84 protein-coding genes and 1 pseudogene are annotated in these 83,253 nt (G+C 31.2%); 61 read left to right on the top strand and 24 right to left on the bottom strand.

The window, feature by feature from the left end:
• A partial coding sequence (locus HMPREF3154_RS01815) for an LPXTG cell wall anchor domain-containing protein (RefSeq protein WP_141741639.1) occupies positions 1 to 1,781 on the top strand: 1,781 nt, incomplete at its 5' end.
• A gap of 47 nt (positions 1,782 to 1,828) precedes the next feature.
• Here the strand turns inward: HMPREF3154_RS01815 and HMPREF3154_RS01810 are convergent.
• Positions 1,829 to 3,118, bottom strand: a complete 1,290-nt coding sequence (locus HMPREF3154_RS01810; RefSeq protein WP_070474250.1) for an aminotransferase class I/II-fold pyridoxal phosphate-dependent enzyme — start codon at positions 3,116 to 3,118, stop codon at positions 1,829 to 1,831.
• Positions 3,119 to 3,311: 193 nt separating this feature from the next.
• Between HMPREF3154_RS01810 and HMPREF3154_RS11590 the strand changes: the two genes are divergently transcribed.
• From HMPREF3154_RS11590 to pmtD, 7 genes are all read left to right on the top strand, one after another.
• Positions 3,312 to 3,407 carry a Trp-rich small protein gene (locus HMPREF3154_RS11590; RefSeq protein ID WP_016898690.1) on the top strand — a complete coding sequence of 32 codons (96 nt, stop codon included), beginning with the start codon at positions 3,312 to 3,314 and terminating at the stop codon, positions 3,405 to 3,407.
• A 233-nt stretch (positions 3,408 to 3,640) separates the two neighbouring features.
• Positions 3,641 to 3,811, top strand: a complete 171-nt coding sequence (locus HMPREF3154_RS11325) for an SE1626 family protein (RefSeq protein WP_023350009.1) — start codon at positions 3,641 to 3,643, stop codon at positions 3,809 to 3,811.
• 177 nt (positions 3,812 to 3,988) lie between these two features.
• On the top strand, positions 3,989 to 4,366 hold the full coding sequence (locus HMPREF3154_RS01805) for a PSM export ABC transporter transcriptional regulator PmtR (protein WP_002453644.1): 378 nt from the start codon (positions 3,989 to 3,991) through the stop codon (positions 4,364 to 4,366).
• Positions 4,366 to 5,265 carry a phenol-soluble modulin export ABC transporter ATP-binding protein PmtA gene (locus tag HMPREF3154_RS01800; RefSeq protein ID WP_002435942.1) on the top strand — a complete coding sequence of 300 codons (900 nt, stop codon included), beginning with the start codon at positions 4,366 to 4,368 and terminating at the stop codon, positions 5,263 to 5,265. The genes HMPREF3154_RS01805 and HMPREF3154_RS01800 overlap by 1 nt, the downstream gene beginning before the upstream one ends.
• Positions 5,262 to 5,921, top strand: coding sequence for a phenol-soluble modulin export ABC transporter permease subunit PmtB (locus tag HMPREF3154_RS01795; protein ID WP_002435912.1), 660 nt, complete (start codon positions 5,262 to 5,264; stop codon positions 5,919 to 5,921). Before HMPREF3154_RS01800 ends, HMPREF3154_RS01795 begins: the two co-directional genes overlap by 4 nt.
• A gap of 19 nt (positions 5,922 to 5,940) precedes the next feature.
• A complete protein-coding gene (pmtC, locus tag HMPREF3154_RS01790) occupies positions 5,941 to 6,813 on the top strand; it encodes a phenol-soluble modulin export ABC transporter ATP-binding protein PmtC (protein WP_070474248.1) in 873 nt (290 codons plus the stop codon).
• A complete protein-coding gene (gene pmtD, locus HMPREF3154_RS01785) occupies positions 6,813 to 7,544 on the top strand; it encodes a phenol-soluble modulin export ABC transporter permease subunit PmtD (RefSeq protein WP_002435946.1) in 732 nt (243 codons plus the stop codon). Before pmtC ends, pmtD begins: the two co-directional genes overlap by 1 nt.
• A 32-nt stretch (positions 7,545 to 7,576) precedes the next feature.
• Here pmtD and HMPREF3154_RS01780 read toward each other — a convergent pair whose 3' ends face one another.
• Entirely contained in the window at positions 7,577 to 8,140 is a 564-nt protein-coding gene (locus HMPREF3154_RS01780; protein ID WP_023350010.1) for a thioredoxin family protein, read from the bottom strand.
• A 166-nt stretch (positions 8,141 to 8,306) separates the two neighbouring features.
• Between HMPREF3154_RS01780 and HMPREF3154_RS01775 the strand changes: the two genes are divergently transcribed.
• Genes HMPREF3154_RS01775 through HMPREF3154_RS01765 form a run of 3 tightly spaced genes read left to right on the top strand, consistent with a single transcriptional unit; the run spans position 8,307 to position 10,233 of the window.
• Complete coding sequence (locus tag HMPREF3154_RS01775; RefSeq protein ID WP_030063588.1) at positions 8,307 to 8,792, top strand: hypothetical protein; 486 nt, start codon at positions 8,307 to 8,309, stop codon at positions 8,790 to 8,792.
• A gap of 50 nt (positions 8,793 to 8,842) precedes the next feature.
• Positions 8,843 to 9,400, top strand: coding sequence for an HAAS signaling domain-containing protein (locus HMPREF3154_RS01770; protein WP_023350012.1), 558 nt, complete (start codon positions 8,843 to 8,845; stop codon positions 9,398 to 9,400).
• Complete coding sequence (locus HMPREF3154_RS01765; RefSeq protein ID WP_002435918.1) at positions 9,397 to 10,233, top strand: DUF4097 family beta strand repeat-containing protein; 837 nt, start codon at positions 9,397 to 9,399, stop codon at positions 10,231 to 10,233. Before HMPREF3154_RS01770 ends, HMPREF3154_RS01765 begins: the two co-directional genes overlap by 4 nt.
• A gap of 98 nt (positions 10,234 to 10,331) precedes the next feature.
• Here HMPREF3154_RS01765 and HMPREF3154_RS01760 read toward each other — a convergent pair whose 3' ends face one another.
• Positions 10,332 to 11,372, bottom strand: a complete 1,041-nt coding sequence (locus HMPREF3154_RS01760) for a C45 family autoproteolytic acyltransferase/hydrolase (RefSeq protein WP_070474246.1) — start codon at positions 11,370 to 11,372, stop codon at positions 10,332 to 10,334.
• A gap of 410 nt (positions 11,373 to 11,782) precedes the next feature.
• On the opposite strand from HMPREF3154_RS01760, the gene HMPREF3154_RS11320 reads away from it, so the two are divergent.
• Positions 11,783 to 11,953, top strand: a complete 171-nt coding sequence (locus tag HMPREF3154_RS11320) for a hypothetical protein (RefSeq protein WP_002435939.1) — start codon at positions 11,783 to 11,785, stop codon at positions 11,951 to 11,953.
• Positions 11,954 to 12,026: 73 nt separating this feature from the next.
• Here the strand turns inward: HMPREF3154_RS11320 and HMPREF3154_RS01755 are convergent.
• Positions 12,027 to 12,329, bottom strand: a pseudogene (locus HMPREF3154_RS01755) (YolD-like family protein); the annotation flags it as partial.
• A 183-nt stretch (positions 12,330 to 12,512) separates the two neighbouring features.
• Between HMPREF3154_RS01755 and HMPREF3154_RS01750 the strand changes: the two are divergent.
• From HMPREF3154_RS01750 to HMPREF3154_RS01735, 4 genes are read left to right on the top strand one after another with little or no spacing between them, the layout of a single operon-like run.
• Complete coding sequence (locus HMPREF3154_RS01750) at positions 12,513 to 13,625, top strand: tyrosine-type recombinase/integrase (protein ID WP_000706213.1); 1,113 nt, start codon at positions 12,513 to 12,515, stop codon at positions 13,623 to 13,625.
• Between the two features lie 2 nt (positions 13,626 to 13,627).
• Entirely contained in the window at positions 13,628 to 15,691 is a 2,064-nt protein-coding gene (locus HMPREF3154_RS01745; RefSeq protein ID WP_000026850.1) for a tyrosine-type recombinase/integrase, read from the top strand.
• An 8-nt stretch (positions 15,692 to 15,699) separates the two neighbouring features.
• Positions 15,700 to 16,065 (top strand): DUF6262 family protein, encoded by a 366-nt coding sequence (locus tag HMPREF3154_RS01740; protein WP_000410574.1) that lies wholly within the window; start codon positions 15,700 to 15,702, stop codon positions 16,063 to 16,065.
• A gap of 4 nt (positions 16,066 to 16,069) precedes the next feature.
• Positions 16,070 to 17,440: a hypothetical protein gene (locus HMPREF3154_RS01735; protein ID WP_000368919.1), complete on the top strand. Its 1,371-nt coding sequence runs from the start codon at positions 16,070 to 16,072 to the stop codon at positions 17,438 to 17,440.
• Positions 17,441 to 17,482: 42 nt separating this feature from the next.
• Here the strand turns inward: HMPREF3154_RS01735 and HMPREF3154_RS01730 are convergent, their stop codons facing one another.
• Both HMPREF3154_RS01730 and blaZ read right to left on the bottom strand, forming a co-directional pair.
• Positions 17,483 to 17,893, bottom strand: a complete 411-nt coding sequence (locus tag HMPREF3154_RS01730; RefSeq protein ID WP_000612779.1) for a YolD-like family protein — start codon at positions 17,891 to 17,893, stop codon at positions 17,483 to 17,485.
• A gap of 314 nt (positions 17,894 to 18,207) precedes the next feature.
• Entirely contained in the window at positions 18,208 to 19,053 is an 846-nt protein-coding gene (gene blaZ / locus HMPREF3154_RS01725; RefSeq protein ID WP_000733622.1) for a penicillin-hydrolyzing class A beta-lactamase BlaZ, read from the bottom strand.
• Between the two features lie 106 nt (positions 19,054 to 19,159).
• Between blaZ and blaR1 the strand changes: the two genes are divergently transcribed.
• Positions 19,160 to 20,917: a beta-lactam sensor/signal transducer BlaR1 gene (gene blaR1 / locus HMPREF3154_RS01720; protein WP_001096367.1), complete on the top strand. Its 1,758-nt coding sequence runs from the start codon at positions 19,160 to 19,162 to the stop codon at positions 20,915 to 20,917.
• Entirely contained in the window at positions 20,907 to 21,287 is a 381-nt protein-coding gene (gene blaI / locus HMPREF3154_RS01715) for a penicillinase repressor BlaI (protein WP_001284658.1), read from the top strand. The genes blaR1 and blaI overlap by 11 nt, the downstream gene beginning before the upstream one ends.
• Before the next feature lie 51 nt (positions 21,288 to 21,338).
• Here the strand turns inward: blaI and HMPREF3154_RS11315 are convergent, their stop codons facing one another.
• Positions 21,339 to 21,476 carry a hypothetical protein gene (locus HMPREF3154_RS11315; RefSeq protein WP_107362308.1) on the bottom strand — a complete coding sequence of 46 codons (138 nt, stop codon included), beginning with the start codon at positions 21,474 to 21,476 and terminating at the stop codon, positions 21,339 to 21,341.
• Positions 21,477 to 21,593: 117 nt separating this feature from the next.
• Positions 21,594 to 22,883: an arsenite efflux transporter membrane subunit ArsB gene (arsB, locus tag HMPREF3154_RS01710; RefSeq protein WP_023350014.1), complete on the bottom strand. Its 1,290-nt coding sequence runs from the start codon at positions 22,881 to 22,883 to the stop codon at positions 21,594 to 21,596.
• A gap of 183 nt (positions 22,884 to 23,066) precedes the next feature.
• Between arsB and HMPREF3154_RS01705 the strand changes: the two genes are divergently transcribed.
• The gene (locus HMPREF3154_RS01705; RefSeq protein ID WP_023350015.1) at positions 23,067 to 24,095 is read left to right on the top strand and encodes a 6-phosphogluconolactonase; all 1,029 of its coding nucleotides are present in this window, start codon (positions 23,067 to 23,069) and stop codon (positions 24,093 to 24,095) included.
• 128 nt (positions 24,096 to 24,223) lie between these two features.
• On the opposite strand, the gene HMPREF3154_RS01700 is transcribed toward HMPREF3154_RS01705, so the two are convergent.
• From HMPREF3154_RS01700 to HMPREF3154_RS01690, 3 genes are all read right to left on the bottom strand, one after another.
• On the bottom strand, positions 24,224 to 25,603 hold the full coding sequence (locus HMPREF3154_RS01700; RefSeq protein ID WP_002435896.1) for an aldehyde dehydrogenase: 1,380 nt from the start codon (positions 25,601 to 25,603) through the stop codon (positions 24,224 to 24,226).
• Positions 25,604 to 25,797: 194 nt separating this feature from the next.
• Positions 25,798 to 26,724 (bottom strand): manganese-dependent inorganic pyrophosphatase, encoded by a 927-nt coding sequence (locus HMPREF3154_RS01695; RefSeq protein WP_002435938.1) that lies wholly within the window; start codon positions 26,722 to 26,724, stop codon positions 25,798 to 25,800.
• A gap of 54 nt (positions 26,725 to 26,778) precedes the next feature.
• Positions 26,779 to 27,333 (bottom strand): cysteine hydrolase family protein, encoded by a 555-nt coding sequence (locus tag HMPREF3154_RS01690; protein ID WP_002435937.1) that lies wholly within the window; start codon positions 27,331 to 27,333, stop codon positions 26,779 to 26,781.
• A 198-nt stretch (positions 27,334 to 27,531) separates the two neighbouring features.
• On the opposite strand from HMPREF3154_RS01690, the gene HMPREF3154_RS01685 reads away from it, so the two are divergent.
• The gene (locus tag HMPREF3154_RS01685) at positions 27,532 to 28,617 is read left to right on the top strand and encodes a glycosyl hydrolase family 28-related protein (protein WP_002469717.1); all 1,086 of its coding nucleotides are present in this window, start codon (positions 27,532 to 27,534) and stop codon (positions 28,615 to 28,617) included.
• A 108-nt stretch (positions 28,618 to 28,725) separates the two neighbouring features.
• On the opposite strand, the gene HMPREF3154_RS01680 is transcribed toward HMPREF3154_RS01685, so the two are convergent.
• On the bottom strand, positions 28,726 to 29,529 hold the full coding sequence (locus HMPREF3154_RS01680; protein WP_070474243.1) for a prephenate dehydratase: 804 nt from the start codon (positions 29,527 to 29,529) through the stop codon (positions 28,726 to 28,728).
• 17 nt (positions 29,530 to 29,546) lie between these two features.
• Positions 29,547 to 30,614, bottom strand: a complete 1,068-nt coding sequence (locus HMPREF3154_RS01675; RefSeq protein ID WP_023350017.1) for a nitric oxide synthase oxygenase — start codon at positions 30,612 to 30,614, stop codon at positions 29,547 to 29,549.
• A 207-nt stretch (positions 30,615 to 30,821) separates the two neighbouring features.
• Between HMPREF3154_RS01675 and HMPREF3154_RS01670 the strand changes: the two genes are divergently transcribed.
• The 10 genes from HMPREF3154_RS01670 (at position 30,822) to HMPREF3154_RS01625 (ending at position 42,405) form a co-directional block, all read left to right on the top strand.
• A complete protein-coding gene (locus HMPREF3154_RS01670) occupies positions 30,822 to 32,291 on the top strand; it encodes a nicotinate phosphoribosyltransferase (protein ID WP_002435958.1) in 1,470 nt (489 codons plus the stop codon).
• Positions 32,284 to 33,105: an ammonia-dependent NAD(+) synthetase gene (gene nadE, locus HMPREF3154_RS01665; protein WP_023350018.1), complete on the top strand. Its 822-nt coding sequence runs from the start codon at positions 32,284 to 32,286 to the stop codon at positions 33,103 to 33,105. The genes HMPREF3154_RS01670 and nadE overlap by 8 nt, the downstream gene beginning before the upstream one ends.
• Before the next feature lie 85 nt (positions 33,106 to 33,190).
• Positions 33,191 to 33,817: a DUF2179 domain-containing protein gene (locus tag HMPREF3154_RS01660; RefSeq protein ID WP_002453623.1), complete on the top strand. Its 627-nt coding sequence runs from the start codon at positions 33,191 to 33,193 to the stop codon at positions 33,815 to 33,817.
• Positions 33,801 to 33,980 (top strand): NETI motif-containing protein, encoded by a 180-nt coding sequence (locus HMPREF3154_RS01655; protein ID WP_002469715.1) that lies wholly within the window; start codon positions 33,801 to 33,803, stop codon positions 33,978 to 33,980. The genes HMPREF3154_RS01660 and HMPREF3154_RS01655 overlap by 17 nt, the downstream gene beginning before the upstream one ends.
• A 281-nt stretch (positions 33,981 to 34,261) precedes the next feature.
• Complete coding sequence (purB, locus tag HMPREF3154_RS01650; RefSeq protein WP_002435899.1) at positions 34,262 to 35,557, top strand: adenylosuccinate lyase; 1,296 nt, start codon at positions 34,262 to 34,264, stop codon at positions 35,555 to 35,557.
• 123 nt (positions 35,558 to 35,680) lie between these two features.
• The gene (locus tag HMPREF3154_RS01645; RefSeq protein WP_002435940.1) at positions 35,681 to 35,983 is read left to right on the top strand and encodes a YerC/YecD family TrpR-related protein; all 303 of its coding nucleotides are present in this window, start codon (positions 35,681 to 35,683) and stop codon (positions 35,981 to 35,983) included.
• A 305-nt stretch (positions 35,984 to 36,288) separates the two neighbouring features.
• On the top strand, positions 36,289 to 36,978 hold the full coding sequence (locus HMPREF3154_RS01640) for a heptaprenylglyceryl phosphate synthase (RefSeq protein ID WP_002435967.1): 690 nt from the start codon (positions 36,289 to 36,291) through the stop codon (positions 36,976 to 36,978).
• Positions 36,978 to 39,173: a DNA helicase PcrA gene (gene pcrA / locus HMPREF3154_RS01635; RefSeq protein WP_023350019.1), complete on the top strand. Its 2,196-nt coding sequence runs from the start codon at positions 36,978 to 36,980 to the stop codon at positions 39,171 to 39,173. The genes HMPREF3154_RS01640 and pcrA overlap by 1 nt, the downstream gene beginning before the upstream one ends.
• Before the next feature lie 7 nt (positions 39,174 to 39,180).
• The gene (gene ligA, locus HMPREF3154_RS01630) at positions 39,181 to 41,184 is read left to right on the top strand and encodes an NAD-dependent DNA ligase LigA (protein ID WP_023350020.1); all 2,004 of its coding nucleotides are present in this window, start codon (positions 39,181 to 39,183) and stop codon (positions 41,182 to 41,184) included.
• A 12-nt stretch (positions 41,185 to 41,196) separates the two neighbouring features.
• On the top strand, positions 41,197 to 42,405 hold the full coding sequence (locus HMPREF3154_RS01625; protein WP_023350021.1) for a CamS family sex pheromone protein: 1,209 nt from the start codon (positions 41,197 to 41,199) through the stop codon (positions 42,403 to 42,405).
• A 73-nt stretch (positions 42,406 to 42,478) separates the two neighbouring features.
• On the opposite strand, the gene putP is transcribed toward HMPREF3154_RS01625, so the two are convergent.
• On the bottom strand, positions 42,479 to 44,014 hold the full coding sequence (putP, locus tag HMPREF3154_RS01620) for a sodium/proline symporter PutP (RefSeq protein WP_023350022.1): 1,536 nt from the start codon (positions 44,012 to 44,014) through the stop codon (positions 42,479 to 42,481).
• A 379-nt stretch (positions 44,015 to 44,393) separates the two neighbouring features.
• Here putP and gatC point away from each other — a divergent pair, with 379 nt between their 5' ends.
• The 7 genes from gatC to dinB all read left to right on the top strand — a co-directional run bounded on the left by gatC (position 44,394) and on the right by dinB (position 52,164).
• Entirely contained in the window at positions 44,394 to 44,696 is a 303-nt protein-coding gene (gatC, locus tag HMPREF3154_RS01615; protein WP_002435888.1) for an Asp-tRNA(Asn)/Glu-tRNA(Gln) amidotransferase subunit GatC, read from the top strand.
• Position 44,697: 1 nt separating this feature from the next.
• The gene (gatA, locus tag HMPREF3154_RS01610) at positions 44,698 to 46,155 is read left to right on the top strand and encodes an Asp-tRNA(Asn)/Glu-tRNA(Gln) amidotransferase subunit GatA (RefSeq protein WP_002435909.1); all 1,458 of its coding nucleotides are present in this window, start codon (positions 44,698 to 44,700) and stop codon (positions 46,153 to 46,155) included.
• Between the two features lie 12 nt (positions 46,156 to 46,167).
• The gene (gene gatB / locus HMPREF3154_RS01605; protein WP_002435944.1) at positions 46,168 to 47,595 is read left to right on the top strand and encodes an Asp-tRNA(Asn)/Glu-tRNA(Gln) amidotransferase subunit GatB; all 1,428 of its coding nucleotides are present in this window, start codon (positions 46,168 to 46,170) and stop codon (positions 47,593 to 47,595) included.
• A gap of 240 nt (positions 47,596 to 47,835) precedes the next feature.
• Positions 47,836 to 48,786 carry a diacylglycerol kinase gene (locus HMPREF3154_RS01600; protein WP_002435922.1) on the top strand — a complete coding sequence of 317 codons (951 nt, stop codon included), beginning with the start codon at positions 47,836 to 47,838 and terminating at the stop codon, positions 48,784 to 48,786.
• Positions 48,787 to 48,873: 87 nt separating this feature from the next.
• Complete coding sequence (rlmD, locus tag HMPREF3154_RS01595) at positions 48,874 to 50,241, top strand: 23S rRNA (uracil(1939)-C(5))-methyltransferase RlmD (protein WP_023350025.1); 1,368 nt, start codon at positions 48,874 to 48,876, stop codon at positions 50,239 to 50,241.
• Between the two features lie 151 nt (positions 50,242 to 50,392).
• On the top strand, positions 50,393 to 50,935 hold the full coding sequence (locus HMPREF3154_RS01590) for a DUF3267 domain-containing protein (protein ID WP_023350026.1): 543 nt from the start codon (positions 50,393 to 50,395) through the stop codon (positions 50,933 to 50,935).
• A 158-nt stretch (positions 50,936 to 51,093) separates the two neighbouring features.
• Positions 51,094 to 52,164 (top strand): DNA polymerase IV, encoded by a 1,071-nt coding sequence (gene dinB, locus HMPREF3154_RS01585; RefSeq protein ID WP_002435885.1) that lies wholly within the window; start codon positions 51,094 to 51,096, stop codon positions 52,162 to 52,164.
• A 35-nt stretch (positions 52,165 to 52,199) separates the two neighbouring features.
• On the opposite strand, the gene HMPREF3154_RS01580 is transcribed toward dinB, so the two are convergent.
• Both HMPREF3154_RS01580 and ftnA read right to left on the bottom strand, forming a co-directional pair.
• The gene (locus HMPREF3154_RS01580) at positions 52,200 to 52,754 is read right to left on the bottom strand and encodes a 3'-5' exonuclease (RefSeq protein WP_023350028.1); all 555 of its coding nucleotides are present in this window, start codon (positions 52,752 to 52,754) and stop codon (positions 52,200 to 52,202) included.
• Positions 52,755 to 53,063: 309 nt separating this feature from the next.
• Positions 53,064 to 53,564, bottom strand: a complete 501-nt coding sequence (gene ftnA / locus HMPREF3154_RS01575) for an H-type ferritin FtnA (protein ID WP_023350029.1) — start codon at positions 53,562 to 53,564, stop codon at positions 53,064 to 53,066.
• A gap of 227 nt (positions 53,565 to 53,791) precedes the next feature.
• Here ftnA and HMPREF3154_RS01570 point away from each other — a divergent pair, with 227 nt between their 5' ends.
• The 3 genes from HMPREF3154_RS01570 to HMPREF3154_RS01560 all read left to right on the top strand — a co-directional run bounded on the left by HMPREF3154_RS01570 (position 53,792) and on the right by HMPREF3154_RS01560 (position 56,602).
• Positions 53,792 to 55,105, top strand: a complete 1,314-nt coding sequence (locus HMPREF3154_RS01570; protein WP_002435902.1) for a lipid II isoglutaminyl synthase subunit MurT — start codon at positions 53,792 to 53,794, stop codon at positions 55,103 to 55,105.
• Positions 55,106 to 55,831 (top strand): lipid II isoglutaminyl synthase subunit GatD, encoded by a 726-nt coding sequence (locus tag HMPREF3154_RS01565; RefSeq protein ID WP_002469718.1) that lies wholly within the window; start codon positions 55,106 to 55,108, stop codon positions 55,829 to 55,831.
• 228 nt (positions 55,832 to 56,059) lie between these two features.
• Positions 56,060 to 56,602 carry an immunodominant staphylococcal antigen IsaB family protein gene (locus tag HMPREF3154_RS01560; protein WP_023350030.1) on the top strand — a complete coding sequence of 181 codons (543 nt, stop codon included), beginning with the start codon at positions 56,060 to 56,062 and terminating at the stop codon, positions 56,600 to 56,602.
• 77 nt (positions 56,603 to 56,679) lie between these two features.
• On the opposite strand, the gene HMPREF3154_RS01555 is transcribed toward HMPREF3154_RS01560, so the two are convergent.
• Positions 56,680 to 57,669 (bottom strand): FUSC family protein, encoded by a 990-nt coding sequence (locus HMPREF3154_RS01555; protein WP_002435886.1) that lies wholly within the window; start codon positions 57,667 to 57,669, stop codon positions 56,680 to 56,682.
• Positions 57,670 to 57,842: 173 nt separating this feature from the next.
• On the opposite strand from HMPREF3154_RS01555, the gene map reads away from it, so the two are divergent.
• From map to vraR, 5 genes are all read left to right on the top strand, one after another.
• Complete coding sequence (gene map / locus HMPREF3154_RS01550; RefSeq protein ID WP_002435911.1) at positions 57,843 to 58,598, top strand: type I methionyl aminopeptidase; 756 nt, start codon at positions 57,843 to 57,845, stop codon at positions 58,596 to 58,598.
• 144 nt (positions 58,599 to 58,742) lie between these two features.
• Positions 58,743 to 59,129 carry a hypothetical protein gene (locus HMPREF3154_RS01545; protein ID WP_002453601.1) on the top strand — a complete coding sequence of 129 codons (387 nt, stop codon included), beginning with the start codon at positions 58,743 to 58,745 and terminating at the stop codon, positions 59,127 to 59,129.
• A gap of 14 nt (positions 59,130 to 59,143) precedes the next feature.
• The gene (gene liaF, locus HMPREF3154_RS01540; RefSeq protein WP_002435891.1) at positions 59,144 to 59,845 is read left to right on the top strand and encodes a cell wall-active antibiotics response protein VraT; all 702 of its coding nucleotides are present in this window, start codon (positions 59,144 to 59,146) and stop codon (positions 59,843 to 59,845) included.
• Positions 59,842 to 60,888, top strand: coding sequence for a sensor histidine kinase VraS (locus HMPREF3154_RS01535; protein ID WP_002435929.1), 1,047 nt, complete (start codon positions 59,842 to 59,844; stop codon positions 60,886 to 60,888). The genes liaF and HMPREF3154_RS01535 overlap by 4 nt, the downstream gene beginning before the upstream one ends.
• The gene (vraR, locus tag HMPREF3154_RS01530) at positions 60,878 to 61,507 is read left to right on the top strand and encodes a response regulator transcription factor VraR (RefSeq protein WP_002469716.1); all 630 of its coding nucleotides are present in this window, start codon (positions 60,878 to 60,880) and stop codon (positions 61,505 to 61,507) included. The genes HMPREF3154_RS01535 and vraR overlap by 11 nt, the downstream gene beginning before the upstream one ends.
• 64 nt (positions 61,508 to 61,571) lie before the next feature.
• Here the strand turns inward: vraR and HMPREF3154_RS01525 are convergent, their stop codons facing one another.
• The 3 genes from HMPREF3154_RS01525 to HMPREF3154_RS01515 form a co-directional block, all read right to left on the bottom strand.
• Positions 61,572 to 62,825, bottom strand: a complete 1,254-nt coding sequence (locus HMPREF3154_RS01525) for a YihY/virulence factor BrkB family protein (RefSeq protein ID WP_002435884.1) — start codon at positions 62,823 to 62,825, stop codon at positions 61,572 to 61,574.
• A 336-nt stretch (positions 62,826 to 63,161) separates the two neighbouring features.
• On the bottom strand, positions 63,162 to 63,446 hold the full coding sequence (locus HMPREF3154_RS01520; protein ID WP_002435890.1) for a hypothetical protein: 285 nt from the start codon (positions 63,444 to 63,446) through the stop codon (positions 63,162 to 63,164).
• Between the two features lie 6 nt (positions 63,447 to 63,452).
• Positions 63,453 to 63,917 (bottom strand): low molecular weight protein-tyrosine-phosphatase, encoded by a 465-nt coding sequence (locus HMPREF3154_RS01515; RefSeq protein WP_002435947.1) that lies wholly within the window; start codon positions 63,915 to 63,917, stop codon positions 63,453 to 63,455.
• 140 nt (positions 63,918 to 64,057) lie between these two features.
• Between HMPREF3154_RS01515 and HMPREF3154_RS01510 the strand changes: the two genes are divergently transcribed.
• The 3 genes from HMPREF3154_RS01510 to HMPREF3154_RS01500 all read left to right on the top strand — a co-directional run bounded on the left by HMPREF3154_RS01510 (position 64,058) and on the right by HMPREF3154_RS01500 (position 66,151).
• Positions 64,058 to 64,264: a DUF1128 domain-containing protein gene (locus tag HMPREF3154_RS01510; protein ID WP_002435959.1), complete on the top strand. Its 207-nt coding sequence runs from the start codon at positions 64,058 to 64,060 to the stop codon at positions 64,262 to 64,264.
• 13 nt (positions 64,265 to 64,277) lie between these two features.
• On the top strand, positions 64,278 to 65,519 hold the full coding sequence (locus HMPREF3154_RS01505) for an aminopeptidase (protein ID WP_023350031.1): 1,242 nt from the start codon (positions 64,278 to 64,280) through the stop codon (positions 65,517 to 65,519).
• A 101-nt stretch (positions 65,520 to 65,620) separates the two neighbouring features.
• Positions 65,621 to 66,151 (top strand): acyl-CoA thioesterase, encoded by a 531-nt coding sequence (locus HMPREF3154_RS01500; RefSeq protein WP_023350032.1) that lies wholly within the window; start codon positions 65,621 to 65,623, stop codon positions 66,149 to 66,151.
• 67 nt (positions 66,152 to 66,218) lie between these two features.
• On the opposite strand, the gene yfkAB is transcribed toward HMPREF3154_RS01500, so the two are convergent.
• Positions 66,219 to 67,355, bottom strand: a complete 1,137-nt coding sequence (gene yfkAB, locus HMPREF3154_RS01495; RefSeq protein ID WP_162837221.1) for a radical SAM/CxCxxxxC motif protein YfkAB — start codon at positions 67,353 to 67,355, stop codon at positions 66,219 to 66,221.
• Positions 67,356 to 67,513: 158 nt separating this feature from the next.
• Between yfkAB and HMPREF3154_RS11310 the strand changes: the two genes are divergently transcribed.
• The 7 genes from HMPREF3154_RS11310 to HMPREF3154_RS01465 all read left to right on the top strand — a co-directional run bounded on the left by HMPREF3154_RS11310 (position 67,514) and on the right by HMPREF3154_RS01465 (position 73,136).
• Positions 67,514 to 67,675: an SE1561 family protein gene (locus HMPREF3154_RS11310; protein ID WP_001830395.1), complete on the top strand. Its 162-nt coding sequence runs from the start codon at positions 67,514 to 67,516 to the stop codon at positions 67,673 to 67,675.
• A gap of 193 nt (positions 67,676 to 67,868) precedes the next feature.
• Complete coding sequence (locus HMPREF3154_RS01490) at positions 67,869 to 68,387, top strand: type 1 glutamine amidotransferase domain-containing protein (protein ID WP_023350033.1); 519 nt, start codon at positions 67,869 to 67,871, stop codon at positions 68,385 to 68,387.
• Positions 68,388 to 68,610: 223 nt separating this feature from the next.
• Positions 68,611 to 69,420, top strand: a complete 810-nt coding sequence (gene sgtB / locus HMPREF3154_RS01485; RefSeq protein ID WP_002435910.1) for a monofunctional peptidoglycan glycosyltransferase SgtB — start codon at positions 68,611 to 68,613, stop codon at positions 69,418 to 69,420.
• Between the two features lie 170 nt (positions 69,421 to 69,590).
• Positions 69,591 to 70,409, top strand: coding sequence for a recombination regulator RecX (gene recX / locus HMPREF3154_RS01480; RefSeq protein WP_070474240.1), 819 nt, complete (start codon positions 69,591 to 69,593; stop codon positions 70,407 to 70,409).
• Positions 70,387 to 70,701, top strand: coding sequence for a YfhH family protein (locus HMPREF3154_RS01475; protein ID WP_002445497.1), 315 nt, complete (start codon positions 70,387 to 70,389; stop codon positions 70,699 to 70,701). The genes recX and HMPREF3154_RS01475 overlap by 23 nt, the downstream gene beginning before the upstream one ends.
• 15 nt (positions 70,702 to 70,716) lie before the next feature.
• Positions 70,717 to 72,234, top strand: a complete 1,518-nt coding sequence (locus HMPREF3154_RS01470; RefSeq protein WP_002435950.1) for an ATP-binding cassette domain-containing protein — start codon at positions 70,717 to 70,719, stop codon at positions 72,232 to 72,234.
• 8 nt (positions 72,235 to 72,242) lie between these two features.
• Positions 72,243 to 73,136 carry a Teichoic acid transporter TagG gene (locus tag HMPREF3154_RS01465; protein WP_023350035.1) on the top strand — a complete coding sequence of 298 codons (894 nt, stop codon included), beginning with the start codon at positions 72,243 to 72,245 and terminating at the stop codon, positions 73,134 to 73,136.
• A gap of 92 nt (positions 73,137 to 73,228) precedes the next feature.
• On the opposite strand, the gene HMPREF3154_RS01460 is transcribed toward HMPREF3154_RS01465, so the two are convergent.
• Positions 73,229 to 74,206, bottom strand: a complete 978-nt coding sequence (locus HMPREF3154_RS01460; protein ID WP_002435893.1) for a metal-dependent hydrolase — start codon at positions 74,204 to 74,206, stop codon at positions 73,229 to 73,231.
• A 149-nt stretch (positions 74,207 to 74,355) separates the two neighbouring features.
• Between HMPREF3154_RS01460 and mutY the strand changes: the two genes are divergently transcribed.
• The 3 genes from mutY to HMPREF3154_RS01445 all read left to right on the top strand — a co-directional run bounded on the left by mutY (position 74,356) and on the right by HMPREF3154_RS01445 (position 78,061).
• Positions 74,356 to 75,399, top strand: a complete 1,044-nt coding sequence (gene mutY / locus HMPREF3154_RS01455; RefSeq protein WP_030063572.1) for an A/G-specific adenine glycosylase — start codon at positions 74,356 to 74,358, stop codon at positions 75,397 to 75,399.
• A 102-nt stretch (positions 75,400 to 75,501) separates the two neighbouring features.
• On the top strand, positions 75,502 to 76,044 hold the full coding sequence (locus HMPREF3154_RS01450) for a nucleoside tri-diphosphate phosphatase (protein WP_002435932.1): 543 nt from the start codon (positions 75,502 to 75,504) through the stop codon (positions 76,042 to 76,044).
• A 280-nt stretch (positions 76,045 to 76,324) separates the two neighbouring features.
• Positions 76,325 to 78,061 (top strand): ABC transporter ATP-binding protein, encoded by a 1,737-nt coding sequence (locus HMPREF3154_RS01445; protein ID WP_002435897.1) that lies wholly within the window; start codon positions 76,325 to 76,327, stop codon positions 78,059 to 78,061.
• Between the two features lie 91 nt (positions 78,062 to 78,152).
• On the opposite strand, the gene HMPREF3154_RS01440 is transcribed toward HMPREF3154_RS01445, so the two are convergent.
• On the bottom strand, positions 78,153 to 79,247 hold the full coding sequence (locus HMPREF3154_RS01440; RefSeq protein ID WP_002435931.1) for an FUSC family protein: 1,095 nt from the start codon (positions 79,245 to 79,247) through the stop codon (positions 78,153 to 78,155).
• A 174-nt stretch (positions 79,248 to 79,421) separates the two neighbouring features.
• The gene (locus HMPREF3154_RS01435) at positions 79,422 to 80,717 is read right to left on the bottom strand and encodes a glutamate-1-semialdehyde 2,1-aminomutase (protein ID WP_002435901.1); all 1,296 of its coding nucleotides are present in this window, start codon (positions 80,715 to 80,717) and stop codon (positions 79,422 to 79,424) included.
• 80 nt (positions 80,718 to 80,797) lie between these two features.
• Between HMPREF3154_RS01435 and bcp the strand changes: the two genes are divergently transcribed.
• The 3 genes from bcp to perR all read left to right on the top strand — a co-directional run bounded on the left by bcp (position 80,798) and on the right by perR (position 82,760).
• Positions 80,798 to 81,253 carry a thioredoxin-dependent thiol peroxidase gene (bcp, locus tag HMPREF3154_RS01430; RefSeq protein ID WP_002453587.1) on the top strand — a complete coding sequence of 152 codons (456 nt, stop codon included), beginning with the start codon at positions 80,798 to 80,800 and terminating at the stop codon, positions 81,251 to 81,253.
• 5 nt (positions 81,254 to 81,258) lie between these two features.
• Positions 81,259 to 82,209, top strand: coding sequence for a phosphoglycerate dehydrogenase (locus HMPREF3154_RS01425; RefSeq protein WP_030063569.1), 951 nt, complete (start codon positions 81,259 to 81,261; stop codon positions 82,207 to 82,209).
• A gap of 95 nt (positions 82,210 to 82,304) precedes the next feature.
• The gene (gene perR, locus HMPREF3154_RS01420; RefSeq protein ID WP_002435887.1) at positions 82,305 to 82,760 is read left to right on the top strand and encodes a peroxide-responsive transcriptional repressor PerR; all 456 of its coding nucleotides are present in this window, start codon (positions 82,305 to 82,307) and stop codon (positions 82,758 to 82,760) included.
• Positions 82,761 to 83,253 lie beyond the last annotated feature (493 nt).

Raw genomic sequence — 83,253 nt, 5'->3', positions numbered from 1 at the left:
AAGAGTCAACACCGGATTCTCCAACAATTGAAGCAAGTGAAGAGCGTGCGAGTGTCGAAGTAACACCAAAAGGTGAATCAACAAAATTAGAAGTAAAATATACAGATACAAATGGCCAACTAAGTTCATTCATTGCAAATAAAAATGGAGGAGTTTGGTCACTAAACAAAGAGGTTCCACATATTGAATTAGACGAAACTACCGGAAAAGTCACACTAGGGCACCAAGCGGTGTTAGCAGAAAGTGAAATAGTAGCAACCGAAACAAAAGGTAACAGTGATGAAAGTGCAAAAAGTAAAATAAATATGCCTCGCAAAGAAGTAACGCCTGATTCTCCAGTAATTGAAGCGAATGAAGAACGCGTCAATGTTGAAGTTACACCAAAAGGTGAATCAACAAAATTAGTAATCAATTATACAAATTCAGAAGGTCAACCTGATTCAATTATCGCAATCAAAAAAGAGGAAATATGGTCACTCAATAAAGAAGTGCCACATATTCAATTAGATGAATATACTGGAAAAGTCACACTAGGCCACCCAGCTGTACAAGCAGAAAGCGAAGTTGTAGCTACTGAAACAAAAGGTAATAGTAACACAAGTCCAGAAAGTAAAGTGACTATGCCACGAAAAGAGTCAACACCGGATTCTCCAACAATTGAAGCGAATGAAGAACGCGTCAATGTTGAAGTTACACCAAAAGGTGAATCAACAAAATTAGTGATCAATTATACAAATTCAGACGGCCAACCTGATTCAATCATCGCAAGCAAAAAAGAGGGAACATGGTCACTCAACAAAGAAACACCACATATTGAGATCGATGACCATACTGGAAAAGTCACTATAGGCTATCAGGATGTACAAACAGAAAGCGAAATAGTAGCAACCGAAACAAAAGGTAATAGTGATACAAGTACAGAAAGTAAAATTAATATGCCACGAAAAGAAGCAACACCAGATGCACCAATAGTTGAGAAAGATGAAAGTAAAGTAAATGTGAGTATAATACCAAGCGGTTTATCTACAAAAATTGAAATCGAATATATAAATCCAGAAGGGCAATCTGATACAATCATCGCAAGTAAAGATGAAGGTACTTGGAGCTTGAGTAAAGAAATAACGGGCATCAATATAGAACCGGCTACTGGTAAGGTAACTATAGACTATTACGTTGTTTATCCTGAAAGTGAAATTACTGCAAGTGAAGTACATGGTAATAGCGACCATAGTAAATTAAATAGTGTGATTATGCCACGTAAAGAAAATGCACCTGAACCTCCAATTGTGACTGTAAATGAAAAAGAAGCTATAGTTATTATAAAGCCTAGAATTGAAGCAACTAAAGTTGAAATTACTTTTAAAAATAAAAAAGGTAAGGCGACATATATAAATGTTTATAAAAACGGTTCAGAGTGGTCTGTAGACCAAGTTATAGAAGGTATTATTTTAAACGCTCACACAGGAGAAATAAAAATAACTCATCTAGCTGTTAAAGATGGTAGTGAAATAATCGCTAGAGAGTATAAAGGCAATAGTGACGCAAGTATAGCTATTTGTATAAAAGCACCTACTAAAGTTACAAGTAAAGAAAGCTATAAAATTAAATCTTTAAAAGTGAAATTGAATGATAGAAGTAATGAAATGATGTATACCAAAAAGGATAAACTCTTAGAATTGCCACATACTGGTGAAAGTGAAAAAGCGAATAATACATTACTATCCAGTATTCTAATTCTTGGTTTAATGTTATTACGTAAATCACGTAAAAAAGAGATTTAAAAAAAGAAGAGTTGCTCTAAATATTTAAGAGAGCAACTCTTCTTTTTCTATTTTAGATCATCAATAGCTTTAGCGATAGACTCAAACACGTGAGGAATATCGTCTTTTTCAACACAACTAAAGGCAATTCGTATATCCGTATCATTTAAGGCAATAATACCTATTGAATATTTATCAATTAAATGTTTGCGTAATATTTCTGGATCAACATGCTTAACTTTTAATGCCATGAAGTAACCTGAATTAAAATCATATGCTTTCCAATAGTATGCATATTTCTCATCATAAACAACTTCCTTAGTAACTTCGTATCGATCTTTTAATGTTTGAATATTCTCCTCAATTTCTTTATCAAATTGTTTATTATTTTTTAGAACATGCTTGATAGCACTTTGGGATGGTAATGGCCCGCTTGAAATATTACTTCTAATTAAACCTTTAACTTTTGCTTCAAGTACATTTTGAGTTATATCATTTTTAGTACCAAAAGTCATGAAGCCTACACGGAATCCCCAAGCAAAAAATTCTTTAGTAGCACCATCTAAGCGTACAGGTAAAATATTATGAGAATTCAACTGTGATAAAGCCGTAAAAATAGATTGTGTGTATACATCTTCATAGAATAAACCATAGTAAGCATCATCAACTACTGCAATCACTTTTGTTCCTTTATTAGCAAGTGTTTCAATAGCATTTACGATAGTTTTAACTTCTTCAGCTTTTGGCGTATAACCTGTTGGGTTATTTGGATAATTTAGAATCATGATTACTTTATCTTTATTAAAGTTTTCTAAAGTTTCCACTAGTGAATCAGTTGTATAATGTCCTTCTTCATTGAAAATAGGATATGTTTCGATATTGGCTTTATGGCGAGTGTTAAACACTAGTTTATAGTTGCCCCAATTGTGCGTTGGTAATAAAATAGTATCATTTTCATCTACAAATAAGTCTGCAACTAAAGATAATCCATGAGTTAAAGCATTAGTCACGATGGGTCTACTTATCGCTTCTTTTGATAAATCAGGATTTTCATTTAGCATTTTAATTTGCCATAAGTCACGTAAGTCTTCAATACCTTGTGGAGGTGCATATGGAAAAACTTCATCTGGAGTTAATTCATTAAATATATTATTCAATGAATCAGCATACATTTTACCTTCATCATTTGTTGCCATACCAATCGTAGCGTTATATTTAGTACTTTTGGCATCAGCAGATTGAGATAGAATACCTTTAGGATAGAACATTTCTTTACCTAAATCAGATAACATGTCATATACTTCTGGATTGGATTGTTGTAATTCGTTATTTAAATTTTCGGCTAAAGGGCTTGTCATTTTCTAACCTCTCTTTAATAAAGTGTTTATATATATATTATCTTTAATTTGAATAAAGATAAAGCATTGATGATAGGGAATTAGGAAAATAAATTTTATTACTAATAGCGAACATATGTTCTATAATTTGTGTTAGAATATGCTTAGGTCATCAAATTATATGACACTAATCAATTCTGGGAGGTGTAGTATAATGACGTGGTGGCAAGATGGTTTAATAACATTGATTACAGGTGGCGTACTTGTCGTCTTTCGTATTTGGTTAGAAATTAAGTGGAAAGACAAGTAGATGACCGAACACAAAAAACCCCAAGTCTGCTGGTACCAGACCTGGGGTTGTGTAGTATAATTCGTGGATACAAGTTTATTGTAACATTGTACTAAATTGACCGCAATCAATATTTAATTGTGGTAACTCCTAAATTTGATATCGTCTTCTAAATTATTGGGAAAGTTAAACTCATATACCGTTTTTATACCTGGTATTATTTGATATACTTTTTATGTGTTGAGGTGAATAAAATGAAGCACTTAACAAAAATATTCGTTGGATTAGCAATTGTGCTATTTGTAGTAGGCTATTATCTTCAAGCTACAGGTCATGAAGAGCAAGGAATTAAATTGCTACTTGCTGCAATTATGTTTATGATTTGTGCTTTTATCGATAGAAGTAATAAACGGAGAAAAAAATAGTGTACATTATTTAAGACTTAAGGGAAGTGTATCGTTCTCTTAAGTCTTTTTGTATATATTGTTTATACTCAATATTCTCTTGATATATAGGATTTTTCACAGAATTTAGTATATACACTTTACAAATCTGTATATATTGTATATATTATGTATATACAGAAGAAAAGGGGGACATCAATGAAATTAATTTTGAAAAACAACAGTGAATATCCCATTTATGAACAAATCAAGCAACAAATTAAAGAAAATATTTTGAAAGGTTATGTTGCTCCTGGAGAACACCTTCCATCAATGCGTGAGTTAGCTAAAGATTTACAAGTGAGTTTAATTACTACAAAACGAGCTTATGAAGATTTAGAAAAGGATGGATTTGTGACAACTATAAGAGGTAAAGGTACCTTTGTGAAGGAACAAGATAACTCAATTCTTAAAGAAAAGCAGTTCTTTGTAATTGAAAATTTGGCTAAAACAATGTCAAAAGAAGCAAAAACAATTGGGATGCCTTTAGAAGAATTGACTGAAATATTGTCTTTAATTTATGAGGAGGAAGACTGATGAATGCGATTGAGCTTAAGAATGTAAGTTATCAAACAAAAGATTTTCAGTTGAAAGATATCTCCTTTGAAGTTCCTAAAGGCTTTGTTACTGGTTTTATAGGTGGGAATGGTGCTGGTAAAACTACAGTTATTCGTTTAATTATGGATTTAATTCAATCTAAAAATGGTCAAATTTCTGTATTTAATGAACAAATGAAGGATAGTGCAGTAGAAATAAAAAATAAAATAGGCTTCGTTTATTCCGAAACGTATTTTAATGACAAATGGACCATTAAAAAGTTAGAGAATATCGTCGCCCCGTTTTATAACAATTGGGATCATAAAATTTTTATGAGTTATCTGCAATTTTTTCAATTACCTTATAAGAAGAAAATCAAAACTTTTTCAACAGGTATGAAAATGAAATTGTCATTAGCTATTGCATTTAGTCACCATGCTGAATTATTCATCTTAGATGAGCCCACATCTGGACTAGATCCTTTAGTTAGAAATGAACTACTAGAGATTATTCAACAAGAATTAATTGATGAAGATAAAACAGTCTTCATATCGACACATATCATATCTGATTTAGAAAAAATTGCGGACTATATAGTTTATTTACGTGATGGTCAAATTATTTTTAATGAATCACGAGACACTTTATTTGAAAAATATAAAATAATTAGTGGTTCCAATGAAGACTTAGATGTGGAGTTGGAGGAATTGTTAATTTATAAAGAAGTTAGAAAAACTGGCTACATAGGCCTCACTGAACACTACCAAACATTTAAAGAATTATTTGGAAATAGAGTAGAAATTAAAAATCCATCAATTGAAGAACTAATGATATATTTAGAAAAAAATAAAAATCAACTAGATTTTAAATATCACCAACGAAATGAGAAACTAATATGAAACAATTATTAATTAGAAATCTTAAACTTCGAAGATGGACACTTTTGATTTATGGTTTATTACTCATATTCTTTCCGTTTTATCACTTAATCGATAGGCAACATTTACCGTATCTTGTTATTTCAGGACCTATAGGTATTATATTAACTATTATATGCTTAGTTGATGCTGGACATTTATTTAGAATCAATCGTAGATTAGGTGGATCTCAGTCTTACTTATTTTTTGGTAGTCTGCCAGTTTCAAGGAAAGATTTATTAAATGCAAATTACATCAGTTGCATAGTTTTAACAATTATTGGTGCAATAATCATAAGTTTATATGGCTATGAAACAAGTTCAATAAAGACAGATTCGATAACTTTTTCTACAACCTATTCTTTTATAATAGCGAATTTCTTTTCAATCCCTATCGCTTTTAATAAAAGTACAGAACAGAAACATAAAGACGTGCCTTATTTAGCATATGTATTTGGAGTTATCATTGTATTACCATTTGTCTTATCTGCTTTATTTATCTTAATAAACGTTTTAGTTCACAAAGATAGTCATATTCCAGTTGTATATTCGTACTTCTTAAATTATGGCCTATTGATTATTAGCATCATATGTTTAGTAGTGAATTATTTAATTCAAATTAGAAAAATAAAACATTAACCACTTAAGGGGGTCTACTATGAAATTAGAACAAATCACTAAAAAATATGGTCAAAATACAGTTATTGACGATATAAACTTTGATTTTGGTAATAGCCAAATAGTTGGTCTTATTGGTAAAAACGGTGTTGGTAAAACAACATTAATGAAAGTCATGAATGGTAATATTATTAATTACCAAGGGAAAGTTGATTTATCGAAAGATGAAAACGTAGGTTACTTAATCGAACATCCTAAACTTTATGACAACAAGTCAGGTTTATATAATTTAAAATTGTTCGCTCAAGTTTTAGGAAAAAGCTTTGATAAAGAGTATTCTGATCACATTATTGATGCTTTTGGTATGAGACCTTATATTAAGAAAAAAGTGAAAAAATATTCAATGGGTATGAAACAGAAATTAGCCATTGCGGTCTCTCTTATGAATAAACCAAAATATTTAATTTTAGATGAGCCTACAAATGGTATGGATCCAGATGGATCAATTGATGTTTTAAAAACTATCCAATCATTAGTCAAACAATTAGATATGAAAATATTAATTTCAAGTCATAAATTAGAAGATATTGAACTTATTTGTGATAGAGCTGTCTTCCTTAGAGATGGTAACTTTGTTCAAGATGTGAACATGAAAGATGGGGGACCAGAAGATAGTACAATCATTACTATTGAACATGATGATTTTAATAAAACTTTAGAATATCTAACTGAACATTATAAAGTGCAACAATCACAAAAAGATGCTGGTGAGATTATCATTAAAGCTCAAAGAGACTATAAACCACTATTAAAATCATTGTCTGAACAAGGTGTTTATCCTAAGTATATTGAAACGCGTAAAAGTTCTCTACGTGATACTTACTTTAATATTAATCAAAGAGGTGATAAATAATGAGAAGTTTACAGCTAGTCAAGTTCGATTTAATTAGTATTTTAAAAAGTCCTTTAACATATCTTGCATTAATACTAGTTATAGGAATGACAGTCTTCCAAGCAAGTATGCAAGCAGCATATAGCAAGTCTCATGAAGTAAATAACGAAATGGTCTTCGTACTGGCCAACTGGTTATTCTTATTCGCGGGATTATTATTTATCATTAAAACTATCACTAGAGATTATTCTCAAGGTACAATTCAATTATATATGAGTAAGGTAAGTAGTCGTATTGGTTATATTATTGCTAAAACAATTTCAATGATATTAATTTCGTTCTTATTTACTTTACTTCAATATCTTGTAATTATTGTTATTCAAGCATCTACAAAAGGATCAAATGTTGACGGAGATAAATTCTTAAATAATATATGGTTTTACCTTATATTTTTCTTATTCTTTGGCTTATTCTTATTATTACTTACGTTAATTATTGAAAAGCCGGCAGTAATCTTTACTTTAGGTATTTTCTTATTACTTATCGTTCCATTTGTGCAACCTTTAATAGGTTTAATTCCAAATATTGGTGACGATATTCAAAAATCATTTAAATATATTCCATTTACTTATCTCACTGAGAAAATGACTGAGGAGATTAAATTCTCGCATTGGCAATGGTTTATTTCAATTGCTTCAATAGTAGTATTATTTGTAGCTAACATCTTATATGCTGCTAAACGAGATATTTAAGTTCAAAAATACTGAGGCTTTAGCCTCAGTATTTATTTATATAAAAGCTGATTAATTATGGAGTTATATACATTTTTCCAAAATGATGAATCTGTTTTAAATCTATTTGAAATAAGTAAGTGAGTTTCTTTAACTTTATCATCATATTGAGGATGATCTTTATCTGGTAATTTATCATTTCTCAAATCAACAACAAATTTTTCGACTTCCTTAGCTCTAGGTCCCCATACGGTTATTTGTTCATATGCACTGTTCATAAAAACAAAAATAGGAATCGATCTAGACTTACCATTTGTAAGATATTGATCAATTAAACGTGTGTCGTCATCTCTATGAAATACTCTAACTTCTAAATTTAATTCTTCACTTACACGTTTAAGTATTGGAAGGTTCATCATTGCATCACCACACCAATCTTCAGTGATGACTAATACCTTTGAGTAATTTGCATCTTTAAGCTTTGTAATACGGTCATCTTCTTCTGGTAATTTAAAGGATTTGTATATTGATAATAAATTATTTCTATTATCTTTCATTCGGTCAATGTACTCTTCTAGTGGCTGACTTTTTTTAAAATAAGTTTCTAAATTAGTCATAGAAATAACCTCCTTAATTATTTAGAATATTATAACAATTTTTTAACTTTAAAGATATTAAATTAACTCAATCATAATTTAATTATGAATGTGACTAAGTTGTTAGATGAAACTCCAAATTTCATATGCTATATTTAATAGAACAAGAGTGAAAGTGGTGACTCAAGTGCGTATACAAAACAGATGGGTGATTTCAACCCTTTTTTTAATTGGAGCAATTATTCTACTTTTCGGAATTATGTACTATAGAAGTATTAAAACAGTAGATTTATCCAATTATACTGTGAATGATATAGGTTTAAATGATCGTTTTAATCAGAAAGGGTATGTCATTAATAAAAAAATTAAATTAGATCGATTTAAATTTTATAATGACGAAAAGCATAAGGATTTAACGGTTAAAGTGAAAAATAAAAAGCACATTGTTAAAGGAATTGTTTTAATCAAGGATAAAAGTGTTAAAACGAATTTCGGAGTTAGAATAGGTGACTCAATTGATGAAGTTATTAACGAGTTAGGAGATAGTTATAAAAGACATATGGTTGGTAAGCATTATAAATCTATTACATATACTGACCGCCAAAATAAAATGAAACTGAATATATTATATAAAGATGATATCGTAAAAAGAATAGAGTTTTTCAGTAAATGATAAATCTTGATAACTATTCTTTAATTCAAATTCAGGAAGAGTGACGATACATGGATAAAATTACTTTTTTAAATGAATTAGAATTAGCTTTAGATGATCTTCCTAGACGAGAAAAAGATAATAAAATGTACGAATATGAAAATTTATTCTATGAAGAAGAGTTAAAAGGTAGAAGTGAAGAACAAATAGTGAATAAATTGAAAGATCCGTATGATATAGCAAAAGAGATAAAAGCTAAAAGTGCTATCAGTTATGCTAAATCAAAACCAACAATCCAAAACATAACTAGAGCTATTATAGCCTCCTTAAGTCTAGGTATACTTTCATTATTTATTATATTAGTTCCAGTAGCGATTATTGCATTTCTGATTTTACTTTTGGTGTTTACAGCAGTCTGTTTACTATTCTCCCCATTGATCCTTATTAGTTATTCGATAATTAATGGGTTTTATAATTCACTGAGTAATATATTATTCTCTATCTCTTTAACAGGTTTAGGAATTATTTTTATTGTTTTAACATTAAAAATTATTGGATTAGTACATAATTTAATATTGAAATATTTATCATGGTACATTAAAACAGTTAAAGGAAGCGTTAGGAAATGAGGAAGCTTTTCATTAGCGGTTTAATTATATTTGCAATTTTCTTTATCAGTGGAACAGTTACTTGGTTTGCTTTTGATAAAGCTAAATATGAAAAGCAAAACTATAATAAGACTTTTAATAATCATTTCAGTCAGTTGTCAGTAAGTACAATTGGTTCTGAAATAAACATTGTTAAAGGTAATAAATTCAAAGTGGATTATCAAGGTGATAACGATGTATATGTATCTAAAAAAGGTAAAATGCTCAAAGTTACCGAGAAACGTGCTACTAATAGAGGATACGGATTAAACTTTAATCCTTTTCATTATAATAAGAAAAAACTCACCATTACAGTACCAGATAAACAATTGAAAGATCTTAGCGCTAAATCCGTAATAGGTGATGTACATTTGAGGAATTTTAATGCATCAAGTGCCACAATTATAAATAGTCGTCACTTTTCTATGGAACATTCAAATTTAAAATATTTAAATGTGGATGGTTCAAATAGCTTAGCTTATATTTGTGATTCATCAGTTAAAAAAGGAAACTTAAAAATCGATACTGGTAAGTTGACTCTTAGCCGTAGCGAATTCCAAGATTCAATCTTCCTATTGAATGAGGGAGATATTAATATGAATAAAATGAAATCTTCGAATGATATTAAAGCTTCAACAAAAAAAGGAGATATAAATTATAACTTTGAAGCTAAGCCTAAAAACACACTACTTAAGTTACATCCTGGACGTGGTGAAAAAGTAGTCAATAATAATAATTTTAAAGATGGTAAAGTAGGTAAGAGTAAAAACATTTTGGAATTTTATACGGTTGATGGTGATATTGTCATCAATTAAGTAACGCATTTTTTATTTAAATATTTGATTATTAACCCATAAATGAGTGTTGTACAATCACTCATTTATGGGTTTTATTCTATTTTTGAAAAATTATTTTAATATGTGGCAAATGTTAAATCGGTATCAATTTTTCCGTTTAGTTGATTTATTGTTAGAGTATTATTTTTAAGCCATTGATAAAAGGCTATTTTAGTCGGAGAACTATTTTCTCCAAGTCCTATCCACGTTGTTAAAGTTTGAGGTTCGTATAACGATGTGTGAATTGTTCCAGACCAACTCTTAAATAATTTACTATAAATATTATATTGAGGGTCATTAAATAATTTAAAAGCATTTTCTTTTCTTAAATCACTTCTTGTGGTGTTAATCACTCTCTCCAACCGTTCTTTAGATTCTTTAGTGTAGTTACGATTTTCATGTGTTAATAATTCAAAGTGATTTGTACATATAGGTTCATATCTAATATCTATAGAACGAGGTGTTACTTCGACAATGGCATAATTAGATTCTTTATCCATTAAAATATAACTAAAAGAGCTTCTATGAGGTAATTCTTTTAAAAGTTGTATAGCTTCATTAACGTTTTTACAATATTCAAGTATAAGTCTACCTATCATGTAGCATACAAAGCCATTTGCTGGTTTCTTGCGATGCATAAAATTATAAGCCATTGATAAACCATACTCATTCATTCCATCCATCCTGCCAGTTACTCTAGAAGTAGGTCCTATTTGAGCTAAACCACTATCATTTGGTTTGTATAGTAAATATCGACCATCATAAGTAGAGGGATGATAATCATAATTACGTAGTAAATAGTCTTTCCCTTTAAAAACTGTACAACCACTATCTTTTAAATCAGTAAAACGATAGTGTCCAAAATTTAATATAATTTGTTTAGTAGGTAGATTCAAAACGTCTTGCATACCTATTAGCTCGTCCCAAATTTTAGGAGCATAAATTTGAAAAATATTATATGTTTCTCTGACATCGATATCAAATCTTGGATTTCTTTTTTTCCATTCTTTTTCACGATTTTTTAATAAAGGAGTTCTTTGTAACCATTTCGCTGTTTCGACTCCTAAGTCATAATGAGAACCACGAAAAGTCATGATATCGGATTGAACATTTTGCATGTTAGTCATCCTTTCATTTCAAATATTTACTTTAATGTAATCGTAAATTAACTTAATGTTAATTGAATTACTATGGATGAAATATTACAATCGAATTGTATTTTAGTGAGGGAATTTTTTAATCTATGGGAGTGATATCTATGATTTCAGATAGTTGTAGAGCGATTGCTGATTCTGTTAAGTCATGGTGGTTAAGTTAATATTTATTTATAAGAGTAACAATTGGTTTGGAATCTCGTTATTAATTTCAGTTTGATTATTTAAATTAATCTTTAATTGACATATTACCATAAATATATATTTAGTTGAGAATGATTAATTTTTGAAACGGGTATTTATTTATTGATAGAGATAAGTATGCTATCATAGTGAATTGTAGATATGCATATTAATTTTAGAGGTGAAAAGTAATGTGGAACTTTATTAAAGGTTTATTTAAATTTGTATTTAGCTTATTAGCTATCACTACAGTTGTAGTAGGCGTAGGTGTAGTTGCCTTTGCTTATATCTTCAAAAAAGATTTCGAAGATATTGAAAGAAAAACTAAAGAAATTGTTTCAGATATTGAAAATAATAATTAATTAGTTCTAATAGTTTAGTACTAATTTGAGATAATTGTTGGCAATGCTTTAATAAGCTATTGCCAACTTTTTTTTATGAGAAAGTAATATCAACAATATCTAAAATAGGGACTTTCTGATGATAGGTAGTACCTGGCTTTATCCCTTCAATTTCAAGATTTAATGAATCAATGCGATGTATATTAAGATTAACAAAATTAATATAACCTTCTTCATAATATTTTATATTAACAGGTTGAGATTTTTGTAATGCTTCGTGCAAGCGGATATTTAATTGAGCTAATTGATCGTCTGAAAGTACTGGTCTATCTATTTTATTTTGATCAATCATGTATTGATGGATAGTTTCGAATTGTTCGGGTAGCGTAGCGAACGGTTATATATATGTTGAAGAATATAGACTATTTTGTTTAAAATGAATCATATTTTAAGAAAAAATGAACAAAGTAAAAATATTAAATAGTCTTTTTTTATTACGTGTAATAAGTTTAATATGTATGATGTAAAAAGAATTTGAATAGTGTATACTTATACTATTAAAATTAGAAATGAGATTATTATGAAAATAGTAGAAGTAAAATCTAAGAATGGTACCAATTTTATGATTTTAGATGGTAATAATGAACCTATAGTAGATGCAGTAAGATATTTGAAGTATCTGGATAGTGTTAAGAAAAGTTTAAATACCAAGAAAACCTATGCCTATGCACTAAAAAATTTTTTTGTTTACTTAGAAAGTAAAAAGATATGCTATAAAGAAGTTAGTTTTGATAACTTTGTTGATTTTATAAGATGGATGAAAACACCTTTTGAATATGAGAATGTCCTCTCTTATCACCGAAAAGAAAAAAGCATTAGTCCTAAGACAATTAATCTGACTATGACTGTAGTATCTAATTTTTATGATTATCTCTATAGGAGTAAAAAATTAGATGTTAATTTCTATGATTTTATGCATATGGAAAGTAAATACTCTAAAAAATATAAAAGTTTCATGCATCACATAAATAAGGACTATAGAACGTTGAAAAATATTTTGAAAGTTAAAGAACCAAAGAAAAAAATAGAAGTGTTAACTAATGCGGAGGTTAAGAAATTATTAGAGGAAGCTAATAATATTAGAGATAAATTCTTAATACAATTACTATATGAAACCGGATTACGTATAGGTGAGGTATTATCATTACGTATTGATGATATTAAATTTGACTTTAGAAAAGGCCATCAAATAGTTTTGAAAAATAGATTTAATGATAATGGTACTTATTTGAAAACTGGGGAAAGAAAAATATTTATTTCCCAATCGTTAATTGATTTATACGATGATTATGTCTACGAAATAATTGACGAACTTTCAATATGTTCTGATTATCTTTTTGTAAAAATAAAGGGGAGAAATGTAGGAGAAGCTATGAATTATAGTGATATATATTCATTATTTAAAAGGCTAAAACATAAAACATCTATAAATGTTCATCCTCATTTATTTCGCCATACACATGCAACTGTTTTTTATAATGAAACTAAGGATATAAAACAAGTTCAAGAAAGACTTGGTCATAGTAATATACAAACGACTATTAATTTATATGTTCATCCCACTGAAGAAGATATACGTGAAGATTGGAATAAAGTAAAGCATCAATTTCAAGTTTTTAATAAAGGGGAATGACTATGTCAATACCAATTAATTTACCTACAAACAGTACTATGATTAATGAATTATGTACATTACAAAGTAGAACCATCAATATAAAAGGAGAGGTTTTAATAACTGAAATATATGATGATTACTTTTTTAAAAATGATGAGTGGCACATTACAGCTTTTAACAAATTCAAGCAATTTCAAGATAGTATCAAGAACTATAGAGACAAAAGAAAAAATGTTTTCTTTAGGATTAAAAGTAAAAATTTGAATTTAGAATTTAAATACCTTTTTTTGAAACTGATAGTTAAAGAGGATTGGTCCTTATCTAATTTATTTAATACTGGAGCAGTAAAGCTTAATAAGATTGCTAAGTTCTTTAATGAAGTTTATCCAAATTTAAATTCTTTACTTGATTGTGATATAAATACATTAGAAAAGCACTGGTTTAATTGGCTGACTGAAAATAATATACCAATAAAAAGAAGATCATCAACAATAGTTTTTGGTGATTATGAATACAAAAGCGGACTGGCTTCTTTTTTAAAGAATATGTACATTAATCTAATTAAGTTCATTGATAAGCGAGAAGAATGGGAAAAAGATAAATGGGATATTAGAAATTTAGAAAAATATGGATTGAGTTATAATAAAACACTAACTGGCAATTATTTAAACTTTGAAAAAATTGAGTCAATTAAAATGCGAGAATTAGCAAAAAAATATTTAAAAAATCGTTTGATAACTGGTGATATAGCATTTGCTACAGCAAGGTTTTATATAAGAGTTTTAACTAGGTTTTTTCAAAATATATCTAAAAATAAAGAAACAAGGAATAGTTTAAATGAACTAGATAGATGTCATATCGAAGCATATATAGAATTTTTGTTTGAATATGCAGCTAATAAACATTTGCAAAGTACTAAGAATTTTGTGAGAGAAGAATTAAAAACAATTAGAAGGTTCTTAAACGATATTATAACTCAAAACTATGCTATAGCACCGTACCAAGATATACGATTTTTAATTTATCCTCAAGACTTACCTAAACACGAAAAGAAAAATAGTAGCCAAATTGATTATATCCCAGATTTTGTATTGGAACAGCTTTTTGAGCATATAAATGATTTGCATAAAGATTTAATACCTGTAGTTTGGATAGCTTTTAAAACAGGATTAAGAATTTCTGATGTATTGACATTACAAAATAATTGCCTTGCAAAAGTTAATGGAAAGTATTCAATAATCACAGATATTGCTAAAACTTTTGTTAAAGGACATAGAATACCAATTGATAATAAATTAGCTGATATAATAGCAGTTTTAATAGCCGATTCTAAAAGTAAAAGTACAAAAGATAATAATCCTAATAATTATATTTTTGCTATTTATAAAGGAAAAAGAAAGGGAATGCCCTTTACACAACATATGGTCAGAGCACACTTAAATCATTTATCAAAGACTAAAAATATTATTGATGAACAAGGAGAAATCTTCCATTTCAAAACTCATCAATTTAGACATACCTATGCAGTAAAATTGTTAAATGGTGGAGCAGATATATTAACGATACAAGAATTATTAGCACACTCCTCACCAGAAATGACTCTAAGATATGCTAAGTTACTTGATGATACAAAGAGAAAGGCTTTTGAATCAGTTATTGATCAAGGAGCTTTTAGTTTTGATGTTGACGGTAAAATTAAAAATATACAGCATAGTAGTGAACTATCTGAAAAAGCATTGAATTCTTTATGGCAAGAACATAAATTAAACGCAATGGACAATCCTTATGGCACTTGTCATGCTAGATTGAGTGGTGATTGTCCATACATGGAAGCTCCGCCATGCCTGACTTGTAATTCTGGGAAACCATGTAAGGATTTAGCTATTGGATTTTCTGATTTAGATGTTGAAAAATATGAATTACATATCAAATCAACGGTCAAATCTATAGAATTAGCTAAAAATAATAATAGACAAGATATGGTTGAAAAGCATATAAATATATTAAATAAATATGAAGAAATACTAGGTAATATAAAAGATGGAAACATTATATTCGGGAGAAGTAATAGAATAAAAGTATAGAGGTTAAGATGGAAAAATTTAATAGACAAGAACAATTAAAACAGTTGCATGCAGAACGAAAAGTTAAAACCGAGAAAAAAGTTGATAAAGCAATAAATGATTTAGTTCAAAAAAATAAAGAAATTAACTTTAACATCGTTTCTAAACATTCAAAAGTTTCGAAAGCTACATTATATAAAAATAATAAAATTCGAAAGAAAATAGAGAAGTTACGTGAACAAAACAGAGAAATATTTGTTCATAAAAATAAAAATGACGGTAAAGATGCGTTAATCTCCTCTTTAAAAAGAAAAGTAAATTCTTTAGAAAAAGAGAAAAAAATGTTGAAAGAAGAAATTAGCGTTTTATATTCTAGGCTGTATGAGGATATTTAAAATAATGGACAATAAAATTGAAAAGATTCTAGAAGATATTAATAAATTACAAGGCTATAAAGTAACATATCAATATGCTACTGCTATAAATATAAAAGATAATAACATGAACCCTTGGTTTGAAAAAATTGAGGAAATTCTATTGAATGTAAAAGGAGTTATACGCATTTTATCTCCTGACAACCCCCCGGTAAATTATGATTATTGGATTTTACCTGGAAGATATAAAAGACATACAAAAGAATATCACGAAAAACTAGAAAAATTTTTAGAAAAATTTGCTACTAATGCAAATATTAATGATGGATTGTTTGATCAAAATAATATACATGGATACAAATATAAAAAATATATATTCACTCCACATATTGAAATTACTCATGAGAACACTTTGAATTTATTTTTTTTAACCTTAACTATATTTAACAATGGTACATTTGTTATAGAAATCATTGAAGACTTAGAGAGTATAAACTTTGGAAGCGACTTGTATAGTACTTTCTCATGTGTAAAAGATAAGATATATCCTCTAATTAATCAAGAAAAAAATAATAGACAAAGACAGTATCAATTGTATGGTAATAGACATTGTAAAAATATTAGAGATGTTTCTAGACAAATTAATAGAATTATAAAAATTAATAGTAAGGATATTTTTGAATATAAAGTATCTAAAAATATGGGTTTTGAAGTTTATTATTTAGCTAATGAAAATGAATTTACTGATGATCCTTTCTATGAGGACGTGAAGATTCAAGAGTGGTTAGTAAATGCGCCTATTTTTTCATTTGAAGGAAAAAGTAAACATTTTAGGCAAGATGGTTATAGCGATAATTATATAAACTTCTTGAATAAAGCATCTGTTTTTGTAGTTTGGATGGATGAGCAAGAAGAAGATGTTTTAGAAAAATGTTCTCAAATGGCACTTTATTTCAATAGTTCTGCTAATTTCTTTTTCTTAGAAACTATGTTAAATGAATTACAATTGTATGGGTATCAACAATATAATTTAAATGGAAAAAAAGAAGCCCTATATTTTAGACAATGGATACTAAATTTCAAGAGATCTATTGCAATTATTTATAGAACAGAGCTTTTACCTAGTTTATATTTATATTTGTATCTAAAGAATAATAATGATTTTAAATCTCCACAATATATTGAAGAATTAAACAAAGAAGAATTATCACTAATTGAATTGGAGCAGTCATATAAGGAAGAAGAAAGAAGCGAAAAATTAAATAAACTTTTGTTAATAATAAGTCTTTTATCAATTTTCCAAGTAGTAGAAATTTTTTTCAGTGATAAAAATAATATATTTAATATCAGTATGATACTTATAATGATTTTGCTAGAAGTATTTCGAAAAAGGTAATTATAAGAACACTATTTAAACTTTTTAAAAGTTTAAATAGTGTTAAGTGATACTACAAACGTTAGCATTATTTAAATTATATATATTATTGTTAGTATCAGAAAAGGAAAATGTATTACTAATTTCATCCTTTTTTAAAATTTTTCCTGTATATTTTGAAATGTTACCGTCTTCCCAATATGAGATTGTACATAACTCATCATTTTGAATTTTTATTTGAAAAATCTGATCTAAATTATCTAATGAATCATGTGTTAGCAATGGTTTTTCTATTTTATTTTGATCCTTTATAATTTGTTCTAAAATTTCAAACTGTTGCGGGAGAGTCGCAAAAGCTTGCCATTTGATTTTTCCACGCCCTTGAGGGATTTTAGGGTTTAAATATTTTCTTGGTATTTTTCTATAATCAGTTTCATATTTATATTCATCTGGCGCATTAGGATTTGGAATCATGTTTACCACCTCATCATCATTGTAGAACGTATGTTCTTTTTTTGGCAAGGATTATATAATTTTTTAATGTGATTAATTAATTAATTTAAAATAAGTTATTTTCTATATGGAAAAGTTGAGTAAGATTATCGAGCATTTATAATTATAGTAACTGGAATTATGATGTTTGGTATGTTAATAGTATTTTCTCTTTTAAAAAATGTGAACATAAAAAAATAGAACATATATAATTATAAATAATATATATGTTCTTCGATATTATGAAGTTTTATGAAAGATAGAATTATATCAGTTTTTGTAGTACATTTAGACTATTAAAATTTGTTTATTACATTCTTGGCGGTTTCACTTATCAATTTATCATTAGGTTTATCACTTTTATTGTCTTTATTCGTAAAAATGACTAAAATAATAGGTTCAGATTGGTTCTTAGGATAAACAAAAGCTACATCATTTCTAGAAGCATATGTTATTGCTTGACCACTTTTATCAGCAACCTTATAGTCTTTTGGAACACCATCTTTAATTAAAGTGTCTCCGTTTTTATTATTTAACATTAAATCAAGTAAGAAATTTTTATTTTTTTTGCTTAATTTTCCATTTGCGATAAGTTTATTTAAAGTCTTGCCGAAAGCAGCAGGCGTTGAAGTATCTTTTTTGCTCTTTGGTGAATAGTAATTTAATTCTATTTCATATCTAACTGGATTTGTTACTTTATCTCCCAATTTTTTTAAACGTTTTTTAATTTTTTTGATTCCACCGATTTCGTTTATAATTTTATTGTTTGCTGTATTATCACTATACTTCATTGAAGCCTCAATAAGTTCTTTTAAAGTGATATCTTTTCCTACATATTTTTCTAAAATAGGAGAATAAGCAACTATATCATCTTTGTTAATATGTACTTTTTTATTTAACTTATTATAAGGTACTTGTTCTAACAAAATAGCACTATTTATCGCTTTTGAAGTTGAAGCATAGGCAAATCTCTTATCGGCATTAAATTTTACTTCCTTACCACTTTTAGTATCTAATGCATAGACACCAATATTAGCATTATATTTCTTTTCTAAATTATTTAACTCTTTAGCATGTGAACTGGTTGAATTACATGCACTTAAAACTAAAGCAATTGCAATTAAAAGTATTAACTTTTTCAAAATATACCCTCCAATATTACAGTTGTAATTTCTATAAATCAATAATATTACAATTGTAATATTCGCGTCAATAGTTTATTATAAATATTTGAAAGAAGGTGTTGAAATGGCTAAGTTATTAATAATGAGCATAGTAAGCTTTTGTTTTATATTTCTATTGTTATTATTTTTTAGGTACATATTAAAACGCTATTTTAATTATATGTTAAATTATAAAGTTTGGTATCTAACTCTTCTTGCAGGATTAATTCCTTTCATCCCTATTAAATTCTCTTTTTTTAAATTTAATAATTTGAATAATCAAGAGCCCACAGTTGAAAGTAATTCACACAATTTGAATCCTAACATAAATACCACTAAACCTGTTCATGAGTTTACAACAGACATCCATAAGTTTAATTGGGATTCAATAGATAATATCTGCACAGTTATTTGGATAGTTTTAGTTATTATTTTAAGTTTTAAATTTTTAAATTCTTTATTATATCTTAAGTATTTAAAGAAACAGTCACTTTATCTAAATGAAAAAGAAAAAGATAAAATAAACAAGATACTTTTCAATCATCAATATAAAAGAAATATTGTGATTCGAAAAGCAGAATCTATTCATTCTCCAATAACTTTTTGGTATGGAAAATATATTATTTTGATTCCCAGTTTATATTTTAAAAGTATAAATGACAAAAAACTAAAATATATAATATTGCACGAGTATGCTCATGCTAAAAACAGAGATACTTTGCATTTAATTATCTTTCATATTTTTTCTATTGCTATGAGTTATAATCCACTAATACAAATTGTAAAAAGAAAGATGATTCATGACAATGAAGTAGAAGCCGATAGATTTGTCCTTAATAATATTAACAAAAATGAATTTAAGTCTTATGCGGAAGCTATTATGGATTCCGTATTAAAAACCTCATTTTTCAACAAAAATATATTAAGCCATTCATTTAATGGTAAAAAATCATTACTCAAAAGAAGATTAATTAATATAAAAGAAGGCAATCTGAAGAAGCAGTCAAAATTAATTCTAATTTTTATTTGTATTTTTACTTTTTTTATCATGATAATTCAAAGCCAGTTTTTAATGGGGCAATCCTTAACTGATTATAATTATAAAAAGCCCTTACAAAGCGATTACCAAATTTTAGATGAAAGTAAAAATTTTGGTTCAAATAGTGGATCTTTCGTTATGTACAGCATGAAGAAAGACAAATACTATATTTATAATGAAAAAGAAAGTAGAAAAAGATATTCTCCTGATTCAACTTACAAAATTTATTTAGCACTGTTTGGACTTGACCGTCATATTATAAGTGATAAAAATTCACGTATGTCATGGAATCATAATCATTATCCTTTCGATTCTTGGAATAAGGATCAAGATTTAAATACGGCAATACAAAACTCAGTTAATTGGTACTTCGAACGTATTAGTAATCAATTATCAAAGAACTATACTTCTGATCAACTCAAGCAATTAAATTATGGTAATAAAAATTTGGGAAGTTATAAAGCCTATTGGTTGGAAGATAGTTTGAAAATATCTAATCTTGAACAAGTAATAGTTTTAAAAAATATGATGGAACAAAATAACCATTTTAGTAAAAATGAAAAGAAACAATTATCTTCTTCGTTATTGATTAGAAAAAATGAAAATTATGAATTGTATGGGAAAACAGGTACAGGTATAGTAAACGGGAAATATAATAATGGGTGGTTTGTAGGTTACGTAATTACAAATCATGATAAGTATTATTTTTCTACACATTTATCAGATGAAAAAGCCTCTGGTGAAAATGCTAAATTCATAAATGAAAAAATATTAAAAGAAATGGGTGTTTTAAATGGCCAATAAGCAAGTTGAAATATCTATGGCTGAATGGGATGTTATGAATATAATATGGAATAAAAAATCAGTATCAGCTAATGAAATTGTAGTTGAGATTCAAAAAAATAAAGAAGTTAGCGATAAGACGATTAGAACATTAATTACAAGACTATATAAAAAAGAGATTATAAAACGCTATAAATATAATAATATTTATTTTTACTCATCAATTATTAAAGAAGATGATATTAAAATGAAAACTGCTAAAACCTTTCTTAATAAATTGTATGGAGGGGATATGAAAAGTTTAGTGCTTAATTTTGCGAAAAATGAAGAATTAAATAACAAAGAAATTGAAGAATTGCGAGACATTTTAAATGATATTAGTAAAAAATAAATAGATATAGGGTTCAAACATAATACATATATAAATTATGTTTGAACCCTATTAAATTAGATTTTTTATGAGATTAGTACATATAATAAATGGCGCCCATTTAACCATGCCACGACCAGCCGGAATATTCCTATCTAACATTTCACGTGGAATATTTCGATAATCCGTTTCATTCTTTATATCCGTCATCTTTAGATCACCTCGTTCGATATAATTCTATTATACGAACATTTGTTCTATTTTGCAATACAAAATTGCTGGCTATATTTTTGTGATTTTAAGCCAGCTTGAGAGTGTATTCAATTTTTAAAAAATAATTAGAGTAAAATAGAGTCCTAGTAACGTTATAAATAGTACAGGAATAGTAATCACTATACCCGTTTTAAAATATGTTCCCCATGATATTTTAACACCTTTTTGAGTTAATACATGAAGCCACAATAAAGTTGCTAAAGAGCCAATTGGAGTGATTTTTGGACCTAAATCAGAGCCAATAACGTTTGCATAGACCATACCATCTTGAATTAATCCTTCAGAATTAGATTGAGCAATAGCAATTGCATCTAATAAAACAGTGGGCAAGTTATTCATAATAGAAGAGAGGAAGGCTGCAATGAATCCCATACCCATAATACTACTGAATAGCCCATGGTTTGAAATAGAATTCAAAATATTCCCTAGTACTAATGTTATACCTACATTTTTCAATCCATACACTACAAGATACATACCAATTGAAAATATAACTATATTCCAAGGAGCTTCTATTAAAACTTCTTTAGTATTAACTGCTTTAGAACGACTCGCTAAGAGTAGGAATACAAAAGCAATAATTAATGCTATGAAAGCCACGGGAACATGAATAAACTCACTTGTTAAATAACCTATTAATAAAATAATAAGAATAATCCAAGACGTTTTAAAAAGTTTCTTATCTCTTATAACTGATTGAGGTGTGGCTAAATCTTCAATATTTGTACTTTTAGGAAGAGATTTTTTAAAATAAAGCCAAAGCACAAATATGCTTGCTAAAAATGAAAATAAATTTGGAATTATCATTCTTAAAGCATATTGAATAAATGTGATGTTAAAGTAGTCAGCTGAAACGATATTGACTAAATTACTGACAGTGAGTGGTAGGGAAGTGGTATCGGCTATAAATCCACTTGCTATAATAAATGGGAATATTGTTTTTTTATCAAAACCTAAGCTCCTTACCATAGCTAACACTATTGGTGTAAGAATAAGCGCGGCACCATCATTGGCAAATAGAGCAGCTACTACAGCACCTAAAGTCATTATAAAAATAAACATTCTAAGGCCATAGCCTTTTGAAGCAATAATCATATGCAAAGCAGCCCATTCAAAGAAGCCAATACGGTCTAAAATGAGTGATATTAAAATTATAGCAACGAAAGTTAACGTTGCATTCCATACTATATTTGTAACTGTAACAATATCAGTTAGAGATACAACGCCTGTAATAATAGCTAAAAGTGCACCAGCTACAGCAGTAATTCCTATATTTAATCCTTTTGGTTGCCAAATAACAAAAATTAAAGTTATAACGAAAATAACAATAGCTATAAAGGTCATAAATGATTCACTCGACTTTCTCTATGCAAGAGTAAATAGATTATAAATTTAATGAACATACTATAGAATATCAATTTTCATATATTTTTTCTATAGAGGAAAGTGCAAAAGTTTTAATTGTAAATCGCTGACACTTATAGTTAAAATTAAACCAATAATGATTAATTTTACGGAGGGATAAATATGACTATTGGATATATTGGTTCTTATACTAAGCAAAATGGTAAGGGAATTTACCGTTTCGAATTAGAAGATTTAAAAGGGACAATAAAAGAAGTTCAAACAGGTTATGAAATAGAGGCGTCTACATATTTAACTAGAAATGAAAACTATTTATACGCCATTACTAAAGAAAATGAAAATTGTGGTGTAGCAAGCTTCAAAATAATGCAAAATGGTGATTTAGAACTAATTAATAAATGTTTAGCATCTAAAAATGGAACAGGATGTTATATACAAATTTCAAGTGATAACAATTATTTATTTGAAGCTGTTTATGGTGCTGGAATTGCACGAATTTATAAGTTAAATAATGATACTGGAGAAATTGAAAAACTTATTGAAGAAATTGAACATGAATATCCAACAGGTCCACATGAAAGGCAGGAATCCCCGCATGTCCATTTTTTAAATGAAACGCCAGATAATAAATATGTAGTAGCAACCGATTTAGGCTCAGATAGAATTGTTGCTTATACATATGGTGACCAAGGTTTAAAAGAATATGCTGTTTCACAATTTAAAGAAGCGGATGGCACAAGGCACATTACTTTTAGTAAAGATGGTAAATACGCATATGTAGTTCACGAATTATCTAATTATGTAAGTGTAACTGAATATAATGATGGTGAATTTAAAGAAATTGAGAGACATCTTACAATACCTCAAGATTTTAAAGAAGAATCGAAATTAGCTGCGGTAAGATTATCTCATGATCAGAAACATTTATATGTAAGTAATAGAGGTCATGATAGCATAGCTATTTACGAAGTTGTTAATAACGGAAAATCATTAAAAATGGTGGATATTCAACCGACTAAAGATGAATTTCCTAGAGATTTTAATATTACGCCGGATGATAACTTTGTAGTATGTGCTCATCAAGAAGGTGAGTCTAAAGTAACTGTGTTTAAAAGAGATAGTGTCACAGGAAAACTTGAATTTATTGATGACCACGAAAGTGCACCTGAAGGTGTTTGCGTCTTATTCTAAATGATCAAGCTCCATATGTAATTAATAAGCTTAATAAGCGATGCCATTCTAAAAGGTACACTAAAATTTTACCTTTCAGAAATGCATTCACACCAAATTACATATGGAGCGTTATTATAGTTAATTATTTAATTTTTAAAGAAGGCTTTAATATATTTAAATTTGCCTTTATAAGGCGGGAAATAGATACTTGATTCTAAACGTGTAGATTTAAATGTATATGATTTCATATGACTAAAGGTATCAAAAGAATATTTGCCATGATATTGACCGATACCTGAAGCCCCAATGCCACCAAATGGTAAATTAGGATTTGCTAAATGCATAAGTGTATCATTTATAGCTCCGCCACCGAATGATAATTCCTCTAATACGCGGTGTGTAGAATTTTCATCCTCACTAAAAAGATATAAACTTAAAGGTTTAGATTTACTCTGAATAATTTGAATTGCCTCATCGAAATCATCATAAGTAATAATTGGTAGAATAGGACCAAAAATCTCTTCCTGCATAACTTTATCTTGTAGATTAACATTGTCTATTAATGTAGGTTCAATATATAAATCTTCTTCAAAGCTTTTACCACCGAAAATAGTTTTACTCTCATGAGTTTCTAATAATTCATTTAAGCGGTTGAAATGTTTTTGATTAACAATTCTTCCAAAATCAGGACTTTCTTTGATGTTTTCCCCATAAAATTCTGTAATTGTTTGTTTTAGTGCTTTAATAAAATCATTTTTAACTTTTCGATCAATTAGTATATAATCAGGTGCTACGCATGTTTGTCCTGCATTCGTAAATTTTCCGAAACTAATTCTTTCACTAGCGACTTTTAAATTTGCAGTTTGGTCAATAATGACTGGAGATTTACCACCTAACTCTAAAGTAACAGGTACCAGATTTTTAGCAGCCGATTCATAGATGATTTGACCAACTTTTTCGCTACCAGTGAAAAACATATAGTCGAACGGTAAATGAATTAATGTTTGAGTTTCCTCAATGCCACCTTTCACAACTGAAATATAATTCTCTTCAAAAGTTTCTTGAATTATATCTTGAATTACTTCTGCTACGTTAGGGGTAAGTTCAGAGGGTTTAACAATGGCAGTATTACCTGCAGCGATGGCTCCAATTAAAGGTTCGAATACTAGCTGTACAGGATAATTAAAGGGACCAATAATTAAAACAGTACCGTAGGGTTCGTTTTTGATATAACTTTTAGTTGGAAATAAATAAAGCGGTGTTTCAACTTGTTTAGTTTTAGCCCAATTTTTTAGTTCTTTTCTGGCAAGTTTAATGCTTTTTAGTAATATACCAATTTCTGTAGCATAAGCTTCTACTTTGCTTTTTCCTAAATCTTTATTAAGTGCTTCTAGTAAAGCTTGTTCATGATTTTTGATACTTTTACTTAAAGCTTTTAATTGGTGCTTCCTAAATTTTAAATCTTTAGTTTTATTTGTTTTGAAAAATTGCTTGCTAATATTAAATTGTTGTTCAATATCGTTCATTTTAAAGTTTTACCTCCCTGAAATTTTTATGGTAGTAAAAGAGGTCTATGTACTCACTTGAATTTTTAATTAGGAAAACAATAAGACACTTAACAAATTTATACCCCAAAAAAGCTCTATTAATGTTATTTTTTATAATAAAAAAAGGAGCATTTTAAAATGCTCCCAAATTCATTTAAAATTAATTCAAATAATTATGATAATACTTCAGTAATTTGAGGTACCACTTGTTTCTTACGAGAAACTACGCCAGATAAGAAGGCCATACCATCATCTAATTGAACATTAAATGCTTCGCCTACTTTATCTTTTTCAGCACCGACAACTAAAATTTTAGAATCACTGTTAATAATATCAGTTACTACAAGTACGAATAAGTCATATTTTTCGTTTGCGCTTATCTCTAACATTACTTTTTCTAATTCATCTTTACGGTTAAGTACTTCGTCGATATCTACAGTGTTAACTTGTGCGATACGAGTGACATAGTCGCCCATAGTAAATGATTTAGCATCCATACCTAATAGGGTTTCTGCAGATTTATCAGTAGTAGAAGCACCAGCTTTTAGCATATCTAAACCATAGCTATCTAAATCAACATTGGCAATTTCTTTTAATGCTTGAGCTGCGTTAACATCTTCTTCAGTACATGTAGGTGATTTAAATAATAAGCTATCTGAAATTATAGCTGAAATCATTAAACCAGCAATTTCAGGTTTAATTTCAAATCCACGTTCTTTATACATTTTGTATAAAATAGTAGCAGTACATCCCACTGGTTCAGCTCTGTAATAAAGTGGGGAAGCTGTTTCGAAATTTGCGATACGGTGGTGATCAATCACGTGTCTTACAGATGCGTCAGCGATTGAATCAGCACTTTGTTGAAATTCGTTATGGTCAACTAAAATAACATCTTCATTATTTAAGTCTTCAGATAATAATTCTGGGGCTTCTACTTTAAAGTAATCTAAAGCGTATTGTGTCTCAGCACTAACTTCACCTAATCGGTAAGCTTTTGCTTCAGAGTTACCAGTTTGTTGTTCAAAATCAGCCATGATAATAGCTGAAGAAATTGCATCTGTATCTGGATTTTTGTGCCCAAAAATAAAAGTTTTTGTCATTTTCAATATCTCCTTATTCATTTATATTTAATCACATTTTAGCATGATTTTAGTTTAATCTTCTACCTTAGCACCTAGTGAGTTTTGGAAATGCGCTAGTGCCCAAATATGCCCTTCTTGGTTAAAGGATGCTACACCTCGGCTTGGAATTGTGACGTTATAACCTAAGTTATAGGCTGAAATCGCTGTATGTAACACACATATATCCGTGCAAACACCTACAATTTCTACATTTTTAATATCACGTTCTCTCAACAAACTATCTAATGGTGTACCATAAAATGAATCATATCTTGTTTTATCCAAGTAATGGACTTGTGAATTATGCTTGTTTTTCTCGTATATTTCACCAACTTTTCCATATAAACTACGGCCATTTGTTCCATAAATGTTATGAGGTGGAAAAAGTTGTGTCTCAGGGTGGTACAGGTCATTCTCATAATGGACATCCATTGTAAAAAAGATATCTTCTTGATGGTCAAGATACGTTTCAATTCTACTTAAAATATAATCCTCTATTTCTTGACCAGGCTTCCCACAAGTAAGTTTTCCATCATTCGCAATAAAATCAATAGAATAATCCACTATAATTAGTGCGTTTTTATTCATTAAAACATCCTCCCTCTAATGTGTTTAAAAAGCACTATATTGGTATATTTATATATAAATAAGACTTTTTGATGTGTATTTATACTAAAATTAATTTTTAAAATAAATACAATATCATTAATGAAATATAACTTTAGTATATAGAGTTCACATCAAGCATACAATCATTATTTTTTAATAAAACGGGGGGATTACCGAATGTTCATTAATGCCAGGGAATTTGGTTTAACTGGAGAAAATAAATATAAAGACACAAGAGCAATTCAAAAAGCATTAAATTATGCCAAAAAAGGTAAACACACTGTTTTTATCCCAAAAGGTACATATCATATTAGAAAAGCTTTGGTCATTTATGATTCTACAACGTTGCTACTCGATGATGAGGCAGTTCTTTTGCGAGTAGGGAAAGATGCATTGCTAAAAAATGGTAAACCTTATATTTTTTACCATAAATATTCTGGAAATAGTCATATTTATATTAAAGGTGGCACGTTTGATATGAATGGGGGCGACTTTCCATACAACAATACTGCTATGAGTATAGGTCATGCTGAAGATATTCAACTTATAGGCGTAACCTTTAAAAATATAGTGGGTGGACATGCATTAGATGCATGTGGTTTAAATGGCTTACATATTACAGATTGTTCATTCGAGGGTTTTCTCGACATAGATGGAGATCGTTCATTTTCAGAAGCAGTTCAATTAGACATTCAAGTGCCAGGTGCATTTCCTAAATTCGGCACAACTGATGGTACGATTACTAAGAATGTTGTTATAGAGAATTGTTATTTTGGTAATTCTGATCATCCGAAAATGAAAGCATGGAATCGTGCAATAGGTTCACACGCAAGTCGCTATAATAAATTTTATGACAATATTCATATTAGAAATAATGTGTTTGATAAACTGAAAGAATTTGCTTTAACACCGCTAAAGTCTAAGAATACATTTATTTCAAAAAATGAATTCAAATCATGTAATGGTGGTATACGATTTCTTGGCGTGAAAGATGGTAAAAATGCAGCAGACCCTCAAACAGGTCAAGTTATGGGTACACAAGCAGGGGAAAATTTCAATGTGATTGGTAATACCTTTACAGGAAAGATGGAGAGAGATGCAGTTCATATAAGGAGTTATAATGATGTGAAACATCAACATGTATTTATAGCAGGTAATCATTTCGATGATTCAACGCAAACTCTACATCTAGAGGATATAAAAGATCTAACTCTTAATCAGGAAGAGGAATTTTTAAAAGTCGAAAAAATTAATGTCGAATAGCTATGCAAATATATTAATAAATCTTAAGCATCATTAAAAAATAAATAAATTAAACAATAAACCCGCTAAATAACTTTTGTTTAGCGGGTTATTTAAATATTTGAATTTCTAAAATCTTTTATTAAACGAACCTATTAAATTTACTGTAAAATCTAACGTTTTTAAAATAGTAATTACTTTATTAACATCGTTGGTTACAGGTGTGTCTGCTTGTACGAAGAAGCGGTACATTCCCAATTGAGTTTTTAAAGGTCGTGATTCAATCCATGAGAGGTTGATATTAAATAATGCAAAAGTATTTAATACGCTCGCTAACAAACCAGGTTTATCATACTGAGGGGTAATTAAGAACATGGTTGTATTAGTATCATCTTCAAAGTGTGTGTGATTTTTAACAATTAAAAAGCGTGTGACATTATGCGGATAATCTTGAATATGCAAATCAATAGGTTGATATCCATAAGTTTCTCCACTACCTAAAGGCGCAATAGCACCTATACCTTTGGCTATTTTATCTAAACTTTGAATTGTACTGTCTGTATAATCGTACAGAAATTGATGTTGGTGTATATAATTGGTTGTTTGACTGATAGCAGGCGCGATTGAGTAGACTTTTTTAATGTCATGTAAACTATCAGAAGGATAGCCATACAATGCAAAATCAATATCTAAGTGAATTTCACCATGAGCATAAATTTTTTGTTCAGCTAATGCGTCAGCTACGATGTTAATCGTACCTTCGATAGAATTTTCTATGGGCACGATACCGATTGAGTTATCGTCACTTGAGACTGCTTTAATCACTTCGTGAAGGTTTGACTTAGCTAAATATTCGATATCATTTTCTAAAATAAGTTTTTGTGAAGTGAGATAAGAGAAAGTTCCCTTAGGTCCTAAATAATATAATCGCATGTTTCACCCCTATAATTTTAATGAAAAGGGCACTTCATAGGTTCATTCTTTTTATAGTAGAAATTAGTTGATCGCATCGTATTATCATAACCATGATGATAGTTAGATGTTAACGTTGGCGATAAAGGTGGTGCTAACCATGACCATTTACCAGTCACGTGTCTATCATGCTTTAGTTCATCTCGTTCAAACATTTCAAACTGCTTTGAGGCAGTTAAATGGTCGACAATAGAAACGCCCTCAGCTTTAAAGGAATGATATACGGCATAGTTTAATTCTAAAAGTGCTCGATCCTTATTAAATGAATTATTTTTAAGTGTATCAAATTCGAAGGCTTCTGCAACTTTTTCTAAAAGATTATAACGATAAGTATCTATGAAATTACGTACACCTATCTCAGTTACCATATACCATCCATTAAACGGTGCAGTAGGATAAATGATTCCGCCAATTTTTAAATCCATATTGGAAATGATTGGCACTGCATACCATTTTAAATTTAAATGTGCTAATTTTGGATACTGGTCATGAAATATAGGTACCTCTTTAATAAGATGTTTTGGATACTCATGAAATTTTAGTGCTTCATTAGGCATTTGATATATCAAAGGTAATATATCGAAATCTGTACCCTCACTGCTCCATCCTAAATGTTGAGCCAATCGTGTCACTTTTTTCTCAGATGGATCTCCTGCTTTGTCATAACCTGCATAACGAATAAGCTGATTATTATATATTTTTGGGCCATTTTTGGGTGAATAAATTGTAATAAGTGGCTTGATTTTACCATTATTAGTCGCTTTATTTATATGTTGGTGAATTGTATCAATGAATTCTTCTTCATTTTCAACATGACGCGCATCTTCCACATTTAGAGATTCCCAAAATAGTCTCCCAATACAACGATTAGAATTTCTCCATGCCATTTTCGATCCATATACTAATTCTTCATAAGTATGGGTGTAGCTTCCTGTCTCTTTAATTTCTTCTTCAATTTCATTAAGTCTTTGTTGAGTTTCACTTGAGCTATAATTTAATTCATTAAACATGGTTTGAATAAATGATTTAGCTTCATCTAATAACATTTAAAACACCTCATCCGTATTATAATCGAGGTTTTAAAAATACTCAGTTAAAATATTCAATTGTCATGAATTTGTCGTTTAGAGTTTTGTGACAACCAAATTTAAAAACTATTATAACATTCTGACTTCTTAGGTAAGTCGTTTACTTTCACAATGTGAATTATGATAAACTAGTCGTAAATGACTCGGTTGATTGGAGAGATTTGAGTGTACCAATTTAAAGATGACAGCTTAATGCTACAAAATGACTTATATCAAATTAATATGGCGGAAAGCTACTGGAATGACGGCATTCACGAAAGAACTGCTATTTTTGATTTATATTTTAGAAACATGCCTTTCAACAGTGGTTATGCGGTTTTTAATGGTTTAAAACGTGTAATTGACTTTATAGAGAATTTTGGTTTCTCTGATGCTGATATAGACTATTTAAAAACAATAGGCTATAAAGATGATTTTCTAAGTTATCTAAAGAATTTAAAATTTACAGGTAATATTCGCTCTATGCAAGAGGGGGAATTATGTTTCGGTAATGAGCCATTAATAAGAGTTGAGGCTCCTTTAATTCAAGCTCAACTTATTGAAACAATTTTATTAAATATAATTAATTTCCACACACTTATAGCGACTAAGGCGAGTAGAATCAGACAAATCGCTATGAATGATACATTGATGGAATTTGGAACTAGAAGAGGTCAAGAAATTGATGCTGGCTTGTGGGGGGCTCGCGCAGCCTTTATTGGTGGATTTGACTCAACTAGTAATGTAAGAGCGGGTAAGCTATTCGATATACCAGTTTCAGGTACGCATGCGCATGCATTAGTTCAAACATATGGTGAGGAGTATACAGCATTTAAAAAATATGCTGAACGACATAAAAATTGCGTCTTTTTGGTAGATACTTTCCATACATTAAAATCGGGCGTGCCTACAGCAATAAAAGTAGCTAAAGAGTTGGGTGACACTATCAACTTTATTGGAATTAGATTAGATTCTGGAGATATTGCTTATTTATCTAAAGAGGCAAGACGTATGTTAGACGAAGCTGGCTTCACAGAAGCTAAAATTATTGCTTCAAATGATTTGGATGAGCAAACAATAACAAGTTTGAAAGCACAAGGAGCTAAAGTGGACGCATGGGGTGTGGGAACTAAATTAATTACTGGTTATGATCAACCTGCACTCGGTGCAGTATACAAACTAGTAGCCATTGAAACGGAGGATGGTACTTTTAGTGATAGAATCAAGCTTTCTAATAATGCTGAAAAAGTAACAACTCCTGGTAAGAAGAATGTCTATCGCATTATTAATAAAAAGACTGGAAAAGCAGAAGGTGACTATATTACGCTTGAAGGAGAAGATCCATCAACTGAAAAACCTCTCAAACTATTCCATCCAGTACATACGTATAAAATGAAATTTATTAAATCATTTGAAGCGAAAGATTTACATCATACCATCTTTGAAGCTGGTAAGTTAGTATATCAACTTCCTAGCGAACGTGAAGCTCAGGCATATTTAACTAAAAGTTTAGATACACTTTGGGAGGAAAATAAGCGTTACTTAAACCCTCAAGAATATCCTGTAGATTTAAGTGCTAAATGTTGGGAAAACAAACATAAACGTATCTTTGAAGTAGCAGAACGTGTTAAAGAGATGGAGGAAGATCATGAGTAAATTACAAGATATTGTTGTTAAAGAAATGAAAGTTAAACAACAGATTGATAGTGAAAAAGAAGTAAATGAAATCAAACATTTCATTAAGTCTTATGTTCAATCTCATTCTTTTATTAAATCGCTAGTACTTGGAATTTCTGGAGGACAAGATTCTACATTAACAGGAAAAATTGTACAGTTAGCTGTAAATGAATTACGCTCTGAGGGACGTGAATGTAAGTTTATAGCAGTTAAATTACCGTATGGTGTACAAAAGGATGCTGATGAAGTAGAAGATGCACTGCAATTTATAGAACCTGATGAAACAGTTATAGTTAATATCAAACCTGCAGTAGACCAAAGCGTCCAATCTCTTAAGGAAGCGGGTATCGAATTGACAGATTTTCAAAGAGGAAATGAAAAAGCTCGAGAACGTATGAAAGTTCAATTTTCGATTGCTTCAAACCAAAGTGGAATCGTTGTTGGAACTGATCATTCTGCTGAGAACATTACTGGTTTCTATACTAAATATGGTGATGGTGCGGCTGATATTGCTCCAATTTTTGGATTGGACAAAAGACAAGGTAAGCAGTTATTAAAGTATTTAAATGCACCAAAACATTTATATGAGAAAGTACCAACTGCAGACTTAGAAGATGATAAGCCACAATTACCTGATGAGGAAGCTCTAGGTGTGACTTATGATCAAATAGATGATTATCTCGAAGGTAAAGATATACCCTCTGAAGCGCGAGAAACTATTGAGAAACATTATGTTAGAAATGCGCACAAACGTGAACTTGCATATACTAGATATACTTGGCCTAAAAACTAAAATTTGAAATAAAATTATTCTTAGTGACAAAATAATGTGTGACTGGTAAAATGATTTGGATTTATAGTTAGAAAAGAGGAATAATATGTCGGCAATCGCTCATAATCCATGGCTAATGGTATTGGCCATATTTGTAATCAATGTCTGTTATGTCACATTCTTGACGATGAGAACCATTTTAACATTGAAAGGCTATCGTTACATTGCTGCAGTGGTAAGTTTCCTTGAGGTACTTGTATATGTTGTTGGTTTAGGATTAGTTATGTCTAGTTTAGATCAAATCCAAAACATTTTTGCATATGCATTAGGCTTCTCAGTTGGAATCATCGTTGGTATGAAGATAGAAGAAAAACTAGCGTTAGGTTATACCGTAGTCAATGTGACTTCGTCAGAGTATGAATTAGATTTACCTAATGAATTAAGAAATTTAGGTTATGGTGTAACTCACTATGAAGCGTTTGGACGTGATGGTAGTCGAATGGTTATGCAAATTTTAACGCCACGTAAATATGAATTTAAGCTTATGGATACCATAAAAAACCTTGACCCTAAAGCGTTTATCATTGCTTATGAACCTAGAAATATTCATGGTGGATTCTGGGTTAAAGGGGTACGCAGACGTAAACTTAAAGCTTACGAGCCAGAACATCTAGATGTTGTAGTAGAACATGAAGAATTAGAAAGTGCGAAGACAAATGAGCAAAAAGTTTAAAGTTGAAGATAATGAGACCATTGCTGATTGCTTAGCTCGTATGCGCGAAGAAGGTTTTATGCCAACTCGTAGAATGGAAAAACCAGTCTATAAAGAAAATAAAGATGGAAGTATAGAAGTGCTCAAACAGGATATAATTTTTGTGGGTAAACCTATTAATTAAATCCATAATGCAAATTTCAATTGTGGTGCTTTTTAAAATTTTGAGTAGAACGGATATTTGTTTTGAAAGTCAGATATCTATTCTACTCTTTTTTTATAGTTAATTGAGTTTCTAAAGTAATTACAATAAAATATGAATATAAGGAAAAAACATTTATACATTTAGCTATAGTTTTGTTAAACTATAACCAACGAGTTAAATACGAACTTTTTTGAAAAAATCAAGTTTAATGTACAGTTTTTAAAATCTGCAATAATACATACGATTGGAGTTATTAAAGAATGATTGAACGCTATTCAAGAGAAGAAATGTCTAAAATTTGGACAGATCAAAATCGCTATGAGGCATGGTTAGAAGTAGAAATATTAGCATGCGAGGCATGGAGTGAATTAGGATATATCCCTAAAGAAGATGTCAAAAAAATTCGTGAAAATGCTAAAGTTGACGTTGATCGTGCAAAAGAAATTGAACTGGAAACACGTCATGATGTTGTAGCTTTTACAAGACAAGTGTCTGAAACGCTTGGTGAAGAAAGAAAATGGGTTCACTATGGTCTTACTTCAACAGATGTTGTAGATACCGCATTAAGCTTTGTTGTTAAACAAGCGAATGAAATTATTGAGAAAGACTTAGAAAGATTTATTGAAGTATTAGCTAATAAGGCTAAGAATTATAAATATACATTAATGATGGGGCGCACACATGGTGTCCATGCTGAACCGACTACTTTCGGTGTTAAAATGGCACTTTGGTATACAGAAATGAAACGTAACCTTAAACGCTTTAAAGAAGTGCGTAAAGAGATTGAAGTGGGTAAAATGAGTGGTGCAGTAGGTACATTTGCTAATATTCCTCCCGAAATTGAAGCATATGTTTGTAAGCACTTAGGCATTGATACTGCACCAGTTTCTACTCAAACATTACAAAGAGATCGACATGCATACTATATTGCTACTCTAGCGTTAATTGCTACTTCCTTAGAGAAATTTGCAGTGGAAATCCGTAACCTACAAAAAACAGAAACACGTGAAGTAGAAGAAGCTTTCGCTAAAGGACAAAAGGGTTCATCGGCTATGCCGCATAAACGTAACCCTATTGGTTCTGAAAATATTACAGGTATTTCACGAGTAATTCGTGGATATATTACTACAGCATATGAAAATGTACCTCTTTGGCATGAGCGAGATATTTCTCATTCATCTGCAGAAAGAATCATGTTACCAGATGTAACAATTGCTTTAGATTATGCATTAAACCGATTCACAAATATTGTAGATCGCCTTACTGTATTTGAAGATAATATGAGAACTAACATTGATAAAACATTTGGTTTGATTTTCTCACAACGTGTATTATTAGCTTTAATTAATAAGGGAATGGTTAGGGAAGAAGCCTATGATAAAGTTCAACCAAAAGCAATGGAATCTTGGGAAACTAAAACACCATTTAGAGAATTAATTGAACAAGACGATACCATCACAAATGTTCTATCTAAAGAAGAATTGGACGAGTGTTTCAATCCTAAACACCATCTTAATCAAGTTGATACAATTTTCGAGCGTGCTGGATTAGAATAAAAATGATAAACTAAATGTGATAAATGCGACTTAAATCCTATACTTTTTTCATTGAATCTACTACACTTTAACTAATTAGTACGTTAAAATGATAAAATAATAAGTGTATAGGGGTTGTTCGAGATGCAAATTGAAAAATTACGTGGGCAAGCATTGGATGAATTATTTGATGCGATCCTAGCGCTAGAAAATAGAGAAGAATGCTATCAGTTTTTCGATGATTTATGCACTGTGAATGAAATACAGTCGCTATCTCAGAGACTTCAAGTTGCTAAAATGATTAAACAAGGTTATACGTATGCAACGATTGAAGACGAATCTGGTGCATCAACTGCAACGATATCTAGAGTTAAGCGTTCGTTACAATGGGGTAATGATGCATATACTATGATTTTAGATAGACTTAATATAGAAACAAAGTCATAAAAGCATTTGAATGATTTAGTAAATGTTCTAAGAATTAATTTTTATGTTTTATATATTTAGGCTTCAAGAAGTGTTAATCCACTTTTTGAAGTCTTTTTAATATTTGTGGTAATAAGTGGTTAATCAAATATATTATCAAGATGTGCAAGATATAAAGATTTAACTTTGAAAAATCTAAGATTCAGTTATCTTTAAAATCATTAAGTTTTATCTGAAATGATGTATTATTATCTTTTTTACTCTTTAGAACTTAACACTTAAAAATGCTATAATTTAGGGTATGTTAAATAAAGGAGTTTCAGAAAATGTATGACATAACAAAGTGGAAACATATATTTAAACTAGATCCGGCTAAGTCAATATCTGACGATGATTTAGAAGCAATATGCATGTCAAATACAGATGCAATTATGATTGGTGGTACGGATAATGTAACCGAGGATAATGTCATTCATTTAATGAGTAGAGTGAGACGTTATCCATTACCACTTGCATTAGAGGTTTCAAATGTTGAAAGTGTAATGCCTGGATTTGATTTTTATTTTATTCCTACAGTGATGAATAGTAATGATACAACATATCATAATGGTATTTTATTAGAAGCTCTCAAACAATTTGGTCATGTAATAAACTTTGAGGAAGTAATATTTGAAGGGTATTTAATACTGAATTCAGATAGTAAAGTTGCACGCAAAACTGGAGCTCAAACGGAATTAAATATTGAAGATGTTGAAGCATATGCGCAGATGGCTAATGAACTCTATCATTTCCCTGTTATGTATTTAGAATATAGTGGGGCATATGGTGACATAGAAAAAGTAAAGGCCGTATCTCAAATGCTTACTGAAACACAACTCTTCTATGGTGGGGGTATCTCAAATTTAGGTCAAGCTCAAGAAATGGCTGACTTTGCAGATACGATTATCGTAGGAAATATTATATATACTGATATTAAAAAAGCGCTAAAAACTGTAAAAATAAAGGAGTCTAATTAATGAATTCGCTAGTAAAGAATATGAATACAGAACAAAGTGAAGCTGTAAGAACGACTGAAGGGCCATTGCTTATTATGGCTGGCGCGGGGTCAGGGAAAACACGCGTATTAACACATCGTATTGCTTATTTATTAGATGAAAAAGATGTGTCTCCTTACAATATTTTAGCGATTACTTTTACGAATAAAGCAGCTAAAGAAATGAAAGAACGTGTTGAACAATTGGTCGGAGAAGAGGCTCAAGTTATTTGGATGTCCACATTCCATTCTATGTGCGTGAGAATCTTAAGAAGGGATGCAGATAGAATTGGAATAGAACGCAATTTCACTATCATTGATCCTACTGACCAAAAATCTGTTATTAAAGATGTTTTGAAAAATGAAAACATAGATAGCAAGCGTTTTGAACCAAGAATGTTCATTGGAGCAATAAGTAATCTTAAAAATGAATTGAAAACACCAGATGATGCTCAAAAAGAAGCAAATGACTTTCACTCACAAATGGTTGCTACTGTATACAAAGGTTATCAAAGACAATTATCACGAAATGAAGCATTAGACTTTGATGATTTAATAATGACTACAATAAACCTCTTTGAACGTGTTCCTGATGCGCTAGAATATTATCAAAATAAGTTTCAATATATTCATGTCGATGAATATCAAGATACAAACAAAGCGCAGTACACTTTAGTGAAATTACTTGCTAATAAATTTAAAAATCTTTGCGTTGTAGGTGACTCAGATCAATCTATCTATGGTTGGCGTGGCGCTGATATACAAAACATTTTATCTTTCGAAGAGGATTATCCTGAAGCGAAGACCATTTTCCTAGAGCAAAATTATCGTTCTACTAAAAATATATTAAATGCAGCTAATGAAGTGATTAAAAACAATTCAGAACGTAAACCTAAGGGATTATGGACTGCAAATACAGGTGGAGACAAAATCCAATATTATGAAGCGATGACAGAACGTGATGAAGCTGAGTATGTTGTGAAAGAAATTATGAAACATCAAAGAAATGGTAAGAAGTATAGCGATATGGCAATACTTTATAGAACTAATGCACAATCACGTGTACTAGAGGAAACATTCATGAAATCTAACATTCCATACACTATGGTTGGAGGTCAAAAGTTCTATGACCGTAAAGAAATCAAAGACTTACTAAGCTATTTACGCGTAATTGCGAATAGTAACGATGATATTAGTTTACAGCGTATTATTAATGTTCCTAAAAGAGGGATAGGGCCTTCTTCAGTTGAGAAGATTCAAACCTATGCAGTTCAAAGCAATATAAGTATGTTCGATGCATTAGGAGAAGTGGACTTTATTGGTCTCTCTAAGAAAGTTACACAGGAATGCATTAACTTTTATGAGACAATAACTCATTTAATAAAGGAACAAGAATTTCTTGAAATAAGTGAAATTGTAGAGGAAGTCTTAAAAAAATCAGGTTATCGTGACATGTTAGAGAGAGAACAGACACTTGAATCACGTAGTCGTTTAGAAAACTTAGATGAATTTATGTCTGTACCGAAAGACTATGAGGAAAATACACCATTAGAAGAACAATCTTTAATCAATTTCTTAACTGATTTATCACTTGTCGCTGATATAGATGAAGCAGATACGCAAAGTGGTGTAACGATGATGACTATGCACTCTGCGAAAGGTTTAGAGTTTCCAATTGTTTTTATTATGGGTATGGAAGAATCACTATTCCCTCATATTCGAGCTATTAAATCAGATGATGATCATGAAATGGAAGAGGAACGTCGAATTTGTTATGTGGCAATTACCCGTGCTGAAGAATTATTATATGTCACGAATGCCACTACAAGAATGTTATTTGGACGTTCACAATCCAATATGCCTTCTAGATTTTTAAAGGAAATTCCAGAAGAGTTACTTGAAAGTCATACTGGTAATAAACGACAAACAATCCAACAACCAAAAGCTAAACCACAACAGAAAAGAGGATTTAGCAAACGAATGACTTCACCTAAGAAACAAGTTTCATCTTCAGAATGGAAAGTAGGAGACAAGGTGACTCACAAAGCTTGGGGTGAAGGAATGGTTAGCAATGTAAATGAGAAAAATGGTTCGGTAGAATTGGATATCATATTTAAATCTGAAGGACCTAAACGTTTACTTGCTCAATTTGCGCCAATAGAGAAGAAGGAGGACTAATAAGGGGATGAAAGATTTACAATCTCGTGTAAATGAACTACATGATTTATTAAACCAATATAGCTATGAATATTATGTTCAGGATAATCCATCTGTACCAGATAGTGAATATGATAAATTATTACATGAACTTATAGATATTGAAGAGAAGCATCCCGAATATAAGACTGCTGATTCACCTACTGTACGTGTAGGTGGAGAGGCGCAGTCCTCATTTGAAAAGGTAAATCATGATACACCAATGTTAAGTTTAGGGAATGCATTTAATGAAGAAGATTTAAGAAAGTTCGACCAACGTATTAGAGAAAATATCGGAAACGTCGAGTATATGTGCGAACTAAAAATCGATGGATTAGCTGTTTCTCTCAAATATCAAAATGGTAGATTCGTTCAAGGATTGACACGAGGTGATGGCACTACTGGAGAGGATATTACTGAGAATTTAAGAACTATCCACGCTATACCATTAAAAATTAAGGAACCACTTAATTTTGAGGTGCGTGGAGAAGCCTATATGCCTAGACAATCATTTATGAATCTAAATGCGGAAAAGGAAGAGAATGGTGAACAACCTTTTGCGAATCCAAGAAATGCAGCAGCAGGATCTTTAAGACAACTTGATTCTAAACTTGCAGCCAAAAGAAAGTTAAGTGTCTTCTTGTATAGCGTAAATGATTTAACTGAGTTTGATGCAACAACTCAAAGTGGGGCTTTACAAGAACTTGATGACTTAGGTTTTAAAACAAACCAAGAAAGAGAACGAGTAGCTGATATTGATGGTGTTCTCGACTATATAGAGAAATGGACTGAGAAAAGAGAGTCTTTATCATATGATATTGACGGTATTGTTATTAAAGTAAATGATTTAGATCAACAAGAGGAAATGGGGTACACACAGAAATCTCCAAGATGGGCAATTGCCTACAAATTTCCTGCTGAAGAAGTCGTTTCAAAACTATTAGATATCGAGTTAAGCATAGGGAGAACTGGTGTAGTAACTCCAACAGCTATTCTTGAACCCGTTAGAGTAGCAGGTACAACTGTTTCTAGAGCGTCTTTACATAATGAGGACCTCATACATGAAAGAGATATTCGTATTGGTGACAGTGTAGTAGTTAAGAAGGCTGGTGACATCATTCCTGAAGTAGTCAAGAGCATATTAGATAGACGACCAAAGGATGCCAAGACATATCATATGCCAACACATTGCCCAAGTTGCGATCATGAGTTGGTTAGAATAGAGGGTGAAGTTGCACTTCGTTGCATCAATCCTAAATGTCAAGCACAACTTATAGAAGGACTAATACATTTCGTCTCTAGACAAGCAATGAACATTGATGGACTTGGAACAAAAATTATTCAACAATTATATGAAAATGAGTTAATCAAAGATGTTGCAGATATCTTTTATCTTAAAGAAGAAGACTTGCTTCCTTTAGAACGTATGGGTAATAAAAAAGTTGAGAATCTATTAGCTGCTATAGAGAAAGCTAAAGATAACTCACTTGAACATTTATTATTTGGTCTAGGTATCAGACATTTAGGTGTTAAAGCAAGCCAAGTTCTAGCAGAGAAATATGAAACGATGGATCGTTTATTAAATGTGACTGAGGAAGAACTTGTAGCGATACATGATATAGGTGATAAACTAGCTCAATCTGTTGTCACTTATTTAGAAAATCAAGATATTCGTGCTTTAATTCAAAAATTAAAAGACAAAAATGTTAATATGAATTATAAAGGAATTAAAACTACAGAAATTGAGGGCCATCCTGAATTTAATGGTAAAACTATTGTATTAACTGGTAAACTAGAACAAATGACAAGAAGTGAAGCTACACAATGGTTAGAAATGCAAGGGGCTAAAGTAACAAGTAGTGTTACTAAAAGTACAGATATTGTTATAGCCGGTGCTGACGCAGGTTCTAAACTTGCTAAAGCTGAAAAGTTTGGTACAGAAATTTGGACTGAAGATGAATTTGCTAAAAAACAAAAAGAATTAAATAATTAGAGGAGTACGTCGATGAAGCGAACAATTATTTTACTCATTTCGACAATATTTTTATTAGCTGCATGTAATAACAATCAAAAAGATAACCAATCTGATAAAGATGAAAGTGGAAGTAAGAATAGTCAAAATACGAACCAAGTAAAACAAATTGCAACAGACAAAAATGTTCAAGGAGATAATTATAGAACAATTTTACCTTTTAAAGAAAGCCAAGCGAGAGGTCTCTTGCAAGATAATATGGCAAATAGCTATAACGGTGAAGATTTTGAAAGTGGCTTATTGACTTTAAGTAAAGAAGTATTCCCGACAAATAAATATCTTTACCAAGATGGACAGTATTTAGATAAGAAGACAATTAATGCCTATTTAAATCCTAAATACACGAAAAAAGAAATTGATAAGATGAGTGAGAACGAGAAGAAAAGTAAGAAAGCGAATGAAAACCTTGGTCTTAATCCTTCACACAATGGTGAAACAGACGAAGAAAAAATAGCAAAACAATCACCAGCTTATCTTTCAAATATACTAGAACAAGATTTTTATGGTAATAATGATTCTAAAGCTAAAAATATCAAAGGCATGACGATTGGACTAGCTATGAATAGTGTTTACTATTATCAAAAAGAAAAAGATGGAGAAACATATAGTAAAAAATTAGATGATAAAGAAATTGAAAAACAAGGTAAACAAATGGCAAGTGAAATGTTATCTCGCTTACGTGAAAATAGCGATTTAAAAGATATACCAATTCATTTTGCAATTTATAAACAATCAGGCCAAGATTCTATTACACCAGGTGAATTTATTGCTGGTGCAACTGCAGATGATGGTAAAACAAAAATTAATGAATGGGACGCTATTAAAGAAAAATCAGCCTTGCTTCCTTCCTCAACTGCAGAGGATTATAATGAAACATTAAATAATAATTTCAAACAATTTAATGATAATTTACAATCTTACTTCTCTAACTTTACTCAAGCAGTAGGTAAAGTGAAATTTATTAATAAGAAACCAAAACAATTAACTGTTGATTTACCAATCGATTATTATGGGCAAGCTGAAACTATTGGTATTACTCAATATGTTACAGAGCAAGCTGAAAAATATTTTGATAATATTGATGAGTATGAAATTCGCATCAAAGATGGTAATACACCTCGTGCATTAATTAGCAAATCGAAAGATGATAAAGAACCACAAGTTCATATCTATCATAATTAATATAGTTATAGGCGCCTTCGACTAGTATAAGTGATAAAGTCGAAGGCGCCTATTTTAATGTTTAATTTAGAATTTATTCTCGAACGATTTGCTTCACTTTGTTTAAATCATTTTCAACGAAAGTACCTGGCTTCTTAGTTAATTTACTTACAAAATAAGTAACCATTACGCTGATGATAAAGCCTGGAATAATTTCGTACATTCCAAATAATTCGTTGACCGAAGCAAGTGGTTTAATCCATGCTATCCAAATGATAACGACTAGAGAACCTGCAATCATACCACTCACGGCTCCAGCACGTGTGAGGTCTTTCCAATACAGTGAAAATAGTACAAGTGGGCTAAATGCAGCACCAAAACCTGCCCAAGCATTACCCACAAGGTTAAGAATTGTGTCATTTGGATGCCAAGCGATAGCTATTGCAACTATGGCAACAACTAGTACTGACAAACGGCCTACCATTACAAATTCTTTTTGATGAGCTGCTGCTTTATCTTCACCCCGTACAAGTTTATAAAAATCTTCAGTTAAAGAACTAGATGTTACTAATAGTTGGGAAGAAATAGTGCTCATAATTGCAGCTAAAATTGCCGCTAACAAGAAACCACCAACAAGAGGGTGGAATAAAACTTGGCTCATAACAATAAATAGTGTTTCTGGATCTTCTAATTTGATGTGTTTTTCAGAAATAAACGCGATACCTGTTAAACCAACTCCCACTGCACCAAGTAAACCTATTGCCATCCAACTAATTCCTAAACGTCTTGCTTTAGGTAATAACTTATGAGATTTAATAGACATGAATCGTACTATGATATGTGGTTGTCCAAAGTAACCAAGTCCCCAAGAAAATAGAGATATAATACCAATTACAGTTGTTCCTCTAAATAAATCTAAATTTGTTGGTTTCATTTGTGCCACTTCATGAAACGTGTCCCATCCATTTAATTTTAAAAGGGCAACAATAGGTACCATTACCATTGCAATAAGCATAATCACGCCTTGGAAAAAGTCAGTAATTGATACAGCTAAATAACCTCCGAAAAAGGTGTATAGGATAACGATGAGTGCAACTAATATCAATCCAAAATGGTAATTAAGTCCGAAGGCACTTTCGAATAATTTACCACCTGAAACGAATCCAGAATGAGTATATAAAGTAAAGAAGACAACAATAATTAATCCAGAAATAATTTTAATCACATTTTGGTTATCATTCAATCTATTCTTGAAGAAATCAGGTAAGGTGATGGCATCCCCAGCAATTTCTGTATAGACTCGTAATCTAGAAGCGACGACGAAATAGTTGATATATGCACCAAGTGTTAAACCTATTGTTATCCATATGGCAGAAAGACCTGTGCTATAGACTGAACCTGGAAGTCCCATAATCATCCAGCCACTCATATCAGAAGCACCTGCTGATAGAGCTGTAATATATGGTCCTATATTACGTCCTCCTAGCATAAATTCACTTAAATTGCCCGTAGCTTGTTTGTAACCGTAAAAGCCGATAACGAGCAGAATAATAAAGTAAGCAGCAATCATAATGTATGTTTGCCAATTCGCATCGACTTGGTTACTGAGTGTAGAACCTAATGTCAGCATATGAAACACTCCCTTTACTTTGTTTTTAAATAAGTTATTTGTAATATTATACATGATAATGAAATGTTCAGAAAAGTAAAAATTCAATATTTGTAAAATAATAGCTTTAATACCAGTATAGAAAGCGCTTACTCGAAAGTTTGGAATTAACTTTCGATTGTATAAAATTGCATATTATTTAAAATTTAAAAGTAGAAGTTGTATGAATGTTATTATGTAAGATTGAATTAACTTAAATATGTAACCTAATTTAAGGAAGTTTATAAAGGCTGATATATCAAGCCTTTATTTTATCTAACATCGTTATAAAAACTTAGATTTTTATAGCGAAATTTGATACAATTTGATGATGAATGAGTATTAAGGAGGCTTTTATTTAATGACTAAAGTTACACGTGAAGAAGTTGAACATATTGCTAATTTAGCTAGACTTCAAATTTCTTCTGAAGAAACAGAAGAAATGGCTAATACCTTAGAAAGTATTTTAGATTTTGCGAAACAAAATGATAGTGCTGATACTGAAGGTGTTGAGCCAACTTATCACGTATTAGATTTACAAAACGTGTTACGTGACGATAAAGCAATCGAGGGCATTCCTCAAGAATTAGCATTGAAAAATGCAAAAGAAACAGAAGATGGACAATTTAAAGTGCCATCCATCATGAATGGGGAGGACGCTTAAGATGAGTATTCGCTATGAATCTGTTGAAAAATTAACAGAAATGATTAAGAACAAAGAAATTAAACCTTCTGAAGTTGTTAAAGATATTTATGCAGCTATTGAAGAAACAGACCCAACTATCAAATCTTTCTTAGCTTTAGATAAAGAGAATGCTATTAAAAAAGCAGAAGAACTAGATGATTTACAAGCGAAGGATCAAATGGACGGTAAATTATTTGGTATTCCTATGGGAATTAAAGATAATATTATTACCAAAGATGTAGAAACTACATGTGCGAGTAAAATGCTTGAAGGATTCGTACCAATATACGAGTCTACTGTAATGAACAAATTACATGGAGAAAATGCCGTACTTATTGGTAAATTAAATATGGATGAGTTTGCAATGGGTGGTTCAACTGAAACATCTTACTTTAAGAAAACGTTAAACCCATTCGATCATACAGCAGTACCTGGAGGTTCTTCTGGTGGTTCAGCAGCAGCTGTTGCAGCAGGTTTAGTACCATTTAGTTTAGGATCTGATACAGGAGGTTCTATCAGACAACCAGCAGCATATTGTGGTGTCGTAGGTATGAAACCTACATATGGACGTGTATCACGTTTTGGTTTAGTGGCTTTTGCTTCTTCTTTAGATCAAATTGGTCCTATTACACGCAACGTTAAAGATAACGCAATTGTACTTGAAACAATTTCAGGTGTAGATGCAAATGATTCAACTAGTGCACCAGTAGAAGATGTTGATTTCACTTCAGATATTGGTAAAGATATCAAAGGTCTTAAAGTAGCTTTACCTAAAGAATACTTAGGAGAAGGTGTAAGTGAAGAAGTCAAAACGTCTGTTAAAGAAGCTGTTGAGACGTTAAAATCTTTAGGTGCTGAAGTAGGAGAAGTTTCATTACCTAACACTAAATATGGTATTCCTTCTTATTATGTAATTGCATCATCTGAAGCATCTGCAAACTTAGCTCGTTTTGATGGCATCCGTTATGGCTACCATTCAAAAGAAGCTCAATCGTTAGAAGAGTTATATAAAATGTCAAGATCTGAAGGCTTCGGAGCTGAAGTTAAACGTCGTATCTTCTTAGGAACATTCGCTTTAAGCTCAGGTTACTACGATGCTTACTATAAAAAGTCTCAAAAAGTGAGAACATTAATTAAAAATGATTTTGATAAAGTATTTGAAGAATATGATGTAGTGGTAGGACCAACTGCGCCAACAACTGCATTTAATTTAGGCGAAGAAATTGATGATCCATTAACTATGTATGCAAATGATTTACTAACAACACCAGTTAACTTAGCTGGTTTACCTGGTATTTCTGTTCCTTGCGGACAATTTAACGGACGACCAATTGGTTTACAATTTATCGGTAAACCTTTCGATGAAAAGACGTTATATCGTGTAGCTTATCAATATGAAACACAATACAACTTACATGACGCATACGAAAAATTATAAGGAGTGGAAACCATGCATTTTGAAACAGTTATAGGACTTGAAGTTCACGTAGAGTTAAAAACAGACTCAAAAATGTTCTCTCCATCACCAGCACATTTTGGAGCTGAACCTAACTCAAATACAAATGTTATCGACTTAGCATATCCAGGTGTATTACCGGTTGTAAATAGACGTGCAGTAGATTGGGCTATGAGAGCTTCAATGGCTTTAAATATGGATATCGCTACAAATTCTAAATTTGACCGTAAAAACTATTTCTATCCTGATAATCCAAAGGCATATCAGATTTCTCAATTTGATGAACCAATTGGTGAAAATGGTTATATTGATATTGAAGTAGATGGAGAAACTAAACGTATTGGTATTACACGTCTTCACATGGAAGAAGATGCGGGTAAATCAACACATAAAGATGGTTATTCTCTAGTTGACTTAAATCGTCAAGGTACGCCTCTAATTGAAATTGTTTCTGAACCTGACATTCGTTCACCTCAAGAAGCTTATGCTTATTTAGAAAAGTTACGTTCAATTATTCAATATACAGGTGTTTCTGATTGTAAGATGGAAGAAGGTTCACTACGTTGTGATGCTAATATTTCATTACGCCCTTATGGACAAGAAGAATTTGGTACCAAAACTGAATTGAAAAACCTTAACTCATTTAACTATGTAAGAAAAGGTTTAGAATATGAAGAAAAACGCCAAGAAGAAGAATTACTCAATGGTGGCGAAATTGGGCAAGAAACACGTCGCTTTGATGAATCAACTGGTAAAACTATTTTAATGCGTGTTAAAGAAGGTTCTGATGATTATCGTTATTTCCCAGAGCCAGATATTGTACCTTTATATGTTGATGAAGAATGGAAAGAACGTGTACGTCAAACGATTCCTGAGTTGCCAGATGAGCGTAAAGCTAAATATGTGAATGATTTAGGTTTACCTGAATACGATGCACATGTCTTAACACTTACCAAAGAAATGTCAGATTTCTTTGAAGGTGCCATCGAACATGGTGCTGATGTTAAGTTAACGTCTAACTGGTTAATGGGTGGCGTAAATGAATATTTAAATAAAAATCAAGTCGAATTACAAGATACACAATTGACACCTGAAAATCTTGCAGGAATGATCAAATTGATTGAAGACGGTACTATGAGTAGTAAAATTGCTAAAAAAGTCTTCCCAGAACTTGCAGAAAATGGTGGAGATGCTAAACAAATTATGGAAGATAAAGGTTTAGTACAAATTTCAGATGAAGCGACGTTATTAAAATTCGTTAATGAAGCTTTAGATAATAATCCTCAATCTGTAGAAGACTATAAAAACGGTAAAGGCAAAGCTATGGGCTTCTTAGTTGGACAAATTATGAAAGCTTCAAAAGGCCAAGCTAACCCTCAAAAAGTTAATGGTTTATTAAAACAAGAATTAGATAAACGCTAATCCGTCACATATCATTTTCAAAGCTTCTATTACATGTCAACAAACATGTGATAGAAGCTTTTTTAGATTAAAAGATCCAAATAAACATCTTTGATGTTAAAATTCTTAAAAATAAAATCATTTTGAGCCTCTCTAAAATTAATATTGTCGATAAGTTGAGAGAATTAGTAATAAATACTTTTAACTGATGTTTAAATCATTTAATATAATGTATGAGTATATGAAGTCGAGGGATTAACTATGAGAAAACGTGCAAGAATTATATATAACCCGACATCAGGGAAAGAACTATTTAAACGCGTATTACCAGATGTATTAATTAAATTAGAGAAAGCTGGCTATGAAACAAGTGCGTTTGCTACTGAGAAAGCTGGCGACGCAACAATAGAAGCGGAAAGAGCATTGAGTAGTCATTATGATTTGTTAATTGTAGCAGGTGGTGATGGTACTTTAAATGAAGTTGTTAATGGTATCGCTGAGCAACCAAATCGTCCTAAATTAGGAATCATTCCAATGGGCACTGTCAATGACTTTGGGCGTGCATTACATTTACCAAATGATATTATGGGTGCTGTTGATATTATCATAGAGGGTCATACTACTAAAGTAGATATCGGTAAGATGAATAACCGTTACTTTATTAATTTGGCAGCAGGAGGTAGACTCACTCAAGTCTCTTATGAGACGCCAAGTAAACTTAAATCTATTGTTGGACCTTTTGCATATTACATTAAAGGGTTTGAAATGTTACCACAAATGAAGGCTGTAGATATTCGTATTGAATATGATAATAAGGTATTCCAAGGGGAAGCATTGCTCTTCTTACTTGGTCTGACGAATTCTATGGCAGGATTTGAAAAGTTAGTACCTGATGCAAAATTAGACGATGGATATTTCACTTTAATTATTGTGGAAAAAGCCAATTTAGCTGAGCTAGGACATATCATGACTTTAGCTTCCCGTGGTGAACATACAAAACATCCTAAAGTAATTTATGAAAAAGCTAAGTCAATTAATATTTCATCATATACCGAAATGCAATTAAATGTTGATGGTGAATATGGTGGTAAATTGCCAGCGAATTTCTTAAATTTAGAACGTCATATTGAAGTATTTACGCCTAAAGATGTCTTTAATGAAGAATTATTAGATAATGGTTCAACACCTGATATTACCACTGAAAAGCAGTAAACTATAACTGAGCAATTAGAATATTAATAAGAAGGTTAGGAGACCCAGAATTGATATCCTAACCTTTTTGTATGTGGGGGAAATATTTTGGAAACATTAAAAAAGAATGAGGTGCATACTGGAAAAGTTATCGATTTAACGCATGAAGGGCATGGCGTTGTAAAAATTGATCGTTATCCAGTGTTTGTGCCTAATGCTCTTATAGAAGAAGAGATAGAATACAAATTGATTAAAGTGAAAAAGAATTTTGCAATTGGTAAACTTCTTGAAGTAAAAAATAAAAGTAAAGATAGAGTTGAGCCTCCTTGCGTATATTATTACAAATGTGGTGGATGTCAGTTGCAACATATGACTTATCAAGCTCAATTAAATATGAAAAAAGAACAAGTTGTTAATCTATTTCATCGTAAAGGTCCTTTCGAAGATACACCGATTCAGCCTACGTTAGGAATGGAACAACCATGGAGATACCGTAATAAATCTCAGATTCCAGTAGGGAAAGATAAAGATAATAAAGCTATCATGGGATTCTATAGACAACGAAGTCATGACATTATCGATATGGATAGTTGTCTAATTCAAGATGAACAACACCAAAATATTATGAACTATGTAAAACATTGGTTTAATGAACTTAATATGAGTATCTATGATGAAAAAAATAAAAGAGGTTTAATGAGGCACTTAGTCATTAGAACGGGGTATCATACTGATGAAATAATGGTCATCTTTGTTACAAATGGTAAGAAATTTAAAAATGCGAATGTATTAGTGCAAAAACTTATCTCAGAATTTCCAAATATAACAAGCATTAAACAAAATATTAATGATACGCATTCAAATGTCATTATGGGACCTCAATCTGTAACGTTGTATGGTAAAGATAAAATTGTTGATGAGTTAAGTGAGGTTACATTTAATATATCAGATCAATCCTTCTATCAAATAAATTCTGCCCAGACTGAGAAACTCTATCAAAAAGCGATTGATTATGCTCAATTAACAGGAGAGGAAATTGTATTAGACACTTATTGCGGTATTGGTACAATAGGTTTGTATATGGCTCCTCAAGCTAAGCATGTTTATGGTGTTGAAGTAGTACCATCTGCTATTAAAGACGCACAGGAGAATGCGACTAAAAACCAATTAAACAATACGACTTTTGAATGTGGGAAAGCTGAAGATGTTATTTTAGAATGGAAAGCACAAGGAATAAAACCTGACGTAGTGATGGTTGATCCACCAAGAAAAGGTTGCGATGAGACGTTTATTAAAACGTTGCTCAAATTAAATCCCAAACGCATTGTATATATTTCCTGTAATCCATCTACTCAACAAAGAGATGCGCAATTATTATCAGATAATTATCATTTAGTTGAAATAACTCCAGTGGATATGTTCCCACAAACAACACATATAGAAACTGTGGCCTTATTTGAACGCAAAGAGAATTAAAAAATCTCAAAGATAGAATACAATTAATTGCAAATGTGTATTGAATGTTAAGGTATTATTACAAGCAACTTACTTTCTTGAAAAGAGTCTTTTTTAACCAAATTAAAAGATGTATACTATGGTTGAAAAATAGCGAATTGGAGGGTTGGTTGTGCATAAAATAGATTTATCAGAGAATAAATTTCAACTTCAGCGATTTATTTTATTGCAAATTGTATTTGGATTATTTGTCGTATTATTTACTTATAAATGGGCTTATAAAGTGACTCATCTGATTGAACAAAATATAGTGATGAACCTGTTCTATGGATTCATAGGTTTTATTATATTATTAATTGTTCATGAGCTTATTCACAGATTACTATTTATACTATTTTCAAAAGGTGAAAAACCTTCAATTAAATACAATAAACGATCCATCATCATGCAATTCTCCAATACATGTTTTAATAGATGGCAATTTACAACAATTATGTTAGCGCCACTTGTGATGATTAGTTTAACATTACTTATACTTATTCAAATGTATTCTTACTCATCACTCATTTTCATGTTTAGTATACATATGAGTTACTGTATGATAGATGTATTTCTAGTAGCACTTGCATTTACTAGTAAATTTAAATACGTTCAAAAATATGATGAAGGATTATACTTATATCAAAGTAAACCAACCCAAGCAAATCATGAATAATAGATTAACCACTTGTTCAAATAGACGAGCAAGTGGTTTTTATTATTGAAACCATTCTAAAGCATACATTTTAAAGTGTGCACAATACATGTAAAATATTTATTTAAAGCGTATAATAATATCAAGCTATTTTAAAAAATGGAAAGTGAGGTGAGACTTTGGCAGAGAGAAGGATTATTCACATTGATATGGATTATTTCTTTGCGCAAGTAGAAATGCGAGATAATCCTCAACTTAAAGGCAAACCAGTCATTGTAGGGGGTAAAGCGAGTCATCGTGGCGTAGTATCAACTGCATCTTATGAAGCAAGGAAATATGGTGTGCATTCAGCAATGCCAATGTCTCAAGCTCATAAACTTTGCCCAAATGGATATTACGTAACTAGTCGTTTTGGTGCATATAGAGAAGTTTCACAACAGATTATGGATATCTTTCGAAGTTACACAGAAATTGTAGAACCTATGTCATTAGATGAAGCATATTTAGATATCACACATCTCGTTCGACCAGATATGCCCGCGTCTAGAATTGCGAACTATATTCGACGTGATATCTACGAACAAACGCAATTAACTGCTTCAGCTGGTGTATCATATAATAAATTTTTAGCTAAATTAGCGAGTGGAATGAATAAACCAAATGGTATGACCGTTATAGACTATCAAAATGTACATGAGATATTAATGAATTTAGACATAGGTGAATTTCCTGGAGTTGGGAAAGCTTCAAAGAAAGTTATGCATAATAATGGCATCTACACTGGGCAAGATTTGTACGACAAAGATGAATTTGAACTAATTCGTCTATTCGGGAAAAGAGGCCGCGGTTTATATAATAAAGCTAGAGGTATTGATAACAATGAAGTGAAAGCTACCCGAGTGAGAAAATCAGTAGGAACTGAGCGCACCTTTTCAACTGATGTAAATGATGACGATGAAATTTTGAGGAAAGTATGGGAACTTTCTGGTAAAACTGCAGAAAGATTAAACAAATTACAGAAATCCGGTAAAACAGTAACAGTAAAAATTAAAACCTTTAAATATGAGACGTTATCGAAACAAACAAGTTTAAGAGATTCTGTTCAATCAGAAAACGACATTTATAATATAGCTTATACACTCTATAATGATTTAAAAGATCCTGATATACCTATTCGACTTATAGGCGTAACAGTGGGAAATTTAGAGCAATCAAGTTATCGAAATATGACAATATATGATTTTATATAAAAATAGGCTGATGTTCACTTAGTTATAGTGTACAATCAGCCTTTATCTTTAAGATTCTTACCGTAGATTGAAAGCATACTTGGTAAATCATCATAGTGTTTGAGTAACCTAAATGTAATCATTGCACACGCTTTAGCATCATTGAGTGCGTCATGATGACCGTGGAAATCTAATTGATAATGATTCATCAAATGCTTAAGACCATACCTGTAAGCATCAATTGTTCGTTTGGCTAGCTGATATGAACAAAAATAAGTCATCGAAGGTGTTTCAATATTTAAGCTTTTTAAACTCTGATGTAAGACATTCATATCAAAAGCCGCGTTGTGTGCAACAACAGGTAATTCATTTATGAATTTAAGCATATAAGGGTAAACATATTCAAAACTTGGTGCATCTTCAACGTCCTCAGGTCTAATACCATGAACATTTATATTTGTTTCAGTAAAGTAATCAAAGGGGTTTACTAGTGTGTAGAATGATTCAGTAATTTGATTATTGATGACTTTAACCATACCAACTGAACAAATACTCGTACGCTTACCATTTGCGGTTTCAAAGTCTAACGCTACAAAAGCATTATCAGCCATTCATATTTTCCTTCCTGTATCATTTTCAATTAATATAAATTCTTTAATTATATATTTTATAACACTTCTTTTTACTTTCCTAGTAAAGTGGTTTTAATTTGCTCTACTTTTATAAACTAACTCTAATTTCATTAGTTAAAATTTGTAAGTTCTTGTAAGTTCTATAGATGTTTTCTTAAATAATATATATAAAATTAGCCCAACCATGCGTTTTAATGAATCACATGATTGGGCTATAAGGATATGTTAATAACTAAGGTTAATGTCATAGTTATCATATCTTGTTGAATTTAAGACAAGAGTTACGAATTATTCTTCGTCAAAAGAGCGATTAGCAAGTTCTTTCTCATATAAGTATAATGTATTGCAATCGTCACCGATACGAGTTAAGTAATCAATGTGTGTTTCGAATGTTGATTCTTCTTCAACTTGTTCATCTAAGAACCAATTTAAGAATGAAATTGTAGCATAGTCTTTATCTTTATGCGCTAAATCAGATAGGTTATAGAAACGTTTAGTAACATCTCTTTCTTGTTCTAAACCATCTTTAAATGTTTCTAAAATAGATGAGAATTCTACTTTAGGAGCTTTAATTGTATCAAAAACTGCATGTTCACCGCGATCGTTAATATAATCATAGATTTTTTTACCGTGGAATCGTTCTTCTTTAGCTTGTTCAATGTAGAAGTTAGCAAAACCTTCATAAGATTCTTTATCGCAATAAGCTGCCATTGCCATATAAGCATGAGCAGAGAAATATTCGTGGTTCATTTGTTCGTTTAATGCTTCAAGTAATTCTTTACTTAACATCTCATTCACCTCTTATAAAAATTGAATTAATTAATTACATATATGAGTATAACAAACCTTTTCTCAATAGTAAATAATAATTATTCTAATATAGAGATAACCATTCTCATTTACAGATTAAAATTATTCTAATCTGCAAAACGGCCATTCTTTTCGAATTGAGAATCTTTTTTGTTATACCCTTTACATGTTATAATTATGCGAGTGGAATTAAGAGGAGGAAACGCATGAGACAATGGACTGCAACTCACATGGCTAAGTTAGCTCGTAAGGCAAGCAGAGCTGTTGGTAAGAAGGGAACAGACTTGCCAGGGCAAATCGCAAGACGTGTGGATCAAAATATATTAAGAAAATTGTCTGAACAAGTTGATGATATCGTATTTATTAGTGGTACTAATGGTAAAACAACAACATCTAACTTAATAGGGCATACTTTAAAAGAAAATCAAATTAAAATTATTCATAATAATGAAGGTGCAAATATGGCTGCAGGGATTACGTCTGCATTCATTATGCAAATTTCAAAAGACACTAAAATTGCTATCATTGAGATTGATGAGGGCTCAATACCTCGAGTTCTTAAAGAGGTTACGCCATCAATGATGGTATTTACAAACTTTTTCAGAGACCAAATGGATAGATTTGGCGAAATAGATATTATGGTAAATAATATAGCGAAATCAATAAGCAATAAAGGTATTAAATTATTATTAAACGCTGATGATCCATTCGTAAGTCGATTGAAAATCGCAAGTGATTCTCTAGTATATTATGGTATGAAAGCACATGCACATGAATTTGAACAAAGCACCATGAACGAAAGTAAATATTGCCCAAATTGTGGACGATTATTACAGTATGATTATATTCATTATAATCAAATTGGTCATTATCATTGTGAATGTGGATTTAAACGTGAAGAACCTACATATGAAGTTTCAAATTTTGAAGTTTCACCATTTATCAATATGACGATTAATCATTTTACTTTTAATATGAAAATTGCGGGTGACTTCAATGCATTTAACGCTTTAGCGGCATATTCAGTTTTAAGAGAATTGGGACTTAATGACGAATCAATTCAAAAAGGTTTTGAAACATATACTTCTGACAATGGCCGTATGCAATATTTTTCTAAAGGGAATAAAGAAGCAATGATAAATCTTGCTAAGAACCCTGCAGGAATGAATGCTAGCTTATCAGTTGGTGAACAGCTTGAAGGTAAGAAAGTTTATGTGATTAGCTTGAACGATAATGCTGCGGATGGCCGTGATACATCATGGATTTACGATGCTGACTTTGAGAAGTTAAGCAATCAAGATATTGAAGCTATCATTGTTACTGGTACACGTGCTGAAGAACTACAACTACGTTTAAAACTTGCTGAAGTGGATGTTCCTATAATTGTTGAGAATGATATCTATAAAGCTACGGCTAAAACAATGAACTATACATCATTTACGGTAGCTATTCCAAATTATACTTCTTTAGCGCCGATGCTAGAGCAATTAAATCGCTCATTTGAAGGAGGTCAGTCGTAAATGAATGAACTAACGGTATATCATTTTATGTCTGATAAATTAAATTTATACAGTGACATTGGGAATATCATCGCACTAAAACAACGTGCTAAAAAGAGAAATATCAAATTAAATGTTTTAGAAATTAATGAAACAGATGGTGTAACATTCGATAATTGCGACATATTCTTCATTGGTGGCGGAAGTGATCGAGAGCAAGCTCTTGCAACTAAAGAACTCAGTAAAATTAAAACCTCACTTAAAGAAGCAATTGAAGATGGCATGCCAGGCCTAACAATTTGTGGTGGTTACCAATTCTTAGGAACGAAGTATATTACTCCTGATGGAACAGAACTTGAGGGATTAGGAGTTCTTGATTTCTATACTGAGTCACGAACTGACCGTTTAACAGGTGATATTGTGATTGAAAGTGATACATTTGGAACCATTGTTGGTTTTGAAAATCATGGCGGTAGAACATATCATAACTTTGGTACACTTGGACAAGTGACTCACGGTTATGGTAATAATGATACTGATCGTAAAGAAGGAATTCATTACAAAAATCTTTTAGGTTCTTATTTACACGGTCCAGTATTACCTAAAAATCATGAAATGACAGATTATTTACTTGAAAAAGCGTGTGAACGTAAAGGCATTCCATTTGAACCTAAAGAATTAGACAATACTGAAGAAGAAGCAGCTAAACAAGTATTAATTAACCGAGCTAAGAACAGCAAGAATTAAATAATTGTAATTATAATTTAGAGTTAGAATAATAGCTAAAGCAGCTATTCTCTAGCTCTTTTTTATTTTCAACACTTAGGTTGCTTGAACGTCTTTAAAATTTTATTTTTGGACAGTAAAGTGATAGAAGTGTGAAGATAAGAAATATAGGTTTGATATTGTTTTATAGTTGATATACTAAGCGTGTACAAGAGAACTTTACTTTATACAATTTATAGGAGTGAGAAAATGAAAGGTTTTAAAATGATGGGTTTAACTCTTGCAGCATCATCGATTGCTTTTTCACTTTCGCAAGTTGCACACGCTGAACAAATGGTTAATGGGGACAATCACTTATCGAGTTATAATCATCAATCATCATTAAATCAAGATGAATACGTACATAATGGTAATGCCGGTCAAAATGCTTCTTATCTTGCAACTAAAAGTTTTGTTAATGCTTTGGATAATGGGCAGTTAAATTTTAATGGTTATAAGATTGAACAAGATAATGAAGATAATATTGAATACAAGCATGTGTATGATCAAGAAATTAGAACAACAGGTGAGGATACGGCTACAAGTATCAGATTTAAAGTAACAGATCAATCATTGTCTTTAGATCAAATGAAAGATGTTTATCCAAATGATGAATTAAATCATTTACCACACTCAAGTACAGATTCTAATGATGGTGTATATGTATACCATGGCGATAAAATCAAATTACAATTTAAAGTAGAGAACGGTTATGTTACTTCAGTGACAATTGGTCAAGGTGAAACAGAATAATTTTAAAGTTTAGAATAAAGATACCTCAGAACGGTTATGATTAAGTAACCATTCTGAGGTATTTACTGTTGTATTAATTATTTAGCATAGCGAGAATCTAAAATTTTATAAATTAACAGTATCTCATAAATAAGGTGGCTCTTCATTTGATTTTGGTCAAATTCTTCTAAACGCTTCACAGAGGTTTTTAACGTCGAAGCTGATTTCTTGTGCCGTTTAAAACCTCCATGACTTATTATTTCACTAATACTATTACTAATATTTATTATCGCCATCTTTTCTTCTGGAGCGAAAGCAATATGAGTATTTTTAGGTAGATAAATGATATTGGATAGATGAGAGATAAACAAACGATTATTATACGCGCGATTGGTTATTTTATTTAGTAATTTCCAATCATCTTCTTTATTTTTATGATAATGAAGTTCATCTCTTTGATAACTCGTTAAAGTCTCAATCTTTTGAGCAATAATGTTTAATTTTGAAAGTTGTCTATTACTTTTCTCAGAACTAAACTTTCCTAATAATAACTCTTGGCAACGGTTATAAAATAAGTCGTACATTTTTTTCTCAGACATTGATAGTTGGTCTTCAAGTTGTTGATAATATTTAGGGGGCAGAATGATAAAGTTAACTAATCCTGCTGTGACAAGTCCAATAAGAGCGGTTAATAATCTTGAAAAGAAATTAAAATAATACGCTTCATGAATACCAGGAATCATTGCTACTGAAGTGAGTACTGCAACAGTAGTACCAACTTGTAAATTGAATTTCGTACAAACTAAAATGGTAAACGTTGCAGCAAGTGCATAACTTAATGGTGATTGATCTCCAAATATATAGGTGAATACTACAGCAAATAAAGCACCTATAACTGTCGCGGGTAAACGTTTATAGCCTTTCTTAATTGATGCCTTTGCTGTAGGTTCAATAGTTACAATTGCTGTTAAAATAGCGAATATTGGAGTGAGATGAAGCAACATACAAAATAATGATGTTAAAAAAGTTGCAAGTCCTGTTTTAAGCGTTCTAGCTCCAATTATATGTCTATACCATTTTACATTCATAGCTATCTGACCCCTTAGTAGGAAAAGGGAATTCGAAAAGCATATACTTTATACAAATTCTCTTTCTCTAAAAATATTTCATATAAATCTAATTATGTACCATTCAAGTTTAGTATATCAAAAAAAATTTGCTATAATAAGATGAAATAAAATTTAAAAAGGAACGGGATAAAATGATTGTTAAAACTGATGAAGAATTACAAGCATTAAAAGAAATAGGATACATTTGTGCTAAGGTCAGAGACACAATGCAAGCAGCAACTAAACCTGGTGTGACTACACGAGAGTTAGATAATATTGCTAAAGATTTGTTTGAGGAGCATGGTGCAATTTCGGCCCCAATTCATGATGAAAACTTTCCTGGGCAAACATGTATTAGTGTAAATGAAGAGGTAGCCCATGGTATTCCCGGTAAACGTATTATTCGTGAGGGAGACTTAGTCAATATCGATGTATCAGCGTTAAAAGATGGTTACTATGCTGATACAGGCATCTCATTTGTAGTGGGAGAAGCAGATAATCCTCTTAAACAAAAAGTATGTGATGTAGCAACAATGGCTTTTGAAAATGCCATGACGAAAGTAAAACCTGGTGCCAAATTAAGTAATATTGGTAAGGCGGTTCACGCTACAGCACGTCAAAACGATTTAACAGTAATTAAAAACTTAACTGGTCATGGTGTGGGTCAATCGTTACATGAAGCACCTAGTCATGTAATGAATTATTATGATCCAAAAGACAAAACTCTATTAAAAGAAGGTCTTGTTATTGCAGTAGAACCTTTCATTTCATCACGAGCTACATTTGTCACTGAAGGAAAGAACGAGTGGGCATTTGAAACTAAAGATAAGAGCTTTGTGGCTCAGATTGAGCATACAGTAATTGTTACTAAAGACGGTCCATTATTAACTACTAAAATCGATGACTAGGAATTTAAAATACATTTAATATCTTGCGGAGAGTTCTTTACCACTCGTCGGACTAAAGTATGAATTCAATATGGTTCCGGAGCCTATTACGTTAGGTTTCGGAATTGTTTTATACTTAGGTTTAATTAATGACGAGGTGGTACTATGAATTATATGGATTTATATTTACAACAATTTCTCAAATCAACAATTAAAAATAGTATTGATGAATACAAAATGATACTGGATAAAAAATTAAAAAGTATCGAGAGTTATATCAATTATTTAAGTGAGAAAAGAGTTCAATTAAAGAAGTTAATTGACAGTCTCACCCTCTCATTGGAAAATAAATATATCGATATCGTCAATAATCATGACATTTATTGTGCAGAGGAAATTCATGATGTAGAAATTGAAAAAATTAAAACAAAGTTAGATGATATTGAAGCTTATTATGCAAGAATTGAAGCAGATTTACATTTACAATCTAAAGAGAAAATCACTACAGAAAATGAGTGTAACTTAATTTATCATATGAGTGCTGTAGCATAGAAAGGTGGCGAAACATGACACACAAATATATATCAACTGAAATGTTGATAATTTTTACAGCTTTAATGATTATCGCCAATTTTTATTATATATTTTTTGAAAAAATTGGCTTTCTTCTCGTCTTATTATTAGGATGTGTGCTCGTGTATGTAGGATATGTCTATTTTCATAAAGTAAGAGGTTTGTTGTCCTTCTGGATAGGGGCATTGCTTATTGCGTTTACTCTATTGTCTAATAAGTACACAATTATTATTCTTTTTATTTTCTTAGTGGTACTTATCATTCGTTACTTAATTTATAAATTTAAGCCATTAAAAGTTATTGCAACTGATGAAGAGGTAACGTCACCTATATTTATTAAACAAAAGTGGTTCGGGGAACAACGTACACCAGTTTATGTTTATAAGTGGGAAGATGTACAGATTCAACATGGCATCGGTGATATTCATATTGATATGACAAAAGCAGCTAATATTAAAGAAACGAATACGATTGTAGTACGTCATATTCTTGGCAAGGTCCAAGTGATTGTTCCACTAAACTATAATATTAATCTACATGCGGCTGCATTCTATGGTACTGCTTATTTAGAACAACAATCATACAAAATTGAAAATAACCATATTCAAGTTGAAGAAAAAACTAAAGAAGACAACTATACTGTCAATGTTTACGTTTCAACGTTCATAGGAGACGTTGAGGTGATTTATAGATGAATCACTACTTGAGAGCAATTGGTTCAATGCTAATACTTGTATATAGCATGCTAACTGCTTTTTTATTCATTGATAAGGTGTTCGTCAATATTATTTATTTTCAAGGGATGTTTTACACCCAAATTTTTGGAATACCAGTATTTTTATTCCTAAATATATTAATCATCTTACTATGTATTATCGTTGGCTCTGTGTTAGCGTATAAAATCAATCAACAAAATGATTGGCTTAAGTCACAAATTGAAAGGTCTATTGAAGGTGAAACAGTAGGCATAAATGATCAAAACCTAGAGTTATACAGTGAAACGTTAGAAATTTACCATACTTTAGTTCCTTTAAATCAAGAATTACACCGATTGAGAATGAAAACGCAGAATATGACCAATGAAAATTATAATATGAATGATGTAAAAGTGAAGAAAATTATTGAAGACGAACGTCAACGTTTAGCAAGAGAACTACATGACTCAGTTAGTCAGCAACTATTTGCAGCAAGTATGATGTTGTCAGCGATTAAAGAGTCAAAATTAGAACCACCTTTAGACCAACAAATACCTGTACTAGAGAAGATGGTTCAAGACTCTCAGCTCGAAATGAGAGCATTATTATTACATCTAAGACCTATTGGTTTGAAAGACAAATCATTAGGAGAGGGTATTAAAGATTTAGTCATTGATCTTCAAAAGAAAGTCCCTATGAAAGTTGTTCATGAAATTCAAGATTTCAAAGTACCAAAAGGGATAGAAGATCATTTGTTTAGAATCACCCAAGAGGCTATTTCTAATACATTACGACACTCTAATGGTTCTAAGGTAACAGTTGAATTATTTAATAAAGAAGATTATTTACTACTTAGAATTCAAGATAATGGTAAAGGTTTTAATGTAGATGAAAAATTTGAACAGAGTTATGGATTAAAAAATATGAGAGAACGTGCTTTAGAGATTGGTGCCACATTCCATATCGTATCGTTACCGGATTCAGGTACGAGAATAGAAGTTAAAGCACCATTGAATAAGGAGGATGAATCAAATGGCGATTAAAGTATTGTTTGTTGATGACCATGAAATGGTTAGAATTGGTATTTCAAGCTATCTATCTACACAACAGGATATTGAAGTAGTTGGAGAAGGTGCTTCTGGTAAAGAAGCTATCGAAAAAGCCCATGAGTTGAAACCAGATTTAATTTTAATGGATTTACTTATGGATGATATGGATGGTGTAGAAGCTACTACTGAAATTAAAAAGGATTTACCTCACATAAGAGTAGTAATGTTAACAAGCTTTATCGAGGATAAAGAAGTTTATCGAGCATTAGATGCTGGGGTAGATAGTTATATCTTAAAAACGACTAGTGCGAGTGACATTGCTGACGCGGTACGTAAAACATATCAAGGGGAATCTGTTTTTGAACCAGAAGTACTTGTAAAAATGAGAAACCGCATGAAAAAACGTGCTGAGTTATATGAAATGCTTACAGAGCGTGAAATGGAAATTTTATTATTAATTGCCAAAGGTTACTCTAACCAAGAAATTGCTAGCGCCTCTCATATCACTATTAAAACTGTTAAAACACACGTAAGTAATATATTGAGTAAGTTAGAAGTTCAAGATAGAACTCAAGCTGTTATTTATGCTTTCCAACATAATTTGATTCAATAACTAACAATGAAAAAGGCGAAAGTCACTTAAATAATTGTGACTTTCGCCTTTTTTAAAACGTTATTTATGAATTTTTACCACTATTGTCGTTATCTTTTTTAAATTTATCAACAATTTTATCTTTAAATGTTTCATGATCTTCAGGTTGTTCATTATTTGGATTTTTATCAACGTCATAATTTTCATCTTTATTCACTGGTGTATTGTTATTATATTCATATGTTGTGTCTTCATTATAATGATTTTGGTTGTTATCATCGTGATGAAGAGCTGCTTCTTCAGGTGTGTGGCCTTTGATTACTGTTCTTTGGTGTATAATAGCATTAATTTCTGCACCAATAATGATAATAAAGCTTGTGATATATAACCATAAGAATAAAATAATGATACCAGCTAAACTTCCGTATGTTTTATTATAATTACCGAAGTTTGAGATATACCATCCAAATAAGAATGAACCGACTAACCAAATGATTGATGTAAATAGGGCACCTGGAAGTACAGAGCGTAATTTCGTTTTCACATTTGGTGCCACTGAATATAATACAGTGAATAAAATGATTATTATAATTAGAGGTAAGACGATTCTTACTAAATCAAATACCCATTCTACTTGTTTATCTAATCCTAAAGGTCCAAATAAGAACTTGCTTATTACTGGGCCTAATGTAATGAGCACGATGGCCACTACGAACACAATACCTAATACTAGTGTATATAACACACTTAGAATCTTAAGTACGAAGCCATTTCTAGAATCCTCAACGTCATAAGCGACATTAAATGAATTAATAATCGCAGACATTCCATTAGATGCTGACCAAATGGCTAAGATTAAACCAATTGATAGGACGCCACCATTAGCACTATCAGAAATACCACTAAATATTTTTGTGATTACGTCGGCGGTACTTTGGTCAGGTACATACTGGCTGACCTTTTGATTAATCTGATCAGTGTTAATCGTTATAAACTGTCCCAATAAAGTCAGTAAGAAAATGAGCATTGGGAACATTGCCAACACGAAGTGATAGGTCATTTGCGCTGCTAGTCCTGAAGCATCATCTTTTCCTATTCTATAAATTAAGTAATTGAGGAAATTAGAATCTTTCGTGTATTTGGCAGGTTTATTTAACCTTGATAGAAAGAATACTTGATTCTTTTTCTTAGGTGATTTTGATTGAAACTGTTGAGGTTCAATATATGTACGGTCGACTTTAATCTGTTTATCTTTTTCACCATTTTTTCCTTTCCCATGTTCCTCATGTTCCTTAGCCGAATTTAGGAACTTTGAAGTTGTTTTTTCTTGTTTTGACATAACTATCTCCTTTGCTTAATAAATTCGAGAAATGTATGAAAATATATTCCCAATTTACTATAGATATCAAACAATAAATGTAAAATTTCTTTACTTTTACTAAAAGTATTCTTAACATTTATAGCTAAATATTATTGTTATTCAACATTTTCGCTTAAAATTTATCGAATGACAATAGCTATGAAGCAATTTATGCTCTAGCTACATATGTAGAATTATTTATTTCTCATTGAAGTACTTGTACTTATTATTAAAATTCATAAAAAAACACTGTTAAAAGTAGAGTAAGACTCTAACTTTAACAGTGTTTTAGTTTAAAATTTCATCATTAACCGATTATTTACCTAAACGTTGGTTTTTACGATTAACAAAAGTTTCTTTAGCGTCTTTAATAGAACGCTCTAATTCAGGATTGTTACGACGGATTTCTTCAATCGTATCTTTCCAATACATTACTTCATCTTTAATGCTATTAATTTTAGACGGTTTGCGTGAACGATTACCTTCTTTAACGTCTTTAAATGATTGAGTTAAAGAATTACGTGTTGATTTATCAGCTAATGTTGCAGCACCGCCGATAATAGCACCGATTAAAATACCAGGAATTAATTTATTTTCCATAGTTGATTACCCCTCTTTCAAATTTGCATCTTTGACGATATAGTCAATTAAGTTGTCACAAGATGATTGTACCATTTCAAATACACCTTCAAAATTATTAGTGTAATATGGATCCGGTACATCACTCTCTTCCATGTTACTAAATTCTAGCAATTTGAACAATTGTCCGCGTATATGAGGATTAATTCGTCTTATGTTATCCACGTTACTTTGGTCCATTGCTATAATATAGTCAAAATCATCATCTGGTTCGAATAGTTCACTTATCATATTATCGAAGGGGATATGATGTTCTTTCAATATCGCTTGAGTACCTTCGTGAGGTGGTTCACCGAGATTCCATCGACCTGTTCCTCTTGAGTGAACTGTAATACCTGAAATGCCTCTGTCTTGTAGTCTTTGTCTCATGATCGCTTCAGCCATTGGAGAACGACAAATATTACCGAGACATACAAATGCTACGTCTACCATTTATATTCCTCCAAACTATGTAACTATATCCCCATTTTAAAGAGTATTTAAACAATAAGAAAGTACTTAACCTCAAATTCTATTAAAGTTTAATAAAGTGTGGTAATTTGATAGAATATTGAACAAAAGAGGTGAATCACGTGTCATTATCAAATGAAGAAATGATTGCAGAAATCAGAAAGAAATTAAATATTGTAAATCAAGGTTTACTTGATCCAGATAAATTCCAGTCTTCTAATCATGAAGAAATAACAGAAATACATGAATTTGTAATGTCTAAAGATTCATTTTCACCAAGTGAAGTGACAGCAATTGCAGATCATTTAGGACAACTTAGACAAGATTAGGGGAGGAATCATTATGGATAACTATAATGAAAAGTTAAGACAATATGCAGAATTACTCGTTAAAGTAGGGATGAATGTTCAACAAAATCAACCTGTATTTATTCGTTCATCAGTTGAAGCGTTAGACTTAACGCATTTAATAGTTGAAGAGGCTTATAAAGCTGGTGCCTCTGATGTTCGTGTGAAATATTCAGACTCAAAACTGAAGAGACTTAAATTTGAACATGAAGCTGTAGAGTATTTTGAGAATAGTGATTTAAAACAGTATGATGTTGATGAAAGACTGGATTATGTTGAACGTGGAGCAGCTAACTTAGCACTCATCGCGGAAGATCCTGACTTATTAAATGGTATCGATGGCAATAAATTAAAAGCTTTTCAAGCTCAGTATTCTAAAGGGTTCAAACCATATATGGAAGCGAGTCAGAAGAATCAATTTCCATGGGTTGTGGCAGCCTTTCCTACTAAAGACTGGGCTCGCCGAGTTTACCCAGATATGGATGAAGAAAAAGCTTATGAAAAATTTATTGATGAAGTGTTTGATATTGTACGTGTAGATGGCAATGACCCAATTCAAAATTGGGACAAACATGTTAAATCTTTAAGTGTACATGCCGAAAGACTACAAAAGAAAAATTATAAGGCACTCCATTATATTTCTGAAGGTACAGACCTCACAGTCGGTTTACCGGAAGGACATTTATGGGAAGATGCAACGAGTTATGTCAACGGTGACGGCCAACCTTTTATCGCAAATATTCCTACAGAAGAAGTGTTCACAGCACCTGACAGAAATAATGTGAACGGTTATGTTACTAACAAGTTACCATTAAGTTATAATGGGAATATTATTGATGGTTTCACTTTAACGTTTAAAGATGGTGAAATTATAGATGTTAAAGCCGAAAAGGGTGAAGCGGTGCTCAAAGACTTAATTGAGACTGACGAAGGTTCTAGAAGACTTGGAGAAGTTGCATTAGTACCTGATGATTCACCAATTTCAAATCGCCGTACCATTTTTTATAACACGTTATTTGATGAAAATGCGTCTTGTCATTTAGCAATTGGATCTGCATATGGTTTCAACGTCAAAGGTGGAACTGAAATGTCTACTGAAGAAAAGTTAGCCGCAGGTCTTAACGATTCAAATGTACATGAGGACTTTATGATAGGTAGTTCTGATTTAACGATCTATGGTATCTTACATGATGGTACTAAAGAGTTAGTTTTTGAAAATGGAAATTGGGCAAAGTAAGTAACATTATTGTAGATTTTAACAAGTTTTAGATATAAAAAATAAGATATTAATTACTAGTAGTCTTATTTCTGGTATATCAATATGGGGAGAAATTAAATATGTCTAACGAGAATAGTAAAATGAAAGCAATGTCGGAAGCGAAATGTATTAAAAATAGACAAGTGTTTCCACAAGATACCAATCATCATCATACGATGTTTGGTGGGTCATTAATGGCAAATATTGATGAAATTGCTGCCATTACTGCTATGAAACATGCTGGAGCGCAAGTCGTTACTGCTTCAACTGATTCTGTTGACTTCTTGAGACCTATCAAAACTGGAGATATTTTGTCTTATGAAGCAATGGTTTCTTATGCTGGCACAAGCTCTATGGAAATTTGTGTACAAATCATCATTGATGATGTTTTTAATAATGAGCGCCATTTAGCAGCATTAAGCTTTTTAACATTTGTTGCACTTGATGAAGATGGTAAACCTACAGATGTACCAGGCGTATATCCTGAAACAGATGTAGAAAAATGGTTCCACGAAAGTGCTCCACAACGCGTAGAGAGACGCAAAGAACGTCGCACTGAAAGTAAGAAAACAATCGAATATTTATCTGAAGTCAGACATATTGAAAAATAATATTAATAAAGCCAAAAGAAGATGAACTCATCTTCTTTTGGCTTTTAGCATCTATAATGTGAATTTATTAAGAAAAAATGTGACGCGCATGCATTTCTTTTTCTTTTTGTTTGAAGTCGGTTTTAGGATAATACATATTTTTTACTAATACGTTAGGCCCAAGGCATTGATATTCAGGACAATGGCAGTTGAGTGATTTTGCTAATTCTGAATCTAACCACTGGTCAAATACGTCTGTTAATTTATCTTTCTGTATATTTGAAATTGTACCGTTTTCATCACCGAAATCAGTAACAATTACATTACCAGTAAAAACGTTAACGTTTAATCTACTACGGCCGTCTGGATCGTTTCTCATTGTCACGTTTTTAGCATCTCTTAGTCTTTGCAATAATTTTTGATCATTTTCATCATTGATACATGGATAAATAGGTAAAGTTCCAAATAGCATCCATATATCTTCATCTCGAATATCAAGCAAGTGGTTAATAGCATCTTTCATTTCTTTTAACGAAAGTACATTGAGTTGACTGGCAAAATCAGCAGGATACATCGGATGAACCTCATGACGGCTACATTTCATATCATTTACGATTTCATTATGAATTTTGTCTAAGTAAGGTAGCGTACTTTGATTAAGCATCGTTTCAGCAGAAACAAACATTCCTTGTTCAGATAAAGTGCGAGAGTTATCAAGCATTTGTTCATATAATTTAAGTTTAGCTTTTAATGGTGGTTGCTTCTTCATAGCCCCAAAGCCTACATCAGTAAATTCTTGAATTGTACCCCAGTTATGAGAAATATGCATGACATCGATATATTCAGCTATTTCAAGATATCTATCTTGAGGTAATGTTAAATTAGAATTCATTTGAACATAAATTCCACGATCAAATGCATATTTAAGTAAAGGTTTAACCACATTTTTAATTGATTTCTTAGAGAACATTGGCTCTCCACCAGTAATAGACATCGTTCTTAAATTTGGTATTTCATCAAGCCTACGATAAATTACATCCATTGGAAGGGGGTCTGGATCTTTAGTTTGAAGTGTATAACCAACTGCACAATGGCTACAACGCATATTACAAAGGTTAGTAGTGGTAAATTCGATGTTACTAAGTGTTAACTTTCCATGATCTATAATATCATTGTAAGCTTCCCATGGGTCGTTTTGGATAGAAATAGGTTTTTTGTTTGTCATCAACATTAATAATTACTCCTAAATATAAACTTTCCATCTACTTTGTTTATTATGTAAAAAGTACAGTAAACATTATTAAGATTATATCGCTTTTTGTCAAATTCATGTTAGGATATGATTATCATAAAAAAATCTATACAAAGGAGCGCTTATTTTTAATGAGTGAACAACAAACAATTGATCAAATTAAGACACGTTTAAATAAATTTATTGAGGACATTGACCATGTAAACCCTGATGAAGTACGTGTAGAGGATATAGATGAGTGGATTGGTCTGTTAGATCAATTAGAAGAGAAGGTAAAACAAGTTTCAAAATAAGCCTCATATTTAATTATTGAGTTGGATTTAGCAAGTGTTTGATTATGATGAGCAATCAACACTTGCTTTTTTTACCTCATTTTCAGATGAAGAAGCCTCTAAATATAAGTTAGCATCCTAATTTAATGTTTAAACTTGAGTGATCTTGTCTATATAATCACTAGAATTAATTAGAGAAAGGTGATTATTAATTATGACTAAAAAAGTAGCAATCATTCTTGCAGATGAATTTGAAGATATTGAATTAACTAGTCCAAAAGAAGCTATAGAAAATGCAGGATTTGAAACTGAAATTGTTGGAGATACTGCAAATCATGAAGTTGTAGGAAAACATGGCGAGAAAGCTACAGTTCAAGTAAGTATTGCTGATGCTAAACCTGAAGATTATGATGCATTATTAATCCCTGGTGGTTTCTCACCTGACCATTTACGCGGAGATGCAGAAGGACGTTACGGCACATTTGCTAAATACTTCACTAAAAATGTTGTTCCAACATTTGCAATTTGCCATGGTCCATTAGTATTAATTGATACTGATGATTTAAATGGTCGTACATTAACTGGAGTCTTAAATGTACGTAAAGACTTATCTAACGCAGGTGCTCAAGTGGTTGATGAATCAGTTGTAGTTGATAACAATATTGTCACAAGTCGTACACCTGACGATTTAGATGATTTCAATAGAGAAATTGTTAAACAATTAGAAGCTTAATTCTTATTCTTATAAATATCGTATAAGATTTTATATGAGCTATCGGTAAAGTCATTCTTTATCGATAGCTTTTTTAATTAAAAAAAGTCTTAGAAATAGATATGCCATGTTGTTTAGAACTTGCTACACCTCGGGACTGATTTTTAATGTAAGCTATAGCTAAACCATACAACTACTGGTACACTCACTTTAAGAGGGTGAGTTTGAGAAAAGGAGTAAACGCATGAAAAGAACTGAAAAATATGCGGATTCTTATAATGAGCAACGTTCTGAATCACGTAGACCTCATTATAATACGTATTACCAACCAGTAGGTAAACCTCCGAAAAAGAAAAAAAGTAATAAGATTTTATTGAAAATACTAATTATAGTCATTGTACTCGTAGCAATATTCATGGGAGCAATGTATGTCTTATCTTCAAGAGCTAACGTGGATGATTTAAAATCAATTGAAAATAAAAGTAATTTCGTTTCTGCAGATAACATGCCTAATTATGTTAAAGGTGCCTTTATTTCAATGGAAGATGAACGTTTTTATAAACATCATGGATTTGATTTAAAAGGAACTACACGTGCATTGTTTTCAACAATTAGTGATCGTGATGTACAAGGAGGTAGCACGATTACTCAACAAGTAGTAAAAAATTATTATTATGATAATGAACGCTCTTTCACTAGAAAAATTAAAGAGTTATTTGTAGCCCACAAGGTTGAACAGCAGTATAACAAAAATGAGATTTTAAGTTTTTATGTTAATAATATTTATTATGGTGATGACCAATATACACTTGAAGGTGCTGCAAATCATTATTTTGGAACAACTGTTAATAAAAACAATCAAAGCATGCAACAGATTACTGTATTGCAAAGTGCTATATTAGCTAGTAAAGTCAATGCACCGAGTGTGTATGATGTTAATAATATGTCATCTAATTATACGAACCGTGTAAAAGCTAATTTGGAAAAAATGAAGCAACAAGATTTTATTACTGATGAGCAATATAAAGAAGCAATGTCACAATTAAGCAATTAATCTTTTATAAAGTTGTCTACTTTCATCATTCAAAAGTTGAAAGTAGACGCTTTTTTGTATTTTCAAAAGGTTTATTGTGAATGGTTATCTTATTTTTTAATTCGGAACAAATGTGCCATAATAATATTAATTGATATAGTGTCCATTTTCAGAAAAAGGTGGGATGAGATATGCCAAAGATAACGAAGCTTGAGGTTCAAAAGAAGAATAAAGAGCGATTCAATCTTTATCTCGATGGAGAGTTCGAAATGGGGATTGATATAGATACGCTTGTGAAATTCAATTTGAAGAAAGATCAAATGTTAGAGCCTCAAGATATGGAACAAATTCAAAAATATGACCACTATCGTCGTGGAGTAAATATGGCGATTCAGTATTTATCATTTAAAAAACGCACGGAAAAAGAAGTACGTCAATATTTGGAAAAAAATGATGTTTCACAAAATGCAATCGAACAGGTAATAGAATATTGTTATAGAGAAAAATTTATTGATCATGAAGATTATGCAGAAAGTTTAAAAAATACGATGATTCGAACGTCAGATAAAGGGCCTGAAATATATAAACAGAAATTATATCAATTGGGTATTGAGCCAAAGATTATCGATCATTATACGGCTTTATATGAAGAACAACAACCACTTGAAGATGTAATAAAAGTGAGGAACAAAGTCATGAAAACGAAAAAAGGTCCTGTGGTTAAAGTAAAACAAAAGGTTTCCCAAGCCTTAATGCAAAAAGGTTTTACCCTTGAGACGATTCAAGCGACGATGAATGAATTGAATTTTTCGCAAGATGACGAGACCTTAGATAATTTATTGCAACGTGATTTAGAGAAAGTCTATAATAAAAATTGTAAAAAATATGATGGTCAAAAATTAATGATGAAAACCATTGAAGCGCTTATGAGAAAAGGTTATAAGTATGATAAAATTAAATCAAAATTAGAAGAAAGTGGTATAACAGATGGTACAGAAGAAATTGAGTGAGATGTCTGAACAAGAATTAAGACATGAAATTCAAACATACAAAGAGAAAATGCGTAAAGCTGAAATGAATGGAATTATGAATGAATACGATGTGTACCAAAGTAAAGTCATCATTGCAGAAAGCTATCTGGTTGATCGTAATAAAGTTGAAATTGGAAAAATTTACAAATTGAACGATGGCAGCGAACAATACTTTAAAGTAGAGAGATTAAAAGGCGTCTTTGCTTGGGGCTTCAGAATAAAAAGTAGCGAACCAGAAGAAGGTCTACCATTAGCATTATTAAAAATTTAGAAGGATGTATAATCAATGGGAAGTTCAATTGTATTAAGGTTACTAAAAGTAACGCATTATTATAGGAATAAACGAGCAAAGAAATGGTACCTACCTTTTGGTTATGGTGCAGAAGATATTAATTTAAATAATATTTCTTTACATATATATCAAGGTGAATCATTAGGAATAATTGGTGAGCCGGGTTCTTCTAAAACGCTAATAGGCAGAATCTTAAGTGGAACGGTTAAGCCTGATAAAGGTAAGGTTTCCCGAACAGAGAATCTGTTTTACGGTGATATGGAAGACCGGAAAGTAGCACACCAATCTGTACAAGAATATGTTGACGAGATGGTGCAACTATTTCCCTACAAAGCGAGTAGTCATAAGGCTGAACAAATTATCCACTGGGCTCATTTAGCTGAGCAAGGTGAAAATAGTATTTCTAATCTAACAGAAGCTGAATATGCGCAATTACTTCTCAGTATCGCTCGTTCTTGTCAAAACAAAATTATTATATTGAGTCATGTACTCTCGCATTTAGATGATGTGTTTTTCAAAAGAGCGATTGAATTATCAGATGATTACATAAAGAATAATAGTACACTCGTTTTAATAGATAACGATATTGATAAAATTAGCGAAACGACTAACTATATTACGTGGGTTTCTCACGGGCAAATTAGAAAGGAAGGCTCACTTAATCAAGTTTTACCTATTTTTAAAGAACATGAAAAAGACCGCAAAAGTTTAGATTCAAAATCGCAACTGGAAAATTTTGATTTAGATTGGAAAAAGAGTCGTACGCGTATGCCTGAGATGACTTATAACTTTAAGAGAATAGAGCGCTATAATCACGCTAAACCACCAGTATTTTTAGTGAGAATATTAACTCTGTTTGCAAGTTTCTTAATCGGACTTACGTTAATGGGCATATTGCTTTTCAATGATTTAGGAAGGGTTCATGTTTCTGAAAATTACACTCAAGCTTCAATTCAAAATCAAAATAAAGATCCATATGAAGATAAACTCACTTACGGTATTGCTTTAGATGGTTCAACCACATTGAGTGGTACACAAGATTCGACTCTACCTAAATATGGCGTGGCTACGATTACTGGTGAAAATAGTAAAAAATATAGAGTAGAAATGGATCATAAAATATATACAGTAGGCAAAAATGAATTATTCAATTTTAATCCTGCAGGTTTATATGAATCGCATAGTTTTAAAACGTTAATGCCATACATTAAAACAAACTATAGTACATATTATGAATACTTCAATAGTCATTTACATCAAAAGCATAACAAAGTGACTAAAACATTGGTCCCAGAAAAAGATAATCGTTATGTAGTTCCTATTACACAACAACCACTAAATATGATTTTTGGAGACAATGATACGTTAACAGGCTTTGTAATTCCAATGGAACATAAAACTGACTTAAAGAAAAAATTTAACATTAAAAAAGATGTTTGGATTACGAAATCAGGTAGTGGCTATTTTATTGCTGATATGAAAGATGACAAATGGATATATATTGAATTGTAGGTGTGAAAATGATAGATAATATAATACTATACTTTAAAAACTTGCCACATCTTATCACTTATTGTGTTCGTAGGTTGAAGAAAATTTGGAAATGGTTTGCTATGAGCCTTGTAATAGGGATTATCTTAGTATTAGGTTTAGAGGGCATTTTCGATATAAATCATAATACGGATATCGCTCAAGGAAGATGGTTATTTAGAGTGACATCGTTAATTGTATTTGGTCACATTGTACTTTCTGTATACTTAAGTTATAAGTTTTATAGAAAAGATTATATGGTAATGAAATCATTCCATATTTCATCAGTAACGCCTACTATAGTAATTGCACTATTGGCATTCGTAGACATGTTTATTCTTGGTTTAATTATTGCGTTCTTGAAGCCAATTAACTTTGAGACATTTTTATTGTCGCTAATTTATTATTTGATTATGACTAGTATATTTATCGGTGTTATTGCTGTTACTTTTGGTTTATTGAAATTTATACTCAAACGTTTCGACACAATTTATTTTATAATGAGTGCGATTTGTTTCTTTATAGTTCCAATTTTATTCATTCCTAAAACGCACTTATCGATAGTAGATCATATTTTAATGTTAAATCCCGTTTATTATCTTGTTCATGGTAGTGCACAGTCTATTATATTCGGTGCAGTAAGTATGAATAACATTCCATATCATATTTACTTTATTCTCTTTTTAGCATTAATGTGTGTGATTAACTATGCATTAGTTCGCTATATCGCTTTTGATAAATATGATAGTTTAAATGACACTCACCTTGAAAATGATTTAACACATCTGAGTGATGATAATGGCAAGAAATTAGAACATGATGGTGTATTTAACAATAATGAAAATGCTAATGAAGATAATGAAATGATTGGTAAAAATGAATAGCACTGTATTTAGTTATTGATATATAGTTAGATAAAGACCAAGGCACCCCTTATCATTAATTGGAGAAAGGGGTGCCTTGGTTTCTTTATATGTTATTGTGAAAATAGTTTGCGTTGTAGTTTGTCTTCGCTAAATACCCAACCGATGTAAGAGTGGTCGATTTCATTGTCGTGAGTTAAATGTGCAATTGCAACAAATGAATAACGTCCATTATTAAGGTATCTTAAATCCATTAATCGAATTTCTGTTGTACCATCTTCTAAAGGTGTGGTTTGCCAACGATAAATGGATGAAAAATTTAAAAAAGTAAATATATCTTTATTACCTTTAACCTTCCAAAGTAACGAATCAGGCGTCATAGCTTGACGTTTTACCTTATCAGTAAATTCTACATCTTTCCACCGAGCAGTTCCAACATAATCATGTTTATCGGTTTGAATTGCCACACGCCAAACATGAAATTTCATTGTCGGAGCTACAAACACTTTTACAGGATTATGAGAATTTTCAATTTGAGTTAACGCTTCTTTTTTAATAGATGATTGCATCATAAAACGTATTACATAATAAATCACTAGTATTGCTACGATAGGGAAGAATGCGAAATACGGATGTATGCCTAAAACCCAAAGTAATACACCAATACATAAAAGAGTGAAAATAATAGGGTCAAATGTACTAATGACACTTAACTGAATCCACTTATTGGTTATGGGTCTAAGTGCTTGGGTACCGTAAGAATTAAATATATCCACAAACACATGTAAAAATACTGCAAGTTGAGCCCATAGCCAAACATGTAGTGGATTAGTGTTGTTAAAAATAACGAATATTAAAAAGGTTATCAAAATTGGCCATAAAATAGTGAAAGGTATGGAATGGGTAATTCCTCTATGATGAGAAATATAGGTCGCATTATCTTTTAGTTTTAAAACAGTATCACCGTCAGGTATTAATGAACCAGCAACAAGGGTGGTTGCAGTTGCTGCAAATGAACCTGCCATGACGGGATCTTGTGTTGCTAATGCAGTGAGACCTACACCCATAACTATATGTGTGGCTGTATCCATAAATGCTCACTCTTTTCATCTTTATTTAATATATATTATAATCTAAAAGTCGCTATAACAAAATCAACTTACTTCAATTGACGAATCTTTTGAAAGTGGAGATTTATTTGAGATGCATCACAATCGAAAAAGTAGAAAGGACAAATGGCATGTATCAAGAGGAATCTTTTAAAAAGAGAATTGTGGAGTGGTTTAACAAAAATCAGCGTGAAATGCCTTGGCGAGAAACAACTAATCCATATTACATATGGCTTAGTGAAGTAATGTTGCAACAGACACAAGTTAACACGGTTATTGACTATTATCATAGGTTTGTTAATCGATTTCCTACAATAGCAGCTTTAAGCGAAGCACATGAGGACGAAGTGCTTAAATATTGGGAAGGCCTAGGTTATTATAGTCGAGCTCGTAATTTTCATACAGCTGTTAAAGAAGTTGAATCTCAATATGGTGGAGAAGTCCCGTCTGATCCAGATCTTTTCAAAAAATTAAAAGGCGTGGGTCCTTATACGCAAGCAGCAGTGATGAGTATAGCGTTTAACCAACCTTTAGCAACTGTTGATGGTAATGTCTTCCGAGTATGGTCTCGATTGAACAATGATTATCGTGATACGAAATTACAATCGACACGTAAAGCGTTTGAGGAAGAGTTAAATCCATATGTTCAAGAAGATTCAGGGACATTTAATCAAGCTATGATGGAATTAGGTGCACTCATTTGTACACCGAAATCTCCTTTATGTTTATTTTGCCCAGTGCAAGATAATTGTGAGGCTTTTCATGAAGGGACGACTGAAGATCTTCCAATTAAAACTAAAAATATTAAAAAGAAAACTATCAATCAAAAAGTATTTCTTATTAGAAATAATAATGGACAATATCTACTTGAAAAACGACAAGAAAAATTGTTGAACGGAATGTGGCAATTTCCTATGAGGGAAGCAAGTGTAGCTGATAATTTATTAACTCAAGAATTAGGAGTTAAAGTCGAAACTTTAGAAGAGCCCATCTTTGAATTACGTCATCAGTTTACCCATATGACTTGGAATATTAAAGTTTATAGTGTACCTACATCTATAAATCTCTCGGAGAATGAACTCCCCTCAAACATGATTTGGTTTAATTTAGATAACAGGGATAATCATACATTTCCTGTATCAATGGACAAAATATACCGTTTTATTGTTGGATAAGAGCTTAATACAGCGGTTAATATAGTGCCTTTATTTATTAAGCAAGTGTATCAAAGTATGATATAATCTAAATGGCTAAAAATAATAAAGGTGGTGTGGAGTATGGTTAAAGAGTCCATACCTAAAGAAGGAGAAACGATTAAAATTCAAAGTTATAAACATGATGGCAATATACATCGTGTTTGGTCTGAAACGACAATTCTAAAAGGGACTGACCATGTGATTATAGGTGGGAATGATCATACGTTAGTAACTGAAAGTGACGGACGCACATGGATTACAAGAGAACCAGCTATTGTCTATTTTCATTCGGAGTATTGGTTTAATGTTATTTGTATGTTTAGAGAAGATGGGATTTATTATTACTGTAATTTATCATCACCTTTCGTGTCCGATGAAGAAGCGCTAAAATATATCGATTATGATTTAGATATTAAAGTTTATCCTAATGGTAAGTATCACTTACTCGATGAAGATGAGTATGAACTACATATGAACCAAATGAACTATCCTCATGATATTGACGTTATTTTGAGAAGAAATGTCGACATCTTACAGCAATGGATTGAGCAGAAGAAAGGACCGTTCGCTCCAGATTTTATTAAAGTGTGGAAAGAGCGTTATAAAAAGATTAGAGATTATTAAGCAAAAAAGATGTAATACATGATTCTTTGCTTTATATTATTAAAAGTGTCGAATGATTATAAGAATCATGATTTAAATGTATTGCAATCTTGTAGTTCAATGAGTTTAACATCTTTAAGATTTACAACATTATATTGAAGTCTCGTATTGTATTTTAATATCAGAGGTTGAAACATTATCATGACAGTGCTTATGAGTATAAAGTAAGCGAATGAAATGTATTCAACCTCTGTTCATTTTTTAAAAAATAAATTGCGTTTATCACGGGGGGTAAAAGCGCATGATTAAACGATATTTAAAATTCGTCAAACCATATAGATATCGTATTATTGCAACTATTATCGTGGGTATTATTAAATTTGGTATACCTATGTTAATACCGCTATTGATTAAATACGCTATAGATGGAGTAATTAATAACCACTCACTATCAAATAGTGAAAAGTTTAGTCATCTTGCAATCGCAATTGGCATTGCTCTATTTATATTTGTAATAGTACGTCCGCCCATTGAATATATCAGACAATATTTAGCTCAATGGACAAGTAACAAAATTTTATATGATATCCGTAAACAACTATATAATCATTTACAAGCTTTAAGTGCACGTTTCTACGCAAATAACCAAGTTGGACAGGTGATTTCTCGCGTTATTAATGACGTAGAACAAACAAAAGACTTTATACTTACAGGGTTAATGAATATTTGGTTAGACTGCGTTACTATTATCATCGCTTTATCTATTATGTTCTTTTTAGATGTTAAATTAACTATTGCAGCTATTTTCATTTTCCCATTCTATATTTTAACGGTTTATTTCTTCTTCGGAAGATTGAGACAATTGACACGTGTACGTTCTCAAGCACTTGCTGAAGTTCAAGGTTTCTTGCATGAACGAGTTCAAGGTATGTCAGTGATTAAAAGTTTCGCAATAGAAGATAATGAAGCTCAAAATTTTGATCACCGTAATAGTCATTTTTTAAAGCGCGCCTTTCAACATACACGTTGGAATGCCTATTCATTTGCAGCAATAAACACTGTAACAGACTTAGGGCCAATTATTGTAATAGGCGTTGGCGCATACTTAGTTATTAATGGTGCTATTACTGTAGGTACACTTGCAGCATTTGTAGGGTACTTAGAACAATTATTTGGACCTTTAAGAAGACTTGTTTCTTCATTTACTACTTTAACCCAAAGCTTTGCTTCAATGGACAGAGTTTTCCAACTTATGGATGAAGATTATGACATTAAGAATGGTATCGGTGCGCAACCTATTGAAATTAAAAAAGGGCAAATCGATTTGAAGAATGTCAGCTTTAAATATAATGATAATGAATTAGAAGTTTTGCATGATATTAATTTAACAATTAATAAGGGCGAAACTGTAGCTTTTGTTGGTATGAGTGGTGGTGGAAAATCAACTTTAATTAGTTTAATTCCACGATTTTATGACGTTACGTCAGGTGAAATTTTAGTTGATGGCAATAATGTGAAAGATTTCTTAACAGGTAGTTTAAGAAATCAAATTGGTCTCGTTCAACAAGATAATATTTTATTTTCAGACACTGTGAAAGAAAATATTTTATTAGGTAGACCTGATGCAACGGATGACGAGATAGTTGAAGCGGCCAAGATGGCAAACGCGCATGACTTTATTATGAATTTACCTGAAGGCTATGACACTGAAGTCGGAGAGCGAGGCGTGAAACTTTCTGGAGGACAGAAGCAACGTCTTTCAATTGCACGTATATTCTTAAATAATCCACCGATACTTATTTTAGATGAAGCAACCAGTGCGTTAGATTTAGAAAGTGAAGCTATTATACAAGAGGCGTTGGATGTATTAAGTAAAGATAGAACAACTTTAATTGTAGCTCATAGGCTGTCTACAATTACGCATGCAGATAAAATAGTGGTTATGGAAAATGGTCAGATTGTTGAAACAGGTACACATCAAGAGTTGATCCAGAAACAAGGTGCGTACGAACATTTATATAGTATTCAAAATTTATAAACTGCTTGAATCAATAATAATTAAATATCTTAAAAATGATAAAGCACCACCTTTACTATAATTAATGTGAGTAAAGGTGGTGCATTTTTAGTTACAAATCAAAGTCCTCATCAGAAATGTCGATGTCTGAATCTGAATTATGATATTTAAAGAAGCTTAATCGAATTCTATCGAGATGTTCTAAGTGATATCTATATTCCTCAATAGCAGCTATAATTTGCATTACATTTGCATAAGAGTATTGCGTTTGGTAAGGATTTTGAATTAACTCTTGTTGAAATGCGTCCATCAAGTTTTTCTTTAGTGGGTTGTCTACTTCGTAATCAAGTTTTGTAACATCGTATCTCGCTTTTTTAGAAAGGCTCTTATAGATTTGTTCATGAACTGCTACTAACGAATCAAGTTCTAATTTAATTTGTAATAATAGTTGATTATTAAGTTGATGTAAGTCATTTTGGTAACGTGACATACGGTTGAGTACTTCGTAAGCCTGTCTTGTCGTTCCTACTACTTCTTTAAATAATATCTTCTTTCTATTCTGCTGATAAATATGTTTTTTAGTCAAAGGTTTCTCTTCATGATAATAATTGTAGATTTGCTCTAATTTATTGATACGTGAATTAAGTTGATCACCATCCTGCTTAATATTATGAAATTCTGAAGTATCATTAAGCACAAGTTTGAACCATACAAAAATATCTGAAGAAATATTTACAGAATTATAATAGATTTTGGTTTCAAATTTAGGAGGTAAGAAGATTAAATTGACTATTGAGGAACTTAAAACACCTATCATAACAAGAGCGAATCTGAAGAATGCTGCTACATAGAAGGAACCTGTATGTTGACCCATAATGATTAAAGCCGTCACACTTGCTAATGTAGCAACATGAGCTAGGTTAAATTTAAACAAAATCGCAATTAACAAAATAACCGTTACGCCCATTATTATGAAGTTATCACTAAAAATAGTTACCATAGTAACGGCGAGTAGAGCACCTATAATATTACCAATCGCTTGTTCAGATACTGTTTTAATTGAACGATAAACGCTTGGTTGCATCGCTACGACAGCACTGACACCAGCAAGTGCCTTTAAGCCGATATTATCTGGAAGTAAAGAAGCGATAGACATAGCTAATATAATTGCTATACCAGTCTTGAAAATCCGAGCTCCTAGTCTCAAATATAACGCTCCTTTGATTTATGATTTAAATATATTAATACATACTCTCATTCATTATTGTTATACACCGAGACGCTAAATTTTTCAAGCTTATACATAAAAAGATTTGCCTATTAGCTGGTTAATCTTTTTCTAATAAAAATACCCCCACCTATAATGGTAGGGGGTTAAGTCTTAATTATTTTTCATTTGGCTAAATGCATAGTCAGCAGCTTCTATAGTTTTATCAATATCTTCTTCGGTATGCTCAGTAGTTAGGAACCATGCTTCAAATTTAGATGGTGCTAAATTGATACCTTGATTTAACATTAACTTGAAGAACTTCGCGAAAGCTTCGCCATCAGAATTTTCTACTTGTTCATAGTGAGTAATTTTTTCATCCGTGAAATATAACGTCATAGAGCCATATATTCTATTTATCGTAGCAGTAATGTTGTGTTTATCGATTAACTTAAGTAATCCATCCTCAAGACGTTTTCCTAATTTGTCTAACTTTTCATAAACACCATCTTGTTCTAAAACTTCTAGTAAAGCAATTCCTGCTCTCATTGATAATGGATTACCTGCCATTGTACCAGCTTGATATGCTGGACCTAATGGAGCGACATGTTCCATGATGTCTTGTCGACCACCATAGCCACCGATTGGTAAACCACCGCCAACTATTTTACCAAAAGCAGTTAAGTCTGGTTTTACTCCTAATAAATCTTGTGCTGCCCCATAATGAAAACGGAAAGCTGTAATAACTTCATCATAAATGACTAAAGTTCCGTTATCATGTGAGATTTTATTAACTTCTTCTAAAAATCCAGGTTGAGGCATAACCATACCAAAGTTACCTACAATGGGTTCGACGAGTACGCCTGCGATTTCATCGCCCCAATAATCAATTGCTTCTCTATATGAATCAATATCATTAAATGGTACAGTAATCACTTCTTGTGCCACACTTTGAGGCACCCCAGCAGAATCTGGAGAACCTAATTGTGAAGGGCCACTCCCTGCAGCAACTAAAACTAAATCAGAATGTCCATGATAAGATCCTGCAAATTTAATAATTTTATTTCTTTTAGTATAGGCACGTGCCACTCTAATTGTTGTCATAACAGCTTCTGTACCTGAATTAACAAAACGGATCTTTTCTAATGAAGGAATGGCATCTCTTAACTTCTTAGCAAAATCAATTTCAAGTTCAGTAGGAGTACCATATAACACTCCTTTGGCAGCTTGATCTTGAATTGCCTCTGTAATATGTGGATGCGCATGTCCGGTAATTATAGGACCATACGCCTGTAAGTAATCGATGAATTTATTACCATCTACATCATATAAATAAGCTCCATGACCTTCCTTCATCATTACAGGTGCACCACCACCTACAGCTTTATATGAACGAGAAGGTGAATTAACGCCACCTAGTATATATTCATTAGAGAGTTTCTGAAGACGTTCGCTTTCAGTAAAATTCATATCTATCAACCTCTTTTAATTTAATATTTTCATTTAATATCGTATCATAAAATCAACATTATTAAGAAATGGGTGAGCATATGTTAACCAAAGGCGAAAAGTTTCCATCATTTTCATTGGAGAATCAAGACGGAGCAGTAGTTACAAATGAGACATTAAAAGGGCGTAAGGCAATATTATATTTTTATCCTAGAGACAATACACCAACTTGCACAACTGAAGCATGCGACTTTAGAGATAACTTATCTGAATTTAATGATTTAGATGTAGATGTTTATGGAATTAGTGGAGATTCTAAAAAGAAACATCAAAACTTTATTGAAAAACATCAACTCAACTTTGACTTACTTGTAGATGAAGATTATAAACTTGCTGATGAAGCGGGGGTATATCAATTAAAAAAATCTTTTGGTAAAGAGAGTATGGGGATCGTTAGAACTACATTTGTAATCGATGAAAATGGGTATATTATTGACGTAATTGAAAAAGTTAAAGTTAAAACTCAAATAGAAGAATTAAAAAATATCTTGGAGTGAGTATATTGAAAATCGTAAGTCTAAGAAGATTAAAAGATTTAGAGGAACAGTTGATAAAACAATTTCCTGAACAGGAATTCAAATTTTATAAAAAAGCTCAATTTATTCCAACTGAAGATAGAGAATCACTAGATATTTTAATTGGTTATGATGGCGATATAGATCAAGCATTTTTAGAAGAGTGTAAAAACTTAAAATGGATTGCATGGTATGCTACTGGAGTCAATAATCTCCCACTAGATTATATTAATGATAGGGGCATTATTTTAACAAATGGCAGAGGTGTCCAAGCAAAACAACTATCAGAATTTATAATGACGTTTATATTAGATGATTATAAGAAAATGAGAACATCTTATGAAAATCAACGTGCACATAAGTATGACTCAAAGCTAACGGGTGAGAGAGTTAACGGTAAAACACTTCTATTTTTAGGTACTGGCGCAATTGCCCAAAAGACTGCATATTTAGCTCAAGCATTTGGAATGAAAGTTATCGGTGTAAGTAAATCAGGACATATGAAAGATTACTTTGATAATACTTATACTATAGAAGAAATGGATGATGTATTAGCGGAAGGTGATGTGATAGTTAATTCACTCCCAGAAACCCAAGAAACTATACATCTACTTAAAAAACACCATTTTGAGGAAATGAAAGACGAAGCATTATTTATAAATATAGGTAGAGGTACGATTGTGAAAGAAGAACTTATTATAGAAGTTTTACGAAATCATTTGATTAGACATGCATATTTAGATGTCTTTGAAAATGAACCTCTATCAAGTGATAACCCGCTATATGATTTAGATAATGTTACGATTACTGCACATATTACTGGTAATGATAAAAATATAAATCGTGATGTAACTGCAATATTTGAAAAGAACTTAACTCATTTTCTCAATAAGAACAGCGTAATTGAGAATGAAGTAGATCCAAATAAAGGGTATTAGTTGAAAACATCATGTACTTATTGACATTTATAATCTTCAACAGTTATATTAATATTAAGTAATAATTATTATTAACTAGAAAGATGGTGAATTCAATGAGTGCGGATTTAGAGTCAATTGAACATGAACTTGAAGAATCAATTGCGTCTTTAAGAAAAGCAGGAATACGTATTACGCCTCAAAGACAAGCAATTATACGTTATCTCATTTCTTCACATTCACATCCTACAGCGGATGAGATTTACCAAGCACTTTCACCTGATTTTCCTAATATAAGTGTTGCAACTATCTACAATAATCTAAGAGTATTCAAAGATATTGGTATAGTAAAAGAATTAACGTATGGTGACGCATCAAGTCGATTTGATTTTAATACACATAATCACTATCACGTTATTTGCGAAAAATGTGGTAAAATCGTAGACTTCCATTATCCTCAACTTGATGAGGTTGAACATTTAGCTCAACATGTTACAGATTTTGATATCACTCATCATCGAATGGAAATATACGGAGTATGTAAGGAATGTAAAGAAAACGAAAATAATTAAAAGCTTAAAAGATTAAGGTAGTAGCCTTTAAAGGTTGCTACCTTATTTTTTATGAATTAATTAGGTGCAAATTTGTAAGTTTTCCTATATATTAGGATATCTCTAGTTAGATGATGATCTTAAGAGCGAATTACACTATTAAATCTAATTATTCTTAATCAAGAAACTTATTCACAGATAAAGTAATTTTAAACTTAAAAACTCTTTGAAAGTAATTGACGTTATTGAGCTAACTTGATATTATATAAAAGTCGTCAAAAACAGATTAATTAATTGAAAACTTGAAGTAAAAAACTTTAAGTTAATGTTAATAAAGTGTAATTTTGACTATTGAACTTTCTTGCGAAACATTATAAGATATTATTTGTTGAATTAATCAACTACAAACAAGAAATAAATTAATGAATTTAATTCTTGACAGTTTAAGTTGATTTCGATACAATAATGTATTGTAAGTGTTAAATGAACATTGAAAACTGAATGACAATATGTC

The organism is Staphylococcus sp. HMSC06C11, assembly GCF_001808345.1.
GTDB lineage: Bacteria > Bacillota > Bacilli > Staphylococcales > Staphylococcaceae > Staphylococcus > Staphylococcus capitis.
The sequence above is the reverse complement of the archived record's forward strand: the minus strand, read 5'-3'. Positions and strand labels throughout refer to the sequence as shown.

Excerpts from the sequence above, each read along its gene's own strand:
- HMPREF3154_RS01580 (WP_023350028.1), bottom strand. The coding sequence starts at position 52,754 with ATGGCTGATAATGCTTTTGTAGCGTTAGACTTTGAAACCGCAAATGGT.
- HMPREF3154_RS01810 (WP_070474250.1), bottom strand. The coding sequence starts at position 3,118 with ATGACAAGCCCTTTAGCCGAAAATTTAAATAACGAATTACAACAATCC.
- HMPREF3154_RS01500 (WP_023350032.1), top strand. The coding sequence starts at position 65,621 with ATGTCTAACGAGAATAGTAAAATGAAAGCAATGTCGGAAGCGAAATGT.
- HMPREF3154_RS01600 (WP_002435922.1), top strand. The coding sequence starts at position 47,836 with ATGAGAAAACGTGCAAGAATTATATATAACCCGACATCAGGGAAAGAA.
- HMPREF3154_RS01535 (WP_002435929.1), top strand. The coding sequence starts at position 59,842 with ATGAATCACTACTTGAGAGCAATTGGTTCAATGCTAATACTTGTATAT.
- HMPREF3154_RS01625 (WP_023350021.1), top strand. The coding sequence starts at position 41,197 with ATGAAGCGAACAATTATTTTACTCATTTCGACAATATTTTTATTAGCT.
- HMPREF3154_RS01800 (WP_002435942.1), top strand. The coding sequence starts at position 4,366 with ATGAATGCGATTGAGCTTAAGAATGTAAGTTATCAAACAAAAGATTTT.
- HMPREF3154_RS01700 (WP_002435896.1), bottom strand. The coding sequence starts at position 25,603 with ATGAACGATATTGAACAACAATTTAATATTAGCAAGCAATTTTTCAAA.
- HMPREF3154_RS01750 (WP_000706213.1), top strand. The coding sequence starts at position 12,513 with ATGAAAATAGTAGAAGTAAAATCTAAGAATGGTACCAATTTTATGATT.
- HMPREF3154_RS01685 (WP_002469717.1), top strand. The coding sequence starts at position 27,532 with ATGTTCATTAATGCCAGGGAATTTGGTTTAACTGGAGAAAATAAATAT.
- HMPREF3154_RS11315 (WP_107362308.1), bottom strand. The coding sequence starts at position 21,476 with ATGACGGATATAAAGAATGAAACGGATTATCGAAATATTCCACGTGAA.
- HMPREF3154_RS01660 (WP_002453623.1), top strand. The coding sequence starts at position 33,191 with ATGTCGGCAATCGCTCATAATCCATGGCTAATGGTATTGGCCATATTT.
- gatB (WP_002435944.1), top strand. The coding sequence starts at position 46,168 with ATGCATTTTGAAACAGTTATAGGACTTGAAGTTCACGTAGAGTTAAAA.
- blaR1 (WP_001096367.1), top strand. The coding sequence starts at position 19,160 with ATGGCTAAGTTATTAATAATGAGCATAGTAAGCTTTTGTTTTATATTT.
- arsB (WP_023350014.1), bottom strand. The coding sequence starts at position 22,883 with ATGACCTTTATAGCTATTGTTATTTTCGTTATAACTTTAATTTTTGTT.
- pmtD (WP_002435946.1), top strand. The coding sequence starts at position 6,813 with ATGAGAAGTTTACAGCTAGTCAAGTTCGATTTAATTAGTATTTTAAAA.
- ligA (WP_023350020.1), top strand. The coding sequence starts at position 39,181 with ATGAAAGATTTACAATCTCGTGTAAATGAACTACATGATTTATTAAAC.
- HMPREF3154_RS01745 (WP_000026850.1), top strand. The coding sequence starts at position 13,628 with ATGTCAATACCAATTAATTTACCTACAAACAGTACTATGATTAATGAA.
- HMPREF3154_RS01475 (WP_002445497.1), top strand. The coding sequence starts at position 70,387 with ATGGTACAGAAGAAATTGAGTGAGATGTCTGAACAAGAATTAAGACAT.
- HMPREF3154_RS01795 (WP_002435912.1), top strand. The coding sequence starts at position 5,262 with ATGAAACAATTATTAATTAGAAATCTTAAACTTCGAAGATGGACACTT.
- HMPREF3154_RS01680 (WP_070474243.1), bottom strand. The coding sequence starts at position 29,529 with ATGCGATTATATTATTTAGGACCTAAGGGAACTTTCTCTTATCTCACT.
- HMPREF3154_RS01505 (WP_023350031.1), top strand. The coding sequence starts at position 64,278 with ATGGATAACTATAATGAAAAGTTAAGACAATATGCAGAATTACTCGTT.
- purB (WP_002435899.1), top strand. The coding sequence starts at position 34,262 with ATGATTGAACGCTATTCAAGAGAAGAAATGTCTAAAATTTGGACAGAT.
- HMPREF3154_RS01465 (WP_023350035.1), top strand. The coding sequence starts at position 72,243 with ATGATAGATAATATAATACTATACTTTAAAAACTTGCCACATCTTATC.
- HMPREF3154_RS01690 (WP_002435937.1), bottom strand. The coding sequence starts at position 27,333 with ATGAATAAAAACGCACTAATTATAGTGGATTATTCTATTGATTTTATT.
- perR (WP_002435887.1), top strand. The coding sequence starts at position 82,305 with ATGAGTGCGGATTTAGAGTCAATTGAACATGAACTTGAAGAATCAATT.
- yfkAB (WP_162837221.1), bottom strand. The coding sequence starts at position 67,355 with ATGACAAACAAAAAACCTATTTCTATCCAAAACGACCCATGGGAAGCT.
- gatC (WP_002435888.1), top strand. The coding sequence starts at position 44,394 with ATGACTAAAGTTACACGTGAAGAAGTTGAACATATTGCTAATTTAGCT.
- HMPREF3154_RS11320 (WP_002435939.1), top strand. The coding sequence starts at position 11,783 with ATGTGGAACTTTATTAAAGGTTTATTTAAATTTGTATTTAGCTTATTA.
- mutY (WP_030063572.1), top strand. The coding sequence starts at position 74,356 with ATGTATCAAGAGGAATCTTTTAAAAAGAGAATTGTGGAGTGGTTTAAC.
- recX (WP_070474240.1), top strand. The coding sequence starts at position 69,591 with ATGCCAAAGATAACGAAGCTTGAGGTTCAAAAGAAGAATAAAGAGCGA.
- HMPREF3154_RS01705 (WP_023350015.1), top strand. The coding sequence starts at position 23,067 with ATGACTATTGGATATATTGGTTCTTATACTAAGCAAAATGGTAAGGGA.
- pcrA (WP_023350019.1), top strand. The coding sequence starts at position 36,978 with ATGAATTCGCTAGTAAAGAATATGAATACAGAACAAAGTGAAGCTGTA.
- HMPREF3154_RS01460 (WP_002435893.1), bottom strand. The coding sequence starts at position 74,206 with ATGGATACAGCCACACATATAGTTATGGGTGTAGGTCTCACTGCATTA.
- HMPREF3154_RS01545 (WP_002453601.1), top strand. The coding sequence starts at position 58,743 with ATGAATTATATGGATTTATATTTACAACAATTTCTCAAATCAACAATT.
- vraR (WP_002469716.1), top strand. The coding sequence starts at position 60,878 with ATGGCGATTAAAGTATTGTTTGTTGATGACCATGAAATGGTTAGAATT.
- HMPREF3154_RS11325 (WP_023350009.1), top strand. The coding sequence starts at position 3,641 with ATGAAGCACTTAACAAAAATATTCGTTGGATTAGCAATTGTGCTATTT.
- HMPREF3154_RS01525 (WP_002435884.1), bottom strand. The coding sequence starts at position 62,825 with ATGTCAAAACAAGAAAAAACAACTTCAAAGTTCCTAAATTCGGCTAAG.
- HMPREF3154_RS01675 (WP_023350017.1), bottom strand. The coding sequence starts at position 30,614 with ATGTTATTAGATGAAGCTAAATCATTTATTCAAACCATGTTTAATGAA.
- HMPREF3154_RS01470 (WP_002435950.1), top strand. The coding sequence starts at position 70,717 with ATGGGAAGTTCAATTGTATTAAGGTTACTAAAAGTAACGCATTATTAT.
- HMPREF3154_RS01765 (WP_002435918.1), top strand. The coding sequence starts at position 9,397 with ATGAGGAAGCTTTTCATTAGCGGTTTAATTATATTTGCAATTTTCTTT.
- HMPREF3154_RS01560 (WP_023350030.1), top strand. The coding sequence starts at position 56,060 with ATGAAAGGTTTTAAAATGATGGGTTTAACTCTTGCAGCATCATCGATT.
- map (WP_002435911.1), top strand. The coding sequence starts at position 57,843 with ATGATTGTTAAAACTGATGAAGAATTACAAGCATTAAAAGAAATAGGA.
- HMPREF3154_RS01445 (WP_002435897.1), top strand. The coding sequence starts at position 76,325 with ATGATTAAACGATATTTAAAATTCGTCAAACCATATAGATATCGTATT.
- HMPREF3154_RS01490 (WP_023350033.1), top strand. The coding sequence starts at position 67,869 with ATGACTAAAAAAGTAGCAATCATTCTTGCAGATGAATTTGAAGATATT.
- HMPREF3154_RS01450 (WP_002435932.1), top strand. The coding sequence starts at position 75,502 with ATGGTTAAAGAGTCCATACCTAAAGAAGGAGAAACGATTAAAATTCAA.
- HMPREF3154_RS01570 (WP_002435902.1), top strand. The coding sequence starts at position 53,792 with ATGAGACAATGGACTGCAACTCACATGGCTAAGTTAGCTCGTAAGGCA.
- HMPREF3154_RS01565 (WP_002469718.1), top strand. The coding sequence starts at position 55,106 with ATGAATGAACTAACGGTATATCATTTTATGTCTGATAAATTAAATTTA.
- HMPREF3154_RS01645 (WP_002435940.1), top strand. The coding sequence starts at position 35,681 with ATGCAAATTGAAAAATTACGTGGGCAAGCATTGGATGAATTATTTGAT.
- HMPREF3154_RS01640 (WP_002435967.1), top strand. The coding sequence starts at position 36,289 with ATGTATGACATAACAAAGTGGAAACATATATTTAAACTAGATCCGGCT.
- sgtB (WP_002435910.1), top strand. The coding sequence starts at position 68,611 with ATGAAAAGAACTGAAAAATATGCGGATTCTTATAATGAGCAACGTTCT.
- HMPREF3154_RS01435 (WP_002435901.1), bottom strand. The coding sequence starts at position 80,717 with ATGAATTTTACTGAAAGCGAACGTCTTCAGAAACTCTCTAATGAATAT.
- HMPREF3154_RS01515 (WP_002435947.1), bottom strand. The coding sequence starts at position 63,917 with ATGGTAGACGTAGCATTTGTATGTCTCGGTAATATTTGTCGTTCTCCA.
- HMPREF3154_RS01695 (WP_002435938.1), bottom strand. The coding sequence starts at position 26,724 with ATGACAAAAACTTTTATTTTTGGGCACAAAAATCCAGATACAGATGCA.
- HMPREF3154_RS01520 (WP_002435890.1), bottom strand. The coding sequence starts at position 63,446 with ATGGAAAATAAATTAATTCCTGGTATTTTAATCGGTGCTATTATCGGC.
- bcp (WP_002453587.1), top strand. The coding sequence starts at position 80,798 with ATGTTAACCAAAGGCGAAAAGTTTCCATCATTTTCATTGGAGAATCAA.
- nadE (WP_023350018.1), top strand. The coding sequence starts at position 32,284 with ATGAGTAAATTACAAGATATTGTTGTTAAAGAAATGAAAGTTAAACAA.
- HMPREF3154_RS11310 (WP_001830395.1), top strand. The coding sequence starts at position 67,514 with ATGAGTGAACAACAAACAATTGATCAAATTAAGACACGTTTAAATAAA.
- pmtC (WP_070474248.1), top strand. The coding sequence starts at position 5,941 with ATGAAATTAGAACAAATCACTAAAAAATATGGTCAAAATACAGTTATT.
- HMPREF3154_RS01770 (WP_023350012.1), top strand. The coding sequence starts at position 8,843 with ATGGATAAAATTACTTTTTTAAATGAATTAGAATTAGCTTTAGATGAT.
- HMPREF3154_RS01730 (WP_000612779.1), bottom strand. The coding sequence starts at position 17,893 with ATGATTCCAAATCCTAATGCGCCAGATGAATATAAATATGAAACTGAT.
- HMPREF3154_RS01555 (WP_002435886.1), bottom strand. The coding sequence starts at position 57,669 with ATGAATGTAAAATGGTATAGACATATAATTGGAGCTAGAACGCTTAAA.
- liaF (WP_002435891.1), top strand. The coding sequence starts at position 59,144 with ATGACACACAAATATATATCAACTGAAATGTTGATAATTTTTACAGCT.
- HMPREF3154_RS11590 (WP_016898690.1), top strand. The coding sequence starts at position 3,312 with ATGACGTGGTGGCAAGATGGTTTAATAACATTGATTACAGGTGGCGTA.
- HMPREF3154_RS01740 (WP_000410574.1), top strand. The coding sequence starts at position 15,700 with ATGGAAAAATTTAATAGACAAGAACAATTAAAACAGTTGCATGCAGAA.
- HMPREF3154_RS01655 (WP_002469715.1), top strand. The coding sequence starts at position 33,801 with ATGAGCAAAAAGTTTAAAGTTGAAGATAATGAGACCATTGCTGATTGC.
- HMPREF3154_RS01735 (WP_000368919.1), top strand. The coding sequence starts at position 16,070 with ATGGACAATAAAATTGAAAAGATTCTAGAAGATATTAATAAATTACAA.
- HMPREF3154_RS01760 (WP_070474246.1), bottom strand. The coding sequence starts at position 11,372 with ATGCAAAATGTTCAATCCGATATCATGACTTTTCGTGGTTCTCATTAT.
- ftnA (WP_023350029.1), bottom strand. The coding sequence starts at position 53,564 with ATGTTAAGTAAAGAATTACTTGAAGCATTAAACGAACAAATGAACCAC.
- HMPREF3154_RS01805 (WP_002453644.1), top strand. The coding sequence starts at position 3,989 with ATGAAATTAATTTTGAAAAACAACAGTGAATATCCCATTTATGAACAA.
- HMPREF3154_RS01780 (WP_023350010.1), bottom strand. The coding sequence starts at position 8,140 with ATGACTAATTTAGAAACTTATTTTAAAAAAAGTCAGCCACTAGAAGAG.
- gatA (WP_002435909.1), top strand. The coding sequence starts at position 44,698 with ATGAGTATTCGCTATGAATCTGTTGAAAAATTAACAGAAATGATTAAG.
- putP (WP_023350022.1), bottom strand. The coding sequence starts at position 44,014 with ATGCTGACATTAGGTTCTACACTCAGTAACCAAGTCGATGCGAATTGG.
- blaI (WP_001284658.1), top strand. The coding sequence starts at position 20,907 with ATGGCCAATAAGCAAGTTGAAATATCTATGGCTGAATGGGATGTTATG.